Raw genomic sequence first — 113,110 nt, forward strand, 5'->3', positions numbered from 1 at the left:
GTGGTTCTGTATGGAAGGGCCATCGCTCAACGGATAAAAGGTACTCCGGGGATAACAGGCTGATACCGCCCAAGAGTTCATATCGACGGCGGTGTTTGGCACCTCGATGTCGGCTCATCACATCCTGGGGCTGAAGCCGGTCCCAAGGGTATGGCTGTTCGCCATTTAAAGTGGTACGCGAGCTGGGTTTAGAACGTCGTGAGACAGTTCGGTCCCTATCTGCCGTGGACGTTTGAGATTTGAGAGGGGCTGCTCCTAGTACGAGAGGACCGGAGTGGACGAACCTCTGGTGTTCCGGTTGTCACGCCAGTGGCATTGCCGGGTAGCTATGTTCGGAAGAGATAACCGCTGAAAGCATCTAAGCGGGAAACTTGCCTCAAGATGAGATCTCACTGGGATCTTGAATCCCCTAAAGGGCCGTCGAAGACTACGACGTTGATAGGTTGGGTGTGTAAGCGCTGTGAGGCGTTGAGCTAACCAATACTAATTGCCCGTGAGGCTTGACCATATAACACCCAAGCAATTTGCTGACGCAGATTGTGGTGGTGAAGACGAAAGACCCGAAAATTCGTAAGACCACAAATATCGCATATCCGGATTCGCTGGGCTGTCCATCTGGACATTCTGGCTACAGAATTTCTTGACGACCATAGAGCATTGGAACCACCTGATCCCATCCCGAACTCAGTAGTGAAACGATGCATCGCCGATGGTAGTGTGGGGTTTCCCCATGTGAGAGTAGGTCATCGTCAAGATTCATTTCGCAAAACCCCTATCTGCGCATGCAGGTAGGGGTTTTGTCTTTGTGGGCAAAAAAGCCAGGGCTTGTTTGAATCACTGTGGGCATGCCGTGAAGCAGGCAACTCGGTGGAGGACACCGGCTTCGCCGGTGATCGCGGGTAAACCCGCTCCTACAGAGAATGGTGCAGCGGCAGGCAGGGGCGTATACCCTCCAGGCCAACGTCGCCTCCCACAATTCGAGCCAGAACACTAGAATAGCCCCACGCACCTATTCAGAAGCGCTATATGTCCAATTCTGTCGAACCTGAAACCCTGGCACAGTTGCCGTTGGACGAGCTTGTCGCCTGCCATGAATGCGACCTGCTGCTACGCAAGCCCGTGCTGCAGCATGATGAAAAAGCCCAATGCCCGCGCTGCGGCTACGAGCTCTATGCCCACCGGCACAATGTGGTCAATCGCAGCCTGGCCTTGGTGCTGGCGGCCCTTTTGCTGTTCGTGCCGGCCAATTTCCTGCCGATCATGCAGTTGCACCTGCTTGGTCAGACTTCAGACGATACGGTCTGGAGTGGCGTGCTAGGCCTGTACAACTCGGGAATGCGCGGTGTTGCCGTGGTGGTCTTGCTCTGTAGCATGGTCATTCCACTGGCGAAACTGCTCTGTCAGCTGGTCGTCCTGTTGAGCATCCGCCTGAACTTCGGGCGTGACTACGGCCTGGTCTTCTACCGTATCTATCACCACCTACGTGACTGGGGCATGCTCGAGGTCTATTTCATGGGGGTGCTGGTGGCCATCGTAAAGCTGGTGGATCTGGCCGAGCTGACCGTGGGCCTTGGGCTGTTCTGTTTCATCAGTCTGTTATTGATCCAGGTATGGCTCGAGGTGGTGATGTCGCCCCACCAGATCTGGAGTGCGTTATCGGGGGAGGACCTGCATGCGGGCGATTGACGCAGGCATTCTTGTCTGCAATGAGTGTCACGAACTGAACAGGCAAGAGGCTGACAGTACTTCGCAAACCTGCACACGCTGCGGCGCTATCGTGCATGCACGCCGGCCGAACAGTATCGTGCGTACCTGGGCGTTGCTGATTGCGGCGTCGATCCTCTACATCCCAGCCAACATATTGCCGATCATGACCGTGAGTACCCTCGGTCAGGGCAGCCCGGACACCATCATGTCCGGGGTCATCACCCTGCTCAAACACGGCATGGTGCCCATTGCGGCTGTAGTGTTCATTGCCAGTATCCTTGTCCCCACGTTCAAGCTGGTGGGCATCGGCTTGCTGTTGTATTCCGTTCAGCGGCGGCAACCGCTTTCAGCCCGGCAGCGGATACTGATGTACCGCTTCATCGAATTCATTGGGCGCTGGTCCATGCTGGATATCTTCGTCATTGCCATCTTGGTGGCAGTGGTGAATTTTGGCCGAATAGCCAGTGTCGAAGCCAACCTGGGCGCTGTCGCCTTCGCAACTGTGGTGATCCTGACAATGCTTGCCGCTTTAACTTTCGATCCCCGACTGATTTGGGATAACACGGAGTCGGATGACGACCATGAGTGACCTGCCAACGGCTAAAACCCGCCCAGCCTCGAACTGGTCGGCCATCTGGATCCTGCCTTTGATTGCGCTGATGATCGGTGGCTGGCTCGCGTGGCAGGCCTACCGCGACGCTGGCGTGGAAATTGAAGTCCGCTTCGAGTCGGGAGAGGGTATCGTCGCCAACAAGACCGAGGTCATCTACAAGGGCATGCCGGTTGGCAAGGTGAAAAGCCTGGTGCTCGACGCCAAGGGCGACACGCAGGGGGTGATCGCTACCATCGAGATGAACAAGGCCGCCGAGCCCCATCTGAACAAAGGCACGCGTTTCTGGCTGGTGAAGCCGAGCGTCAGCCTGGCCGGTATATCCGGCCTTGAAACACTGGTGTCGGGTAACTACATCGCTGTTAGCCCGGGGGAGGGGGAACGTACCAAACGCTTTGTGGCATTGAAGGTGGCACCACCGCTCTCGGACTCTGAGCCAGGCCTGCACCTGACCCTGAAGGCCGACAGGCTGGGCTCGCTCAACCGTGACAGCCCGGTGTTCTACAAGCAGATTCAGGTTGGCCGGGTGAAAAGCTACCGCCTGTCCGAGGACCAGAGCACAGTAGAGGTAAAAGTCTTCATCGAGCCGGCTTACGCCAGCCTGGTGCGCAAGCACACACGTTTCTGGAACGCCAGCGGTGTCAGCATCGATGCTTCGCTTTCGGGTGTGAAGGTGCGCAGTGAGTCGTTGTCGAGCATTGTGGCGGGTGGTATCGCTTTCGCCACGCCGGAGTACCGCAAGGACAGCCCGCCCACCGATCCGAGCCTGCCGTTCCGCCTGTACGAGGACTTCGATGCCGCCCAGGCGGGTATCCGGGTAAAAGTGAAGCTGAGCGATTATGAAGGCCTGCAGGCGGGTCGCACGCCGGTCATGTACAAGGGCATCCAGGTGGGCTCGCTGAAAGCCCTGAAGATGGAAGACAACCTGGCCAGCGCTTCGGCCGAGCTGACACTCGACCCACTGACCGAGGACTACCTGGTAGACGGGACCCAGTTCTGGGTAGTCAAGCCGTCGATTTCCCTGGCGGGAATCACTGGCCTGGAAGCGCTGGTCAAAGGTAACTACATCGCCATTCGTCCCGGTGAGAAGGGCGCACGGCCAGAGCGTGAGTTCGAGGCGCGTGCCAAGGCGCCGCCACTCGACCTCAAGGCGCCGGGCCTGCACATGGTGTTGTTCGCCGACACCTTGGGTTCGCTGGAAGTCGGCAGCCCGGTGATGTACCGCCAGGTGAAGGTGGGCAGCGTGCAGAGCTATCAGTTCGCTCGTAACAGTAATCGAATCCTGATCGGTGTGCATATCGAGAAGGAGTACGAGAAACTGGTCAATGGTTCGTCCCGCTTCTGGAATGTCAGTGGGATCACCCTGACCGGCGGCCTGTCGGGTATCAAGATCAAGAGTGAATCGCTGCAAACACTGATGGCCGGCGGTATTGCCTTCGATACGCCACGACCCGATGTACCGCTGAAGCGGCACATTCCACGCTTCCGTCTGCATGACAGTCAGGAAGCGGTAAACCGTGCGGGTACGTTGATCACCATCCGTGTAGAGCGTGCCGATGGCTTGAAACCGGGCACGGCCATCCGCTTCCGCGGCCTGGATGTGGGCAGTATCGAGAGCGTTGACCTCACCGATGACCTGCAGGCGGTACTGCTGCGGGCGCGTATTACCGAAGCGGCGGATCGTATTGCACGTGCCGGTACGCAGTTCTGGGTGGTCAAACCGGCGCTGGGCCTGGTGCGCACTGAAAACCTCGATACCCTGATTGGTGGGCAGTACCTGGAGGTGCAGCCAGCAGCCAAGGACCGTGGGCCACAGCGCGATTTCATCGCTTTGGCCGATGCCCCACAGGTCGCAGGGCCAGAGGTCGGCCTGCCATTGACGCTCAGTGCGCCACGCCGCGGCTCGATCAAGCCGGGCGTGCCGGTTACCTATCGTGAGGTCAAGGTGGGCAAGGTGACAGGCTTCGAGCTGGGCCAGAACGCTGATCGCGTGCTGATTCATATCCTCATCGAGCCGCGCTATGCCGCCTTGGTGCGCAGTGGTAGCCGCTTCTGGAACAGCAGTGGTTTCGGTTTCGACTGGGGGCTGTTCAAGGGCGCTACAGTGCGTACCGAGTCGGTGGAAACCCTGATTGATGGCGGTATCGCCTTCGCAACGCCAGATGGCGAGCAGATGGGTAACCCGGCACGGCCGCGGCAGACCTTTGCCTTGTTCGACAAGGCCGAGGATGAATGGCTGCAATGGGCGCCGAAGATTCAGATAGCCAAGTGATGCAAGGGTAGGGCCGCCTGGCGCGGCCCCTGCTTTGTGGCGCTGCCCAAAGCATATCGGTCATCATGTGCAGGTTGCAGCAACGCGCATCGGTGACGGTGTATAAATCGCAGGCAACAAAAAACCGACCCTAGGGTCGGTTTTTCGACTAGCGCGTCGCTTAGGCAGCTGCAGCTTCTTTCAGCGCCTTGATGTGGCCATTCAGACGGCCTTTGTGACGAGCAGCCTTGTTCTTGTGGATGATACCCTTGTCGGCCATACGGTCGATTACAGGTACAGCCAGAACGTAAGCGGCTTGCGCTTTTTCGGCGTCTTTTGCGTCGATGGCTTTAACTACATTCTTGATGTAGGTGCGGACCATGGAACGCAGGCTGGCGTTGTGGCTGCGACGCTTCTCAGCCTGTTTTGCACGTTTCTTGGCGGAAGGTGTGTTGGCCACCGTCGAGCTCCTCGAAAGACTTTAGGTAAATAGCAAACAAAATAGGCCGCGAATCATGCCGATCAGTCGAGCGGATGTCAAGGCCACCTGCAAGGTTCCGCCGAGCGGTGCGCCAACAAGCGGGAAAGATTCCTTTCTGCTGCGCGACCTGTACACTCGGGAATTTTTGGCTCCCCTGCGAAGGCGCGGGAGTATCGCACATTCGGACGCTGTCTGGCAGCGTCCTCTGTCATTGGCGTGAATCTTTTCGATGAACCTGCTCAAATCCCTGGCTGCAGTAAGCTCGATCACCATGATTTCGCGGGTGCTTGGCTTTGTACGCGACACCATCCTGGCCCGTATTTTTGGTGCTGGTGTCGCTACCGACGCCTTCTTCATCGCGTTCAAGCTGCCCAACCTGTTGCGGCGCATTTTTGCCGAGGGTGCATTCTCCCAGGCCTTCGTGCCGATTCTGGCCGAGTACAAGACCCAGCAAGGCGAGGAGGCGACACGCACTTTCATCGCCTATATCAGTGGCCTTCTGACCCTGGTGCTGGCCCTGGTGACCGCCATCGGCATCCTCGCTGCACCCTGGGTGGTGTGGGCGACGGCCCCAGGTTTTGTCGACAGCACCGAAAAATACGAGCTGACCACCGCCCTGTTGCGGGTGACGTTTCCTTATATATTCCTGATCTCGCTGTCTTCCCTGGCCGGCGCGATCCTCAATACCTGGAACCGCTTTTCGGTGCCGGCCTTCACGCCCACCCTGCTGAACGTGGCGATGATCGCCTTCGCCGTGTTGCTGACACCGTATTTCAACCCGCCAATCATGGCGTTGGCCTGGGGCGTGCTGGCGGGTGGCCTGGCGCAGTTGCTGTACCAGCTGCCAGCGCTGAAGAAGATCGGCATGCTCGTGCTGCCGCGTCTGAACCTCAAGGACGCGGGTGTGTGGCGGGTACTGAAACAGATGCTGCCGGCGATCCTGGGGGTGTCGGTGAGCCAGATCTCGCTGATCATCAACACCATTTTTGCTTCCTTCCTGGTCGCCGGCTCGGTGTCGTGGATGTACTACGCCGACCGCCTTATGGAGCTGCCTTCGGGCGTGCTGGGCGTGGCCCTGGGCACCATCCTGCTGCCGACCCTGGCCAAGACCTACGCCAACAAGGACCGCGAGGAGTACTCGCGGATTCTCGACTGGGGCCTGCGCCTGTGCTTCCTGCTGGTGCTGCCATGCACCCTGGCTTTGGCCATTCTTGCCGAGCCGCTGACCGTCGCGCTGTTCCAATATGGCAAGTTCAGCGCGTTTGATGCGGCCATGACCCAGCGGGCGCTGATCGCCTATTCCGTGGGCTTGCTGGCAATCATTCTGGTCAAGGTACTGGCACCGGGCTTCTACGCGCAGCAGAATATCCGCACGCCGGTGAAGATTGCAGTCTTCACCCTGGTCTGCACCCAGCTGTTCAACCTTGCCCTGGTCGGCCCGCTTGCACATGCCGGCCTGGCATTGGCGATCAGCCTCGGTGCCTGCCTGAATGCCGGCCTGCTGTTCTGGAAACTGCGCAGTCAGCGGTTGTTCGAGCCTCAGCCTGGCTGGGCAGTGTTCCTGCTCAAGCTTGTGTTGGCGGTGGCGCTGATGTCGGCAGTACTGCTGGCGGGCATGCACTATATGCCGGCCTGGGAACAGGGCATCATGCTTGAGCGCTTCCTGCGGCTTGGGGCGCTGATCCTGGCGGGCGTCGTGACGTATTTTGGCTGCCTGTACCTGTGCGGCTTCCGGCCCCGGCATTTCGCTCGCAAAGCCTTGCACTGAGGCTTTTGGCGGGTCAGGCGTCGGTTTTTCGCATTCCACGCCGCCCTTGGGCGCTGCTGCCTGTCACCAGCGCCCGGGTGTGGTTATAATCGGCCACTTTATGAGCAAGAAGCGCGTTATGCAGCTGGTTCGAGGTCTTCACAACCTGCGCCCCGAGCACCGGGGCTGTGTCGCCACCATTGGCAACTTCGACGGGGTTCACCGTGGCCACCAGGCAATCCTGGCGCGCCTGCGCGAGCGTGGTCAGGCCTTGGGCCTGCCGACCTGCGTGGTGATCTTCGAACCGCAACCACGCGAGTACTTCGCACCTGATACCGCGCCGGCGCGCCTGGCTCGGCTGCGTGACAAGATTGAGCTGTTGGCGACCGAAGGCATCGACCGGGTGCTGTGCCTGGCCTTCAATCAGCGACTGAGCAAGCTCAGTGCCGATGCCTTCGTCAAGGCCATCCTGGTCGACGGCCTGGGCGTGCGTCACCTCGAAGTGGGCGATGACTTCCGCTTTGGCTGCGACCGCGCTGGCGACTTTGCTTTCCTGGTCGAGGCCGGCAAGGCGTACGGCTTCACCGTCGAGGCCGCCAACACGGTAATCCAGGACGGCCTGCGGGTCAGCAGCACCGAAGTGCGCAAGGCCTTGTCCGAGGGCAACTTCGAGCTGGCCGAACACCTGCTGGGCCGCCCGTACCGCATTACAGGCCGCGTGCTGCACGGCCAGAAGCTGGCCCGCCAGCTCGGCACACCTACCGCCAACATTCAGCTCAAGCGCCGCCGCGTGCCGCTGTCCGGGGTATACCTGGCCAGCATCGTGATCGACGGCAAGGCTTGGCCGGGTGTCGGCAATATCGGCGTGCGCCCCACCGTTGCCGGTGATGGGCGCCCGCACCTGGAGATTCATCTTCTGGACTTTGCCGGCGACCTTTACGGCCGGCGCCTGACGGTGGAGTTCCACCACAAGCTGCGTGAAGAGCAGCGATTCGCCTCCCTGGAGGCGCTGAAGTCGGCGATCGATGCGGATATCGCCGCCGCACGTGCACATTGGCACGCTCAACCGCTAACGAAGAGCCTGAAATGACCGACTACAAAGCCACGCTTAACCTTCCGGACACCGCCTTCCCCATGAAGGCCGGCCTGCCTCAGCGCGAACCGCAGATCCTGCAGCGCTGGGACAGCATTGGCCTGTACCAGAAGCTGCGCGAAATTGGCAAGGATCGTCCCAAGTTCGTCCTGCACGACGGCCCGCCCTATGCCAACGGCAAGATTCACATCGGTCATGCGCTGAACAAGATCCTCAAGGACATGATCGTCCGCTCCAAGACCCTGGCCGGCTTCGATGCGCCGTACGTGCCAGGCTGGGACTGCCACGGCCTGCCGATCGAGCACAAGGTGGAGGTTACCCACGGCAAGCACCTTTCCGCCGACCGTACCCGCGAGCTGTGCCGCGAGTACGCTGCCGAGCAGATTGAAGGGCAGAAGACCGAGTTCATTCGCCTGGGCGTGCTGGGTGACTGGGACAACCCATACAAGACCATGAACTTTGCCAACGAGGCCGGTGAAATCCGCGCCTTGGCCGAGATGGTCAAGCAAGGCTTCGTGTTCAAGGGCCTGAAGCCGGTGAACTGGTGTTTTGACTGCGGTTCGGCGCTGGCTGAAGCGGAAGTCGAGTACGCCGACAAGAAGTCGCAGACCATCGACGTGGCCTTCCCGGTTGCCGATGAGGCCAAGCTGGCCGCCGCCTTCGGCCTGGCCTCTCTGGCCAAGCCGGCCGCCATCGTGATCTGGACCACCACCCCGTGGACCATCCCGGCCAACCAGGCCCTGAATATCCACCCGGAATTCAAGTACGCCCTGGTCGACACCGGCGAGCGCCTGCTGGTGCTGGCTGAAGAGCTGGTCGAGTCGTGCCTGAAGCGTTACAACCTGGAAGGCTCGGTCCTTGCCACCGCCCAAGGTTCTGCGCTGGAACTGATCAACTTCCGCCATCCGTTCTACGATCGCATGTCGCCAATCTACCTGGCCGACTACGTCGAACTGGGCGCCGGTACCGGCGTGGTGCACTCCTCGCCAGCCTACGGTGAGGACGACTTCGTCACCTGCAAGCGCTACGGCATGGTCAACGACGACATCCTCACCCCGGTGCAGAGCAACGGCGTGTATGTCGAGTCGCTGCCATTCTTCGGCGGCCAGTTCATCTGGAAGGCCAACCCGGCCATCGTCGAGAAGCTGAGCGAAGTCGGTGCGCTGATGCACACCGAGACCATCAGCCACAGCTACATGCACTGCTGGCGCCACAAGACCCCGCTGATCTACCGCGCCACCGCGCAGTGGTTCGTGGGCATGGACAAGCAGCCGACCACCGGCGAGCCGCTGCGTGAGCGTGCGCTGAAAGCCATTGAAGACACCAAGTTCGTTCCGGCCTGGGGCCAGGCGCGCCTGCACGCGATGATCGCCAACCGCCCGGACTGGTGCATCTCGCGTCAGCGCAACTGGGGTGTGCCGATCCCGTTCTTCCTGCACAAGCAGACCGGCGAGCTGCATCCGCGCACTGTCGAGCTGATGGAAGAAGTGGCCAAGCGTGTCGAGCAGCAGGGCATCGAGGCCTGGTTCAAGCTGGACGCCGCCGAACTGCTGGGCGCTGAAGCCGAGCAGTACGACAAGATCGCCGACACCCTCGACGTGTGGTTCGACTCGGGCACCACCCACTGGCACGTGTTGCGTGGCTCGCACGACATTGGCCACGCCACCGGCCCGCGCGCTGACCTGTACCTTGAAGGTTCCGACCAACACCGCGGCTGGTTCCACTCGTCCTTGCTGACCGGTTGCGCCATCGACAACCACGCGCCGTACCGCGAGCTGCTGACCCACGGCTTCACCGTGGACGAGAACGGCCGCAAGATGTCCAAGTCGCTGGGCAACACCATCGAGCCGGAGAAGGTCAACAACACCCTGGGTGCCGATATCCTGCGCCTGTGGGTTTCGGCCACCGACTATTCCGGTGAAATGGCGGTTTCCGAGCAGATCCTGCAGCGCAGTGCCGACGCCTACCGGCGTATCCGCAATACCGCCCGCTTCCTGCTGTCCAACCTGTCCGGTTTCGACCCGGCCCGCGACCTGCTGGCCTCGGAAGACATGCTGGCGCTGGACCGCTGGGCCGTTGACCGTACGCTGCTGCTGCAACGCGAGCTGGAAGAGCACTACAGCGAGTACCGTTTCTGGAACGTCTACTCCAAAGTGCACAACTTCTGCGTACAGGAACTGGGCGGCTTCTACCTCGACATCATCAAGGACCGCCAGTACACCACCGGCGCCAACAGTGTCGCCCGCCGTTCCTGCCAGACTGCGCTGTATCACATCAGCGAAGCGCTGGTGCGCTGGATCGCGCCGATCCTGGCATTCACCGCCGACGAAATCTGGCAGTACCTGCCGGGCGAGCGCAACGAGTCGGTGATGCTCAACGGCTGGTACGAAGGCCTGAGCGAGCTGCCGGAAGGTACCGAGCTGGGCCGCGCTTACTGGGACCGTGTGATGGCGGTGAAGGCATCGGTGAACAAAGAGCTGGAAAACCAGCGTACCGCCAAGGTCATTGGTGGCAACCTGCAGGCTGAAGTTACCCTGTATGCCGACGAAGGCCTGAGTGCCGACCTGGGCAAGCTGGGCGACGAGCTGCGCTTCGTGCTGATCACCTCGGCCGCCAGCGTGGTGCCGTTTGCACAGGCGCCTGCCGAAGCCGTCGCCACCGAAGTCGAAGGCCTCAAGCTGAAAGTGGTCAAGTCCGGCCACGCCAAGTGCGGCCGTTGCTGGCACTTCCGCGCCGATGTCGGCAGCCACCCGGAGCACCCGGAAATCTGCAGCCGTTGTGTCGACAACCTGAGCGGCCAGGGTGAGGTGCGCCACTATGCCTAACCCTGCAGCGGGGCGCTTCGGGCGCCTTGCATGGCTGTGGCTGAGCTTGCTGGTCCTGGTCGTCGACCAGGCCACCAAGCTGTACTTCAACAACGCCCTGACCATGTACCAGCAGATCGTGGTCATTCCTGACTACTTCAGCTGGACCCTGGCCTACAACACCGGTGCCGCGTTCAGCTTCCTGGCCGATGGTGCAGGTTGGCAGCGCTGGTTGTTCGCCTTGATCGCCGTGGTGGTCAGCGCGGTGCTGGTGGTGTGGCTCAAGCGCCTGGGGCGCAACGAGACCTGGCTGGCCGTGGCGCTGGCGCTGGTGCTGGGTGGGGCGATTGGCAACCTGTACGACCGTATCGTGCTGGGCCATGTGGTCGATTTCATCCTGGTGCACTGGCAGAACCGCCATTACTTCCCGGCCTTCAACGTGGCCGACAGCGCCATCACCGTTGGTGCGGTGATGCTGGCGCTGGATATGTTCAAGAGCAAGAAGTCCGAGGATCCGGTCCATGACTGACACCCGTATCGGCCAGAACACCGAAGTCACCCTGCACTTCGCGCTGCACCTGGAAAACGGCGACACCGTCGACAGCACATTCGATAAAGCCCCAGCCACCTTCAAAGTGGGTGATGGCAACCTGCTGCCGGGCTTTGAAAACGCCCTGTTCGGCTTCAAGGCCGGCGACAAGCGAACCGTGGCAGTGGCCCCGGAGAACGCCTTCGGCCAGCCTAACCCGCAGAACGTGCAGGTCATGCCGAGGTCCAACTTCGAAGGCATGGAGTTGTCCGAAGGGCTGCTGATCATCTTCAACGACGCCGCCAACACCGAGTTGCCGGGGGTGGTCAAAGCGTTCGATGACGACCAGGTCACCATCGACTTCAATCACCCACTGGCTGGCAAGACCCTGACCTTCGAGGTGGAGATCCTCGAGGTGAAGGCCCTGTAAGCCTGGAGCCGAGCATGCAAATCAAACTCGCCAACCCTCGCGGCTTTTGCGCCGGGGTCGACCGGGCGATCGAGATCGTCAACCGCGCGCTGGAAGTCTTCGGCCCGCCGATCTATGTGCGCCACGAAGTGGTGCACAACAAGTTCGTGGTGGAAGACTTGCGTAACCGCGGCGCCATCTTTGTCGAAGAGCTGGACCAGGTACCGGACGATGTCATCGTCATCTTCAGTGCCCACGGTGTTTCCCAGGCCGTGCGCCAGGAAGCGGCTGGCCGTGGCCTGAAAGTGTTCGATGCCACCTGCCCGCTGGTGACCAAGGTTCACATCGAAGTGGCCAAGTACAGCCGCGATGGTCGTGAGTGCATTCTCATCGGCCACGAAGGGCACCCCGAAGTCGAAGGCACCATGGGCCAGTACGATGCCTGCAACGGCGGCGCCATCTACCTTGTCGAAGACGAGGAAGATGTTGCCAACCTGCAGGTGCGCGACCCGGACCACCTGGCTTTCGTCACCCAGACAACACTGTCGATGGACGACACCAGCCGCGTCATCGATGCTCTGCGTGCACGCTTCCCGAACATCGGCGGCCCGCGCAAGGACGACATCTGCTACGCCACCCAGAACCGCCAGGATGCCGTCAAGCAATTGGCTGGCGAGAGCGACGTGGTGCTGGTGGTCGGCAGCCCGAACAGTTCCAATTCCAACCGTTTGCGCGAGCTGGCTGAGCGCATGGGCACCCCGGCCTACCTGATCGACGGTGCCGAGGACCTGCAACGCGGCTGGTTTGAGCAAACCGCGCGGATCGGCATCACCGCCGGTGCTTCGGCACCCGAAGTGCTGGTGCGCGGCGTGATCGAACAGCTCAAGGCCTGGGGCGCCACTGGCGCTGAAGAGCTGGACGGGCGTGAAGAGAACATCACCTTTTCAATGCCCAAAGAGCTGCGTGTTCGCTCGCTGATCTAAGGGGCTGCATCGCCGCCAATGCAGGGGCTGCTTTGCAGCCCTTTCGCGACACAAGACCGCTCCTGCAATGACCGCCCTAGCAGCGGCCAGTGCTCAGGTCCTCTGTAACCAACCTGACTCTGCCGCTTGATGCCAGCGCCACTTGATATCGGCTGCGAGCAGAGGAGCGTTCGCACATTTCCAGTGTTGCACCCAGCCAGCCGTTGCCCGACGTCATTGGCACGCCCAGCGCACTGAATTTGAACTGCTCACCACGATTGCTGACTATTTTCAGGGGCTTTGCCAGCCGCTGCTCACGCAGCACCTGCCGGTTATGCTCCAGCACTACCCGCCAACCATTCCCCCAATTACCGTCCAGCGCCAGCACCAGCACCGGCTGGCCCTGCAACAGCGCATGGCTGCGTGCACTACGCAACGCTTGGGCCAGATCACGCGCTGCTGCTGCCCTGTGAAGGTCATCGCTCATTCTGGCGTAGGCCGGTATGCCGAACTGCGTCAGCAACACCGCCACGGCCAAGGCCGACAACATTTGTATCAGTGTTACGCCGCGTTGCTTCACCGTGCATTCCTCCCTGGACGTGCTTGGCTATAGCTTCCTGGCGGTTGGACAAGAGATCCAGTCGCCCAAGTTGAAAGCAATGACGGGAAAAGTCGCAGGAGGTGCAGGGATGCACGCAAGGCAAGGGGGCATGACGCTTCTGGAAGTGTTGTTGGCGGTTGTGGTCGTGGCCGTGGGTCTGTTCGCAACGGCTGCGATGCAATTGCAGGCATTGCAGGCTGTGGACAGCGCGCGCCGTGACGGCCAGGCGGCGATGGCGCTGCACAGCGAACATGAGCGCAGGCGGCGATGAGGCGCTGTCAGGCAGGGCTTGGCTTGCTTGAGATGGTGGTGGCGCTGGCGATCGGATTGATGCTGCTGGCGGCGGCCAGCCAGCTTTTTGTCTCCGCGCACCAGACTTGGCGCCTGCAAAGTACGGCAGTGCGCATGCAGGATTCTGCGCGGCTTGCATTGCTGCGCATGGCGCAGGATATCCGCATGGCCGGGATGTTCGGTTGCCTGCGTCTGAGCCCAGGCGACTTTCTGGTCCCCGGCGCGGAGCAGGCCTTTGCCCGGCCCTTGGCGAGTGGCCCGTCAAGTTTGAGCCTGGTTGTCGCTGAGTTACCAGGGTATGCCGGCGACCCCGACTGGACCTTGCTGACAAACTGTATCAACACGGTGGAGGTACACAAGGAGCGCGCGCAAGGTAGCGACACGCTTATGGCTGTGCCTGTCAGCCGGCATCGCTATGTTCACGTTGGAAGTACGCTTTACTTCGAGCGGCGCGGCCGTAATCAGCCCTTGGTCGATCACGTGCGCGAACTGCGTGTAGTGCAGGTGGCTGGAGAGCGGATCGATCTTCAGCTGACATTGTATGAGCCGACCTTGCAGCTTGAGCAGCACCATGCGCTGAGCGTCGCAATTCGCAACCCGGTCCCCGCTTCATGACTCGCCAGCGTGGCGTGGTTCTTCTACTGGCCTTGATCCTGAGCGTCCTGCTGGGCCTGCTTGCCACATCTGCCCTGCGTGACGCGTTGGTGGAAACACGGATGACCGGCTACCTGAGCGATGGCCTGCTGGCGCTGGAAGAGGCAGAAGCCACTTTGCTGGCCGGGGTACGCGAACTTGAACGGGCGCCCCCTGACGCTTGTAACGCGTGCCTGCCGCCGCCCAAGCCGCACGATCTGGTTGGGCAGTGGCAAGGTACCCAGACCGGTTTTTTCCAAGTGCAGAACCTGGGTGTCAGCAAATGTGCCGCGCACATGCCCGAAGGGCAGCCGGTTAGTCTGTTCCGGGTTACCGCTGTCAGTAAGCAAAGCCGCTCGCGACATGTGCTGGAAGCGATCTACGCCGTGGCTGGCAATCAAACCCAACGCATCACCTGGCGACAAAGATTGCGAGGAGACTGACATGCAGCAAGGCTTGAGCCTGATCGAGTTGTTGATTGTGCTGGCCGTGACCGGCATTCTGGCAGCCATTGCCTACCCCAGTTACAGCGACCAGCTTCGGCGAGCCGCGCGCAGCGAAGTGGTTGGCCTGCTGCATGATGCCGCCCTGCGCCTGGAGCGCCACCGCGTGCGCACTGGCCAATACGCCGAGGGCGACCTGGTCTTGCCCGAAGGTACCCGCTACTACAGCCTTCAGGCCCAGCGCGACAGTGACACCTTCACGCTGCGCGCCCGGCGGCTACCGCATGGGCTGATGGCGCAGGATGGCTGTGGCGATTTCCAGCTCGACCAGGCTGGCATGCAGCGCAATCCGGGTGCCGTTGAGCACAGCACGCACTGCTGGGGAAGCTGAAGGTTCAATGATGCCCGGTGCATCGCGGTTTTACTTCAGGTGTTGGATCGACAGATGAGCAAGCAAGTAGTGGTGGTCGGCGGCGGGGTGATCGGCCTGCTGACGGCATTCAACCTGGCAGCCAAGGTCGGCCAGGTGGTGGTGTGCGATCAGGGTGAGGTTGGCCGAGAGTCGTCCTGGGCTGGCGGAGGCATTGTCTCGCCGTTGTACCCGTGGCGCTACAGCGCCGCAGTGACCGCTCTGGCGCACTGGTCGCAGGACTTTTATCCACAGCTGGGCGAGCGTCTGTTCGCCAGCACCGGTGTCGACCCCGAAGTTCACACCACCGGGCTGTACTGGCTCGACCTGGACGACGAGGCCGAAGCGTTGGCCTGGGCCGCGCGCGAGCAGCGGCCGCTGAGTGCCGTGGATATTTCGGCGGCCTACGATGCGGTCCCGGTGCTGGGCCCGGGCTTCAAGCACGCCATCTACATGGCTGGCGTGGCCAATGTGCGCAACCCGCGCTTGGTCAAGTCGCTGAAGGCGGCGTTGCTGGCGCTGCCGAACGTGACCTTGCGCGAACATTGCCAGATCACCGGCTTCGAGCAAGAAAAGGGGCGCGTGACCGGTGTGCAGACTGCCGATGGCGTACTGGCGGCGGATGAGGTTGTGCTCAGCGCAGGCGCCTGGAGTGGCGACCTGTTGCGTACCCTTGGCCTTGAGCTGCCGGTTGAGCCCGTGAAGGGCCAGATGATCCTGTTCAAGTGCGCTGAAGATTTCCTGCCGAGCATGGTGCTGGCCAAGGGGCGCTATGCGATTCCGCGACGTGACGGGCACATTCTGGTGGGGAGCACGCTGGAACACGCCGGGTATGACAAGACCCCGACCGGGGATGCGCTGGAAAGCCTGAAGGCATCGGCGGTGGAGTTGTTGCCTGAGCTTGAAGGCGCCACAGTGGTGGCGCACTGGGCGGGACTACGGCCGGGGTCGCCAGAAGGCATCCCTTACATTGGGCCTGTGCCAGGGCATGAAGGGTTGTGGCTGAACTGCGGGCATTATCGCAATGGGCTGGTGCTGGCGCCGGCTTCGTGCCAGCTGTTTACCGATTTGCTGACTGGTGCCGAGCCGATCATCGACCCGGCACCCTATGCGCCAGAAGGGCGTTTGGGCTGAGAGCATCTTCCCGCTCCCACGGTGGGAGCGGGTTCTGTGTGCATCCGCGGGTTTTGCGCTCAACCCTTGTGGCCAGGGCCCTGCTGCAGGTGTGCCTGGCTGCAGTACCACTCATTACCCTGCTGCAGCGCCCGGTCGTTGGGCAGGTGCACGCCGCAATGGGCGCAGCGCACCATCTTCAGCGGCGCATCCAGCTTCGCCTCGGGGTGCGACTGCTGGCTGACTTTGAACTTGCGCCACAGCCAGAACGCGGCGGCGATCAGGGCGATCCAGAAAAGTAGGCGAACCATGGTGTCCAGCTTGTCGATTGAAGAAGCCGACAGTCTAGGACGCGGCCAATAAAAAAGGGAGGCCCAAGGCCTCCCTTTCATTCACCGCCGAAGGTCAGTCGAACAGACCAAAGGTCATGTAGCTGAACCAGGAACGGTCTTTCTCGGCTTCTTTCGGGCCTTCCGGCACGATCGGGTCGCCGTTCTCGTCTTTAGGCAGCAGCTCCCGCGGCATCTCGTCGCGCGCGTCCTGGAACTGCTTGACCACGTCCTGATTGGCGCGGGTTTCGCCTGGCGGCAGCGGGGTATCGGTTTCGATCAGGCCCAAGGTGGCCTTGGACAGCCAGCCGCGGCCGTCAGACTCGGTCTGCTTGGGCTGGAACTCGCCATCGACCAGGCTCGGGTGGTCCGGGTAGTTGAGCTTGAGGGTTTCCAGGCTCGTGGCGGCCAGTTCGTCCAGGTGCAGCTTCTGGTACGACTCGACCATCACTGCCAGGCCGTCACCGACGGACGGGGTTTCCTGGAAGTTTTCGACCACGTAGCGGCCACGGTTGGCAGCAGCTACATAAGCCTGGCGGCCCAGATAGTAGTCGGCCACGTGAATTTCGTACGAAGCCAGCAGGTTGCGCAGGTAGATCATGCGCTGCTTGGCGTCTGGTGCGTAGCGGCTGTTGGGGAAACGGCTGGTCAGCTGGGCGAACTCGTTATACGAGTCGCGGGCGGCGCCCGGGTCACGCTTGGTCATGTCCAGCGGCAGGAAGCGCGCCAGCAGGCCGCGGTCCTGGTCGAACGAGGTCAGGCCTTTGAGGTAGTAGGCGTAATCGACGTTCGGGTGCTGCGGGTGCAGGCGGATAAAGCGCTCGGCGGCCGACTTGGCGGCCTCGGGCTCGGAGTTTTTGTAGTTGGCGTAGATCAGCTCGAGCTGCGCCTGATCGGCATAGCGGCCGAACGGGTAGCGCGACTCCAGGGCCTTGAGCTTGTTCACGGCGCTGGTGTAGCTGGAATTGTCCAGATCAGCCTGGGCCTGCTGGTACAGTTCGGCCTCGCTGAGGTTCTCGTCAATGACCTCTTTATTAGAGGAACAGGCCGCGGTAAGTCCGAGGATGGCGATCAGCAGCAGGTGTTTCACTTGCATGGCGGCTTGCGTCCCTTTGACGGCCGCTGTCTTGGGCGGTGCCGTCCTGTTATGATGAGCGCCCCGGCTAACCCCGGGACAAAAGAAGCCGTATTTAACCACAAGCTCGCAGCCGAAACCAAAGGCTGTGCGCCCGCCGAATCGAGCATGTCCGAGATCATTCAACTTAGCGCAGAGGTACCGTCCGAACTGGGCGGCCAACGCCTCGACCAGGTCGCCGCCCAATTGTTCGCCGAGTACTCGCGTTCGCGGCTAACTTCGTGGATCAAAGAGGGCCGCCTGACGGTCGATGGTGCAGTCGTGCGCCCTCGAGACCTTGTTCATGGTGGTTCTCTGCTTGCCCTGGAGGCCGAGCAAGAGGCCCAGGGTGAGTGGATCGCAGAAGATATCGAACTGGATATCGTCTACGAAGACGACCACATCCTGGTGATCAACAAGCCTGCCGGGCTGGTTGTGCACCCGGCGGCAGGGCATGCCAGCGGCACCTTGCTCAACGCGCTGCTGCACCATGTGCCAGACATCGTCAACGTGCCGCGCGCCGGTATCGTGCACCGCCTGGACAAGGACACCACCGGCCTGATGGTGGTGGCCAAGACCCTGCAGGCGCAGACCAAGCTGGTCGAGCAGATGCAGGCCCGCAAGGTCAGCCGCATCTACGAGTGCATCGTGATCGGCGTGGTGACTGCCGGTGGCAAGATCGACGCGCCCATCGGCCGCCACGGCGGCATGCGCCAGCGCATGGCTGTAACCGACGGCGGCAAGCCGGCGGTCAGCCACTACCGTGTACTCAAGCGCTTCCGCTCGCACACCCATGTGCGGGTCAAGCTGGAAACCGGCCGTACCCACCAGATTCGCGTGCACATGGCCCATGTGGGTTTCCCGCTGGTAGGCGACCAGACGTACGGCGGGCGCTTCCGTATTCCGCCCGCTGCCAGCCCGACCATGGTCGAAGCGGTCAAGACCTTCCCGCGCCAGGCGCTGCACGCGCGTTTCCTTGCCTTGGCCCACCCGATTACCGGTGAAGTCATGAAGTGGGAATCGCCACTGCCGGATGACTTCGTCTGGTTGCTGTCGCTGCTGAACCAGGACCGCGAGAGTTTCATCGGATGAGTGGCCTGACACAGGCGTTGCTGTTCCCCGACTGGCCGGCCCCGGCCTCGGTGCGCGCCTGTGTCACCACCCGTCAGGGCGGCGTCAGCCTGCCGCCCTATGAAACCTTCAACCTCGGCGACCATGTTGGGGATGACCCTGCCGCGGTCGCCGAGAACCGCCGCCGCCTGAGCGAACAGTTCGCCATCCAACCGGCCTGGCTCAAGCAGGTACATGGCCTGGTGGTGGCGGATGCCGACCCGGCTGTGGTCGCCGAGGCCGATGCCAGCTGGACCCGCCAGCCTGGCATTGCCTGCACCGTGATGACCGCCGATTGCCTGCCTGCGCTGTTCTGCGACCGCGCCGGCACCCGCGTGGCGGCGGCGCATGCTGGTTGGCGCGGGCTGGCGGGTGGCGTGCTGGAAGCCACGCTGGACCGGCTGGCGCTGCCGCCAGAAGAGGTGCTGGTGTGGTTGGGGCCTGCCATCGGCCCGCAAGCGTTCGAAGTGGGGCTGGAAGTGCGTGATGCCTTTACCGCCGTGCACCCGCAAGCAGCTCGGGCATTCGTTGATGGCGAACGGCCAGGCAAGCTGTTGGCGGATATCTATGAGCTGGCGCGTATTCGCCTGGCTGCCCGTGGAGTGACTGCTGTTTATGGCGGTGGCTTGTGCACGGTCAGTGATGCGCGGTTCTTCTCCTATCGCCGTACCCCGCAGGGTGGGCGCTTCGCATCGTTGGTCTGGCTGGACCCGCGCTAGCCTGTACCGGCCTCTTCGCGGGCACGCCCGCTCCCACAGAGATTCCGCAAACGTTGAAACCGGTGGTGTACCTGTGGGGGCGAGCACGCCCGCGAATGGCCCCCATTAATCCAACAGGTTGACTTCGGTCAACCCCGCTAAGCTTGAATCTTCCAGAATCAGCCTTATCTATAAAGTCATCTCAGGCAGGTTTCTTTATAAACAGGCGCTGTCCATCGCTCCGACCTGCCCTTTAAAGGAAGGTACACCATGCGAATAGACCGTTTAACCAGCAAGCTGCAACTTGCAATATCCGATGCCCAGTCTTTGGCCGTTGGCATGGACCACCCTGCCATCGAGCCCGTGCACCTGTTACAGGCGCTGCTCGAACAGCAGGGCGGCTCCATCAAACCGCTGCTGATGCAGGTAGGCTTCGACATCAATAGCCTGCGCCAGGGGCTGGTGAAAGAGCTCGACCAACTGCCGAAAATACAGAACCCTACCGGCGACGTGAACATGTCGCAGGACTTGGCGCGCCTGCTTAACCAGGCAGACCGCCTGGCACAGCAGAAGGGCGACCAGTTCATCTCCAGCGAGCTGGTGCTGTTGGCCGCCATGGACGAAAACAGCAAGCTCGGCAAGCTGCTGCTGAGCCAGGGCGTGAGCAAGAAAGCGCTGGAAAATGCCATCAACAACCTGCGTGGCGGCGCGGCAGTGAATGACGCCAACGCTGAGGAATCGCGCCAGGCGCTGGACAAGTACACCGTCGACCTGACCAAGCGTGCCGAAGAGGGCAAGCTGGACCCGGTCATTGGCCGTGACGATGAAATCCGCCGTACCGTGCAGGTGCTGCAACGCCGTACCAAGAACAACCCGGTGCTGATCGGTGAGCCTGGCGTGGGTAAAACCGCCATTGCCGAAGGCCTGGCCCAGCGCATCATCAATGGTGAAGTGCCTGACGGCCTCAAAGGCAAGCGCCTGCTGGCGCTGGACATGGGCGCGCTGATTGCCGGTGCCAAGTACCGCGGTGAGTTCGAAGAGCGCTTGAAAAGCCTGCTGAACGAGCTTTCCAAGCAAGAAGGCCAGATCATCCTGTTCATCGACGAACTGCACACCATGGTCGGCGCCGGCAAGGGCGAGGGCGCCATGGACGCCGGCAACATGCTCAAACCGGCCCTGGCCCGCGGCGAGCTGCATTGCGTTGGCGCCACCACGCTGAACGAGTACCGCCAGTTCATCGAGAAGGACGCCGCCCTGGAGCGCCGCTTCCAGAAGGTGCTGGTCGAGGAGCCGAGCGAGGAAGACACCATCGCCATCCTGCGTGGCCTGAAAGAGCGCTATGAAGTGCACCACAAGGTGGCCATCACCGACGGTGCAATCATCGCTGCGGCCAAGCTCAGCCACCGCTACATCACCGACCGCCAACTGCCGGACAAGGCCATTGACCTGATCGACGAAGCGGCCAGCCGCATCCGCATGGAGATTGACTCCAAACCGGAAGTGCTCGACCGCCTTGATCGCCGCCTGATCCAGCTGAAGGTGGAGTCGCAGGCGCTGAAGAAAGAGGAAGACGAAGCGGCGAAAAAGCGCCTGGAGAAGCTGACCGAGGAAATCGAGCGGCTTGAGCGTGAGTATTCCGACCTGGAAGAAATCTGGGCTTCGGAGAAAGCTGAAGTGCAGGGCTCGGCGCAGATCCAGCAAAAGATCGAGCAGTCTCGCCAGGAACTGGAAGCCGCCCGTCGCAAAGGCGACCTGAACCGCATGGCCGAACTGCAGTACGGGGTGATCCCGGACCTGGAGCGCAGCCTGCAGATGGTCGACCAGCACGGCAAGTCCGACAACCAGTTGCTGCGCAACAAGGTCACCGAGGAAGAAATTGCCGAAGTGGTGTCGAAGTGGACCGGCATTCCTGTGGCCAAGATGCTCGAAGGCGAGCGCGAGAAGCTGCTGAAGATGGAAGAGTTGCTGCACCAGCGCGTGATTGGCCAGAGCGAGGCGGTAACCGCCGTAGCCAACGCCGTACGCCGCTCACGTGCCGGGCTGTCTGACCCGAACCGGCCGAGTGGTTCGTTCCTGTTCCTCGGCCCGACCGGTGTGGGCAAGACCGAACTGTGCAAGGCGCTGGCCGAGTTCCTGTTCGACACCGAAGAGGCGATGGTGCGCATCGACATGTCCGAATTCATGGAGAAGCACTCCGTAGCGCGCCTGATCGGTGCACCGCCAGGCTATGTCGGGTATGAAGAGGGCGGTTACCTGACCGAGGCCGTGCGGCGCAAGCCTTACTCGGTGGTGCTGCTGGACGAGGTGGAAAAAGCCCACCCGGATGTGTTCAACGTGCTGCTGCAGGTGCTGGAAGACGGCCGCTTGACTGACAGCCACGGGCGCACCGTGGACTTCCGCAACACCGTGATCGTGATGACCTCCAACCTGGGCTCTGCGCAGATTCAGGAACTGGTGGGTGACCGCGAGGCACAGCGTGCGGCAGTGATGGATGCGGTGGGGGCACACTTCCGTCCGGAGTTCATCAACCGCATCGACGAAGTGGTGGTGTTCGAGCCTTTGGGCCGCGAGCAGATTGCCGGTATTACCGAAATCCAGCTCGGCCGCCTGCGCAGCCGCCTGCTGGAGCGCGAACTGTCGCTGAGCCTGAGCCCAGAGGCGTTGGACAAGCTGATTGCCGTGGGTTACGACCCGGTATACGGCGCACGGCCGCTGAAGCGGGCGATCCAGCGCTGGATCGAGAACCCGCTGGCGCAGCTGATTCTGGCCGGCAAGTTCCTGCCCGGTACGGCGATCACCGCCAAGGTGGAAGGCGACGAAATCGTCTTCGGCTGATTGTGTTGCACCATGAGCCCCGCGTTTGCGGGGCTTTTTTTGCCTGTTACAAATGCCGGTCCAGCCCAGCTATTTCGGGCCTTTGCGCCAATCCGGGGTAACCGCCTGAAATTTTTGAAATTTTTGCTTGCATCAAATTTAGAGTGCCCCTAATATACGCCGCGTTGTCAGGCACTAAGCGAATCACCAGCAACATCAGTGATCGCAAAACAACTTACAAATCAGTAAGTTGAATGAAAAAAAGTGGTTGACAAGCAAAACGAAGAATGTAGAATAGCCGGCCTCAGCAGCGACAACGCAAAAGCGAAGAAGCTAAAGAGTCCGAAGCGAACACAGTCTTCGGAGTTGTGCCGAAGTTCAGTTCCGCGATAGCTCAGTCGGTAGAGCAAATGACTGTTAATCATTGGGTCCCTGGTTCGAGTCCAGGTCGCGGAGCCAATCTCGGGGTGTAGCGCAGTCCGGTAGCGCGCCTGCTTTGGGAGCAGGATGTCAGGAGTTCGAATCCCCTCACCCCGACCATTTTCCGGGTCGTTAGCTCAGTTGGTAGAGCAGTTGGCTTTTAACCAATTGGTCGTAGGTTCGAATCCTACACGACCCACCATGTAGAAAAGGGCATCTCCAAAGAGATGCCCTTTTTTTTGAAACACTCGGGGTGTAGCGCAGTCCGGTAGCGCGCCTGCTTTGGGAGCAGGATGTCAGGAGTTCGAATCCCCTCACCCCGACCATTTTTGGGTCGTTAGCTCAGTTGGTAGAGCAGTTGGCTTTTAACCAATTGGTCGTAGGTTCGAATCCTACACGACCCACCATGAACAAAGGGCATCTCGCATGAGATGCCCTTTTTCTTTTGCCTCGAAAAATGCGCCCATCGGTGCAAATCCCACCTGTTTGCCACACCGCCCCTTTGTAGGAGCGGGTTCACCCGCGAATGCGGCAGTGCAGCCACCATCGCATTCACAGGTAAACCCGCGCCATACAGGGCATGCGGGCGCCTGTTAGTGCAGCTTCAGGCGCGGCTCGGTACCCCGGCCAATCTTGCTGCCCAGCATCATCAACGCCGTGCGGAAGAACCCGTACAGCGCCATCTGGTGCATGCGGTACAGCGACACATAGAACATGCGCGCCAGCCAGCCTTCCAGCTTCACGCTGCCCATCAGGTTACCCATCAGGTTGCCCACCGCCGAGAAGCGCGACAGCGATACCAGCGAGCCATAGTCCTTGTACTCGTACGTCGGCAGGGCCTTGTTCTCCAGGCGCGCCTTCAGGCTTTGCGCCAGCATCGAAGCCTGCTGGTGCGCTGCCTGTGCACGCGGCGGCACGTTACGGTCGCTGCCAGGTTGCGGGCAGGCGGCGCAGTCACCGAAGGCGAAGATGTTGTCGTCGCGGGTGGTTTGCAGGGTAGGGCGCACGACCAACTGGTTGATGCGGTTGGTTTCCAGGCCATCGATGTCCTTGAGGAAACCTGGCGCGCGGATACCGGCTGCCCACACTTTCAGGCTGGCCTGGATCACTTCACCGTCCTTGGTTTTCAGGCCGTCCTCGGTCACTTCACTGACCGCGGCGTTGGTCATCACCTTCACCCCGAGTTTTTCCAGGGTCTTGTGAACCGGTATGCTGATGCGCTCCGGCAGCGCCGGCAGAACGCGCGGGCCCGCCTCGATAAGGGTGATGTGCATGTCCTTGGGCTGGATGCGGTCCAGGCCATAGGCCGCCAGCTCGTGGGCAGCGTGGTGCAGCTCGGCCGCCAGCTCTACACCGGTGGCACCGGCGCCGACAATGGCTACGCTGATTTTTTCGCTGGCCACGTCGCCAGCGTGGGCACGCAGGTAGTGGTTCAGCAGTTGCTGGTGGAAACGCTCGGCCTGCTTACGGGTATCCAGGAACAGGCAGTGCTGCGCTGCGCCAAGGGTGCCGAAGTCGTTGGTGTTGGAGCCCACGGCGATCACCAGGGTGTCGTAGCCCAGGGTGCGCGCAGGCAGCAGCTCGCGGCCCTCTTCGTCGAGGGTGGCAGCCAGTTGAATCTGCTTGCCTTCACGGTCCAGGCCGCTCATGCGCCCCAGCTGGAAATTGAAGTGGTTCCACTTGGCCTGAGCCACGTAGTTCAGTTCGTCTTCCGAGGAGTTCAGCGAGCCGGCGGCCACTTCGTGCAGCAGTGGCTTCCAGATATGCGTGAGGTTGGTGTCGACCAGGGTGATTTCGGCCTGCTTGCGCTTGCCCAGGCTTTTACCCAGGCGGGTCGCCAGTTCCAGGCCGCCGGCGCCGCCGCCGACAATCACGATGCGATGAGTCATGGGAATATCTCATAAGGTTTACGGAATTCGTGGCCCTGGGGGCCGGCCGCAAACTGCATGAGGGGAGGGCGAGCGCTAAGCAGCTCATAGCACCAGTCCACTCAGCAGGCGGCTGATGAGACCCAACCCGATGGTCACGGCCAGCACCAGCACAAGGAGCAGCCACGGCCGGAAGGGCCTGCGCTCGACTTGGTGCTGGGGGGCTCGCAGATACTCATCGACACGACGCTGATCTTCCGGGTTCAGGCGGCTGGTCATGGTGGGCCTCGTCAGGTAGACGTTTGTGACTGTGCAAACGCTACAGCGTTCGCGCAGGCGCTTGAAACAAATGATAATGCTTTCTATCCCTGGCGCCGAGTGTACGCCATCGCAAACAGTCGCTGCACTGGATCAAAGACTGATGCCTACGTCGAAGACGATGCTGCGGCCCAGGTTGCCGCGCAGGAAATCCGGCGCATCGGGGTGGGCAAACAGTACCCGGGCAAAGGTTGGCCCGACCAGCGACAGCGAGCGCCAGCCCTGGCGCAGGTATTCGGTAGGCGGCGGGAAGTGGGTGTTGAGGTCGAGCACTTCGCGCTTGAGGCTGGAGAACGCGATGATGTCCAGCTCGTTCAGCTCCAGCCCGCGTTCCCGGTAATTGTGCGCCTTCTTGCGCAAGGTGGGCGCCAGGCGCCCCAGCAGTTCGGTGGCACTGATGCGCCGTGGGCGTGCTTCGCGGCGTACCAGCTGCGCCAGGGAAAACGCACTGCGTCGCCGCTGCAGCTCCTCGCGCCATTCATCGTTCAGCCGGCGGCCCTCGTCGAGCACGAAAAACACCTCGAAGGCGGCGTCGCGGAACAGCACGTCTGGTGGCTCCTGCCCCGCCGGGGTGAAGTCCTCGCTGCGGTAGGGAATGTTCAGCCCCTGCAACAGGCGCTGGCACACCCAACGCTCCCGCTCCCACTTACGGGCGTTGGAGAGAAAGGCATTGGCTTGTTCGGCCTGGATGGTAAGCAGGCGCAGGTAGTCTGAGTCATCCATGCAGACAAGCTTAGCCGCTAATCGATGACGGTAAGATGCTGTTTAAGCGTGAGAATCAGCCCAGCACTGGCCACTGCTGCACCAGCCCGACCAGATGCACCAGGCCAAAGCCCAGGCAGATCAGCGAACTGACCACGATAAAACGCTGCGAACGCCCGGTGCCCGCCAGCAATACTGGCCCCAGCAGACCGCGTAGCAAATACACCAGGGTGATCAGGCAAATGACTGGCAGCAGCAAGGGCAGCCGCCCGATCGCCCCGGCAGCCGACAGCGCATAGGCCGACCAGGCCAGCAACACGCAGGCGATGGCGGCGGTGATCAGCGCCGGGTAGCAGCGGCCCTTTTCGGCGGCCACCGCCATGCGCTCGCCGGCCCCGAACAAACGGTACCAACGCGGCCCCACGGCGATGATGGCCAGGTGAATTACGCCGATGATGGCGTTGAGTGCCGCTGCCAGTAGCAGGGCGGGGTTGGTTCCTTCCAGCATGACCAATGCTTCCTGCATCGAATGGAAGGCGACAGCCTACCGCAGCCGAAGGCATGGGAGAATGGGTGTAGACTCGGTTTTATCCACATGGCTGCAAAGGGTATTGTTCAGGTGATCAGCGCGCAGGTGTTATCCGGCACCACCCTTACCCTCGGCTGGCTGGGTTATGTGCCGTTGCTGATCTGGGCGGTCAGCCAGGTTCGCTGGGTTGAACTGTTTACCGACCGGCGCCGCCAGCATTTGCTGTTTGGTACGGTGTTCTGCCTGTTTGCGCTGTGGCTGGTGCGGCGCGACTTTGATACCGGGGTGTCGTACCACTTTATTGGCATGACGGCGGTCACCCTGTTGCTGGACTGGCCGCTGGCGGTGCTGGGTGGGTTCATGGCCCAGCTCGGCTTGCTGGCGCTGGGGCGTCAGGACCTGGCGGCGCTGGGGGTGAATGGTTTGTTGTTGGTTGGCTTGCCGGTGCTGATTACCGAGGTGTGCGCGGTATTGGTGGAGCGTGCCCAGCCCCGCAACCTGTTCGTTTACATCTTTTGTTCGGGTTTTTTTCCGGCCGCGCTGACCGTGCTGGTTTGCGTCCCCGCAGCGCTAGGGGTGTTGTGGCTGGACGGGCGGTTTGCCCTGCCGGAGTGGCTCAGCGACTTTGTTGGCTACCTGTGGCTGATGATGTTCCCCGAGGCGTTCATCAACGGCATGGTGATCAGTGCGCTGGTGGTGTTTTGCCCCGAGTGGCTGGAAACCTTCAACCGGACGCGGTACCTGCAGGCGCCGTGGAAGGAAGATGAGCGGTGAGTGTGTGGTGGCTGTGCCGGCCTCTTCGGGGGTAATGCACAGCACTCAGAGGTTGCACTCTCACTGTGGGAGCGGGCATGCCCGCGAACACGGGCGAAGCCCGTGCCATCCACTGCGGCGCCTGCTTCGCGGGCTTGCCCGCTCCCACAGGTACCGCGCGGGTTGTGGGCCCGCGTTGTATTTGTGGATCAGCTCAATGCCGCGGCTCCAGGTCCCCCGAATACAGCTCATCTTCGGACTCTTCCGACCCCGCAATCTTGTGCTCCTCAGCCGCCCAGGCGCCCAGGTCGATCAGCTTGCAACGGTCCGAACAAAACGGTCGGAACGCGTTTTTTTCGCTCCATTCCACAGGCGCGCCGCAAGTTGGGCAATCGACGGTCAATGGCTGGCTCATGGCTGGCCTCCTTTCAAAGTCAGGTAAAAGTGGTGCAGGCGGTCAATCTGCTCATGCAGCGCGGCCAGGCCGCCGTCGTTGACCACCACATCATCGGCATGGCGCAGGCGATCCTCACGGGCCAACTGCGCCTGCAAAATGGCCTGCACGTGCTCGGCACTGGTGTTGTCCCGCGCCAGGGTTCGGGCTATTTGCAGGTCCTGCGGCGCATCGATCACCAGCACGCGTTGGGTCTTGTGGTGCTGGCCCGATTCGATCAGCAGCGGCGACACATAGACCGCATAAGGCGACTGCGCCTTGGCCAGATAGCTGAAAATCTCCTGACCGATCAGCGGGTGCAGCAGTTGTTCCAGCCATTTGCGTTGCGCCGGGTCGGCGAAAATCAGCTGGCGCAGGGCGGCGCGATCGAGCTGGCCGTCGCCCTGCAGCACGCCCGGGCCGAAGCGCTCGACGATGCTGGCCAGGGCCGGGCGGCCAGGTTCGACAACCCAACGCGCCGCCTGGTCGGCATCGACCAGGTGCACGCCAAGCTCGACAAAGCGCTCGGCAGCGGCGCTTTTGCCGCTCCCAATGCCGCCGGTCAGGCCGAGAATCCAGGGGGTAAAGGCCGCAGTGGTCATCAGTATCCAAGCAGTTGCATGTATGAGGTGTATATTTCATCACCCCAGAGCACGGCAATCCACCCCGCAATTGCCAGATAAGGGCCAAACGGGATTGCCGTGCCCATGGCATCCCGGCGAAAACGCAGCAGGCACAGGCCAAACAGCGCCCCCACCACCGACGACAACAGCAGCGTCAACGGCAGCACCTGCCAACCCCCCCACGCCCCGATCAGCGCCATCAGCTTGAAATCGCCATAGCCCATGCCTTCCTTGCCGGTGACCAGCCTGAACACCCAGTACACCGTCCACAGGCTGAGGTACCCGGCCACTGCGCCCCACAGTGCGTCGGCCAGGGCCACATGGATACCAAAGGCATTGACGATCAGCCCTAGCCACATGGTCGGCAGCACCAGCACATCCGGCAGCAACTGGTGGTCCGCATCGATCAGGCTCAGCGCCAGCAGGCACCAGGTCAGCGGCAACGCCAGCAACGCCTCTACCGAAGCGCCGAAGCGCCAGGCCACTACCAGCGACAGCAGCGCGCTGGCCACTTCCACTACCGGGTAACGCAGGCTGATGCGGTTTTTGCAGGACGAACAGCGCCCGCCCAAGGCCAGGTAGCTGATGACCGGAATGTTTTCCCACGCACGAATCCGGTGCGCGCAGTGTGGGCACCGGGAGGCGGGCAGGCACAGGTCGAAACGCGGGTGCTGCGTGGTCGGCAGCCCCAATACCTCTTGCGCCTCACGCTGCCATTGGCGCTCCAGCATGATCGGCAGGCGATACACCAGCACGTTGATAAAGCTGCCCACCAGCAGGCCGAGCACCGTGGCAAGGGTGAGGAAATACGCTGGCTGTTCAGCCAGCAAAGCCCATAAAGTCATGTTCAGATCAAACTACCCAACTGGAAGATCGGCAGGTACATCGCCACCACCAGGCCACCCACCAGCAAGCCCAGGATCAGCACGATGGCCGGCTCCAGCAGGCTGGTCAACTGGTCCAGCGCCTGGCTGACCTGTTCCTCGTAATGGCTGGCGGCTTTTTCCAGCATCTGGTCCAGCGTGCCGCTGGATTCACCGATGGCCGTCAACTGCACCAGCAAGGGGGGAAACAACGGTTCACCGGCCATCGCCTGGTTCAGCCCTTGCCCATTGGCCATGCCTTGGCGCAGCCGCAACACCGCCTGCTCGTGCAGGTCGCCACCCGTTACCCGCGCCACCGTCCCCAGCGCATCCAGCAACGGCACCCCGGCGCCGTAGGACGTTGCCAGGCTACGCGCAAACCGCGCCAACGCGGCCTGCCCCAGCAGCTTGCCAAACACGGGCAAGCCCAGCACCCGCCAAGATATCCACAGGCGCGCTGGCGCGTGCTGCCGGTAAAGCTGGCGCACGGCAACACCCATCACCAAGCCCATCACCAGCAGCAGCGGTGCAAACCGGCTCAGCCCTGTGGACAAGTTAATCACCCATTGGGTAAATGCCGGCAACGCCGCGCCCATGCCCGAGAACATGCTCTCGAATTTAGGAATCACCTCCAGCAACAAGATCGCCGATACCCCCAGCCCGGTCAGCAACAGCAGCAGCGGGTAGATCATCGCCTTGCGCACCTTCTTGTGCAGCACCCGACGCTGTTCCAGCATGCCGGCCAGCTGCTCCAGCTGCCGGTCGAGCGTACCGGACTGCTCGCCCACCCGTACCAGGTTGCAATACAGCGCATCGAACCATGCCGGGTGACGCTGCAACGCATCCGCCAACCCCAGGCCCGAGGCCACATCCTGTTTCAATCTTTCCAGCAGCGCCGCCTGCGCCGCATCGCAACCACTGCGGCCCATCACCTCGAACGCTTGCAGCAGCGGCACGCCGGCCTTGAGCAGCGTCGCCAATTGTCGGCTGAACCCCGCCGGGTCTGCCTTTTCGCGCCGCTTTGGCAAGCTGAACGCCAGCCCGCTGGCCGGCCGCAAACTCGCCACCGTGATGCCCTGGCGAATCAGCCCGGCGCGCACATAAGCCGGGCTGCGCCCGGGTGTTTGGCCGCTGACCGGCGTGCCATTGGCGTCGGTGCCGTGCCAGCGGTAGAGAAGTGAAGATGAAGTCATGCAAAGGTCCTTGTTCAGCCCCGGCGACAAGCCTGGAAACAGCTTGCCGCGTCCATGCAAGGGCACGCGTCCGTGATGCTCACTAGAGTAGTTCAGCGAAGATGACGCCCGTGCGGGCAGGGGTGACAAAAGGTGTCTGTTCAGGCCTACTGCGCCGCTGCCGGTTGGGGCGCAACTGACCTCAATGTGTAAGCGAATCAAAAAGGAACTACGTTCATGAAAGGGCAACGCGGTATCACCCTGATCGAACTGATGATCGTCGTCGCGATCATCGGCATTCTGGCGACCATCGCCTTACCGATGTACACCAACCACCAGGCACGCTCCAAGGCCGCGGCCGGGTTGCTGGAGATCAGCGCCCTGAAGACGGCGATGGATCTGCGGCTGAATGATGGAAAGGATGTAGCGGATGTCGCCGCGCTGGGTGGCCAGCCGGCGACGGCGCATTGTGCGATCACGGCGAGCGGGAAGGCTGCGGATGGCAGCGGCAGCATTGTCTGCACCCTGGTGGATGCGCCGGCCAACGCGCTGGGCAAGGCCCTGACCCTGACGCGTTCGGCCAGCGGCTGGGCGTGCACGACCGACATCGAGGAAGACCTGGCGCCCAAAGGGTGCAAGGGGGCTTGAGGGCAGGGCAATAAACCAGCGGAAACAGGGGTTTGCGTTACGGGTGTGAGCAGTGGTACGTTGCGCTACACGCCGGTGTAGCTCAGTCGGTAGAGCAGCGCACTCGTAACGCGAAGGTCGCAGGTTCGATTCCTGTCTCCGGCACCAGAATCAGTTGGCCTATGGCGATTTATCGCTACCTGGCACCAATAGAAGCCCGCCTTGTGCGGGCTTTTTTGTTCCCGCTTTTTTCCCAAGGATCTGCGTGTTTTTGACTTAACGGTTCGCAGTTTTCCACTTAGGGTTGGACGTATTTTTAGATAATGGTTAGCTGTCGATCAGGTTTTGGCCAGTGTTTACGGGGTGAGAACCGAAATTTTTCTAGATAATGATTTTTCCGTTTAGTGAATCGCCCCTGGTTTCGTAGACACCTCCAAGCCTCATAATGAGGCCCAAATAGGAGGTGCCATGAGTCGTCAGCGTTACCCCGAAGAATTCAAGATCGAAGCGGTCAAGCAAGTGACCGAGAAAGGCAAACCTGTCGCCGATGTCGCCCAGCGCCTGGGCATGTCCGTGCACAGTCTTTACGCCTGGATCAAGGTCTACAGCAAGCCCCAAGAGCAGCGTCAGCAAGACGACGATCAGCAGGCCGAACTGCGCAAGCTACGCGCTGAACTCAAGCGCGTGACGGAAGAGCGAGACATCTTAAAAAAGGCCGCCGCGTACTTTGCCAAGGAGTGCGGCTGAAGTACGCCTTCATCAAGAAGCACTCGACTGATTACCCGGTGCGGCGCCTTTGCCAAACCCTCAAGGTGCACCCCAGCGGCTATTACGCCTGGCTGGCCGAGCCTCAATCTGCCCGAGCAAAAGAAGATCAACGTCTGCTTGGCTTGATCAAACACGCTTGGCTGGAAAGCGGAGGTGTATACGGCTACCGCAAAATTCACGATGACCTGCGTGAGCTGGGAGAGGAATGCGGCCGAAATCGAGTCAGGCGCTTGATGCAGGCGGAGGGGCTGCGTTCTCAAACGGGCTATCGGCGGCGTCCAGGGTTCTATGGTGGAAAACCAACAGTGGCCTCGCCCAACCACCTCGCGCGGCAGTTCAAGGTAAGTGAGCCGAACAAGGTCTGGGTGACAGATATCACTTACATCCGCACCTATGAAGGGTGGCTCTACCTCGCGGTAGTGCTGGATTTGTTCTCACGCCAAGTAATTGGTTGGTCAATGAAGCCAAGGATGTGCAGCGACCTGGCTATCGACGCGATGTTGATGGCTGTTTGGCGACGCAAGCCTCAGCAGCAAGTTATGATTCACTCAGATCAAGGTAGTCAGTTCAGTAGCTCGGATTGGAAAAGCTTTTTGAAGGCCAACAATGTAATCAGCAGCATGAGCCGGCGGGGAAACTGCCACGACAATGCCGTAGCCGAGAGCTTTTTCCAGCTTTTGAAGCGAGAGCGAATCCGACGAAAGATCTACACAACCCGTGAAGAAGCCCGAAGTGATATTTTCGATTACATCGAGATGTTCTATAACCCTAAACGCCGACACAGCAGTGCTATGCAGCTGTCTCCAGTAGAGTATGAGAAACGCTATTTCCTGAGCTTGGAGAGTGTCTAGAAAACCAGGGGCGATTCATCCATCCCCTGCTGCCTTTCTCAACCCCAGAGCTTCGCAGCCTGCGGCACCCCGCCATAACCATAGGCCGTAGCACGCACCTCGATGAGGTGAACATTCGAATGCGGGTGCACATTCCCGATGCGCTGCGAAAGCAAATCATACGACTCACGCTGATAACGCCGTTTCTGCTCCACTGTCGTCGTCTCGTCGGTGATCGTGACCTCCAGGCGAAAGCTATTTCGCCCCAAGCTCTCAAGTGATTCACTGTCGATGAACCACAACCCAGGATCGACGAACCGAACGATCACCATCGTTTGCGATGGCAGCTTGTCCAGAACACGAGCAGTCAGTTCCGTCAGCTCATGACTTAGGTGCGACGCCAGCGCAGCATCTGGCGCGCCGGATAAGGTCAAGGTGATACCAGGCATTTGGGTGATCCTCGTAAGTGATTTGCCTGTAACTTAGCCTTTGAACACGATCCCAAAAAGCGGGAATATCAGGTCTCATCTTCCTGTTTATCCGGAACTTGCATGTACCACTTCGACCTTGCCCAGCTCCACGTCTACTTGGCGGTCTGCGATGCTGGCAGCATCTCTGCTGCCGCGCCTGGCCTGTTTCGCTCAACCTCCGCCATCAGCGAACAGCTGCGTAAGCTGGAAGACGCCATCGGCGTCGACTTGCTCATCCGAGGCAAGCAAGGCGTTCGCCCAACCCCGGCAGGTGAACGCCTTGTACGCCACGCCAGGCAGCTCCTCACCCTGGGCGAGCGGGCGCTGTCCGATGTCCGAGGCGAACAGTTCGAAGGGGAGATACGCCTGGCGATCACCGATTACTTCCGCCCCGACGACATTGCTGGCCTGCTGAAAAAATTACGTGAATGGCACCCACGGCTTCGACTTCATGTGGTGATGAAAAAGAGCCTGGAAATGGATCAGGCAAGTGACTACCTGGATATCGGCTTGGCCATGTGTTTTAACAAACGCTTGCCCACAGCCAACACCTTCGAGGTGAGGCAGGAACCCCTGCAGTGGGTTGCCGCTGCAGGCTGGGTTCCAGAGCCTGGGCAGCCGCTGCCACTGCTCGCGATCAGCGGATGTGGATTGTCGGACTACAGCTGCCAGATATTGGAACGCGCCCATGTCGAATACGAGATCGTTTACTCGACCTCAGGTGTGGCGGGGTTGCAATCAGCATTGAGGGCAGGGCTTGGCATTGCGTGCCTTAATGCGAGTGCCATACCGGACGGCGTGGAGCCCTACAGGACTGGACTGCCGGCGTTGGCGCAGGCCAGGTTCTTGCTGCTTCCACCGCGCAAGGGGGAATCTGAGCTGGTAGAAAATGTGCGGCGATTGTTGCAGGGTTATCTCGCGTAGGGTTGGGGACGAGGCGTTCATGGTGTCAGGCTAAAGGACATGGATTTGGGCCTTTGTCCCGTGGGTATCCAGGTTGCCTTCTGCTCGAAGTGCGGCATCGCAGCCCGTGCCATCCACCACCTGACCCAACGCAAATAAACAGGGTCCTATCACTCATAGGCCGAACCCCAGGCAGTTCCTGCTTCCCAGGTGCAGCAACTACCTCTAGCCCCCTCCCGCGCGCTGTGAATGCATAATCGGTAGTATGGTGCCGGTTTTTCCAGCGCTTAAGCTTTTAATCAGCAAAATATTGCCGATTCCTGCCATGCGCACTATGATAATCAGCATTAAAGTACTGATTAATGGTGTCCCGATGCCGCTCAGACTCACGATCCAGGCTTTCTCCGATGGTGCATGGCGCGATGCAGCGACACTCACGGTTGAGAACCCCGAGCGTGTTGCTGATGGAAGGTGCCTTGTCGCCTACGACGGCGACTACATCATCGCGAACGTTGATCGCATGGAAGATCGTTGCGAACTCGCCCTAAGCGTTAACCTTCCGTTGAACTGGGACCACCATGACGTCAAAGGGTATCCAGCATTCCTCTACGACATCATTCCCTCTGGTGCTGCCAAGGACTCTCTTGAATCCCGCTACGGGCGCCTTAAGCCCGAAGGTGTGGAAATGGGGCTTTACCTTCTGGAGCGCTTCACGCCGGCGCCTATTGGACATCTGCGCATCAAGGAATCGGTGGAAGGCCTTCAGCCGGATCGGAACGAGGCTTTCGCGCGTGCTGAGGTCGTGGACAGGACGAACGAATTTCTTGAGTACGCCTATGAAACCGGCGCGGCGTTGGGCGGTGCTACCGGTGCCAACGGGCAAGCCCCCAAGCTGGTCATGACCGAAGCCCACGGCGGTGCTCTGTATGCTGATGCGATGCTCCCCGATGACCAGGCGTGCCGTCACTGGCTGATTAAGTTCGCGCGTAATCGAGGCGGCGAGCGCGACCAAGACATCCTGCGAACAGAGTTTCATTACTACAAGGCGGTTGCTGCCCTCGGCCTTGATACGGTTCCCACTGATGGTTTGGCGCTTGAAGAGGCAGTGAAGCCAAGCCTCTGGATGCCACGATTTGATCGCCGAGTAGTGGATGGCGTGGTGGAGCGGATACCGCTGGAGTCGGTGTACTCGATCTGCGGTATTACCGGCTACGCGCATCCGATGGCGCATGCCGAAGTTGTTCACCGCCTGGTAGGTCTATGGATCGATAACGGCCAGCAGGATGAGGTGGACGACCTGGTGTTCGAGTACGTGCGGCGCGATCTGCTGAACCGCATTCTAGGGAACACCGATAACCACGGCCGCAACACCTCCATCATGCGTGTGGGTGGGAAGTTTCGTTTGGCGCCAATCTATGACCTCGCGCCAATGATCCTGGATGAAGAGGGCATCACACGGACGACGAAGTGGGCGGCGGAGCGCAAGGGGTCTTCCAATTGGCGCGATAACTGCGCTGAGCTGGTTGGTTACACCGATCCCGATGTCCTGCTGCAACGGTTGATGCATGCGGCTGAGGCATTCCGGGCGTTGCCCGATCTGCTGACCGATGCGCCCGAATCGATGCGCAATGCAGCCTCTCTACCCGTGAATAACCTGGACAAGCGACTCGTGGAGTGGGGACTGCGATGAAAAAACTACAGCCTGAAGAGCGCGCCCAGCTTGTAGAGGATATCGTCAAGCGCAACGCGGCGGGGCTCGATCCAATTGGGGCATCTATCCGCCGTCTACGGCTCGAAGTCACCGGGCTTGACCAAGAGACCTTCGCGGCCATGTGCAAGATGTCCACGAAAAGCCTGTACGAACTGGAAAGCGGGAAGTCGAACCCGAAGCTCAGCACTTTGGAGGCCGTGCTTCGGCTTTTTGGCGTGCGGATGGGTATGGTGATGACAGCCAAAGATCAGCCCACTGCAACGCTCGTCGGCCAGACGAAGCCTGGTGGGCCAATGGCGGTGGGCGCGCCGCTGGCCAGTTCCGGGGTGGTGGCCGGACCCAAACGCGGGAAAAGCCCTGCGGCAGCCAAAGCGAAGAAGACAGTGTCGAGGCCGGCATCGCCACGGGCACGGAAAAGCAGTCAGGAACAGTGAGATTGATGTGGGATGCAAATAAAGTCTCATCCCATGTTCCTATAAGGATTTGTCCCCGACGCGAAGTTCGGTGCTGAAACTTCGCGTTCGTTTATAAGCAATAACAGCTGCTTCGGCGCCGTTCGTACATTATTAAGAGACGTTTCCTACAACTTCCATACTTGCCCCGCCAAGCAATGTGAGGCTAAATCTCTGCGTCACGGTAAATCCCGTGACCGGGCGTAGGAACCCGTTGGTAAACTTGGCGCATGCACTAGGCGCCCCTGCACCACAGCTGGCGCTTTTTTTGTGTCTGCCGTGCTGTGTCATGGCGGCTGTGTGTGGGCAGGCTTCGGCCTGGCCGGGTTTCCAAGTTTCCCGGTATTCCTACCCTGCACACAGCTGCCACCCAATCCCGTAGGAAGGATCGTGGCAGCTCCAACTAAAACTTGGAGCCTCATGCATGCTTACCTCAAGTCCAAGCAGGACCCTCGCATTCGTTCTCCACCGTTGTTCTTCAACGGCCATCAGCTACCTTGCCGTCAGCCAATCCCGCTCCGTCCCCGGTCATTCGGAGGTGCGGCCATGACTGACCAAGAACGCCTCTCCACCATCCAAAGCTACGCCTGGACCCTCGAACTGCTAGGCGAAGCCCTGGTCCAGCACGACGAAATGCTGGAATGCGAACACAACCCACGACTGAGCTTTCGCAATACGGCTGGGATTCACCAAGCGATTCGGATCATCAGCCGGTTGGCCAGTGAGCAGTGTGGGAAGGTGTTGGAACGCGGTGGTCAGGAGTTGGAGGGTTAGGCGATGAGGTTGATTAGGCCAGGTATCGCAGGTTGCGCCTGGCTTAGTCTGTTGAAGGCCGCTGATGGACTGTTGCAGTCATGTCGGGGTATGGGGCTGCTGCGCAGCCCTTCGCAGGCAAGCCAGCTCCTACACGGATCGCATTCATCTTGGGAAGTGCATGTGACCTGTGGTAATCCGTTTTCCTACGGCGTGCGTTGGCTATTCGTACCCCGAGAAACTTGCGAAAACCGCCACCCAGGAATAAAGTCCCTACGTCGCCGAAGCATCGGCGATGCGACCTTGGCCGGTCGGAATCGAAAGGCGCATCAGCGCCCAATCTTAATCGCAGGCGCTTTTTTTGTGCCCGCGGTGCTGCGTTATGGCGGTGGTGCGCGGGACACCTTCGGGTGTGCCGGGCTCCTTTCGTCCCGGTCGGCCAACCCGCGTACTGCTGCCACCTTAACTTGCTTGGCCGCGAGCGGTGGCAGTTCCATCACGAAAGGAACTCATGCATGACCACCGTAAATCCGTTACAGATCCGCGTATCCGTTCGCCGCCGTCGTTCTTCGGCGGCCCTGAGTGAGCGCAGCGTCGGCACACCTTTCTTCACCTCCGTCCAACCGGAGGCCCGCCATGACTGACCAAGAACGCCTCTCCACCATCCAAAGCTACGCCTGGACCCTAGAACTGCTAGGCGAGGCCCTGGTCCAGCACGACGAAATGCTGGAATGCGAACACAACCCGCGTCTGAGCTTTCGCAACACGGCCGGTATCCACCAGGCGATCCGGATCATCAGCCGATTGGCCAGTGAGCAGTGTGGGAAGGTGATGGAGCAGGGTGGGTAGGACCCAGCTGATTAGTGGGCACCGCGGAAGAGGGCATGGCACTCCGGTGTGGATGCATGAACTGCTGCTTTGCAGCCCTTGGACATGCAACACAAAAGCAGCCCCTTCTGAGGGGATGGTAGCAACTACCTCAAGTTGAGTAGAACGCTCGCACCTCTGTAGTGCATGGTAATCAGGCAAAGCGCACGTAAAGCGCTTTGCCCTGACCATTTACCTAGCCATGTGCCAACTACCGAGGATTCTGCATGGATCAAAACAGAGACAGCCTGAAAACCACCAACCCTATTGCCGGGCTGCCGGGCGCGGTATTTGAAAAGGCGTGGGAAGTACGCTGGGCATTGAAGCTGGCCTATGTAGGCTTGTTCATCGATATCGCGCTCATGCACTCACTGGGTACAACCTTGCTGGGTTTCTCGGGGGACATGGCGATCGTCTGGGAAAATGTCGGTCGTATATTCGTGGGCATCATGGTCTTCTGCCTGGTGGTGTCGGTGGTAATCCCGGTGCTGGCGCGTGTGGCGGCGATCATGGGCAGCTTCGTTCCGTGGTATCGGCTTCAGGGCCCGCGAGATTATTCGCTGTTTCCCAACTACGTGACCTTCAGTGCACTGCGAGAGCACAGCCTTCGTGAAGGCAACGAATTCCTCTACAACTATTGGAAACGCTTGACCATGCAGCGCGAGGAGTGGCGGCAACAGCGCTTCCAAACCGGGGTACTGGTGTTCGGCCTGGTGCTGATGGTAATTGCAAATGCTGGGGTGAGTGCTCATTTCCAGCTGCCCGGGTTGATGGCTTATTTCACCTTTTGGTTTGGCTGGAAGGGCTATGCGCTACTGAGCATCGTCACCCTGGCTGCACTGGGCGTGGTGGTCATCGGATGAGATCGGCCAGATCTACTATCCACCCTTGGCCGAGAAGCTGAACAAAACCCAGTACTGACCTCGGCGTGAACCTGCTTTGCAGCCCATCGCGACCCAAGGTCCGCACCGTCCGTGCAGACCTTGGAATGATCTCGGGCAGTTGTTGCAAGCCGGTTCAGCTCGCAGCAATCGCCGTATTTAGCAGCAGCACCACGATCAAGCCAACCACCGCCACAATGGACTGCACCACCGAAATGGTCTTGGTGGCTTCGCCCATGGTCATGCCAAAGGATTCTTTCACCATCCAGAAGCCTGCATGGTTCGCATAGTTGAAGAACAGCGAACCGCAGCCGATGGACAAGGCCAGCAAAGGCAGGTTGAGGCGGGGGTCTGCATCTGCCAGCGGCGCCAGCAAGCCGGCAGCCCCTACGATACCGACCGTGGCGGAACCGGTAGACACCGAGAGCAACATCGCGATCAGCCACCCCAGAATCAGGGGAGGGAAGGCAGATTGCTGGGTCAGGTGCACAATGGCATCGCCTACCTTGGCGCTGGTCAGCATCTCCTGGAAGGCACCGCCACCGGCAATGATCATGATGATCGAGGCAATTGGCTTGAGGCTTTTGCCCAGTGCATCGCGCAGCTGTTCGGCGTCGCCGCCGCGCGCAAGCACCAGGCTGGCGCCAGCGAACAGCACGCCCAGCAGCATGGCGATCAGCGGGTTGCCCAGGAAGCTGGCCAGTTCCAGCAGCGCATTGCCTTTGGGCAGCAGCATCTCGGCGACGGCATGCACCAGCATCAGGATGGCCGGCAGCAATGCGGCCAGCATGCCGACCATTACCCCGGGGCGGGGTTGGCCATCGGCTTTTTCAGCCAGTGTGAACTGGTCCAGCAATGCCTGATCGGGCCGCGTGTTCATGCGCGGTGAAATGAACATGCCGTACAGCGGGCCCCCCAGGATCATTGCCGGAATGGCGGCAAGGAAGCCATACAGCATGGTGGGCCCAACCGAGGTCTTGAGCACGGCAATGGCGGTCAGTGGGCCTGGGTGCGGCGGTACCATGCCGTGCATGGCGGCAAGCGCCGAAATGACCGGCACACCTACATACACATACGCCGAGCCCTTGAAGCGCGCCTTGCTTTCCAGTTTGCGCGCCACGCTGAATATCAGCGGCAGCATGATCACCAGGCCGACTTCGAAAAACATGGGGATGCCAATGACAAAGGCAACCAGCATCATGGCCCAAGGGATCATGCGGTCGGAGGTGCGCTTGAGGATGACATCCGCGACCTGTTCCGTGACGCCAGCGTCAGCCAGGATCTTGCCGAGCATTGCACCCAGCGCAATCACCACCCCCACTGCGCCCAGTGTCTTGCCGGCGCCGGTGAGCAGGTGGGAGACGATGCTGCCTGGCGCCATATGCGTCGCGAAGCCCACGCCAATGGACACCACCAGCAAGGCCAGCAGCGGATGCATTTTCAGGCGCGAAACGATGAGCGCCACCAGCACCAGAACACTGGCCAGTGCCGTCAGTAATAGCTGTATATCTAAGGGAGTCATTCAAGGAATCTCGGTTGGGCTGGCGCTCGGCTGCTCTCAGGGTTTGAAGGCGTGACGGGCGTTTCCACGGGGCATGCCCAGGTGGCTGCCGTTGCGGCTGCTGCTACGGTTTCGAGGAAGGGAACGCGGCTTTGCGCTATCTGCCGCTCACAGGCGGTCGCCTGGCAACGGAAGATGGGCAGCAGGGAGGCGTGGCGCTGAGGCCGGTGGGCGGTGGTGTGGCGACGGGGCGCTTGGGCAGCATGGTCATTGGTTGATTCACCTTGTTGTATGGTCGTCTATATGAATCTGGCCAAAGTATTTGCGCTGCCGTGGAACACTGTCAAGTGAAGGTCGTCGCATCATCTTGGGTGGCCATTTAGCCCCGGCAGGCAATACTTCTCTCTATACGCAGGCGTGTTCCTGGTGGCGCGCGCCGCTGGGAGGTGTCTGGTGAACAAATTAACGATTGTGGGTGCCGGCCTGGTCGGCGAGGCGGCGGCGCAGATCATCGCCCGGGATGAGTTGTGCCGTGAGCTGGTGTTGATGGACGTGCAGGGTGAACTGGCGCAGGGCAAGGCGCTGGACGTTTGGCAGGCGGCTGTGGATTCAGGGTCCGATACCCATGTTCACGGCGGGGCCAAAGCCGAGATGCTGGAGGGGTCCGAGCTGGTGGTGATCACGGCGGGCGTGCCGCGCAAGCCCGGCCAGTCGCGCCAGGATGTATTGAGTACCAACCTGCCAATCCTCGACAGCATCATGGCGGATATCAAGCACCACGCGCCGACAGCGACGGTGCTGGTGGTGTCCAACCCGGTCGATGTGCTCACCTACCGCGCCTGGAGCGTGAGCGGTCAGGGGCGCGACAAGGTGTTCGGGCAGGCGGGGGTGCTGGATACCGCGCGCATGAAGTGCTTCATCGCCGAGCAAACCGGGTTTTCTGCACGGGATATCACGGCGTTGGTGCTGGGCGGGCATGGCGACAGCATGGTGCCGCTGATGCGCTACTGCCAGATTGGCTCGGTGCCATTGTCGCACTTCCTGTCCAGCGAGCAGATCGAACAGATTGTCGAGCGCACCCGTAAGGGCGGCGGCGAGATTCTGGGGTTGAAGAAGACGGGGAGCGCCTGCGATGCACCGGGCGTGGCCATTGCGCAGATGGTCGATGCGATCGCCAATGGGCGGAACCGTATTTTGCCGGCGGTGGCGATTCTTGAGGGCGAGTATGGGCGAACGGATATCGCCATGGGTGTGCCCTGTGTACTGGCAGAGAAGGGGCTTGCGCGGATTATCGAGTTGCCGCTGGATGCGCAGGAACAGGCGATGTTCGACCACTCTGCCGACCAGGTGGCGCGGGATATTGCAGAGATGAAGGCGTTGTAGAGCTTGAAGCGTCATGCATCGGGTGTGGCGGCTCGGGCAGTGGGGAACACTTTGCCTCCGTACCTGTCACACCCGTTCATTGGGGTTCAGACCCATCATTACCAAGGAGAGGTAGGCATGGGCGGTGCAACATCGGGACGTACCACCTTGACCAACTTCACGTTCACCAAGTTTCTCGACCGCGCGAGTTGTAAGCTGCTGGAAGCCAGATGCTCGGGCCAGCATCTCAAGGAAGTATCGGAGTGAATGAAGTTGAGCCTGGGCTAATTGCGATTCTGATTCTTGCCCCCATGATGCTGGCGATGGTCGTACAGTGTTTCATCGCACATAAATACACTGAGTACTACGAGTCGTTGCTAACGCGCTGTAGCTTCGTGACCGGCAACAAAATCACGTTTCAACATGCAGGCCTTCTGGGCAAGGTCATGCGTACGGGGTTGATCTCCATGGTGCTGGCTATACCGAGCCTCTTCGTGCGCAGGGGGTTGATTGACTTCGATGAAGTCAAACGTTTCCCCTCAAGCATGAGACGACTGCTGGTGAGTCTGTTGGTCATTCACATCCTGCTGGCTACCGCGCTGATTATTTTCACTTACGCGTAGCCTGGCCGCTCCTGCATGGGGCGCGGTCAGGCCTGTCGGTTGTGCACGAGCCGTGTAGCCCTCAGCGCTGATAAGCCTTGCCAAAATGCCGTTCCAGGCGCGCCTGCAGCAGCTCCAGCAGTATCGACAGCACCCAGTAGATCACGGCGGCGGTGGTCAGCATTTCCAGGTAGCGATAGCTCGAACGCCCATACGACTGCGCCAGAAACATCACCTCCCAAACCCCCATCACGGATATCAGCGACGAGTCCTTGAGCATCGAGATGAACTGGTTGGCGGTGGGCGGAATGATCACCCGCATGGCCTGGGGCAGGATGATGTGGCAGAAGATCTGCGGCGTGCGCATACCCAGCGCCAATGCTGCTTCACGTTGCCCACGGGCCACGCCGAGGATGCCGGCGCGGAAGATCTCGCTCAGGTAGGCCCCGTAGTTCAGCGACAAGGCAATGATGCCGGCGCTGATGGCGCCGGGTACCAGGCCCACCTGCGGCAGCCCCAGGTAGATCAGCAGAATCTGGATCAGCAGCGGCGTGCCACGGAAGAACGAGGTGTAGAAGCTGGCCACACCCACCAACACCGCGCTGTTGGATAACCGTGCCAGCGCGGCGGCAAAGCCGAGCAGCACGGATACCACCATCGAGCACAGGCACAGGAACAGGGTCAGTGCGGCGCCTTGCAGAAAACCATTGGGCCCCAGCTTGAAACCGGCCAGGTTGGGAAACTTCTCCAGAATGATGGCGAACTTCAGGTCAAAGCTGAGGAAGAAGGCGACAAACAGCCCGAACAGCGCCAGCCAGGTCAGCAGTAACCGGGTGCGAAAGCCGAACAGGCCGGCGCCCGCAGGCTTTGCCACGGGCTTGGGGGAGGGAGGGAAGGTGCTCATTTGCTGATGTCGGCGCCACTCCATTTCTGCGACAGCTTGGCCAGGGTGCCATCAGCCTTCAGCTCGGCGAACACCTGGCGTACCTTGGCATCCCACTCAGGGTCGCCTTTTTCGATGGCTACCGCGTTGGGCTCTTCATACAGCGGCGCGCCGGCCAGCTTGAAGCGCTTGTCTTGCTGCAGGCGCGGCTGCGCGGTCACCAGGTTGGTAATGATGGCGTCCAGGCGCACGCCAGTGCCCAGGCCCAAGTCCTGGAAGGCGACGTTTTCAGTGTCGTAGGGCGCAGCCTGCACGAAGTCGAACGGGTAATCGATCTTCTGGTCTTCCTTGCCTTCAATGACCAGGTTCTTGTTCAGGTAGCTTTCGTAGCTCGATGCACTGATCGAACCTACCTTGCGGCCTTCCAGGTCTTTGGCGCCATGGATGCGCTCATCCGAGGCATTGACCACGATCACGGCGGGCGATGCGTAGTACTCCACGGGGAAGTCGAACACTTCGGCTCGCGCCTTGCTCGGGGTCATCGAGCAAATGCAGATGTCGTAGCGCCCGCTCCAGCGGCCAGCGGCAATCACGTCCCAGGACGGTGTTTCCAGGCGCAGTTTGACGCCGAGTTTGTCGGCCACTGCCTTGGCCACGTCCACATCGTAACCGTCGAGCTGGTTGTGGTCATTGAGGAAGGAAAACGGCGGGTAGCTTTCCATCAGCACGTTGACCATTTCCTTGCGCGATTCAACCCGCTCCAACGTGGCGCCAGCAAAGGCTTGGGTGGCAGTTGCGAGCAGTACAAGGCCCGCACCCAGCAGAGAAGAAAATCGCATGTACATACCTGATATGTTGGGCAAATGGGTGATAGGGTATTTAATAGTTATAACCCTAATCCCCATAATGAATTTTATTCATAAGAACCTTCAGAGAAGTTATATGGCAGAGCGAACGATGGTAATTCTGGACGGTGGCATGGGCCGAGAGCTGCAGCGCAGCGGTGCACCGTTTCGCCAGCCCGAGTGGTCGGCGCTGGCGCTGAGCGAGGCGCCGGAGGCGGTCGTGGGCGTGCATGCAGCCTTCATCGAGGCGGGTGCGCAGGTCATCACCAGCAACAGCTATGCAGTAGTGCCGTTCCACATCGGTGAAGAACGCTTTGCCGCCGAAGGGCGACAGTTGGCCCATATCGCAGGCCAGCTCGCGCGGCACGCGGCAGATACCGGCGCGCACCCGGTCAGGGTGGCAGGTTCGCTGCCGCCGCTGTTCGGGTCCTACCGGCCCGACCTGTTCCAGCCCGAGCGTGTGGCAGAGGTGCTGACCCCGCTGCTCCAGGGTCTGGCCCCGCATGTTGACCTGTGGCTGGCCGAAACCCAGAGTTCCGTGGCCGAAGTGCGGGCCATTCATAGCCATTTGCCGGCAGACGGCAGGCCGTTCTGGGTGTCCTTCACCCTGCAGGACGAGGACGTCGACGACGTACCGCGCCTGCGTTCCGGAGAACCAGTGGCCGAAGCCATCGAGGCCGCAGTCAGCCTGGGGGTGGCTGCGGTGTTGTTCAACTGCAGCCAGCCTGAGGTGATCGGCGCCGCCATTGATGTCGCGCGCTCGGTCATCGAGCGACACAACGCCGAGATTGCCATCGGTGCCTATGCCAACGCCTTCCCGCCGCAGCCCAAAGAAGCCACTGCCAACGATGGCCTGGACGTACTGCGCGAAGACCTCGATCCGCCGGGTTACCTGGCATGGGCCAAGGACTGGCGTGCGCGTGGTGCCAGCATGGTCGGCGGTTGCTGCGGCATCGGCCCGGAGCATATCGCCGAGCTGAAGCGCAACCTGGCTTAAGCGCCCACGTGGCCGGGCGGCTTTGCTAGAGGCGAACAGTCGCTGACGTTGAGCCTGGCCCGGCGTATCGAGGTCGGCTATCTGGAAGAGGTGCGGGTGTTCGCTGTGTGCCCCGAATAGTCTTTTCTCTATGACGAGTGGCACGGGTCAGCGCACAAACCGTGGTACCGCTCGTATATAGATCAGTTCGCTGACCAGCTCTACCAGGGTTTGCGTGATCACGGCTGCCGCTGCCAACCCGCGCATCTCTTCTGGCAGCGCCAGCGCCAGCGGCAGCACCACCAGCGAGTTGCGCGTGGCTGCGCTGAACGTCACCGAGCGTGCCTCGCTGGCCGGCAGGCGCAGCAGGCGCGCACAGATGAAGCCAAGCACCGGCGCCAGCAGCATGAAGCCGATGTATACCGGAACCACCGGCAGCAGACGGTCGAAATCACGCAGTACCACGACAATCTGCGAAGCGATCACCACCATCAGCACCAAGGCCATGGCCGGCACCGGCAACCACGCCCAGGCGTCGTTCCAGGCCGCGACGGCGCGCGAGCGCCGGGCACCGGCGCTGGTGAGCACCGCGAGGGCCATCGGCAACACGATCAACAGCACGAAGGCTTCCAGGAACGGGGTGATGGAGATTGCCACCTGGCTGCTGCCACCCAGCATCAGGGCCAGATACACCGGCAGCAGCACCAGTTGCGCCAGCAATAATACGGGGGTTGCGGCCAGGGTCAGGCGTGAGTCGCCTTTGCCAATGTGGGTGAACACCACCACGTAGTCGATACAGGGCGTGAGCAGTACCAGCAAGGCACCGACGAGGATCGCCGGGTGTTCCACCAGCCCGCGGGTGATGGCCCAGACAAGCAGCGGAACGAGAATGAAATTGGCCAGTAGCAGGGCCGTGATGAAGCGGCGGTTACCCAGGCCCTGGCGCAGGTCGAGGAAGGGTATTTGTAGGAACATCGCGTACATCAGCACGGCGATGGCGGGGGTGATCAGGGCTTCAAGCTGGCGCGCAGTGTCGCTGGCCAGCAGGCCGAAGGCGATAGCGGCCAGTACGGCGGCGAAGTAGATGGGGATCTGCCGGGTTTCGAGTTGCTCTCTGGTCAAGGTGTGGCCTGTGGTTGGTGGTGTCAAACAGGGTAATACGTGATGGCACGTGGCTGCTCGAAATCATTCCCTGTGGGAGCGGGCGTGCCCGCGAACACCGGCGCAGCCGGTGCCATCCACCGCGTAGCCTTCTTCGCGGGCACGCCCGCTCCCACAGGATGTGTATCAGGCCTGCGAACGGGTTTCATGGTCCGTTCACGAAAAAGCCCGGCACTGGGCCGGCCTCTTTCACTTCAGGCAAGCGCCAATCAGTTGCCGTAAACCGGCAGCTTCTTGCAGATGGCCTTGACCTTCTCACGAACGGCGTCGATCACCGCTTCGTTGTTCAGGTCGGCCAGGATGTCGCAGATCCAGCTCGCCAGTTCCTTGCACTCGGCTTCCTTGAAACCACGGGTGGTAACGGCTGGGGTGCCGAAACGCAGGCCCGAGGTGACGAACGGCGAACGCGGGTCGTTCGGTACCGAGTTCTTGTTGACGGTGATGAAAGCTTTGCCCAGGGCGGCGTCAGCATCCTTACCGGAGATTTCCTGCTTGATCAGCGACAGCAGGAACAGGTGGTTCTGGGTGCCACCGGAAACCACGTCGAAACCGCGCTCGATGAACACGCTGGCCATGGCCTGGGCGTTCTTCACGACCTGCTGCTGGTAAGCCTTGAACTCTGGCTGCAGGGCTTCCTTGAAGCAGATGGCCTTGGCCGCGATGACGTGCTCCAGCGGGCCGCCCTGTGCGCCCGGGAAGACGGCGGAGTTCAGCTTCTTCTCGATGTCGGCGTTGGCACGGGCCAGGATCAGGCCGCCGCGCGGGCCGCGCAGGGTCTTGTGGGTGGTGGTGGTGACCACGTCGGCGAACGGAACAGGGTTCGGGTACACGCCAGCGGCAACCAGGCCGGCAACGTGGGCCATGTCGACGAACAGGTAGGCACCGACCTTGTCGGCGATGGCGCGGAAGCGGGCGAAGTCCAGAACCTGCGAGTAGGCCGAGAAGCCGGCAACGATCATCTTCGGCTTGTGCTCGACAGCCAGACGCTCGACTTCGTCGTAGTCGATCAGGCCATTGCCGTCGATGCCGTACTGGATGGCGTTGTACAGCTTGCCCGAGGAGCTTACCGAAGCACCGTGGGTCAGGTGGCCACCGTGTGCCAGGCTCATGCCCAGGATGGTGTCACCGGCCGACAGCAGGGCCAGGTAGACGGCAGCGTTGGCCTGGGAGCCAGCGTGCGGCTGTACGTTGGCGTAGTCGGCGCCGAACAGCTCCTTGGCACGGTCGATGGCCAGTTGCTCGACGACGTCGACGTATTCGCAACCGCCGTAGTAGCGCTTGCCTGGGTAGCCTTCGGCGTACTTGTTGGTCAGGACCGAGCCCTGAGCTTCCATGACTGCCGGGCTGGTGTAGTTTTCCGAAGCGATCAGCTCGATATGCTCTTCCTGGCGCAGAGCTTCTTGCTGCATGGCTTCGAAGAGCTCGGCGTCGTACTTGGCAATGGTCAAATCACGGCTGAACATGGCGGTCCTCAAGGATCGGGGTAATTTGGGTGTGCATTCTAACCGATTGATTCGCGGCTGGCATATGAAGTGGCATCAAGTCGCGGACCAATGGGCTTCATCTTGCATCCCGCGCCGTTTCTGGGCTGGGCGCGGGCAGGAGTTGACTCGCAGGTCCGCTTTTTATGCAGGATTCGGTTGCGGCACCGTACTTGTAGGAACGGGTTTACCTGCGAAGAAGCCGGCGCGGTGGATGGCACCGGCTTCGCCGGTGTTCGCGGGTAAACCCGCTCCTACGGGAACCTTGTGAACAGGCAGCGTGCGGGTCAATGGAACATGAACAAGGTCTCGTTGGAGAATTGCGCCTCGAACTGATGCGCCGGCATCGGCCGCCCGAACAGATAGCCCTGCACCTCGTCGCAACCATGCTCGCGCAGAAACTCCAGCTGTTCGTGGGTTTCCACGCCCTCGGCGATGACTGCCAGGTTGAGGCTGTGGGCCATGGCGATGATCGCCCGGGCAATCTGCGCGTCCTGCTCGCCTTCGGGCAGGCCGTCGACGAAGGTACGGTCGATCTTCAGTACGTCGATGGGGAACTGCTTGAGGTAGTTGAGCGACGAGTAGCCGGTGCCGAAGTCGTCTACCGCAATGCTCAGGCCGAGGTTCTTCAGGCTGGCAAGAATCTGCAGCGCCTCGTTTACCTCGCGCATCAGGATACTTTCGGTCAACTCCAGCTCCAGGCATGCCGGCGGCAGGCCGCTTTCATCCAGGATGTTGGCAATCCGCGTGCCCAGCTGGCCGTCGGAGAACTGCCGCGCCGAAATATTCACCGACACTTTCGGCACTCGCACCTTGGCCTTGTGCCAGGCCTTGAGCTGGCGGCTGGCCTCGCGCAGCACCCAATCGCCCACGTCCACCACCAGGCCCAGTTCCTCGATCACCGGGATGAAGTCGCCCGGCGGCACCAGGCCGCGGGTCGGGTGACGCCAGCGCAGCAGCGCTTCGGCGCCGGTCAGGCGCTTGCCGTCGCCGCTGAACTGCGGCTGGTAATAGAGGATGAACTCGTTCTGCTCCATGGCATGGCGCAGGTCGCTTTCCAGCTCCAGGCGCTCCAGGGCGCTGGCGTTCATTTCGGCCTGGTAGAACTGGAAGTTGTTCTTGCCGCGCTCCTTGGCGTGGTACATGGCGGTGTCGGCGTTCTTCATCAGCTGGCTCAGCTCACTGCCATCCTGTGGGCTGAGGGCGATGCCGATGCTGGCGGTGACGAAGAACTCGCGGTTTTCCAGCACGAACGGCCGCACCAGGCTGCCGAGGATGTTCTCGGCCACGTGGATGGCGCGGTTCAGGGCCATTTCGCGGGTGGGGCGCGGCTGCAGCAGCAGGGTGAACTCGTCGCCGCCCATGCGTGCCACCGTGTCATCGTCATCCACGCAGGCCAGCAGGCGCAGGGCCATGTCCTTGAGCATGCGGTCGCCGGCCGCATGGCCGAGCGAGTCGTTGATCGGTTTGAAGCGGTCGAGGTCGAGGAACATCAGCACCACCCAGGCCTTCTGCCGCTCGGCCTGCTGCAGGGCGTTGTACAAACGGTCCTGGAACAGTGTGCGGTTGGGCAGGTGGGTAAGGGCGTCGTAGTAGGCCAGGCGGTGGATGCGCTGTTCGCTGGCCTTGCGTTCACTGATGTCGGTGAAGAAGCACACGTAGCTGGCCAGGTCGCCTTCGTCGTCCAGTACCGCGGTGATGCCGACCCAGGCCGGGTAGTGGTCGCCGTCACGGCGCTTGAGCCACACTTCACCTTCCCAGCTGCCGCGCTGGTGCAGTTGCTTGACCACATAGCGCAGGTGGCCTTCCTGCTGTTCGTCGACAGTGAGCATGCCCGGCAATTGGTCGAGCACTTCACTGACGGCGTAACCGCTGACGCGGCTGAACGCCTCGTTGGCCTGAACGATATAGCCGGCCGGGTCGGTGATGAGGATCGCCGACGTGGAATGTTCGAATACGGTCGCGGCCATGCGCAGGTCTTTCTCGGCGCGGCGTTGCTGGCTGATGTCGCGGCCCACCCCAAGTACGCCTTCGAAGCGTTGGTCATCGTCCCACACCAGCACCAGGCGCAGCTCGATCGGGATCTTGCGGCCATCGGCACGCAGGCAGTCGAACAGGAACAGTTGGGTGGGTAACTGGCTGCACAATTGCGCCATTTGCGCCGGATCGCCCATGGCCTTGCTGACACGCTCCATCAGGCTGTAGATACCGGTGAGCTGGGCCGGGTTGGCGACGATGGATTGCCAGCCGTTGGCGAAGATCCAGTCGGCCTGGTAGCCCAGCACGCTCTTTACCGAGGGGCTGACATAATTGAGCTTGAGCTGGCTGTCGGTGGAGAAAATCACGTCGCTGATGCTTTCGGCGAGCATGCGGTAGCGTTGCTCGCTGTCACGCAGCGACTGGCTGGCCTCGATCTGAACGGTCACATCCTTGCCCACACCGATGATGCGCGTAACCAGGCCTTCGGCGTTGCGGGTCAGCACCTGCTCGCGGATGTCGTAGCAGCGCCAGCCTCCGTCGCGGTGGCGGAAGCGCAGCTGGCAGTGCAGCGGTTGGTCATGACCGCTGTCGCGCTGTTGCTGGCGCAGTGCCTGGTAGTGTGCGGCGTCCTCGGGGTGCAGCAGCAGCTCCCAGAAGCGGTCGCCCATCTGTGCCAGCTCGGTGCGGTCGTAGCCCAGGGTCTGGCCGAGGTGGCGGTTGCTGAAGATCATCCGTTGGCTGGGCACATCCTGCACATACAACTGGTCGGGTACGGTGCGTACCACGTCCGACCAGAAGCTTTCGCGTTCCAGTAGCGACAGCTCCACCTGTTTGCGGCTGGTGATATCGCTGATGCTGAGGATCACCGCCTGGTAATCGCGACGCTGCAGCGGCAGGCGAGCCATCAGCCACAGGTGCAGCTCGTCTCCCTGGGGTGTCGGCAGACGCACTTCCAGCTCCAGCAACGGGCGTTGTTCGATCAGTGCATCGATCAGTTGCATGCCAATGCTGTCGCGGCTGTCGCCAGTGCCATCGATCAGCCGCTGCCAGGCCCCTTCGTGGCAGTCGATGTTCAGCAGCTGGCGCGCCACTTGGTTGACCTCGGTGATCTTCAGCTCCAGCAGCAGCGAGCGGCGCAGGTTCGGATCCAGCGCCAGGCTGTGCTTGAGTGCGGCCCGGTTGCGCAGGTGGTAGCGATCGAGCTGACCGGGCAGGCTGGACAGGTCGAGCACGCACAGGGCCACGCCGGTGCCTTCAAAAATTTCCTGATAGCGCCTGCGGTCTTCCTGCAGCGCCCGCTGGCGGCGCCGCATGTTGATCAGCGCCAGTACCGGCAGCAGGGCGCAGAACAGTACCAGCAGGCATTTGCCGATCAGCGCCGGCAACAACGTTTGCCGGGCCAGTTTGGCGTCGAACAGGCCGTGTAGCTGCCAGGTGCTGTTTTCGATAAAGGCCAGCATCACGCTTTGCAGCGGCTCGTCGCTGGTATCGGTTGCGACATTGCGCAGCAGCACTTCGCCGCTGCGGCTGTTCTCCAGCAGCCACTGCGGGTGCCCACTACCCTCCAGGTGGAGGGTGAGCTCGCGGTAATAGTCCGGTGACAGGCGCAGTAGCCAGTAGCCGTGACCCTGCGCGGCATCCTGGCGCAGCAGCAGGTACAGGATGTGGTTGTCGGCCGAATTGGTGAAGAAGTACGGGCGTCCCTGGCTAAGTGCAAGCAACTCATCAAACAGCTTGCGGTCGGGGCTGCCTGCCAGGCTGTCGGCGCGCAGTTGCCCGGTGTTGTCCAGCCAGGCCGCGCTCTGCAGGGCGGGGAGGCGCTGGCGTAGGGTGCCGAGCAGGCTGGGCAGGGCGGCAGGGGTGGGGGCATCTGGGTAGGGTTGCACCACGTTCACGGCCTGCTGCGCCTTGAGCGCCATGTTCAGGCTCAGGTGGTCGGCCAGTTCCGCAGAGGCGTCCAGGCTCTGTTTGCGCAAGTCGGCCTGAGTATGTTTGAACTGGGCGAATAGTTGCCACACCAGCAGTCCCAGCAGGATCAGGGCCAGCAGCGCCAGCGCACCCTTGATCGACCCGCGCAGTATGGTGGCGGGTGCTTGTGGTGCGGAACGCAATGACGACGAATGAGTAAGGTTGGTCAAGCGTTGATCCTGCGATTGGGCTGGCGATGGCAGGGAATGATCTTGCACGGCGCGTGCCGGCACCGGGCTTGCGCACCGCGGAGGCGCACTATAAGGCCGGATACCCGAAACCGGCTAGCATGCCTCGGATTATGGCAAAGTGCCAGCCGTGTTGACCGGTGGTGGCTGCCCGGTGGTTCGGCAAGCCCCTGCAACCTGTGCGAGAATAGCGCCCGCTTCACATGACAACGCATCGGAGATGTTCGGTTTTGGTTACTCACTTTTCCTCCAATGGCCTCGATTCCGCCTGCGGGCGCAGCAGTCAGACCCTTGTCAGCACTGCCGTGACCGAGGACGTATCCTGCAAGTCTTGCCAGCGTTCGCTGGGCAAACCCGAGGCGGCCGCTGCCGCCAAAAGCAAGGCCCCGTCGCTGGCTGAACTGCGCAAGACTGCCAAGGTGGCAGTAGAGCCACCAACGCCGACAGTGACTGCGGCCAAGCCGGCAGCCAAGGTGGTCAGCACAGCGCCTGCCAAACCGGCCAAGGTGGCCGAGCAGCAACCTGCCCGCAGCGGCGGCTTCAGCGTGAAGTCCGCCTGGGCCGCGCGCCTGGCCGAGCGGGGCGACCGTTGCCGGTTGCCGCGGGGCAAGGTCAAGCAGCGTCACGTCTGAGCCTCTTCTGCTGCTGTGCCGCCCCTTTCGCGGGCTCGCCCGCTCCCACAGGAATCGCGGATTCTTCAGACTCTGTGGTGACGCTGTGGGAGCGGGCGTGCCCGCGAAGAGGCCGGCACAGGCAATGAATTCATCCCAGTGACCGCACTGATCACACCCCACCATCGGCCCCTCCTATGCAACGCCGCGCGTTGGCGTAGAATGGTCGACTTTGTTCAATGACACCCCGTAAACACATCCCCCTGGCCACTGCGTGCCGGGGCGATCGGCGATGTCTTTACCTATCTGATTAGAGGGCTTGGTTTTGGCTCAATACGTCTACACCATGCATCGGCTGAGCAAGGTCGTGCCGCCGAAGCGGGAAATTCTCAAGAACATTTCCCTGTCGTTCTTCCCAGGCGCCAAAATTGGCGTACTTGGCCTGAACGGCGCCGGTAAATCGACCCTGCTGCGGATCATGGCGGGCGTCGACAAGGAATTCGACGGCGAAGCCCGTCCGATGCCCGACATCAACGTGGGTTACCTGCCACAGGAACCGCAACTGGACCCAACCAAGACCGTACGTGAAGTGGTCGAGGAAGCGGTCAGCGTGATCAAGGACGCCCAGGCCCGCCTGGACGAGGTCTACGCGGCCTACGCCGAGCCGGATGCCGACTTCGACAAGCTGGCCGCCGAGCAGGCCAAGCTGGAAGCCATCCTGCAGGCCGCTGATGGCCACAACCTGGAGCGCCAGCTGGACGTCGCTGCCGACGCCCTGCGCCTGCCTGCCTGGGATGCGCGCATCGAACACCTGTCCGGTGGTGAAAAGCGCCGTGTGGCTCTGTGTCGCCTGCTGCTGTCGGCCCCTGACATGCTGCTGCTCGACGAACCGACCAACCACCTGGACGCCGACTCGGTGGCCTGGTTGGAGCGCTTCCTGCACGACTTCCCGGGCACCGTGGTAGCCATTACCCACGACCGTTACTTCCTCGACAACGTCGCCGGCTGGATCCTGGAGCTGGACCGCGGCGCCGGCATCCCGTACGAAGGCAACTACTCGGGCTGGCTGGAAGCCAAGTCGGAGCGTCTGGCGCAGGAGTCCAAGCAGCAGAGCGCCCACGAGAAGGCCATGAAAGAGGAACTGGAGTGGGTGCGCAAAGGCGCCAAAGCCCGCCAGTCCAAGTCCAAGGCCCGTCTGCAGCGCTTTGAAGAAATGCAGTCGCAGGAATTCCAGAAGCGCAGCGAAACCAACGAAATCTACATCCCGGCCGGTCCGCGCCTGGGTGACAAGGTTATCGAGTTCAAGAACGTCACCAAGGGCTACGGTGACCGTGTGCTGATCGACAACCTGTCGTTCGCCATGCCCAAAGGTGCCATCGTTGGTGTGATCGGTGGTAACGGTGCCGGTAAGTCGACCCTGTTCCGCATGCTGATGGGCAAGGAGCAGCCGGACTCGGGCAGCATCGAGATCGGTGAAACCGTGCAGTTGGCCTGTGTGGACCAGAGCCGCGAGGACCTGGACGGCGCCAAGACCGTGTTCCAGCAGATCTCCGACGGTTCCGACCAGATCCGCATCGGCAACTACGAGATCCCTTCGCGTACCTACGTTGGCCGCTTCAACTTCAAAGGTGGCGATCAGCAGAAGTTCGTCAAGGACCTGTCCGGTGGTGAGCGTGGCCGCCTGCACCTGGCCCTGACCCTGAAGGAAGGCGGTAACGTTCTGCTGCTCGACGAACCGTCCAACGACCTTGACGTCGAAACCCTGCGTTCGCTGGAAGAAGCCCTGCTGGACTTCCCGGGCGCCGCGATCGTGATTTCCCACGACCGTTGGTTCCTGGACCGCGTGGCTACCCACATCCTGGCGTACGAAGACGACTCGAACGTGGTCTTCTTCGAGGGTAACTACACCGAGTACGAAGCCGACCGCAAGAAGCGTCTGGGTGATGCTGCTGCCCAGCCGCACCGTGTACGGCACAAGAAGCTGGCCCAGTAAGCCGGTTTTCTGATGCACAAAAATGGGGCTCAAAGGAGCCCCATTTTTGTGCTTGATGGAAAGCTGAAAACAAGGAATCGGGAGCGTGTTTTGTATACACTTACATAAAACGCACCAAATAATTTCATAAAAACGACATTTCGCCCTGTTCCGGTGCGATTGCTTCTTGGTACATTCCTGAAAAAACCAATAAGTCCAATCCTCTTGGTGAGATGTCTACCATGATCGAATCTGTCGACAATTTTCTTGCACGCCTAAAGCAGCGTGACCCTGGCCAACCAGAATTCCACCAGGCCGTAGAAGAGGTGCTTCGCACCCTGTGGCCATTCCTTGAAGCCAACCCCCGCTACCTGCAGTCCGGTATCCTCGAGCGCATGGTCGAGCCTGAGCGCGCCTTGCTGTTCCGCGTATCCTGGGTCGATGACCAGGGCAAGGTGCAGGTCAACCGCGGTTATCGCATTCAGATGAGCAGTGCCATTGGCCCGTACAAGGGCGGCCTGCGCTTCCACCCGTCGGTGAACCTCAGCGTGCTGAAGTTCCTGGCCTTCGAGCAGGTGTTCAAGAACTCGCTGACTTCGTTGCCCATGGGCGGCGGCAAGGGCGGCGCGGACTTTGACCCCAAAGGCAAGAGCGACGCCGAAGTGATGCGCTTCTGCCAGGCGTTCATGAGCGAGCTGTATCGTCACATCGGCGCCGACTGCGACGTACCGGCCGGTGACATCGGCGTGGGTGCCCGCGAAATCGGCTTCATGTTCGGCCAGTACAAGCGCCTGGCCAACCAGTTCACCTCGGTGCTGACCGGCAAGGGCATGACCTATGGCGGCAGCCTGATCCGCCCGGAAGCCACCGGCTATGGCTGCGTTTACTTCGCCGAAGAAATGCTCAAGCGTCAGGACAAGCGTATCGACGGCCGCCGCGTGGCGGTGTCCGGTTCGGGCAACGTCGCCCAATATGCTGCGCGCAAGGTCATGGACCTGGGCGGCAAGGTGATCTCGCTGTCTGACTCTGAAGGAACCTTGTATGCCGAGGCCGGCCTGACCGATGCCCAGTGGGACGCCTTGATGGAGCTGAAAAACGTCAAGCGTGGCCGTATCAGCGAGCTGGCCGGGCAGTTCGGCCTGGAGTTCCGCAAGGGCCAGACCCCGTGGAGCCTGCCGTGCGACATCGCCCTGCCATGCGCCACGCAGAACGAGCTGGGCGCCGAAGATGCCCGCACCTTGCTGCGTAACGGCTGCATCTGTGTGGCCGAAGGCGCCAACATGCCGACTACCCTCGAGGCTGTGGACATCTTCCTGGACGCCGGCATTCTGTATGCCCCGGGCAAGGCCTCCAATGCCGGCGGCGTAGCTGTGTCGGGCCTGGAAATGTCGCAGAACGCCATGCGCCTGCTGTGGACTGCCGGTGAAGTGGACAGCAAGCTGCACAGCATCATGCAGTCGATTCACCATGCATGCGTGCACTACGGTGAAGAGGCTGATGGCCGTATCAACTACGTCAAAGGGGCGAACATCGCGGGCTTCGTGAAAGTGGCCGATGCGATGCTGGCGCAAGGCGTGGTCTGACCTGAAGTTCTTGGGGCCGCTGTGCGGCCCCCTCAGGGCTCACCCTCGATCTCGAGCACTTCAATTACTTGCTCGCCCATCGGCCGACGCCATACCACCTCATCTCCAGGCCCCGCGCCCAGCAAGGCACGCCCCAATGGCGAGCCCCAGTTGATCAAGCCCCGCCCGGCATCTGCTTCATCCTCGCCCACCAGCCGTACAACATGCTCCTGGTCCTGCGCATCGACAAATCGCACCCGGCTACCAATCTGCGCCTTGCTGCGAGAAGTGGCCGCCGGCACCACCTGTGCGCTCTGCACCCGTGCGTTGAAGTAACGCAGGTCGCGTTCGGTATCGGCCAGCTGCTGCTTGTCGCCACGCTCACCCTGAGCCTGCAGTTCGCTGCGCAAGGTATTCAGCTCGGCCAAGTGGGCTTGCAGCTGGCGCAGGCCGCTGGCGGTGACGTAGTTGGGTTGTTCGCTGATGCGCCGCTCAACCGGTTGGTCGGCCTGGGCGGCGGCTTGGTCTTCGTTGACGAATGCTCGGCTCATGCAAGGCCTCCTTGTGCTTGAGACCATCATGGCAGGCCGCCGGTTTAAAGGAATGTCCGTTTGCGACTCAGTTGTGGCGATAGGCCTTGGCAGCGCCTCGGTCCTTTTCCTGTTCCCACTCGCGGTCGCGCTGGTCCCAGAAACGCTCGTGGTATTGGCGCTGTTCTTCGCTGTTCTGCATGGCATGACACTGGCGGAAGCCATCGTCCCAGCCGGTTTCGTACTGACGCTCGTGCAGGTAGCGGGGTACGTTTTTGCGGAAGTTGCCCACCATCAGCCCGGCCGCCTGGCGGCCACTGCTGCAGCCGTCCTGGAAGCCATCCGCATAGGCGGGAGGGTAACCGTGGTTGACCATCTGCTCGTGGGTGGTTTCGCAACCTGACAGCAACAACGCAATGCACACGCCGAACCAGTACCGCGACATAGCCACAAAGCCCTCCAGTTGATGGTGGAAAGTCTAGGTGGCGATTTGTCGGGTAGATGTCAAAACAGTGTCAAAGAGTTGGTTCAGTCACACTGCTTTGCCAGCCTAACAGACCAATTCGCGGGCAAGCCCGCGCCCACAGGGACTTCACAGGCCTCGAATCGTGTGGAGACCCTGTGGGAGCGGGCGTGCCCGCGAAAGGCCGCAAAGCAGCCTCAGTAGTGATACCACTTCAGCTCGAGCATCACCTCGTTCTGTGCCGTGGCCAGGTGGCTGAACTCACGCGAAGCGCTCAACCGAAGCCCAAGGTTCTGGCTGATTTCCCACTGCTGGTTCAGGCTTAAACTGCGCCGCACCTCGCCGTTGGTGAAGTAATCGCCCTTGGCCTCCAGCGTCATGTTGCCCAACCCATTGCGCCACAGCAGGCCGCCATTGAAGCCAGCCGCCGGGGCAATGAATTGTGCGAAGTCGTTGTGATGCTCGACCCGCACCGTGCCCAAGGCAAACCCCAGCAAACCGTCGGCCAGCTGCCAGGTGCCGCCAGCGCCACCATTCACATGGCTCACCAGCACTTCGTCATCATGCTTGCCCGGCACCCGCTCCAGCCCGCCAGCCACTTGCCATGACCAAGGCTTGAGCAGCTCGTTACGGGGTGTCAATGAACGGATGGTGGCCAGGTCCAGGCGCTGCACCTGCCAATCGTTGCCTTCATACTGGCGCAGCTTCAATTGCAGGATTTCGATCTGTGCGCCCAGCGGGAAGCCATAGGCGTTGTCATTCAGGTCGTGGTAGGCCATGCGCAAGCCATATTCGGCGTAGGCGCGGTCTTCGCGGGTACCCACGCCCAACTGCCAGGTGCGCGAGTCATGGCCATCTTCGGGCAGGCCGGGGCGTTCGATTTGCAGGGGGCGCGGCGGGTTGCTGTTGATCGCCCGCAGCAACTCGAAGCTGCGTTTGGCCTGCCCTGGGTCGCGTTCCTGGCCATTGGCCCGATAGCGCTCAAGACGATACGCGGCATCTTGCACCAACGCTTGGCGTTCGCGAGGCAAGGCCTGGAATTCAGGGCTTTGCAATTGCGCAGTGTCGGCGCTTACAGCCAGCACCTGGCGCTTTTCGTTGTGGTCGAGTGGCTCGGCCCTGGCCAGCAATTCACGCTCACGAGAGGGGCGGTAAGTTTCGCTGGCGACCAGGCCGGACTGCTTCACGGCTTTTACCGTGTCGGTGGGAATGGCGGTCAGCGGGAACTGAGACGTCAGGTCCAGGCTCGGCCGGGCCACTTGCAGCAGCTCCAGCAGGCGATAGGAGCAATTCTCGTCGAAGAAGAAGTAATCGAACTGGATCTGCTTCAGCTCCCACACATGCTCGACCATACGTCCGGTTTCTTCGGGGGTCAGGTCTAGCTGGTATTCCCACAGGTCGCGGTTTTCCAGGCTGCGGTATTCGGACAGTTTTTCCTGGTAGGGCATCAGCGCGAACAGCCCCGGGTAGCCACCCATCAGGCCTTTCCAGGCGTACAGGATGCTGTTGTCGCTGCCTTCGATATAGGCACCGAAGTTGATGGCGTAGCTCAGCAGCGTGGTGTCGTCGCTGCGGGTGTTGGACTGGTCGATGCGCAGCAGGGTGTGACCGAACATCGACGACGGGCTGTTCAGGTAGGCTGCCGGGAAGATCAACGCGGCGCTGTGCGGGTCGATCGACTGGTACCAGGTCTTGAATTCCTGGCAGTCCGGTTGTGGCAAGTCTTGCAGGTCTAGCTGTTCACGAAGCCAGCGGGTGCGCGCGGGGAATACGCACTGGGCGTGCTTGTCACCGAGACTGGCCGGGGCATACAGCGCATCGACCGTAGCCTTGAGTTCCTGGTCCGGATGGTGCGCGCCATCTTCGGCGAGGAAGAACGCATCATCATCCACATAGCTGCGCCAGCCGCCTAGCTTGGCGGTTTCATAATGACCAATGGCGAGCCAGTAAGGGGTATTGGCCAATTGCTGGAGACGGCCTGGATCCAGCACAGGGGCGGCATGAACAGGGGCGCAGGCACACAGCGCCAGGCAAGCAAAGCGTTTGAGCATATCGGGCAACTACTTCTTGACGATGCCGAAAAAGGCGAAACCCGCCCCGGGTGGGGCGGGAGCAGCTGTGCTTAGGCCTCGGTAGCGTATTTGGCCAGGCGTGGGTCGCTCTTCAGAACGGCCAGGGTGTTGCTGTGGACAGTTTCGGCAGTGACGTCGGCGCTGCTGAAGATCTGGTTGAAGTGCTGGTGGGTGACCGAGTTGAAGTAGCTGCGGTCTTCCGGTGCTACGCCGAGAACGACGGCATAGGTGGTCAGAGCTTCGCCCTGGCCCATGGCCATGTCTTCGGACAGCTCGTTCATCATGCCGTTCATGGCGAACCAGGACTTGCCGCCGTAGGTCAGCGAAGCCCTGGTCGAGCAGCCGTTGGTGCCGGAGGTCATGCCAAAGGTGGCGTTACCGGAGGTGCCGTTGGTGGTAGAAGCCAGGAAGTGTGCCGGCGTGCCGCGCTGGCCTTCGAACAGCATGTTGCCCCAGCCGCAGTTCGGGCCGCCTGGCGCTTCGGCCATGGCGTTCAGCGAGACCACGGTGAACAGAGTACCCAGAAGAATCCGTTTCATAGCATTTGTTCTCTTTGTCTTAACCAAGGGTCAGGGTTTCTGGCAACTCGGTTGCCAGGTCGGGAAAGCTTTTCACCCACCCGCGCAGCTTGGAGTTTAGGCACGATCTAAAGGTTGCGTTGTTGATTGCGAAAAATTTGCTGTCACATGACTGCACCGGCTGCGACATAAAGTCCCGTGGAGCCTTGCAAGGCGCGCGCGGGCAGCGCCAGAATGCTGCGTATCTGCCCCGCCGAAGTAAGGAAACCCAATGCCCGATCCTGTCGCTGCGCGCCTGCGTCTTGCGCCTGAAGCCCTGACCCGGCGTTTCTCACCCGAGCAGTTTGCCTTTACCCATACCGACGATCTGGAGCCGTTTCGCGGAGTCCTGGGCCAGGAACGTGCTGTCGAGGCCCTGCAGTTTGGCGTGGCCATGCCGCGCCCCGGTTACAATGTGTACGTAATGGGCGAGCCCGGCACCGGGCGCTTCTCGTTCGTCAAGCGCTACCTCAAGGCCGAGGGCAAGCGCCAGCAAACCCCGGCCGACTGGGTTTACGTCAACCACTTCGACGACACCCGTGAACCACGTGCACTGGAGCTGCCGTCCGGAAGCGCCGCCGAGTTCATCAGCGACATGGGCGGATTGATCGACAACCTGCTGTCGACGTTCCCGGCGGTGTTCGAACACCCGTCCTACCAGCAGAAGAAGGGCGCCATCGACCGCGCTTTCAACCAGCGCTATGACCGCGCGCTGGATGTGATCGAGCGCGCGTCGCTGGAAAAGGACGTGGCCTTGTACCGCGATGCCAGCAACGTCGCCTTCACGCCGATGGCCGATGGCAAGGCGCTGGATGAAGCGGAATTTGCCCAATTGCCGGAAGAGGTGCGCGAGCAGTTCCACGAGGACATTGCCCTGCTTGAGGAGCGCCTTAACGAAGAACTGGCCAGCCTGCCGCAATGGAAGCGCGAATCGAACAACCAGCTGCGTCAGCTCAACGAAGAAACCATCACCTTGGCGCTGCAGCCGTTGCTGGCGCCGCTTTCGGAAAAGTACGCCGAAAACGCGGCGGTTTGCGCCTACCTGCAATCGGTGCAGTTGAACCTGTTGCGTACCTTGGTCGAGCAACTGGTCGATGACAGCAAGTCCGACGCCGTGGCCCGCAAGCTGCTCGAAGAGCAGTACGCGCCTAGCCTGGTGGTGGGCCACCACGCTGACGGTGGCGCGCCGGTGGTGTTCGAGCCGCACCCGACCTACGACAACTTGTTTGGCCGTATCGAATACAGCACCGACCAAGGTGCGCTGTATACCTCCTATCGCCAACTGCGCCCAGGCGCGCTGCACCGCGCCAACGGCGGCTTCCTGATTCTGGAAGCCGAGAAGATGCTGGGCGAGCCGTTCGTATGGGATGCGCTCAAGCGAGCGTTGCAGTCGCGCAAGCTGAAGATGGAGTCGCCAATCGGTGAGCTGGGCCGTGTTGCCTCCGTCAGCCTGCAGCCGCAGGTGATTCCGCTGAACGTCAAGTTGGTGATCATCGGCTCGCGCCAGCTGTACTACGCACTGCAGGACCACGACCCGGACTTCCAGGAGATGTTCCGCGTGCTGGTGGACTTCGATGAAGACATGCCGATGGTCGACGAGAACCTGGAGCAGTTCGCCCAACTGTTGCGCACCCGCACCAACGAAGAGGGCATGGCGCCGCTGACTAGCGACGCGGTGGCGCGTCTGGCCACCTACAGTGCTCGTCTGGCCGAGAACCAGTCGCGCCTGTCGGCGCGTATCGGTGACCTGTTCCAGCTGGTCAGCGAGGCTGATTTCATTCGCCAGCTGGCCAGTGACGAAATGACCGATGCGGGCCACATCGAGCGGGCGCTCAAGGCCAAGGCCACCCGTACCGGGCGTGTGTCGCAACGGGTGCTGGACGACATGCTTGCCGGCATCATCCTGATCGACACAGAAGGCGCGGCCATCGGCAAGTGCAACGGGCTGACCGTGCTGGAAGTGGGCGACTCGGCGTTCGGCATGCCAGCGCGTATTTCGGCCACCGTGTACCCGGGCGGCAGCGGTATTGTCGATATCGAGCGTGAGGTCAACCTTGGCCAGCCGATCCACTCCAAAGGGGTGATGATCCTCACCGGTTACCTGGGCAGCCGCTATGCCCAGGAATTCCCGTTGGCGATCTCCGCGAGCATCGCCCTGGAGCAGTCCTATGGCTACGTGGACGGCGACAGCGCCTCGCTGGGCGAAGCCTGCACGCTGATCTCGGCCTTGTCGCGCACGCCGCTCAAGCAGTGCTTCGCAATCACAGGTTCCATCAACCAGTTCGGTGAAGTACAGGCGGTGGGAGGGGTCAACGAGAAGATCGAGGGCTTCTTCCGCCTCTGCGAGGCGCGTGGCCTGACCGGCGAGCAGGGGGTGATCATTCCGCGTGCCAACGTTGCCACCTTGATGCTTGACGAGCGCGTGTTGCAGGCGGTGGAGAACGGCATGTTCCACGTCTACGCGGTCAGTCAGGCGGATGAGGCGCTGAGCCTGCTGGTGGGCGAGGAGGCCGGGGTACTCGACGACAAGGGGCTGTTCACCGAGGGCAGCGTCAATGCCCGTGTGGTGGAGCGCCTGCGGGAAATTGCCGAGATGATCAGCGAGGAAGACATCGAGAAGGCAGAAAAGGAACGCCTTGAAGACGTGATTGCCCAAGCCAAACCGGCCTGAGTCAACAAACTGGCGCTGGCGGCGATGTGCTACCGTTCAGCGCCAGTTTTCCATCTTTCTGAACTGTTCTTCTATGCTGGAACTTAAGGACGGTACAGCGTTCAGGATGGAAACAGCCTGAGGGTTTCGGGCTGAACAAGGCTCATTGGAGGGGACGCGGCCATGCGCAACCTCAGCCTCACACGCCAGTGCCTGGGCCTGGTGACTCGTATCGAATGCAGCATTCGTCCACTGGCCGGGGATAACGGCATGTGGACCCTGCTGTTCGCCGCCGGCATGGCCGGTGAACAACCCTCCGCGATCAAGGCACAGGGGCCGTTTCATGGGCCGCTGGTGGCTGAGTCGGTGCTCAATGCCATTGTCGACAGCCTGACCCTGCATGGTTATCAGGTGGCGGAAGACCCGCAGATCTGGTGTCTGCATTTGCAGGCGCAGTTGCGGCGGATCAATGGTGAGCGGTGTCGCAACCTGGGGGATTACCAGTTTCATCCTGAGAACTGAAGAATGCCGGGGCTGCGGAGCAGCCCCCGGGCTTTTGCTGTAACAGGTGGCTGGCTATACTCGCCGTCGCTTTTTTAGTCACCTGATGAGTCCTGAACTTCATGGAACGTATCCTCGAAAACGCGATGTATGCCTCGCGCTGGCTGCTCGCACCGATCTACTTCGGCTTGTCCCTCGGCCTGTTGGCCCTGGCGCTGAAATTTTTCCAGGAAGTGGTCCACGTCCTGCCCAATGTCTTTGCGTTGAGCGAAGCTGACCTGATCCTGGTGATCCTTTCACTGATCGACATGTCGCTTGTCGGTGGCTTGCTGGTGATGGTGATGATTTCCGGCTACGAGAACTTCGTTTCGCAACTGGACATCGATGAAAGCAAGGAAAAGCTCAACTGGTTGGGCAAGATGGACTCCTCGTCGCTGAAGATGAAGGTTGCCGCGTCGATCGTGGCGATTTCGTCCATTCACCTGCTGCGGGTGTTCATGGATGCGCAGAACATCTCCACCGATTACCTGATGTGGTACGTGATCATCCACATGACCTTCGTGGTCTCGGCGTTTTGCATGGGCTACCTGGACAAGCTGACCAAGCACTGAGTCCCGCCAGGCCTCACTGCAACTCCCGTGGGAGCGGGCATGCCCGCGAACACCGGCAAAGCCGGTGGCAGCCACCGCGTGGCCTGCTTCGCGGGCACGCCCGCTCCCACAGAGATCTAGGCTCAACTGACGAGTGGCGTCAGTCATGCCTTGCGCATTCTCCCTTCCTGTACAAAAAATGAGCTCTCATGCGTGGTTCCCATCGCGAGGTGCTCTCATGAACCTGCATCAGCTCAATACCGAGGCCAGGGCTGGCCATGTCGACGAACTGAACCTGATCGCCATCGAAGGCGGTGACTACCTGCTCGAGGCCCGGGTCAAAGGCCATCCTCACCCCCTGTCCGATACCCGCGGTGAGCGCTTGCGTGTGCACTCGGTGGAAGATGCGCGCAAGTTGCTGCAAACCATCCCCATGGTTTCGATGAACCTGGTGCACTGGTCGGTGCAGGATGAAATGTGCGGTATGGGTACGCACCCGGAAGAAGACCTGAAGTTGCCGATTTCCCAGCGTTCGGCCTGGTAGCTGCTCACAACGCCTCAGTGTGCTAGGCTGCTCGCCCTTTTTATCAAGGGCGCGGCTGCACTGCGCCCTGCAGTGGAGCACGACAATGTCCGAACTCAACCTGTCTACCGATGAAACTCGCGTCAGCTACGGTATCGGCCGTCAGCTGGGCGGCCAGCTGCGCGACAACCCGCCACCGGGCGTCAGCCTGGAAGCCATCCTGGCCGGCCTGACCGATGCCTTCAACGGTGCCGACAGCCGCGTCAGCGAAGCCGACCTGTCGGCCAGCTTCAAGGTCATCCGCGAGGTGATGCAAGCCGAAGCTGCAGCCAAGGCCGAAGCCGCCGCTGCTGCTGGCAAGGAATTCCTGGTCGAGAACGCCAAGCGTGAAGGCATCACCACACTGGCTTCGGGCCTGCAGTTCGAAGTGCTGACCGCTGGTGAAGGCGCCAAGCCGACCCGCGAAGACAACGTGCGTACCCACTACCACGGCACCCTGATCGACGGCACCGTGTTCGACAGCTCCTACGAGCGTGGCCAGCCGGCTGAGTTCCCGGTAGGCGGCGTGATCGCTGGCTGGACCGAAGCCCTGCAACTGATGAACGCTGGCAGCAAATGGCGCCTGTACGTGCCAAGCGAGCTGGCTTACGGCGCCCAAGGCGTTGGCAGCATCCCGCCGCACAGCGTACTGGTGTTCGACGTCGAACTGCTCGACGTTCTGTAAGGTCGTTGGGGCCGCTTTGCGGCCCATTCGCGAGTAAGCCCACCTTTTTCTGTAGGGGTGGGGTTCACCTGCGAAGAGGCCGGCCCTGCCGGCCTCAATTCCAGTCTGTCCCCCCAGGGTGCAATGCCCGCGCATAGCAGAACAGAAACAGATTCCGTACCAGTTCCTTGAGTACCCCCGGTTCACTCGAATTCAGCCCGCTCATGTCCAGGTCACCCTGGTCACGCAGTTCGTCGAGGGCTTCTTCTTCAAGGACCGCGCACACTTCGCCGGTTTCCCGATGAAGAATGCGCAGGTAGGGGTGGGGGCGTTCCAGCCAGGCGTCGATCAGGTAAGTCATGGAGATTCTCCTTGGATAGCGGTTCCAATGAGAATAATTCCTATTACCTAAATGGCAAGCGCCGATTGCCAGATTTTTGTGTGATCAGACTTTGCGGACGAACTCGGACTTCAGTTTCATGGCGCCGATGCCGTCGATCTTGCAGTCGATGTCGTGGTCGCCATCGCACAGGCGGATGTTCTTGACCTTGGTGCCGACCTTGACCACCAGGGACGAACCTTTGACCTTGAGGTCCTTGATCACGGTGACGGTGTCACCGTCCTGCAGGATGTTGCCGACCGAGTCCTTTTTCACCACCTCGTCGCTGGTCGCCTCGGCATCGCCGCTGGCCGACCACTCGTGGGCGCATTCAGGGCAGATCAGCTGAGTGCCATCCTCATAGGTGTATTCGGAGTTGCATTTTGGGCAGGGTGGCAGAGTGCTCACTTCGGTTCCTCAAACAAACAGACGGGCGGTTAAAAGCCCACATTGTAAAAGGTATTTTCCCGGAAGTGATTATGTCCGGACAAAAGCATCGCGGGCAAGCCTGCTCCCCACAGATGGTGTAGGAGCGGGCTTGCCCGCGAATGAAGACGACTCGGTCTGTCAGTGCGTACGCGCGACCGCAAATTCGCTCAGTTCAACCAGCGCATCCCGGTATTCACTGGCAGGCAGCACTTCGAGGCAGGCGATGGCACGCTTCACGTAATCGCGCGCCAGCTCGGCGGTGTACTTCAGCGCACCCGATTCCTCGACCGCGACGCGAATCTGTTCCAGATCTTCCAGGCCACCCTTCTGGATCGCCTGGCGTACCAGCGCCGCCTGCTCGGCAGTGCCTTCGCGCATGGTGTAGATCAGCGGCAGGGTAGGCTTGCCCTCGGCCAGGTCGTCACCGACGTTCTTGCCCAAGGTCTGCGAGTCGCCCTTGTAGTCCAGCAGGTCGTCGACCAGCTGGAAGGCCACGCCCAGATGGTCGCCGAAGGTACGCAGGGCTTCGCGCTGCTCGTCGGTGGCCTGGGCCAGTGCCGCAGCGCTGTGGGTCGACGCTTCGAACAGCATCGCCGTCTTGCCGCGAATGACCTCCATGTAGACTTCCTCGGTGGTGCTGGCGTCGCGTACACGCGACAGTTGCAGCACTTCACCTTCGGCAATCACGCGGGTGGCCTTGGACAGGATCTGCATGACCGGCATCGAGCCCAGTTCGACCATCATTTCGAACGAGCGCGAATAAAGGAAGTCGCCCACCAGTACGCTTGGCGCGTTGCCCCACAGGGCATTGGCGGTAGAGCGGCCGCGACGCATGCCGGACATGTCGACCACATCGTCGTGCAGCAGGGTGGCGGTGTGCAGGAACTCGATGGTGGCGGCCAGCAGGCGCAGGTCGTCGCCTTCGCGGCCCAGGGCCTTGCCACACAGCAGTACCAGCAGGGGACGCAGGCGCTTGCCACCGGCGGACGTGATATAGTCGCCGATCTTCGATACCAGCGGCACGCGCGAGGTCAGCTGCTTCTTGATGATCTCGTCGACGGCGCTGAAATCATCAGCCACCGCGCGGTAGAAGGTTTGGGGTTGCATCGGCTGCTCCAGTGAGGTTGCGCGGCATGCTAGGTCGCGGGTCCCGGTGTGTCAAGGCGCGGTGCCAGCTGGCCGGGGGCGGCACTTGCAAGCAAAACCGCGGTTGCGTACAATCGCGCACCCTAACTTCCTGGGCAGCACCTGCCTTACGCAATTGCGCCGGGCCGTTCCAGCCCTGTGCAGCCATGCCAGCCAATACTCATCATATAAAGCGCTGGGTGAGCAGGATTATCGGAGAAATACCATGTCTTACGCAGTAATCGTTACCGGCGGCAAGCAGTACAAAGTCGCTGAAGGTGAATTCCTCAAGATCGAAAAACTGGAAGTCGCCACTGGCGAATCCGTGACCTTCGATCGCGTTCTGCTGGTCGCCAACGGTGAAGAAGTCACCATCGGTGCTCCAGTTGTTGCTGGCGCTAAAGTAGTGGCCGAAGTCGTTTCGCAAGGCCGCCACGACAAGGTTCGCATCATCAAGTTCCGTCGTCGTAAGCACCACATGAAGCGTATGGGCCACCGCCAGTGGTTCACCGAGATCAAAATCACCGGCATCCAGGCTTAATCCCCTAGATCCCCTGAATTTATTTGGAGAATTGAACCATGGCTCACAAGAAGGCTGGTGGTAGTACTCGTAACGGTCGCGACTCAGAATCGAAACGCCTTGGCGTGAAGATGTATGGCGGCCAGGTTATCAAGCCAGGCAACATCATCGTCCGTCAGCGCGGTACCGAATTCCACGCTGGCTACGGCGTTGGCATGGGCAAGGACCACACCTTGTTCGCCAAGATCGAAGGCGTGATCAAGTTCGAGAAGAAAGGCGAGTTCATGCGCCGTTACGTGAGCATCGTCGCCGCTTAATCGCGACGTCGCTCCAGAAGCCCCGTCATGCGACGGGGCTTTTTCGTTTGTGGTGAGCCTCTTGCAAAGCTGTTTGTCTGGGTTGCCGGCGTTGGTTTCTACGGTCGTACGGGGCCGCCGCGCTCATTTTTGCAAGAGCCTCATGTTTTTGAGTCATTCAGCTCGTCTACCGACGAGAGGCGGTTTTAATGAAGTTTGTTGACGAAGTATCCATTCGGGTCAAGGCCGGTGACGGTGGCAACGGTTGCATGAGCTTCCGTCGCGAGAAGTTCATCGAGAACGGCGGCCCTAACGGCGGTGACGGCGGTGACGGTGGCTCGGTGTACATGATTGCCGACGAAAACCTGAACACCCTGGTCGACTACCGCTACACCCGTCACCATGAAGCCCAGCGTGGCTCCAACGGCGGTAGCACCGACTGCACCGGCAAGAAGGGTGAAGACCTGTTCCTGCGCGTGCCGGTCGGCACCACCGTGATCGATGCTTCCACCCAGGAAGTGATCGGTGACCTGGTCACCCCCGGCCAGAAGCTGATGGTCGCGCAAGGTGGCTGGCACGGGCTGGGCAACACCCGTTTCAAGTCGAGCACCAACCGTGCGCCGCGCCAGACCACCCCAGGCAAACCGGGTGAGCAGCGTGACCTGAAGATGGAAATGAAGGTGTTGGCCGACGTCGGCCTGCTGGGCTTGCCCAACGCCGGCAAGAGTACCTTCATCCGTTCGGTCTCGGCCGCCAAGCCGAAAGTCGCCGACTACCCGTTCACCACCCTGGTGCCAAACCTGGGCGTGGTCAGCGTCGACCGCTGGAAGAGCTTCGTCATCGCCGACATCCCCGGCCTGATCGAAGGCGCTTCTGAAGGTGCCGGTCTGGGTATCCGCTTCCTCAAGCACCTGGCGCGTACGCGCGTGCTGCTGCACCTGGTGGACATCGCGCCACTGGACGAAAGCAGCCCGGCCGATGCCGCCGAAGTCATCGTCAACGAGCTGACCCGCTTCAGCCCGTCGCTGGCCGAGCGTGAGCGCTGGCTGGTGCTGAACAAAGCCGATATGGTCATGGACGACGAGCGTGACGAGCGTGTGCAGGAAGTGATCGACCGTCTGGAGTGGGAAGGCCCGGTTTACGTGATCTCGGCCATTTCCAAGCAGGGCACCGACAAGCTCAGCCACGACCTGATGCGCTACCTCGAAGACCGCGCCGACCGTCTGGCCAACGACCCGGCCTACGCCGAAGAGCTGGCCGACCTCGACCAGCGCATCGAAGACGAAGCCCGTGCCCAGCTGCAGGCCCTGGACGACGCCCGCACCCTGCGTCGTACCGGCGTCAAGAGCGTGCACGACATCGGCGACGATGACGGTTGGGACGATGATTTCGAGGACGACGAAGACGGTCCGGAAATCATTTACGTGCGCGACTGATCGGTTGCAGTACACTAAACGCCGCTCTCTGGAGCGGCGTTTTTGTATCCACGGTATCTACAGATTCGACATAGGTTGGAAGAAGATGCGAAGCAAGGTGACGGGCGCCAAGCGCTGGGTCGTTAAGATTGGCAGTGCTCTGCTGACCGCCGATGGCAAGGGCCTCGACCGCGGTGCAATGGCCGTTTGGGTCGAGCAGATGGTCGCGCTGCGTGAGGCAGGCGTGGAGTTGGTACTGGTCTCCTCCGGGGCCGTGGCTGCCGGCATGAGCCAGCTGGGCTGGACCAAGCGACCGAGTGCGATGAACGAGCTGCAGGCGGCTGCCTCGCTCGGCCAGATGCGCCTGGTGCAGGCCTGGGAGTCGAGCTTCGGGGAGCACGGGAAGCACACCGCTCAGATCCTGCTGACCCATGACGACCTGTCCGACCGCAAGCGTTACCTGAATGCCCGCAGCACCCTGCGCACCTTGGTTGATCTGGGTGTAGTGCCGGTGATCAACGAAAACGACACCGTGGTCACCGACGAGATCCGCTTTGGCGACAACGACACCCTGGCGGCGCTGGTGGCCAACCTGGTCGAGGCCGACCTGCTGGTGATCCTCACCGACCGCGATGGTATGTTCGATGCCGACCCGCGCAACAACCCCGAAGCGCAGTTGATCTACGAAGCCCGTGCCGACGACCCCTCACTGGATGCCGTGGCCGGTAGTACCGGTGGTGCCCTGGGCCGTGGCGGCATGCAGACCAAGCTGCGTGCGGCGCGCCTGGCTGCCCGTTCCGGTGCCCACACCATCATCATCGGTGGTCGCATCGAGCGCGTGCTGGACCGCCTGAAGGCGGGCGAGCGCCTGGGCACCTTGCTGTCGCCCGAGCGCGGCATGCTCGCGGCGCGCAAGCAATGGCTGGCCGGTCACCTGCAAACCCGTGGCACCCTGGTGCTGGATGCCGGTGCCGTGCAAGCGCTGCGTCAGGCCAACAAGAGTTTGCTGCCGGTTGGCGTGAAGACTGTGCAGGGCAGCTTCCGTCGTGGCGAGATGGTGGTGTGCGTCGGCCCGGACGGCCTTGAAGTGGCTCGCGGCCTGGCCAACTACAGCGCCCTGGAGGCGCAGAAGATCATTGGTCAGTCGTCCGACGCCATCGAGTCGATCCTTGGTTACAGCGCCGAGCCGGAACTTGTACACCGCGACAACCTGGTGCTGGTATGAGCCCGCTGAAGAAGGTAATCGCTGTGGCAGCGTTCGTGCTGCCGATGCTGGCCGGCGCTGAAGAGGTCGGCCGGGTGTCCACCGTGTTCAAGTTCCTCGGGCCGAACGACCGCATTGTGGTCGAGGCGTTCGACGACCCTAAGGTAGAGGGCGTGACGTGCTACCTGTCGCGGGCCAAGACTGGCGGGGTGAAGGGGGGCTTGGGGCTGGCCGAGGACCGGGCGGAGGCATCGATTGCCTGTCGTCAGGTCGGGCCGATCAACTTCAAGGGTGAGCTCAAAGATGGCGAGGAAGTGTTCAAGGAACGTACCTCGCTGGTGTTCAAGACCATGCAGGTGGTGCGCTTTCTCGACAAGAAGCGCAATACGCTGGTGTACCTGGTGTACAGCGACCGCATGATCGAAGGCAGTCCGCAGAATGCGGTGACTGCCATTCCGATCCTGCCTTGGGCTCATTGATAGCCTGGTAGGTTGCCGGGAGGCCGTCGGCCTCCTGTCGCGACACAAGCGGTTTACCCGCGAAGAAGGCACCGCCGTGGATGGCACGGGCTTCGCCCGTGTTCGCTGGCAAGCCCGCTCCCACAGGGATCAGCGCATGCAGGATAGGGCCGCAAAGCGGCCCCAGCTATCTCAGGCCAGTTCCTCGGCCTGATCCTCACGCACAACCGCCTTCACTTCATCCAGCCGGCTGATGAACTTCCAGTCCGCCTCGTCGATGTAGATGCCGTTCGGCCCGCTGCCACCTTCCAGGTCGATCGCAACGTGTGCCGATACCTGTGGTTTCACGCTCGCCAGAATCGGCACGAAGCCCAGTTGCTGGCTGGTCTCCAGCAGTGCCGCCTGGTTGCGTTCGTCGATGTCTGCCGCTTCGTCCAGGTAGTATGGCAGGCGAATGCGCCCGGCCAGGTCACGGTCCATCAGGTGCAGCAACAGGTACATGTTGGTCAGCGCCTTGATGGTCATGGTGGTGCCGTTGGACGCCGCACCGTCGATGTCGGCGTGGATGACCGGCTGGCCATTGACCTTGGTGATCTCGAACGCCAGCTCGAACAGGTCCTTCAGGCCCAGCTGGTTGTGGTTGGCCGCTACCAGCCGTGCCAGGTACTCCTTGGCCTCCTCGTTCTTGTTGTCCTGATCGGCACTCTGGGTCAGGTCGAAGACCGACAGGGTTTCGCCTTCTTCGTACTGACCGGCACTGTGGATAATCTGGTCGATGTGCTTGAGCGCTTCCTTGTTCGGCGCCAGTACCACGCGGAAGCTTTCCAGGTTGGACACCTGGCGCTTGTTGATCTCGCGGTTGAACAGGGCCAGCTGGTGCTCGAGGCTGTCGTAGTCGCTGCGGATGTTGCGCAGGGTTCGGGCGATGTCGGTGACCGCGGCGCGGCGTGCCTTGGCCAAGGTCAGGGCTTCATCGGTACGGTGCGCGTAGGCGTTCACCAGCAGTTGCAGGCGGCGTTCCATGTCGTCTTCGCTGTCGAACTTGGCCACGCCCTTCAGGCGCACCTGGGCGTACAGCGCCTCGATCTGATTGTCCACCCGCTGCAGGCCTTGCCAGCTGTCCTGGTAGTCATTGAGCAGCGGCAGCAGGTTGTCCATCGAGTCGTCGATGGCTTCCATGTATGGCGTGCCATAGGGCAGGTCGGCCGGCAGCAGTTGGCGACGGCGCAGGGCGTCTTCCAGGGTGCGCTGCTTGGACTCGAGGTCGCCGAGCTGGCGGCCGACCAGTTGCAACTTGGCTGACAGCTGCTGGACGCGCTCGGTGAAGGCGTCGCTGGAGCGCTTGAGTTCGTCCTGGGCCGCTTCCAGTTGCGAGAGCTGTTCCAGTTTCTCGGGCTCTTCGGCGGCGAGGGTCTGGCTGCGGCGGAAGTCTTCCAGCGCCTTCTGCGCGTCCAGCACTTCCTGGTACAGGGTTTCGGTCTGCGCTTTGGAGGCGGAGCGGTCGGCGGCCACGGCCTGCTGGGTTTTTAGCTGCTTGAGCTCTTTTTCCAGGCGCTCTTTCTGGTCGCGCAGGGCGGCGCGGTCGGCCAGGGCCTGCAGGGCCGGCGGGTCGATGTGGGTCAGATCGATGGCCAGGCCGGGGGCCTCGAAGCGCTCGCCCTTGAAGCCGTCGAGCACCGCTTCCAGCGACTTCACCCACAGGTCGCTATCGTCCAGCTCGATGCCGCGGTCGCCCAGCGGCAGGCTGAACAATGCGCCGTTGAACAGGCGCATCAGGCGGTCCACGTCCTGTTGCGAGAACTCTTCGCGCAGGCGGGCGTAGCTGTTGTTGTCAGCGTGATCCAGCTGCTGCTTGACCTGCTTCAGGCGTTTTTCCAGGTCGCGTACGCGCTCGTCGAGGTCTTCGGCACTGAACTGTCGTGACTGGGCCAGAGCACCGGCCAGTTCGTCGTGGGCGTCTTTGGCCGCCAGCAGTTGCTGTTCCAGCACCTTGACGTCGTCGACCAGCGCAAAGCGGTGCTTGAGCACCGACAGCTCGCCTAGCCAGCGCTGGATACCGCTGATTTCACGCTCCAGGCGCATCAGCTCCTGGGTGCCGCCGCGCTGGTCGTTTTGCAGGCGGTCCTGCTCACCACGGTAGTGCTCGGACTGGATGACCAGCTCTTCCTTGCGCGCCATGGCGTATTCCTGCCAGGTGCCCAGCAGGGTGTCGAGCACAGGCGAAATGCGGTGCAGCTTGCCACGCAGGATGTCCCGCTGGGCCACACCGCCGGCCAGGGCCTCGACCAGCGGGCCGGCAGCGACCAGGGCGTTGTAGTCCTGCTCCATGCGGCGTACGTCGCGGAAGGCTTCCTCGCACGCAGCGATGTAGTCGACGCTGCCCGAACGCAGGCTGTGCTCGAAGGCGTCGAGGAACAGTTGCTTGAGTTTGGCGGCGGTGATTTCACGCATGTGCAGCAGATTGATGAACAGCGCGCGGAAGGTTTTCAGGCTTTGCTCGCTGGTGGAGCGCAGCGGGATCATGGTCAGGTCCAGCGGCACCGAGGTGTGGCCGCCCACCAGTAGTCGGCGCAGTTCGTCCGGCTTCAGTTCGTAAGCCTTGATACCCAGGCGTTCAAGGTTGGTGAACAGCTCTTTCTGACGCAGGCAGGTGTCGTTCTTCTGGTAGTGGGCCAGGTCCAGTTCGCCCTTGTAGGCGAAGAACTGGTGGCCGAAACCGCCGCCCGGACCGCGCCCGACCACACCGATCACGTGCGGGCCGTGGGGCAGGCTCAGTTCGCAGAGAATGTACGAAGTGTCGCTGGCGAAGTAGAAGCGGCGCGACTGCTCAAGGCTGTATTTGCCGAAACTCATGTCCGACATGCGTGCCAGGATCGGGAACTGCAGGGCGTTGATCGACGCCGATTTACCCAGGTTGTTGGCGCCGTATACCGACAGCGGGTGCTCCAGCGGGAACAGGCCAAGGCTGTAGCCGGCGGTGTTGAGCAATGCGAAGCGGCGGATGCCGTAGCGTTCCTGGCTCATGCGTCAATCTCCTGTTGCTCTTCGCGGATGGCCCGGGCCAGGGCGTCCTCTTCGCTTTCCTCGCCCTGGAAAGGCGTGAGGTCGAGCGGGTCGTCGGTGCGGTTGAGTTCTTCGGCGCTTTCTTCCTCGACCAGTACCGGGGTCGGCAGCGGCAGGTCGCTGTGCAGGGTGGCGGCCAGGTCGCGGTCCTGCTGCACTGCAAGGCACACATCGAGGAAGCGGTGCATGGGCGGCAGGAAGCGGTAGATGCCGCCTTCCTCATGGGCGAAGCCGAGCTGGGTCATGCGCCGCAGGATTTTTTCTTCCAGCTCGTCCACGGTCTGCACTTCGGCCTGCAGGAACAGGTCGCGGTACTTGTCCAGCAGCGAGGGCAGTTCGTCGCGGCCGATGCTACCGCCGTCGAGCACGGCCATCGGGTCGCGGCCCTGGTCAGCAAGGTGCTCGACCAGAATGAAGGTGAACAGCGACAGGCGCTGCGCGGTCTTGTTGACCTGCGCGGCGGTCATGTCCGGCACGAAGTAGTAGAAACCACGGGTGTCGCATACCAGCTCGAAGCCCAGGGCCTTGAACAGGGTGCGGTACTGGTCCTGGAAGTTCGACAGCTGGGCGTACAGCTCAGGGTCGCGCCGGCTGATGTGGAAGCCTTTGAACAGCTCGCGGAAGATCGGCGCGAGCTGGGACAGTTCGGAAAGATCAAGATGCATGGGCTGGGCTCGCGTTGGGTTCGGTAGGCGCGCTGGGGGCGTCTTCGCGGCTGGAGGTCAGGGCGAACGAACGCAGGCTGACCAGGTGTTCCTGAGTTGTGTATTCGCGGCGGTCGAGGCGTTCGCGCTTGAAGCGCTTTTCCCGCGACAGACGCGAGAACCAGTACAGCAGCTCATCGGTGGCGCCTTCGGGCTCCTGCTCCAGCAGCCAGACCATCAGGTCGGGCAGTGGCAGGGCCTGTTCGCAGCGTTCGGTCATTTCCTTGACCGTGCGCGGAGCACGGGGCAGGGCGTCGGACTGGGTCTTGTGGGCTTTGGGGAAGCGCGCCGGTTTGGGCTCGAAGCGGGCCAGTGCGTAAACGTAGGCCTCGACCTGGCTGGCGCTGCCAAGGAAGGTGCTTTGCGGGCGGGTGAACATCGGCATGGCCGCTTGCGGCACGGCATCGATGCCCTTGCGTCTGATCACCGACAGGGCTAGCGCGGCGCCGCGGGTCACGGCGTTGTGCCGGCGGGCTTCTTCGCGCAGCGGCAGCAGCAGTTCGCGGGCGTGGCGCAGGGTCAACTGGGCGTTGGTCTGCATTTCCAGGATGCGCGCGTGGGTGCGCAGCAGCATGTCGTCGTCGACCAGGTGGCCCAGGCGCGCTTGTTCGCCCAGCAGTTTCAGCAGCACGGTCTCGACCTTGCGTACACCTTGCTCGAAGGCGCCGTCGGCGTTGACCAGCTGGATCATCGGCTCGACGTATTCGTCCCAGGTGGCCAGTACTTCGGCATAACGCTGGCGCAGCGGAATCTGGCGGTTGCTGGTCTTGGCCCGTTCGGCCACGGCCACCAGCGCCTGCTCGTCGTTGTCGAGCTTTTTCAGCACATCGCGCACGCGCATGTCGAGCAGGCGCAGCTGGCGTGCCAGGTCGTCGCTGTCGCGGTTGTCGAAGGCATCCTGGATGTGCCCGGCCAGGCGCTCCAGGTGGCGCAAGTAGGCTTCGATCTCCAGGCACAGGCCCAGCCGGTGTTCGCGGCGCAGGTAGGCGAGGAAGTCGTGGATCTGCGCGTTGAGCTCGAAACGGTTCGGGCTTTTGGCCACCGGGACCAGGATATCCAGGCGGATCCAAACGTCGAGTAGCTGGGTGATGTCCTGCGGGGTGCTTTCGAGCTGCTGGCGAGCGACATGCTGGCGCAGTTCGACCAGGCTCAGGGTGCCCTGGTCGAAACGCTCGCACAGCGGCTCGATCAGGGCCCAGTGTTCGGCTAGGGCGCGCAGGACGCGCTTGGGTTCGATCATTGGCTTCGGCTCGTTGCCAAGAAAAAGGGGGCGATTGTACTGCATTCGCGGGGGTGGTTTTTACCCCTTGGTCTGTAATGAGGGATAACCTTGTGGTGTGTAGGTGTATGGCGGGGGTTTGAGGGTGGGGGCGAGATCGAGCGCCGCCCGGGCGGCGCATCGCGAGCTGCGCTCGCTCGTTTGTTTCGGGCCAGTTATTTCTGGGGGATTTGCGCGCGGGCGCCTTGGCGCTTGGCGCGATATTGTGTCGTACAAACAAAACGGTCGCGCGCGCCTGTCACTGGCGTTACTGGCCAGAAACAAACGTAGGAGCGAGCGCAGCTCGCGATGCGCCGCGCGGGCGGCGCTCGATTTCTGCCCCCCCCAAAAAACCCACGGCAAGCACACCCGGCCATTGCGCAACGTCATGCCAGGCGGTGTGGCCTTGAGGGTATGGCGGTAGAGGTGCGTCGCCTGGGAGACCGAGCGCCGCCCGCGCGGCGCATCGCGAGCTGCGCTCGCTCCTACGTTTGTTTCGGGCCAGTAATGTCTGTGGCAGGCGTGCGCGACCGCCTTGTTTGTACGACGCGATATTCTGTGGTGTGTAGGTGTATGGCGGGGGGTGAGGGTGGGGTCGAGATCGAGCGCCGCCCGCGCGGCATCGCGAGCTGCGCTCGCTCCTACGTTTGTTTCGGGCCAGTAACGCCTGTGACGGGCGCGCGCGACCGCCTTGTTTGTAAGACGTGATATTGCGCCATGCGCCAAGGCGTTCGCGCGCAAATGGCACAGGAATAATTGGCCCGAAACAAACGTAGGAGCGAGCGTAGCTCGCGATGCGCCGCGCGGGCGGCGCTCGGTCTGATAGGCGCTGCAAAAACCACGGCGTACACGTTAGAATGCCCAATTGCCGTCACCCCCTCGGATACCCGCCCCTTGCTGACCGAACCCCGTCGCCGCGCCTACCTTTCCGCCATGCAAGTGGTGCACTGGCTGCCGCGCGCCGAGCTGCCGTTCGCCGCACCGTCGCGGCCCGAACTGCTGCTGCCGGTTGCGCCGGTCGAGGACATCGATTTCGAAGTCCGGCCGGCGTCGGCAACCAACGAAACGCCCGTCATCCCCCAGGCCCGTTCCGGCGAGCGGCCGAAAATCGAGATCCCGCGGCCGGGCAGTATGCCCAAACCCGCCGTCAAACCCGCCGAAGCACCAGAGCCCGCAGCTCCGCGCCCGGTGCCCGTGCCGCCACCGCGCTTCTCGCTGCAGTTGTTGCGCGCCGGCAGTTGCTTGCTGCTGGTGGAGCTGGCCACCGGCCAGCCGTTCCAAAGCCGCGACCCCTCCTACCTGCTGCTCAAGGACATGCTGCGCGCCGCCGGCCTGCCCGACGCCCCGCAGATCATCGGCGAGCCGGTTCGCTGGCCACTGCTGGTGCGCGGCAACATGGACCAGGGGCCGGAGGCTGCGCGCGATTTCGTCCAGGGCTTCGTTCAGGCCCGCCTGGAAGACGCCCCGTGTACCTGTCTGTGGCTGGTCGGCCTGCCTGCATTGCGTTTTGCCGCCAATGCCGACGCCGAGGCCTACTACCAAACCCTGACGCTTGACAGCCTGGGCGACGCCTGGGCATTGCCGGGCCTTGAACTGTTGATGGACGAGCCGCAACGCAAGGCGGACGTCTGGAAAGCCATGCGCCAGCTGATGGCGCGCTGGAAGAGCGTTGAATGAGTGACTCAATCAGCTTCCGCCCGATGACCGAGGCGGATCTGGATGCCGTACTTAAGATCGAATATGCCGCGTTCAGTCATCCTTGGACCCGTGGAATCTTTCAGGATGCGCTCAAATCGTACGAAGTCTGGCTGATGTTCGACGGCCAGCAGCAAGTGGGTCATGGCGTGATCAACGTGATCATCGACGAAGCGCACCTGCTCAACATCACCGTAAAACCGGAAAACCAAGGCTGCGGCCTGGGCCTGCGTCTGCTCGAGCACCTGATGGCCCGGGCCTATCAGCTCAATGGCCGCGAATGCTTCCTGGAAGTGCGCGCCAGCAATCAGTCGGCCTATCGTTTATACGAACGTTACGGTTTCAACGAAATTGGCCGTCGCCGCGACTATTATCCGATCGCCGGCGGCCGTGAAGACGCCCTGGTGATGGCCTGCACCCTGTTCGAAGACTGACTTTGCAGGGGTGTACCCGGGCGCGCAGGCTTTGTTCTCGGCAGGGACGGATAAAAAATGAGAAAACTGCTTCTGGCAGCGGGCCTGTGTGTAGCAAGCGCGGCCCACGCAGACGAGCGCGACGTGTGGATGTTCGCCCAGTGGGCGGGTGATCATCAAACCCGCCCCTTCCGTGAAATGCTGGTAGATGCCCGGCTTTACGGTGTAGTGCCAATTCACCAGTTGCTGCGCTCGGCATCGGACTGGAGACAGTGCAGCGCATCGCCTTTCGCCGTACCGCCCCCCGCCAATTGGGCGGCTGTACGCTCGACCCTCGCGTTGATCAATGCACTCGACGACCAAGGCATCCTGCGCCAGTTCGAGGTGGTTTCGGCTTACCGTGAGCCGCGTCTGAACGCCTGTGCGGGCGGGGCAGCCAACAGTGCGCATACCCGCGCGTTCGCCGTCGACATACTGCTGCCGGCGTGGGCCGATCCCAATCCGCTGTGCCGTTTCTGGCAGCAGCACGGCCAAGCCTGGAACATGGGCCTGGGCCGCTACCCATCAGGCCGCATTCATGTGGATACCGCCGGCTATCGCACCTGGGGTGGCGATGGCAGTGCCGGGTCGTCGTTCTGCATCAAGCCCAAATGAGCCAGGCAACCCCGGCATTCGTCCATTATCCACTCGGCGAAGCGCTGGCACTTGTCGCTGTCGGGCAGGGGCTGTGGGCTGAGCAGGTGGTAGGCCGAGCCATCGCGCACAAAACCGTACGGCGCCTGCAACTGCCCGCTGTCGAGTTCGTCGCGCACCATCAGGGCTGAGGCAATGGCCAGGCCCAGGCCGGCGCTGGCGGCCTGAATCGACAGGTAGAAATGTTCGTAGTCGCTGCGTTCGCTGTGTCTCGTCTGCTGGCCGCTCAGCCGCAGCCAGGTGGGCCAGGCAGTGGGACGGGTGGCGCTGTGCAGCAGCCGTTGGCCTTCAAGGAGGGCAGGGGAGGCGGCGTGGCAAACCGGGCCGATCCATTCGTCGCAGATTTTCTGGCTGTACAGCTGGTTGTCCCAGTGGAAGTCGTCGCGGCGAATTGCCAGGTCGATACCGCTGCGGGCGAAGTCCAGCGGGCCGCCTGCGGCTACCAGGTGCAACTGAAGGTCGGGGTGGGCGGCATGGAATCTCGGTAAGCGCGGGATCAGCCAACGCATGGCGATGGTCGGCTCGCAGGACAGCACAAGCACATTGTCGCGGACCTGGTGCTGCAAACGCTGCACGGCACCCTCCAGCTGCTCGAAGATCGCCTGGGTGGTGCCTTGCAGGGCACGGCCGGCGGGGGTGAGGAAAATGGCCCGGTTGCGGCGCTCGAACAGTTCCACACCAAGGCTTTCTTCCAGCAGGCGTATTTGACGGCTGACCGCGCCGTGAGTGACGTGCAAGTGCTCGGCGGCGCGCACGAAGCTCTCGGTCTGGGCGGCGATGTCGAAGTAGCGGAAGGCGTTGAGTGGCGGCAGTTTCATGATATCCCGGTTCAGCTGTGCCGGCCTCTTCGCGGGTAAATAGGTGGCATGTGGGAGCGGGTTTACCCGCGAAGAGGCCCAGGCAGGCTGTAAATGTCTGTGAAAAAAACTATCAGATTTATCTCAGCATAAATCGATTTTTCAGCGTCGGTAAGCGCTCGATAATTGGCGGTCTGTGCATTTCCATCGCCTATCGAGAGCCCTCAGCATGACCGAACTCATTGCCGTCGCCCTGTTCACCTTGCTCGCCGTCATAAGCCCCGGCGCAGACTTCGCCATGGTCACCCGCAGCAGTTATGCACAGGGGCGCAAGGCCGGGCTGACTGCTGCCGTAGGCATCGCCCTGGGGGTGCAGGTGCATGTGTTGTACACGGTGTTGGGCATTGCCGTAATCATCAGCCAGAGCCCGGCGCTGTTCCTGATCATGAAAGTGCTGGGTGCGGGCTACCTGATCTACCTGGGGTACAAGTCATTGACCAACACCCGGCGCATCAGCCTGGACGGAGTTGGCCGGTCCGCTGCCGGCGTACTGCAAGCGCTGCGCACCGGCTTTCTGACCAATGCCCTCAACCCCAAGACCATGTTGTTTGTCATCAGTGCCTTCACCCAGGTGGTACAGCCTGGCAGCCCGTTGACGCTGAACTTCGCCTACGGTGCGTTCATGTCCGTTGCCCATTGGCTGTGGTTCAGCCTGGTGGCAGTATTTTTCTCCAGTACGGCATTGCGCAAGGCGATGATCGAGCGGCAAGTGCTGGTGGACCGGGCCATTGGTCTGGCATTGATCGGGCTTGGCCTGGCTGTGGCGGTGACCGGAATGCGTTGAGGCGGCGATTGCAGTAGCCAAGCTGAGATTCGAGGCTGCTGCTGGAAGGGTTTTACGCTGGTGTCAGCGAACTTTTTTGCAGGCAAAGAAAAAGGGCTTACCTTGCGGTAAGCCCTTCGTCTTGTTTGGTGGCTACACAGGGACTTGAACCCCGGACCCCAGCATTATGAATGCTATGCTCTAACCAACTGAGCTATGTAGCCGATGGCGCGCATTATTCTCTTGAACGCCCCCTCTGTCAACACTCATTTCAAAAAAAATTTGCACGCTTTCAAAAACTTAGCGGCCAGCCCCGGTTTCAGTGCACCAGAAGCCAGTGCCCGCGCACGTCCAGCAACTGCAGCTGCTGGGTTGCAGCCAGGGATTGCAGGCTTTGGCCACGCCGGTCGAGGTAGAAGGCGCCGCACACCCGCCGAGACCATCCGCTGCTCGCCCTGCATGGCGGGCTATCTGCAAGCGAGTGCCCTGCACCAGATGCAGTCGTTTTCAAGCGTGTGGCAACAGGCGAATAAAAAGGTAGCTATGTATCTATTTGTTTCCCGATAATCGGATCCCAAACCTGAGGACGGAGATTTAGGTAAATGGCCACCAGTAGTGCCTCCACCGCACCCACCCCGGTAGCGGCAAGCCAAGCCACGCCGTTGGTGATGCGTATCATCGGTTTCTGCGCCTTGGCGCACTTGATCAACGACCTGATCCAGTCGGTGCTGCCGGCGATCTACCCGATGCTCAAGGCCAACTACGACCTGAGCTTCGCCCAGATCGGCATGATCACCCTGACGTTCCAGATCACCGCCTCGCTGTTGCAGCCTTGGGTCGGCTTCTTCACCGATCGCCGGCCCACGCCAAATCTGCTGCCGCTAGGCACCCTGTGTACTTTGGTGGGGATTGTGATGCTGGCCTTCGTTGGCAGCTTTCCGATGATCCTGTTGGCGTCGGCGCTGGTGGGCATCGGCTCGTCGACCTTCCACCCGGAAACCTCGCGTATTGCAAGGTTGGCCTCGGGCGGGCGCTTCGGCCTGGCCCAATCGACCTTCCAGGTCGGTGGCAACACCGGTTCCGCTCTGGGCCCGCTGCTGGCAGCGGCCATCGTCATTCCGTTCGGCCAGACCCATGTGGCGTGGTTCGGCGTGGCTGGGCTGTTCTTCCTCGGCGTCACCCTGATGCTGCGCGGCTGGTACAAGGAGCACCTCAATCAGGCCAAGGCGCGCAAGGCGGTTCAGGCTACCCACGGCATTTCGCGTAATCGGGTCATTGCGGCGTTGATCGTGCTGGGCCTGCTGGTGTTCTCCAAGTATTTCTACATGGCCAGCTTCACCAGCTACTTTACGTTCTACCTGATCGAGAAGTTCGGTGTGTCGGTGGCCAGCTCGCAGCTGCACCTGTTCCTGTTCCTCGGCGCGGTGGCGGCGGGCACCTTCTTTGGCGGGCCGATCGGTGACCGTATCGGGCGCAAGGCAGTCATCTGGTTTTCAATATTGGGCGTGGCGCCGTTCACGCTGGCGCTGCCGTATGCCGATTTGTTCTGGACCACAGTACTGAGCGTGGTGATCGGCTTTATCCTGGCTTCTGCGTTTTCCGCGATCGTGGTGTATGCGCAGGAACTGGTGCCGGGCAGCGTGGGCATGATTGCCGGGATCTTCTTCGGCCTGATGTTCGGCTTTGGTGGCATTGGCGCTGCGCTGTTGGGGTACGTAGCAGACCTGCGTGGTATCGAGTATGTGTACGGGTTGTGCTCGTTCCTGCCATTGTTCGGGTTGTTGGCGGTGTTCCTGCCAAGTACAGGTAAACGCTGAGCGCCGGGGGCCTCTGCCAGGCCCCCGGGCAATTGACTCGCCTCCCGGAGGTGGCTAGAGTGCCGCCTCTTTTTCAATCACCTGCGTAGTAGCCAAAGCAATGCGCCGTACCCAGTCCCTCCCACACGCCCGCCAGCCTGCCCTCCAGGCACTGCGTCGTGCATGGCCGAGTGACACGGTGCTCAAGCGCCGCCGCAGCGTGCTGTTTGCCTTCACCTTCTCGCCACACCTCGCCTGAACTGATCTGCGCTTTCGCGTCGCTCGCCGTCCCGGCGTGCGCGCCTGTTTCTGCACGTCTTTTCGGTTTGCCAGGAGTGGTACATGAACATGCGTTTATTGGCGGGCCTGTTGTTCGCCGTTTCTGTCGTGGGTTTCAGTTTGGGGGCCAGCTTGCCACTGGTGTCGTTGCGCCTGCATGAAGCGGGGGCGAGCACACTGGAAATCGGCATCATCTCGGCCATCCCTGCCGCCGGCATGATGCTCTCTGCTTTTCTGGTCGACGTCTGCTGCCGCCATCTCACCCGCCGCACCATTTATCTGCTGTGTTTCAGCCTGTGCACGGTCAGCATCGCCTTGCTCGAGTCGGCGTTCGGCTCGTTGTGGCTGCTGGCGCTGCTGCGTCTGGGCCTGGGGCTTGGCATGGGGATCGCCATCATCCTTGGCGAGTCGTGGGTCAACGAATTGTGCCCCGAGCATAACCGCGGCAAGATCATGGCCCTGTACGCCACCAGCTTTACGGGCTTTCAGGTGCTCGGCCCGGCCATGCTGGCAGTGCTGGGCGCCGATAGCCCTTGGATCACGGGTGTCGTCACGGTCTGTTATGGGCTGGCGTTGCTGTGCATCGTGCTGACCGTGCCCAACGACCATGTCGAGCACGAAGAGGGCGAAAAAAGCTTCGGCCTGGCCGGGTTCTTCCGGGTGGCTCCGGCGTTGTGCATGGCGGTGCTGTTCTTCTCGTTCTTCGATGCCGTGGTGCTGTCGCTGCTGCCGGTGTACGCCACCAGCCATGGCTTTGCCGTTGGCGTGGCGGCATTGATGGTGACGGTGGTGTTTGCCGGCGACATGCTGTTCCAGCTGCCGCTGGGCTGGTTGGCCGACCGGGTTGAGCGCACCGGTTTGCACCTGACGTGCGGACTGGTGGCGATGGTGATCGGCATCGGTTTGCCCTGGCTGCTGAATCTGACCTGGCTGCTGTGGCCGCTGTTGGTAGTGCTGGGCGCGGTGGCGGGTGGCATTTATACCCTGGCGCTGGTGCTGATCGGGCAGCGCTTCAAGGGCCAGGACCTGGTCACTGCCAATGCCAGTGTGGGCTTGCTGTGGGGTGTGGGCAGCCTGGTAGGGCCGCTGGTCAGTGGGGCAGCCATGAATGTCGCGCCCCACGGTTTGCCCATGGCGCTGGCGCTGATGGCCGGGCTGTTCGTGTGCTTTGCCAGGCAGTCATACCGGCGACGTGGGCGGATGCGGGCTGTGGCGCAGTGATATCCCTTTACGCCGCGCCGATGCTTACCCAATAGCGCGTCCTGTACTCGACCCGCACGGGCAGGCTGCGGGTGAGCAGTTGCAGGATTTGCCCGGTGTCAGCCAACTGATAGGTGCCTGAAACCTTCAAGCCCGCCACTTCTGGAGCGCAGCGCAGCAGGCCCGGTCGGTAGCGGCCAAGTTCGGTAACAAACTCGGCGAGTGGCATCTGCTGCACGCTGAGTACACCTTCGGTCCAGCCCCAGGGGTCGTTGTGCAGCGTTCTGGCCTGAATGCTGCCGTTGGTTCCGACTTGCAGGGTTTCACCTGGCAGCACTTGCCTCGCTGAGGCCAAGGCAGGGAACAACGTGACTTCACCACGACGCACCGACAGCAGCAGGCCCTGGCCGTTTTCGCGTAGCAACAGCTGGCCATCGAAGGTGGTCAGCGGGCCGACACGGGTGGCGATGTGGAACGGGCGGTTGTCGTTGGGGTTGCTGTCCAGGCTGACCTCGCCATGGATCAGTTTCAGCTGGCGTTGTTCCGCACTGTAGTGCAAGTCGATGGCACTGGCGGTGTTGAGCCGGATACGGCTGCCGTCACTGCCTTGCCATTGGCGCCGTTCGCCTGTGGCGGTGCTGGTGTCGGCCAGCAGTTGTGGCAGGCCTAGCGGTTCGCGCGCGGCCCAGCCCAGGCTGCCGCCCACAGCCAACAGCCCCAACAACTTCAGGTGGTCCCTGCGGCTGGCTTTGGGGGGCTGGCTCGCGTCCAGGGTGCGCCGGCTCAGGTCCTTGGGCAGCCCGGCCAGTTCATCGCCCAGATTACTGACCCGCTGCCAGGCCAGGCAGTTGTGTGGGTGGCTGGCCAGCCAGTGTTGAAACTGCTGCTCGGTGCGCGGGCTGGGGCTGTCGAAACGCAGCTTCACCAGCCAGTCGATGGCCTGATCGACCTGAGCCTGTGCGGGCGTATCATCAGGCATCGGCATAGCGCAACCGGTAGCAGACGCCCAGGGCCTTGGCCAGGTCGCGTTCAACGGTGGCCCTGGACACCTCCAGACGTTGGGCAACCTGCGCGATGCTCAAACCGTCTAGCTGGGCCAGCAGGAACGCTTGGCGCACGCGCGGTTTCAACTGGTGCAAGGCGCGGTCGAGGCGTTCCAGGCTATCGAGGATGACAAGCTTATCCTCTTCGCTGGGCACTTCTGCTTCGGGCAGGTGAGCCAGGCTTTCCTGGTAGGCCCGCTCCAGCGCACGGCGGCGGAACTGGTCGATCATCAAGCCGCGGGCGATGCTGCTAAGGTAGGCGCGCGGTTCTTTGAGCGGCGACACCTGGCGGGCGCGCAACAACCGCACGAAGGTATCCTGGGCCAGGTCTGCGGCATGTTCACTGCAACCGATCCGGCTGCGTAACCAACCACGCAACCAGGCATGGTGAGACTGGTAGAGCAGAGCAACCTCGGTTGGCTTGAGCGTGTCGTTGATCTGCATCGTAGAGAAGGCCCAGTCCAGTGATGTTTGCGATTGTGAATGGTTCTCAATTCTATGCGGGGAAGATGGCGCCGAGCAATGGCATGCCTAAGATTAGCTGCGCAAGAACCGGCGTTTGCCCGATGAACGGCTGCGCTAAGCTGGACCTGCAATCGATTTGATGGAGGTGCCATGATGCTGGCCGACCTTTCGCCCGAGGCCTATCGCGAGGCCACACGGCACCTGGCAGCACTCGACCCGGACTGGTCGCGGCACATCGCAGCGATCGGGCCCTGCCTGCACCAGGCTACGCCGGGACGTGAGCCTTATGAGGCGTTGGTGCGGGCGATTGCCTACCAGCAACTGCACGCCCGTGCCGCCGAGGCGATCCTGGGGCGGTTGCTGGCGCTGTTTCCGGCAGATGATTTTCCGCAGCCAGAGCAGTTGCTGGCGGTAACCCCGGAAACCCTGCGTGCCTGCGGCTTTTCGGCGAGCAAGCTGGAGACGGTCCAGGGCATTGCTCAAGCCACCCTGGAGGGCCTGGTACCCACGCGGGAGCAGGCGTTAACCATGGCTGACGAGGCGTTGATCGAACGCCTGGTAGCGCTGCGTGGAGTAGGGCGGTGGACGGTGGAGATGCTGCTGATCTACAGCCTGGGGCGGTCCGACATTCTTCCAGTGGACGATTTTGGCGTGCGCGAGGGGTATCGGCGGCTCAAGGGGCTGGAGAAGGCGCCGACACCGGCACAAATGCGCTCGCTGGGCGGCGCCTGGCGGCCGTTTCGTACCGTGGCGGCCTGGTACCTGTGGCGGGCCTGAGGTTTTTGCATCGCCTGTACAGGCAACAACATATCCGGGAATCATAGATGAACCTGTACACCACCCCCGACCAACGCTGGCAAGCCGTAGCGTGCCGAGACACTGCCGCTACGGGCCACTTTGTCTATGCCGTACGTACCACCGGCGTCTACTGCCACCCCGGCTGCAAATCACGCCAGGCCAAGCGCATGAACGTCGAGTTCTACGACACCGCCGCGGCCGCCGAGGCTGCCGGCTACCGTGCTTGCAAACGCTGTATCAGCAAGGCCAGTGCCACCCGACACAGCCAGCTCGTCACCCATGCCTGCCGCTTGATCGAGGCTAGCGACCCCGCGCCAAGCCTCGACCAACTCGGTGCACGGCTGGCCGTCAGCCCTTTCCACCTGCATCGGCTGTTCAAGGCTGAAACCGGGGTCACCCCCAAAGCCTATGCCACGGCCTTCCGTGCCCGGCGGCTGCGTGCGCACCTGGAAGATGGCCAGCGTTCGGTCACCGATGCTATCTACGACGCCGGCTACAACTCCAACAGCCGCTTCTACGAAAGCGCCGACCAGCGCCTGGGCATGCGCCCCCGGCAATACCGCGCCGGCGGCGCCGGGGCAACCATTCACTTCGCCCTTGGCCAGTGCTCGCTGGGTGCAATACTGGTAGCCCAGAGTGACAAGGGCATCTGCGCAATCTTGCTGGGTGACGACCCCGAGGCCCTTTTGCACGATCTGCAGGACCAGTTCCCCAAGGCCCACCTGATTGGCGGTGACAGCGCTTACGAACAGCTGGTCGCCGAAGTGATCGGTTTCGTCGAAGCGCCGGCTTTGGGCCTGGCCTTGCCGCTGGATGTGCAAGGCACCGCGTTTCAGGAGCGGGTGTGGCAGGCGCTGCGTGAGGTGCCGGCCGGCAGCCGGGTCAGCTACACCGACATCGCCGCGCGCATTGGCGCCCCCAAGGCCGTGCGGGCGGTAGCCATGGCCTGCGCGGCCAACCCTATTGCCGTGGCCATCCCTTGCCACCGCGTGGTACGCCGGGATGGTGATATCAGCGGCTACCGCTGGGGCGTGGAGCGCAAACAGCAGTTGCTGAAGCGAGAAACGGCACTCTCCTGACTGCCCGAAGCCGCGTAGAATCCCCCGCCAAATCGAATTGCTAAGAGGAATATTCGATGAGGCGTGTCAGCCTTGACCGTTATTGCCCGGGCCTGCTGGTCCTGCTGGCCCTGATGCTGGTACTTGCCAGCCCGGCCTGGTCGGCCCCAGCCACGCCATTGTCCAATCTGGCGGCTGCCGAAGCGCCAGCATTGGACGAAAACGCCAGCCTCGAACAGCTGAGCGACCACTTGGACCTCATCCGCCAGGGCGTCACCAGCGACGCCAACGACGACGCGCTGTCGCAACTGCGCCTCGCAGCGATGCAGGTTCAGCGTCAAGCTGATGCATTGAGTGCACAGCGCACTGCCGATGTGGGAAGGCTCGACGACCAGCTGAAGGTCATCGGCCCGGCTCAGCCGGATGAGGCCGCTACCCTGACACAGCAGCGCAAAGCGCTGGAGGCCGAGAAAAAGGCGCTGGTAGCCCAGCAGGATCAGGCCACCAAGCTGACCCAGTCGGCCCGCGACCTGTCCACGCAAATCGTCAACCTGCGCCGCAGCCAGTTCAACTCGCAAATCACCAGCCGTGCAGCCTCGCCGCTGAGCCCGGCGTTCTGGCAGAGCATCATCCGCCCTACCCAGGATGACGTGGCGCGCCTGCGTGACTTGCGCGGCGAGGCGGCCGATGCCATCGGCAGCGCCTTCAGCGCCGAAAACCGCTGGCAGTTCGTTGCCAGCCTGGTGGCAGCGATTCTGGTGTGGACGTTGGTGCGGCGCGTGCTTGAACGCATGCTGGCCAGTGCCATGGTCCGCTGGTTGCCCGACGGCCGCCTGCGCCGCAGCGCCTTGGCTCTGGGCGTTAGCCTGGCAACCCTGGGTACCATCGCCGGCTCGGTTTCGTTGCTGCGCTGGGGGCTGGAAAGCAATGCGCAATTGGGTTCGGACATCGCCAGCCTGACCAACCACATCCTCACCCTGGTAGTGTTCAGTGCCTTCATTACCGGCCTGGGCCGCGCCATGCTGATGCTGCAGCGCCCGTCCTGGCGGCTGCCGGCGATCCACGACCAAGTCGCCAGTGCGTTGGGCTGGTTCCCGAAGGTGCTGGCATTGGCACTGATGGTCATGATGACCATGGAGCGCATGAACAGCGTGATCGGCGTCAGTCTGGCGCTGACGGTGGCCGTCAACGGGCTGACCGCGCTGGTGGTGGCGTCCACCTTTGCCAGCGCGCTGCTGTGTTATCGCCGCACCCTGCGCAAGCATGACCTGCAGCGCCCGACGGGCCTGGCCGGGCTGATCCCGTTCGTGATGGTCATCTGGCTGACGTTGATTCTGCTGGCACTGTTCACCGGCTACCTGACACTCGCCTATTTCCTCACCGCCAAGCTGTTGTGGGTCAGCCTGGTGATCACCTGTGCCTACTTGCTGACCACCTTCCTCGGCGACCTGTGCGAAACCCTGCTGTCGCCCCGCCAGCCCGGTGGCCTGGCACTGGCCTCGACCCTGGGCCTGGCGCCTCGTCACCAGGCGCAGGTCAGCACCATACTGGCCGGTGTCGGCCGCACCATCGTGCTGTTCCTGGCGCTGTTGCTGGTGTTGATGCCGTCAGGCACCAGCCCCAGCGAATTGCTGCTGAGCCTTGGCGACTGGGATGGGACCGGGGGCAAGCTACTCGGCAACCTGAACATCGTTCCGCAGGACATCCTGCTGGCCCTGGCGATCTTCCTCGGCGGCCTGTTCGCCATCCGTGTGGTCAAGCGCTGGCTAAGCGATCGTCTGCTGCCGGAAACCGACATGGACGCCGGCATGCGGGCCTCGTTGGTAACCCTGGTGGGCTACCTGGGTTTCCTGTTCCTGGCCATGCTGGTGATGTCGACCTTGCGCATCAACCTCACCAGCCTGACCTGGGTGGTCAGTGCCCTGTCGGTCGGTATCGGTTTCGGTTTGCAGCAGATCGTGCAGAACTTCATTTCCGGCCTGATCCTGCTGACCGAGCGCCCGGTCAAGGTAGGCGACTGGGTCAGCCTGGCGGGTGTCGAGGGCGATATCCGCCGCATCAATGTGCGCGCCACCGAGATCCAGATGTCTGACCGTTCCACGGTGATCGTGCCCAACTCGCAGTTCATCTCGCAGAACGTGCGCAACGTGACCATGGGCAATGCGCTGGGCGTGGTCAGCATTACCCTGACTCTGCCGCTGGAGACTGATGCCAACCGTGTGCGGGAGTTGCTGCTGGCGGCTTACCATGAGCATGAGGCGATTCTGGACGCGCCCGCTGCCTCGGTGTCATTCAAGGACCTGACGGCCAGCGGTATGGTGATTGGTGTGAGTGGCTACGTGGCCGGGCCGCGACAGGTGTCCGGCACCCGCAGCGACCTTCTGTTCACCATTCTTGGCCGGTTGCGTGATGAAGGCATTCCACTGTCTTCGCCGCAGAGCATGGTGCTGGTGCAGGAAGGTGCGCGGCCGGCTGACGAGTCGGTGTAGGCATCGGGGGGGGCGTCCAGCTGGTTTACCCGCTAAAGGGCCAGGCCTGCTGGCCAATCTCCACCCCCCGTTCACCGTTGCCGCCGCCAACGTATTCGCGGGTGAACCCGCGAATACCGGCCCCTTGCGATATCAGCCCAGACAGCGGGTTACATGCTTGACCGACTGATACGCTGACAACCCCCAAGGCCCCAGCTCACGGCCGATCCCGCTGCCTTTGGTGCCACCCCATGACGTTTCGACGAACACCGCCTGCACCGAATTGATCCACACATGGCCAACTTCCAGCGCATCGGCCACGCGTTCGGCGCGTTCCAGGTCGGCGGAGCACACCGTGGCGACCAGCCCGAAGCGGCTGTCATTGGCTTCGGCAATGGCCTGTTCCTCGGTGGCAAAGCGCCGTGCGCAGAGCACCGGGCCAAAGATTTCCTCGGTCCACAGGCGGCTGTCTTTCGGCACATCGGTATACAGCGTCGGGCTGACGAACCAGCCTTCACGGTCCAGTGCATGGCCGCCAGCCAGGCACTGCAAACCTTCTTCCCGCGCCGTGGCAAAGTAGCTGGCCACCTTCAGCCATTGCGCCTGGCTGGTCAGCGGGCCCATGTCGACCTCTTCGGTCAAAGGATTACCCACCCGCAAGTTTGCCAGTGCCGCCTGCAAGCGCGGCAGCAGTGCATCGGCAATGCCGTCCTGTACCAGCAGCCGCGATGTGGCCGAACACATCTGACCTGCGTTCCAGCTGATGCCGGCCACAATCCATTCCACCGCCTGGTCGACATCGCAATCCTCGAACACCACGATGGCCGACTTGCCGCCCAGTTCCAGCGTCACCGGCCGGCACTGCGCCGACGCGCTGCGCATCACCTGGCTGCCGACGCTGTTGCTACCTGTGAACGACAACTTGTCCAGGCCGTTGTGGTTGCTTAGCGCGGCGCCGGTCTCGGCCTTGCCGTTGACGATGTTCAGTACCCCGGCCGGCAGGCCCAAGGCGTCGGCGATCTGGCCGTAGGCCTGCTCGATCAGCGGCGTAACCTCTGAAGGCTTGAGCACCACGGTGCAACCGGCGGCCAAGGCCGGAGCAAGTTTCCAGGCGCTGGTCACCAACGGGAAGTTCCACGGCACGATCAGGCCGACCACGCCCACCGGTTCAAGGCGGGTGCGGGCGGTGAAACCCGGCGCAGCCAGCGGCACAGTGCGGTTTTTCGATGGCAGTTGCTCGGCCTGCTCGGCGTAATAGCCAAAGGTCGCGATGGCGTCATCCAGGTCGATTTCCGCTTCGTGACGCGGTTTGCCGTTATTGCGCATCTGCAGGGTGACAAGCGCTTCACGGCGTTGCCCGAGCTGTTCGGCGAAACCACGCAGGAAGGCGGCACGTTCACTGGCGCCGGTGCTTTTCCAGGCGGGCAGGGCGCTGCGGGCAGCGGCGACGGCCTGGTCGACCTGGCTCACGCTGGCGGCCATCAGCTCGGCGAACGGTTGCCCCAGTGCAGGGTCGTTGACACTGATGCAGTCGCTGCCTTGGCCTTCGACCCAATGGCCGGCGATATAGTGGGAAGTGGTCATGGTCGGTTTCCAGTCAGGCCATTTCGGCAGTGGTCACAGGCGTATGCGCGGTGCTTTTGCAACGCACCCATCGCGGGCCCAAGGGGCCATACACGCCAGCAGGTTCAGGGAACAGGTTGAGCAACAGCAGGTACAGCACGCCAGCCAGCCCCAGCGTGACCGGCAGGCTCAGGTCGATGCCGCCCGCCAGGTCGCCCAGTGGGCCGACGAACTGCCCCGGCAGGTTGACGAAGCACAGGCCAACCGCCGCGCTGGGGATCCACGCCCCCATGCCGCGCCAGTTCCAACCGTGCAGGAACCAGTAGTGGCCACCACGCTGGCCGCGGGTGAACACCTGCAGGTCGTCGGCGTGGTAGAAGCCGCGGCGGGTAATCAGGCCAAGGATCATGATCACCATCCACGGGCTGGTGCAGGTAATGATCAGCACGGCAAAGGTCGATACGCTCTGCACGAGGTTGAAGGTGAAGCGGCCAATGAAGATGAAGCCGATCGCCAGCACGCCGATCAGCAGGGTGGCGCCGGCTCGGCTGAGCATGCGTGGGAACACGCTGGACATGTCCAGGCCGGTGCCATACAGCGCGGTGGTGCCGGTGGACATGCCGCCGATCACCGCAATCAGGCACACCGGCAGGAAGAACCAGCTTGGCGCTACCGCCAGCAGGCCGCCCACATAATTGTTGGCGGCGATGTAGTCCGGCGCCTGGGTGGCGACCAGGGTGGCCGTACACAGGCCGAACAGGAACGGAATCAGCGTCGCCCCCTGTGCCGCGATCACGGCCAGCATGATGCGCGCCTTGGGTGTTTCACGTGGAATGTAGCGCGACCAGTCACCCAGAAACGCACCGAACGACACCGGGTTGCTCATGGCCAGGATCGCCGCGCCGACGAACGCAGCCCAGAAACCTGCCTGGCCAAGGTTGACGCTGCCTGCGTAGCCCGCATCGAAGGGCCCGGCAAAGGCGACGATGCCTAGCAGGAACAGCAGGCTCGAGGCCCACACGGCAATCTTGTTGACCCACAGCATGAAGCGGAAGCCAAAGATGCATACCACCAGTACCAGCACCGCGAACAAGCCGTAGGCCAGGCCCAGGGTCAGGTCGGTCTCTGGCAGGCCGGCCAGGCGCTTGGCACCACCGACCAATGCATCGCCCGAGCTCCACACCGAAAGCGAGAAAAACGCCACCGCCGTGAGCAGCGACAGGAACGAGCCGACGATGCGCCCGTGTACGCCAAAGTGCGCGCCTGATGAAACGGCGTTGTTGGTGCCGTTAAGCGCGCCGAACAGCCCCATCGGGGCAAGGATCAGTGCGCCGATGCCAACGCCAAGCAGAATCGCCCACACACCGGCCTGGAATGACAACCCGAAAAGCACCGGGAAGCTGCCCAGTACGGCGGTAGCGAAGGTATTGGCACCGCCGAAGATCAGGCGGAACAGGTCCAGCGGGGAGGCGTCGCGTTGATCGGCGGGGATCTGTTCGACGCCGTTGGTCTCGATACCGGTCGAGTGGCTCATGGTGGTGCTCCAGCGCGGTTGTTATAGCCAGCGCAGTGCGCGGGCCTTTTTGTGGGTGCGATGGCAGGGCGGCAGCGCCGCGTAAAAGGTGATCAGGCCGGCGTTACGACCGACAGGTGCTCGTGGCAGGCCAGCCACTGTTCACCAAGGCGGCTGAAGACGATGGTCTCGCGCTCGCTCAACTGCTGCTCTTCACCGGCGATGCGGATACGCGTGGCCACATCGTGCATGAAAATAGCCACGTCGCCTTGCAGGCTTACATGGGCGTTGCCCGATTCGCAGGCAAGCACGGTAAAGCCCTCGGCCTGCCACTGGGCCCACAGCTCTTCATAGGCGCGACGCGACAGCAGCGGATACGGCAAGGTGTGAAACAGAAAGGTGGCGTCTTCGCTGAAGCAGGCGAAATAGCGGGCGGTGTCGTTGCTGGCGAACGCCGCGACGAGGTCGGCGGCAGCTTGCCGCACTTGGAGTGTCTGGTCCACGGGAGTGGCCTCACGGTTTTTTGTGATTGTGGTGAAGCGATTCTGGTGGCGGTTGGCGAGGGGAAAAATCGCTGGCGGCAAATAATCAGTTCAGGAATTTGTGAAGTGATGGGGCACATGGCAGTACAGGCAAGCCGACTGACGGTCTCTCCCACCCTCCATCCTTGCCTACGCTGATACTCCCAACCCGCTGAAGCAAGGAGATCCACTGTGACCTTCCAATACAAGCGTCTGGACAAGAACAACGCAGCCGTACTGCTGGTCGACCACCAGACCGGCTTGCTCTCGCTGGTAAGGGATATCGACCCCGACCGCTTCAAGAACAACGTCTTGGCCCTGTCTGACCTGGCCAAATACTTCAAGCTGCCGACCATCCTCACCACCAGTTTCGAGACGGGGCCCAACGGCCCGCTGGTGCCGGAGCTGAAAGAGCAGTTCCCTGATGCCCCTTACATTGCACGCCCGGGCAACATCAACGCCTGGGACAACGAAGATTTCGTCAAAGCGGTAAAAGCCACCGGCAAGAAACAGCTGCTGATTGCTGGCGTGGTCACTGAAGTATGCGTGGCTTTCCCGGCCCTGTCGGCGTTGGAGGAGGGCTTCGAGGTATTCGTCGTCACCGACGCTTCTGGCACGTTCAACGAACTGACCCGTGATTCGGCCTGGCGACGCATGGAGGCTGCCGGGGCGCAGCTGATGACCTGGTTCGGCGTGGCCTGCGAACTGCACCGTGACTGGCGCAACGACATCGAAGGGCTGGGTACCCTGTTCTCCAACCATATCCCGGACTACCGCAACCTGATGACCAGTTACAACAAGCTGGCCAAATAGTGCCTCCCGGGGGCTGCACGACAGCCCCCACATCAATCTGCAAGCGAAGCGGCAAACTGGCATTAATCGACCATACTCACTCTTCATTCGCCTTCAGGAGCGTGTCATGTCGAAGCCGTCCAGGAAGCCCTCCAAAAAACAGCCAGAAAAGCTGGGCGGTAAGGCGTACGAAAAAGCGCTCAAGAACCTGCATGTAGAGTTGGTGAAGCTACAGGAGTGGGTGGTCGCCAAGGGCCTGAAGGTATGCATTGTCTTCGAAGGCCGCGATGGCGCCGGCAAGGGTGGCACCATCAAGGCCATTACCGAGCGTGTCAGCCCGCGGGTGTTTCGTGTAGTGGCGCTGCCCGCACCGACCGAGCGGGAAAAGACCCAGATGTACGTGCAGCGTTACCTGGGCCATCTGCCTGCGGCGGGTGAAGTGGTGATCTTCGATCGCAGTTGGTACAACCGTGCGGGCGTTGAGCGGGTAATGGGCTTTTGCTCTGGCGAGCAAGTGGACAGGTTTCTGACCGGAGTACCCGGGTTCGAAAGGGTCATGGTCGATTCAGGGATCATCCTCATCAAGTACTGGCTTGAAGTCAGCGCCGACGAGCAGACCCGGCGCCTGCAGGATCGCATCAACGACGGCCGCAAGCTGTGGAAGTTGTCACCGATGGACCTCAAGTCGTATAGCCGCTGGGATGAATACACCCAAGCGCGTGACGAAATGTTCCAGGCGTCGGATACCGCTTGGGCGCCGTGGTTCATGGCCAATTCCAACGACAAACGTCGCGCCCGGCTGAATATCATCAGCCATCTGCTCAGCCGTATTCCCTACAAGGATATAACCCGCGACCAGCACGTGAAGCTGCCCAAACGCGGCAAGATCGGCAAGTACAAGGCGGTCGCCTACCCGTTCAAGTTCGTCGAAGAACGTTTCTGAACCCCTCCCTGCAGGGAGCTGCGAAGGTACGAGCTCATGCCACATGACGGTAGCCTGTTGCAGGCGACGGTGGTATTCCTTTTGGCTGTGGTGCTTCTGGTACCGCTGGCGCAGCGTCTGAAAATGGGCGCAGTACCGGGATACCTCTTGGCGGGTATCTTGATTGGTCCGTCGGTGTTTGGCCTGCTCGGCAACCCGGACAACGTGGCGCGGCTGTCGGAAATGGGCGTGGTCATGCTGCTGTTCGTGATTGGCCTGGAGTTGTCCCCAAGGCGCCTGTGGACCATGCGTCGGGCGCTATTTGGCGTCGGCAGTTTGCAAGTGGGGCTGACCGCCGTGCTGCTTGGGCTACTGGCATTCTGGCTGTTCGACCAATCGAAACCCGCCGCCATCGTGCTGGGGCTGGGCCTGGCGCTGTCGTCCACCGCCTTTGGCTTGCAGGTACTGGCCGAGCGCAAGGACCTGGGCAAACCTCATGGCCGCCTGGCCGTGGCCATCCTGCTGTTCCAGGATATTGCCGCCATTCCCTTGATTGCCGTGGTGCCGCTGCTCGGTGGCGATGTCAGCACGGCTGACGAAGGTGCCTGGCCTTTGTTGGCTGTAGCTGTCGGCATTGGTGTGCTGATTGTTTTTGGCCGTTATCTGCTGACCCCGATATTCAAGTGGACGGTGGGTTCGGGCCTGCCTGAGCTGTCGACCGCCACGGCCTTGCTGGTCGTGCTGGGCACCGCTTGGTTGATGGAGCATGTGGGTGTGTCGATGGCGCTGGGGGCGTTTCTGGCCGGTGTGCTGATGGCCGAGTCGCCGTTCCGCCACGAACTGGAAACCCAGATCGAGCCGATCAAAGGCCTGCTGCTTGGATTGTTCTTCGTTGGCGTAGGTATGAGTGCCGACCTGCGTCTGCTGTTCGGCATGCCGCTGATGGTGCTGGGCCTCACCGTGCTGCTGGTGGCCATCAAGCTGCCCTTGCTGTATGGCCTGGGGCATACGGTCGGAGGGCTCAACCAGGCCCAGGCGTTATGCCTGGGCGTGGTGCTGGCTTCGGGCGGCGAGTTTGCCTTCGTGGTGTTCAAGCTGGCGCTGGAGCACCAGGTACTCACCCAACAGGTACACGACCTGCTGGTGCTGGCCATCACCTTGTCGATGGCGGTGGTGCCCTTGGTCATGATGGCCCTGGCGCGGCAGCTGCGCGATGACAGCCCTGTACAGGCATCCCCTGAAACGGGCCAGTGAATTGCGCCTTGCTGGCGCATTGGGTATCGGGAGGTGAGTCATGCAGTCGAGTTTCAAGCTGGACAGCGCCCTTTCGCGGGGCTTGCTCGATGTGCTCATCAAGGCCGGTCTGGTGGCAGCCTTGGTGATCTTCGCCTTCCAGGTGTTTCAGCCGTTCCTGGAGTTGATGATGTGGGCGGTGATCCTGGCGGTTACGTTGTACCCATTGCATTGCCGTATCCAGCGCCGCACCGGGCTCAAGCAAGGCTATGTGGCGACGCTGGTGGTGCTATTGGTTCTGGTGCTGCTGTTGGTGCCTATCTACCTGGTGATGATGTCGATTGGCGAATCGGTAAACAGCCTGGTGACGCTGCTCAAGAGCGGCGCCTGGAGCGTGCCGGTCCCGCCTGATTCCGTGGCGACCTGGCCACTGATCGGGCCGAAGGTGCATGCGCTGTGGTTGGCGGCCTCCGAAAACATGGCCAGTGTACTGAACCAGTGGATGCCCCAGATCAAGGGGGCCGGGCTAACGGTGCTGGGCGCTGCGGCCAGCGCCGGCGGGGCCTTCCTGCTGTTCATCGGCGCGATCATCATTTCCGGGGTCATCATGGCCTTCGGTGATCGCGGTGAAATCGCTGCGCAGCGTATCGCCATGCGGGTATCAGGCGAAGAGCGCGGTAAACCCTTGGCCACGCTGTGCACGGCCACCATTCGCGCGGTGGCGCAAGGGGTGATTGGCATTGCCTTCATCCAGATGTTGCTGATCGGTGTCGGCTTTGTCGTCAAAGGGGTTCCCGGTGCCGGGATGCTGGCCATCGTCATCCTCATGCTGGGCATTGCACAGGCCCCGGCGACGCTGGTGACCTTGCCGGTGATCATTTATGTGTTCAACGCCGAAGGCTTCACGGTGGCGACCATCATTTTTGCCGTCTACACCTTTGTCGCCGGCCTTGCCGACAACGTGCTCAAGCCGCTGCTGCTGGGACGCGGGGTCGATGTACCAATGCCGGTGGTACTGATTGGCGCATTGGGCGGCATGGTGGTCAAAGGCATCATCGGCTTGTTCATCGGCCCGGTAATCCTCGGCGTGGCGTACGTGCTGTTCTGGCAATGGGTTGCGCTGCAGGTGCCGGAGCAACCGGCACCCCCTGCCGCCTGAGCCATGCCCAACCGCTGCTATGGCCTGGGGCTGCTGATGGTGCTGGCCGGTTGCACTCAGGTTGGTCCGGATTTCGAGAAGCCCCAAGCACCGTGGCTGGACGGCTGGAGCACGCCAATGCTGGAGCAGGCAGGGCGCAGCGCGGCGGCGCCCGACCTGCGCCAGTGGTGGGCGGTGTTTGCCGACCCGACGCTGGACACGCTGATAGCCGAGGCCGACGCCAACAACACCAACCTGCGCGTGGCTGGCCTGCGTATCGCTGAAGCCCGTGCCCAGTTGGCCATCGTGCAGACCGGGCGTTATCCGCAGCTGCAGCAACTGAGTGCGCAAAGCCTGTACCTGAAGCAGAATCAGTCTGGTACGCCTTCGGCCCGTGATTCGGTGTTCTGGCAATCCAGCGTGGGCTTCGACATCGGCTGGGAAATTGACTTCTGGGGCCGCTTCAGTCGCGCCATCGAAAGCGCCGATGCCGTCTATTTCGCCTCCCAGGCCAACTACGCCGATGCCATGCTGCTGCTGCGTGCGCAAGTGGCCGACACCTACTTTGCCCTGCGTACCGCCGAGGCGCGGCTGGCTATCGCACAAGAGAACGCCAAGCGTCAGGCGCGTAGCCTGGAGATCACCGAGCGGTTGTTCCGCCACGGCGAAAATGACGAACTCGACTGGCAGCAGGCGCGTACTCAATACCTGGCGACTCTGGCCACCATTCCCGAGTTCGAGAACCAGCTCAACGCCCTGCGCAATGTGCTGTGTTCGCTGCTCGGCCGCCCGCCCGGGCCGCTGCCGCAACTGGAGGCCGGCCGTGGCCAACTGCCCTTGCCAGAGCGGGCAGTGTTGCAGGATGTACCTGCCAGCCTGCTGCAGCGCCGCCCGGACATTCGCGCCGCCGAGCAGGCTGTGGCGGCACAGTCGGCGCTGGTCGGGGTGGCCGAGGCCGATCTTTATCCACAACTGAACTTGCTCGGCAGTATCGGCTGGACCTTTCTATCTGCCAATCATTTGCCCGACACCTTCGACCTGGCTGCTGGCCCAAGCCTGATCTGGAACCCGTTCGACTATGGCCGGCGCAAGAACACCGTACGCGTGGAAGATGCCCGCTTGCAGCAACTGATCGAGTTGTACCAGCAGGGCGTGCGCGAAGCCGCCCGTGAGGCCGACGATGCAGCCAGCGGGCTGGTGCGCTCGCTGCAGAGTGCAACCATTCGCGACCAGGCCTCTCAGGCTGCGCAACGCTCGCTGAATCTGGCCAGCTCGCAGTACCGCGAAGGCTTCGCCGATTTTCAGCGGGTGCTCGATGCTCAGCAACTGCTGTTGCAGCAACAGGACGGTTACCTGGTCAGCCGTGGCAACGCAGTCAGCAGCCTGGTGACCTTGTACAAGGCCCTGGGTGGAGGTTGGGACGCCAGCCGCGCGCCGATCGACCCAGCCACCCGCCAACAAATGCAACAACGCACCGACTGGGGCGAGTTGCTCGACGAGCCAGCCCCCACCGCGCATGCACAAGGTGAAACCGAATGAGCGACGCCACGCCAACGCCGCCCCCGTCAGCCCCGGATCGCGGCATGCGCTGGGTGCTGCTGCTGATTGCCATCAGCCTGCTCTGGTACTTGCTGGCTGACCGCTTTACGCCATATACCCAGCAAGCCCGCCTGCAGGCTTACGTGGTCCCGGTGGCCGCCGAAGTGGCCGGGCAGATCAAGCGTGTGGCCGTGGGCAACAACCAGGAGGTGCGGCAGGGCGATGTGCTGTTCGAACTCGATCAGGAGCAATACCGCATTGCCTTGGCCCGTGCCGAAGCCGACCTCGATACCGTGCGCCGGCAGATCGGGGCCAGTACCGCCGGCATCGATTCGGCGCAGGCAGCGTTGTTGGCAGCCCAGGCCAATGAGCGCAAGGCGCGGCAGGATGCCGAGCGCCTTAAACGGTTGATTGACGAAGACCCCGGTACGGTGTCGGTGCGCCGCCTGGAAGGCGCCCAGGCCAACCGCGACCAGGCCATCAGCCAAGTGGCGGCAGCCCGTGCTGAGGTGGAGCGCGCCCGTGAGCAGCAGGGCGGGGCACAGGAAGACAACGCCCAGCTGCGCAGTGCTGCGGCTAATGTGGAAAAGGCTCGCCTGGACCTTGCTCGTACCGTGGTGCGTGCCGACGCGAACGGGCTGATCACCGACTTGCGCACAGACGTTGGCCATTATGTCGGGGCGGGTAGCCCGATGATGACCCTGATCAGTATCCATGACGTGTGGATAAGTGCCGACATGACCGAGAACAACCTCGGTCGCTTGCGCCCTGAAACCCCGGTGCTGGTGGTGCTCGATGCGCTACCTGGCACCGTGTTGAAGGGGCGCATACGCAGCATTGGCTACGGCGTTAGCGTGGGGCAGAGCACGCCGCCGGGTACGCTGCCGACCGTGAAGAACAGCCGCGAATGGCTGCGTTCGGCGCAGCGTTTCCCGGTTATTGTGGAGCTGGAGCGCGACCAGCTTCAGGACAAGACCGTGCTGCGGGTCGGTGGTCAGGCCGAGGTCATGGCCCTGCCCAGCGAAGGTAACCCAATGAACCTGCTGGGCCGATTGTTCATGTGGCTGATGAGCTGGCTGTCGTATGCCTATTGAATTGCGCCGCCTGCGCGCACTGCGCCTGGCCTGGGGCGTGGCGCTGTGCCTGGCGGTGAGCTTTGGTATCGGCTTGCCGGTGCCGATCCTGGCGCCGGTGTTCGCGGTGCTGTTGCTGGCCATGCGCAGCCAGCCATTGCCCCTGCGCGCGGCGCCGGCCCTGGCGCTACTGGTGCTGCTCGCTTGCGGCAGCGGGTTGCTGCTGATTCCGTTGTTGCGCCATGCTCCGTTGGCCGGGGTGTTACTGGTCGGGGTGGGGGTTTTCCTGACCTTGCGCTATGCCCTGAAGGGCGGCAACGGCCTGCTGGCCAACCTGCTGGTGGTCGGCCTGACCATGATCGCCGCTGCTGGCACCAGTGACTTCACCCTGGCACTGTCGGTGGTCGAAGCGCTGGCCAAAGGCATGCTGCTGGCAGTGCTGGGCACGTCGGTGGCGCATACGTTGTTCCCCGAACCTGCCAATGCGCCAGCACAGCCGGTGCCGCCGCTGCTGGGCAGCGAGCATGTCAGCTGGGTGGCGCTGCGTGCCACGCTGATCGTGATGCCGGCCTTTCTGCTGGCATTGATCGCCCCTGACCAGTACATGCCGTTGATCATGAAGGCCGTGAGCGTGGGGCAACAAGCCGGTGAAACCCGCGCGCGGCGCGCCAGCCGCGAGCTGATCGGTTCAACCTTGCTTGCCGGGGTGTTGGCGATAGTGCTGTGGGTGGCGCTGAGCCTGTTCGTTCACCTGTGGATGTTCTTCTTGTGGGTATTGCTGTTTGCCCTCTGGCAGGCTCGACGCCTGTACCAGGCGGTGCTGAGCCGGCAGGGCCCGGCGTACTGGGTCAGTTGCCTGACGACCATGCTGATCTTGCTGGGGCAGTCGGTGCAGGACAGTGCTGCCGGGCAGGATGTGTACAAGGCGTTTGCGGTGCGTATGGCGCTGTTTCTGGCGGTATCGGTGTATGCCAGCGGCATGTTGATCTGGATTGACCGACTTCGGAGTCGGCGCGGGCTTCTTAGCGGTTAAGCCCGGCTCCCAGGGAATTCAGGGTTGCCAATCAACCCCACTCTCTTCCAGATAGGCATCCACCGCTGCGCCTACCGTCGGATGAAAGGCTTTCTCCCCTATAGGCTCGAACAACTCGAACTGCCGCATCTTGTCCTTCACCGGGTCCTTCATTTCGGCAAACTGCAGCTCCACCCCTCGCGCTTCCAGTGCCCGGTCCAGCTCGGCCAGCATGTCCGCCGAAGTGATATCGATGCTGGTCACGGGCTCAGCGGCAATCACCACCCGCTGCACAGGCGTTGGCGACGCGTCCACCGCCGCCATCACTGTGTTCTGGAACTGCTCGGCGTTGGCAAAGAACAACGGCGCGTCCCAGCGCAGCAGCACCAGCCCTGGAATACGCCGGGCTTGTGGATAACGCTGTATGTCATGGTATCCGCGCAGCCCATCGGCCCGGCCGAGCACCGCGTAGTGCGGCCGCCAGCCATCCCACAGGAACTCGATCACCGACACCGCTACAGCAATGCCAATACCGGGAATGGCGCCAAACACCGCTACGCCGACAAAGCAGGTGAACGACAGCCAGAACTCCCACTGCTGCATGCGGAAGATACGCTTGAGGTCGGCAAATTCGAACAACCCCAGTGCAGCGGCAATCACCACCGCAGCCAAAGCGCTGTTGGGCAGGTGCTGCATCAGATTGGGCGCTACCAGCAGCAACAGGGTCACCGCCAGGGCGCCGATGATGCCGGTGAGTTGGGTCTGCGAGCCGGCAGCTTCGGCCACTGGAGTGCGCGATGAACTGCTGCTGATCGGGATGCCCTGGAACAGCCCGGAGGCCAGGTTGGCCACGCCCAGGCCGAACATTTCCTGGTTGGGGTTTACCCGCATCTTGAGGCGCGCGGCATAGGAGCGCGACAGCACACTGGTGTCGGCGAACGAAACCAGCGCCACGGCAATCCCGCCCAGTAGCACCTCGACCAGATCAATGTCACTTACCCAAGGGAAGACGAAGCCGGGCAGGCCCTGGGGCAATTGCCCGAGTACCTTGACGCCCATCTGATCAAGGTTGAACAGGCTCACTGCCAGCGTCGCCAGTACCACGGCGATCAGGATGCCTGGCAGGCGCTTGAACGGTTTGAGCAGCAGAATCAGCCCCAGGCTACCGGCACCCACGATGAAGCTTGGCCAGTGCCCTTGGCCGGCGAAAAGCGCCTGGCCCAGGTACCAAAGGTCGCGCAAGGGCCCTTCGCTGTCGACTTTGATGCCGAACAGCTTGGGCAACTGGCTGATCAATACGGTCAGGGCGATGCCGTTCATGTATCCATAGCGGATGGGCTTGGACAGCAACTCGGTGATAAAGCCCAGGCGAAACAGCCCGGCAATCACACAGAACGCCCCGGCGACCAGTGCCATCATGCTGGCGATGGCGATCGCCCGCTGCGGGTCGCTGGCGGCGTACTGCACCACCACAGCCAGGATAGGCGCGGCCAGCGCCGAGTCCGGGCCCAGCACCAGGATGCGGCTGGGACCGAACAGGGCATAGGCCAGCAGGGGGATGATGGTGGCGTACAGACCATAGATGCCGGGGACGCCGGAAGCCTCGGCGTAGGCGATGCCCACAGGTACCAGCATGGTGGTGAGTACCAGGCCGGCGGCGATGTCCTTGGGTAGCCAGGCTGCCTTGTAGTGGAGCAGGGTGACCAGGCCGGGTAACCAGCGTTGCCAGTCGAAACGAGTGGGGTGGGGCATGGTGTCGGCTCTGGGCGAGAAGGGCGCTGAACCTCAGCTTAGATGCTGGGGGCGGGGCCCGCTTTGTGGCCCGTTGCGACACAAGGCCGCCCCTGCACAGGGCGCATGTCCGGGCAAAACAAAACCCCTTGAAGCGCAAGCCTCAAGGGGTTTGTGTGTGCTGCAGGTTACCGCTTAGACGTTAGATGGTAAGTATTGGGTTCCAGGCCAAGCTCTGTAGCCTCTGAGGCGAATTACGAAGTTATATGTACCCTGTTTTATACCCGGTTTTGAATTTGTAGGTGGTTTGTGTCGCACACCTGGTAGTGTGGAAAGGACTGCGAATGCTGCTGCCTGGTGGAGGGCCTAGCTTTCGGCTATTACCACGCAGGAATAAACGCTCGGTCTGCGCGAGGCTGACCGAGCGTAAGCAAGTGGTCAAGCGACCAATTGCAGGGCGGTATCCAGAGCGCGTTGCTTGATCTGCGCGCCCTGCCCGAACCAGGCTGAGTCCAGCCGGTACTCAATGCTACGCGCACGACGTTCGTGGTCGACATATTCGGTCACCGCGTTGAGCAGCCCCCAAGCAGTGCCGCGAGCTGAGTCCAATTGGCTGCCTCGTCCACGTCCTTCGTACAGCTCCTGCACTTTGCGCAAGGCGCGCTCATTCGGCAGAACTTCTGGCAAGTTGCCGGTCGGTGAGGTTTCGCACATCACGTTCATGAAAAACCCCAAGGCCTCATGCCACTGCACTTTGCGTTCGGCCAGAGCACGCATGCGATACATGAAGTCTTCCCATTGCGAGACGGCGATGCCGAGTTGCTTCTTTACCGCCTTCGGATCAAAGCGGGTGTTGTGCGGCACCTTGATCGCACGAGTAGTACCGTCCAAAGCGACAGTGAGGGTGTTGTTGCACACCACGCGCACAGTGGTCGGCGTTGCCGTCGTGGCCAATGTACCGTCGCAGGACGTGGCCAACAGCAGGTAACCGTTGACCTGGTCGTTGCCCTTAAGGGTAGACCCTTGCCCGGTACGTGCCAGCGCCCAGAACTTACGACCGCCCTTGAGCACGCCGGCTGTTTCCAGCTCGTAGCCGGAGAGCTCGGTCAGGTCGCGGTAGAACTCCAAGACCTCCCGAGGTTGTACCGTGTGATAGCGCTGGGAAACCACCGACAACGGTGCCTTGGTGTCTGAGCGGTAGAGGACCTTTTGTTCAGGGAAGGAGTGAATGGCCCCCAGGTGGCCGACGGCATCCGACTTGAAGTGCACAGGGCTTTCCAAGATTTGCCAGTTCATACCGGCTTCGCGCTGCCAGAGTTCAATGGATTGTTTATGCGGCAGATTGTTGCCCAGGCCGTGCCAGGGGGTAGTCCCAACATAAGCCATTTGTTCGATTTGATGAGCCATGGGAGATATTCCTTTGAGCAATAGCCGGCATAAAGCGCTGCGCATTGCACAGCACCGGCAGAAATAGGGAGTGGAAAGGGGGCGTATAAGCGGAATAGGGATCGCGGGGCGTCAGTCGTAGAGGCTGAACTCGTGCCCACATTCCAGGCACTGGTAATTGTTCAACACTCTCTCATCGATTTGAGAGCCAATCGCTGCACCAGCTACCGCTCCGGTCGCGCCACCTACGAGCCCTCCGAAGATGGCTCCGGTAATACCGCCCAGGGCAATGCCGACAGGGCCGGCAAAAGCACCGACAGTCGCGCCAGCCTCGGCACCTGCTAGTACGCTGGACACGCCACTGGCGGCACCACCAATCGATCCGATGACACCACCGGCCTTTTTGCCGAGATCCTTCGTTGCAATGCGTGCAGAACTACATACGGGACAGTTCATGAGAGAAATTTTCCTATATCAGGCCGATTTAACCGCGGGAGAAGGCCTACTGCTAGGCCTTCAAATTAATGATATAGGTTTGAAAATTATTTGAATCTAATTTGCTGGTGGTATCTGGCTGAGAGTGGTTGCCTTCTTAGCATTGATAGACTTGGTGTTGGTATGTTTCGGTCGTTATGGCTGGTTTGGGCTAAGTGTTGCGAAGCAGTTTAGAGTTTTGCAGCTTTTCTGAGATGTATAAGCCTTTTTCAGTTTCTATCTCTACGAGTATTTCTAGTGCTCGAGCTCGACTGATTTCGTGTTGTTCTGAAATTTTGTCTAGCATCTCGATGGTCTTGTCTGACAGGACAAAGTTATACTGTGACTTGCCCTTTAGGGTGCTTCTGTACTTTCTTTGGTTCCATAGTTTTTTAATTTTCCCAATATAAAGTTCTTCTTTCTCGCTGGTGTAATTCGCGTTGTCGAAAAAGATCAGTAGGTCTTCATATGTTTCGATGGGAGTGCGGAAGATGGTGAGGTATGTGTTCTTTTGTAGCCACTCGTAAGCGAGAGAGCATTTTTGGTTGTCGTCTTTAAACCATGAGTATTTTTTGTCGTGGGCTTTGTGGTCGCGCCACCGCTGCTCCAGACTTTTGATTAGAGATGTCTTTTCGGTAAGGTCTCGTTCCCAGACGTCAAGTACTGCTATAGGGAGATCCTTTCCAGAAAGATTGAATGGGAAGTTAAATTGACTGTGGTTGGTTGAGCTTTGAATTTCTTTTGTTAGCCATTCCACTAGTCGACGTTCGTTCGTGATCCACTCTAGATGTTTCTTGGGGATGAGTTGCTCTCGTCTTTTTTGCAGTAGTGGATCGACCTTCCATCTGTTCGCTTGGAGGTATCGAGCCATCTTGTTTCGCATTCCATGGTCTGGGAGTGCTTCTTTATTGAAACTTTGTTCGAAGAAAACGAGTGTGTACCAAAGCCATATGTCATGGCGCTCGCTGTACTCGGAATCGCCGAGAACCTGGCTTAACTCATCGTTGTAACGTATCGCCATACTAAGATCGCTCTATGCAAACTCACGGGTTAAGCTAGATTTACCCTATCGTGATTATTGAGTCAATCTAGATTTACTCTAGTAGTACAGAATTCTCTTTGGTACACGATTTAACTGGGTCTGTATGTGTGTTTGTGGCTATTTTCGTTTGAAAAAGGCAAGTCCTCTGAGACGAGTATGATCCCCCAGAAGGGTGCTGAGGGTAGGAGGCAATGGACGGATGGCGAGAGGGCAGCGTGCCGACAAGGTGTGGGGTGGGTTCGTCGTCCGTCAAATTTTACTGGCCTTGCCAATCCTCTGGACGAATACAGGAGCTACGTTCATGAGGATAATCCGCCTGAAAGAGGTCATGGATCTTACTGGTCTTTCCCGATCCACGATTTATAAGTACATCGCAGAAGGTCAGTTTCCAGTTCCGGTGCCGTTAGGGGATCGATGCGTCGGCTGGCTAGAAAGAGAAGTTCACGACTGGATTCTCGCTAAGGTGGCTGAGCGTGATAAAGCTTTAGGCCTGGCTAGCTGATAATTTGCGTTGACGAGTATAGTCGCCCTCATGATCCGGTTGATGTCGGATCATGATGGTTTTTTGCCGGAGTTAAATGAGTGAGGTGTTTGCTGGTTTTTATAATGGGTTGGTCGGTATTGGTGGGTAATGTGTTGTCATTTTGTTTTCGGTATGGGTAGTATGCTTTTATTAAGTAACTATCAATTATGCTGTTAGAGCGGCTAATACTTGCTTCTGGTGATGGCTGTCTGTATCTATATCCATCATGATGTGGGAGTGGCTAATGCCTGCTCATACTACTGAATATCTGTATCTATCCAATGCCTAGCATGGTGTTGGCTATCTGAAGTTTATCTACCTCCTGGCAAACACCTTGGCGGCTAGAATCTACCCATTGCTTCACATGCTACCCAAGCACTTATCTCCCTAGTGATTCTCTCTTCAGGCTAGGTGATGTGTAGGATGTTTGGGTAGGGATGGTTGGCACCGTGTAACTCGTAAATAAATACCACGCTTGCTGAGTATATGAGTCTTAGCAAAGAGAGTGGTTACCATGCTGCGTCATCCCGATAACACCAACCTTCACATCCACACTGGTGATCTGTTTGAAGGTCTTCCAGTCATGATCGAGAAGGGGCCGTTTGTAACTGAGTACCTGACTGCATTGAAACGCGCCGTTGATAACACGCTGAACCAGTATCCGAGGCTATTGGGCTTTAGAATTGATCTACGTCTGCCAGTCGGTATCAACTTGCCTGATTATGCATACACCAATCAGGTCATCAGCAGGTTTATTGAATCCTTCAAGGCCAAGATCGAGCACAACCGACTGAAGGCCCGTGAGCGGTATCCCTACGCTCATGGATGTAAGGTCCGTTACGTATGGGCTAGGGAGGAGGGGACAGGGCACCGTCCGCATTATCACGTTCTGATTCTGCTGAATCGAGATGCCTTCTACACGGTGGGGAAACTGCAATCTGATAATGCCAACATGATCAGCCGCTTGCAGGAGGCGTGGGCCAGTGCCTTGAGGCTGCAGGTCGATCAGGTGGCAGGTCTGGTCGAGGTCCCGGACAACCCGGCGTACAGAGTGGATCGTGAGAACTGGGGAGCGTTGTCCGACCTGTTCCATCGTGCCAGTTACCTGTGCAAGGTCGCCTCCAAAGCCTATGGAAATGGCCAGCATGGCTTCGGATGCAGTCGAGGTTGATGCAGCTACTGCTGAGACCCTGGATTGTTAGACTGCGAACTCTGGCCTAGTTGAGCTATTGACCGGGCTGGAGATCGTCGCGATGCTCCAGATTGTTGCCGCTGACCGAAAACTGACCCATTAAAGGCTGTTCTGCCGACTGAAAACTGACCCAGGTGTTCAACTGCTTCTGCTCACTTTCCGAGCAGGAGAACACCAGGTGATCAGCATGGAAATGATGGGAAAAATTCGGCGGATGTACTTCCGCGACAAGCTTTCGCTTCACCAGATAGCGAAGCGTACCGGGCTGTCCAGAAACACTATCCGAAAGTGGATCAGAGCCCCCGAAACCAAACAGCCGGTGTACCAGCGGCAAGCCGCTTTCAACAAGCTCAGTCCTTTCCACGAAATACTGGAGCAGGCACTCAAAGCCGATTCGCTTCGGGCCAAACACAACCGCAGAACCGCCAAGGCTCTCTTCGAGCAGATCAAAGCCGAGGGCTACGACGGCGGCTACAGCCAACTGACCGCATTCATCCGCGCGTGGCGCGGCGAGCAAGGAAAATCCTTGCGAGCCTTTGTGCCGTTGACGTTCGCGTTGGGCGAGGCTTTCCAGTTCGACTGGAGTGAAGAAGGTCTGCTGATCGGTGGGCTGTTCAGGCGGATCCAGGTCTCCCACATGAAGCTCTGTGCCAGCCGCGCATTTTGGCTGGTGGCCTATCCCAGCCAAGGTCACGAGATGCTGTTTGACGCTCATACTCGCTCGTTTGAGGCATTGGGCGGCGTTCCTCGTCGCGGCATTTACGACAACATGAAAACGGCGGTCGACAAGGTCAGCAAAGGCAAAGGACGGACGGTCAACGTGCGGATTCCACGCCATCCGGCCACCCAGTCCGCTCTCATCTGGCCAGGCATTCCAGGGCCATCTGGCCACCTGTTCCACGGCCATCCGGCCGGGCAGTCGGAGCGCAGCGACGCAGGGGTGGCATTGTTAGTCCGGGTTGGCTGGCGTCGTCAATTTCTGCGTCCGTTTGCGCATTGATTCACCCTTCAGATTGATCCGGTAAGCGTTGTGCACCAGGCGGTCGAGGATAGCGTCGGCCAGGGTCGGATCGCCGATCAGTTCGTGCCAGTTGTCCACCGGCATCTGGCTGGTAACGATGGTCGAGCGCTGGCCGTAGCGGTCGTCCAGTAGCTCCAGCATGTCGCGCCGCTGTTCGGCGGTGAACGGGGCCAAGCCCCAGTCATCGAGGATCAGCAGGTCGGTCTTGGCGTAGCTGCTCATCAGCTTGGCGAAGCGCCCGTCGCCATGGGCCAGACCCAGTTCTTCCAGCAAACGCGGCAAGCGCAGGTAACGCACGCTGTAGCCTTCTCGGCAGGCCTGGTGGGCCAGGGCGCAGGCCAGCCAGGTTTTACCGACACCGGTGGGGCCGCCGATGATCAGGTTGAGGCCGTCGCGTAGCCACTGGCCGCCGCTCAGTTGCAGGATCAGCGCCTTATCCAGCCCGCGCGGGCTGCGGTAGTCGATGTCTTCGAGGCAGGCGTTGTGCTTGAGCCGGGCCTGGCGCAGGCGGCTGCTCAGGCGCTTGTCGTCGCGTTCAGTCAGCTCGCGGTCGACCAGCAGGCCGAGGCGTTCCTCGAAGCTCAGGCTGTCGATGTCCGGGGTTTTCAGTTGTTCGTTCAGCGCCTTGAGCATGCCGTGCAGGCGCAGGGTTTGCAGCTTGTCCAGGGTCGGATGGGGCAGCATGGTGGGATTCCTTGTGTTCAGTGGTAGTAGCCGGGGCCGCGCAGGTTGGCGTGGTCGTCCGGCAGCAGGGGCAGGTGCTGCTGGGCCAGCGGCAGGTTCTCCAGCCCCTGGCGCAGGATCGATTCGAGGCTCTTGTAGCTGCACGTGCCGAGGCTGATGGCGCGACGGCAGGCCAACTCCAGGCGCACTTCGCCGTGGGTTTTGCCCAGGCGCAGGATGCCCAGGCAGGCCCGGTAGCCCTGCTGCGGATGGATGCGCCGTTCGAGGATGTGCCGGATCACGCCGGCGGTGTTCGGCCCGGTCTGCTCGGCCCAGCGGATCAGCCGTTGTGGCGTCCACTCGGCATGCTCGCGATGGCTCTTGGGCATGTGCTCGGCCTGCGTGCTGTGCCGGCCCTTGTGCATTGAGCGCAGGTGGCTGGCCACTCGCTGGTTGGCGTGGAAACACTCGACGGTGCGCGCCGTCAGGCGCACCTCCAGCTGCTTCTTCACCAGTTGATACGGCACCGAGTAGTAATGCCCATCGACCTCGACGTGGTAGTCGATGTGCACCCGCGCTTTCTTCCACTCGGCGTAGACGTAGGGTTGCTCCGGCAGGGGGCGCAGCGCCGGACGATCCAGGCTGTCGAAGGCCGTCTGGCGCGAGCCCGGCAGCTTCTTGAACGGGCGTTGGTTGAGCCGCTCCAGCAACACGGAGATGGCGCTGTTGAGTTCGTCCAAGGAGAAGAACTGACGGTTGCGCAGGGCCGCGAGGATCCAACGCTCGACCACCTGCACGCCGACTTCGGCCTTGGCCTTGTCGCGCGGTTTGCGTGCCCGCGCCGGCACCACCGCCACTCCGTAGTGCTCGGCAAGGTCGCGGTAGCTGGGGTTGATGTCCGGCTCGTAACGATGGGCCTTGCTCACCGCGCTGCGCAGGTTGTCCGGCACCACGATCTCCGGCACGCCGCCGAGGAAGGCGAAGCAACGGGTATGCGAGCCTAGCCAGTCCGGCAGCTGCTGCGACCAGGTGGCTTCGGCGAAGGTGTAGCTGGACGCGCCGAGCACCGCGACGAACACCTGCGCCTGGCGGATCTCGCCGCTGTGGCGGTCGATAACCGGCACCGTCTGGCCGGCATAGTCGACGAACAGCTTCTCGCCGACGCGGTGCTCCTGACGCATCACCACGTCCAGCTTGCCCTGCCAGGCCCGGTAGTGCTCACAGAACCAGCTGTACTGAAAGCCCTGCGGCTGGCTCAGGCGGTACTCCTGCCAGAGCAGCGCCAGGGTCACCCCGGGGCGGCGCAGTTCGGCATGCACCCATGCCCAATCGGGTAAAGGCCGCTTCTCGCTGGCAACCGCCGGGGCCGGCGGGAACAGTTGCTGCTCCAACTCGGCATCGGACAACGAACAGGGCCAACTGAGACCACTGGCGGCAAAACGATTGAGGTAGTCGCCGACGGTGACACGACCGACCTGCACGCTGACCGCAATCTGGCGAGCTGATAGTCCGACCTCGAACTTGAGACGTAGTACTTCGCGAATCTTACGCATGGATAAACGCTCCACGACGACCTCTCTGCTTCGAAAAAGAGGTCGATGGTAGTGAAGAAATCCTGCGTAGCTGCCTGCCCGGTTGAGTGGCCGGATGGCCGTGGAATCAGTGGCCGGATGCGCGTGGAATGGGTGGCCGGATCAGCGTGGAATCGGTGGTCAGATGCTCATGGAATGGGTGGCCAGATGACCGTGGAATCCGCAGTCAACGCCCGTTTTGCCGTGATGTGCTCGCATTATTTATTCGATCCAGACTTCTGCAACGTAGCCTCAGGTTGGGAAAAAGGGATCGTCGAGAAGAACGTCCAAGACAATCGGCGACGTATCTGGCTCGATGCTCAAGACTGCCTGTTTCATACCTTCGATGAGCTGAATGTCTGGCTCGGCCAGCGCTGCCGAACTCTCTGGAGCGAGCTGCCGCACCGCAATACAAAGGGCTTACGGTGGCAGATGTCCTGGAGCTGGAACGGGTGGAAATGATGCCTATGCCCAGCGCTTTCGACGGTTATGTAGAACGCACGGTTCGCGTTTCCAGCACCTGTCTGATCAACGTGGCGCGCAATCGTTACTCGGTGCCTTGCGAACTCGTCGGTCAGTGGGCCAGTAGCCGTTTATACCCTTCGCGGGTTGTGGTCGTTGCTGATGAGACAACTATCGCCAGTCATGAGCGGCTTTTTGATCGAGACCAGGTCAGCTACGACTGGCAGCACTACATGCCGTTGATCGCGCTCAAGCTGCCGGACTCAAGCACCAGTTCCACGGCCACCAAAACGGAGTCCAGACCGGTAATGGGCACCGCAGCCAAGACTTGGGTCATGACGCGATCACCGTTCACATGACGCCGCAGGCCACGCTTGAGCAGGCGCAATGGCTTGGGCAAATCGGCAAACGGAGCGCCATTGCGCAGGGCTCCCGGTTTGCGCTCAATGAGGGGGATGTAGTGCTGCCAGTCGTAGCTGACCTGATCGCGATCAAACAGGCGCTCGTGGCTGGCAATCACACCATCATCGGCAATCACGACGATCCGCGAGGGATAGAGCCGACTGCTGACCCACTGGCCAACACGCTCACAGGGTACTGAATAGCGGTTGCGAGCCACGTTGATCAGACAGGTGCTGGAAACGCGAACCGTGCGTTCTACATAACCGTCGAAAGGCGTCGGCATCGGCATCATTTCGACGCGCTCCAGTTCCAAGACTTCTGCGACGGTGAGGCCGTTGTACTGCGGATGGATCAGCTCTTGCCACAGAGCCCGACAGCGCTGGGCAAGCCAGGCATTCAACTCTTCGAAGCTATGGAAAGTATTGTCGCGGGCGGACAGCCAGATGCGGCGTCGACTGTCTTGGACATTCTTTTCGACGATACCTTTTTTCCCAGCCGGACGCTACGTTGCAGAAGTCCGGGTCGAACAGGTAGTGCGAGCACATCACCATGAAGCGAGCATTGACCGTGCGGCCTTTACCCTTGGAGACCCTGTCGACCGCCGTTTTCATGTTGTCGTAGATGCCGCGACGCGGCACGCCGCCCAAGGCGGCGAATGAGCGGGTATGGGCATCGAACAGCATTTCATGTCCTTGGCTGGGATAGGCCACTAGCCAGAAGGCTCGGCTGGCACATAGCTTCATGTGCGCGACCTGGACACGTCGGAAAACACCGCCAATCAGCAGGCCTTCCTCGCTCCAATCGAACTGGAAGGCCTCGCCCAACGCGAACGCCAACGGCACAAATGCCCGTACCACCTTGCCTTGCTCTCCGCGCCAATGACGAACGAAGGCAGTGACCTGGCTGTAGCCGCCGTCATAGCCTTCAGCGCGGATCATGGCCAGCAGCGCCTTGGCGCTGCGGCGATGCTGCTTGGCCCTCAAGGCATCAGCCCGCAGCGCCTGTTCCAGAAGGTCGTGAAAGGGACTGAGCTTGTTGAACACGGCTCGACGTTGATAAACCGGCTGCTTGGACTCCGACGCTCTTACCCATTTTCGGATGGTGTTGCGCGACAGTCCGGTGCGCTTGGCTATCTCATGCAACGACAGCTTGTCGCGGAAATACATCCGCCGAATTTTGCCCATCATTTCCATGCTGATCACCCTGTGTTCTCCTGCTCAAAAATTGAGCAGGTGCAGTGGAACACCTGGGTCAGTTTTCAGTCAGCACAACGGGCGAAACTGGGTCAGTTTTCGGTCAGCGGCAACACGCTTTCTTTATCTACGCTAGCAAGCGCCTCCTGCAAAGTGCTGAGGGCAGGTCCTAGAGCGGTTGCAAGCTGGTCTGCGCGTTCTGTCGGTGTCCAAGCCCGCTTACCCAAAAAGAGCTCATCACCAAATCGTTTGCGAAGCTTAGCTATGGTATTGCTGATAGCTGGTTGTTTTACACCCAAGCGCTCAGAAGCCCGAGTCACTCCCCCTTCTTGATATACCACCAAGAAAGTAATCAGGCTGTTTAAATCTACATCCAGTAGCGCTTTTTCAGGATTCTGCATGTTGCCCTCGCATTTCATTATCCATGAACAATGCTCTAAAGGAGATGCCTCGGCAATGGGAGGTCAAGCAATCAGTCAATGCTGCGAAACTTGAGCTTGAAAAATGATCTATCATATCTTTCTCATTGTCCCGGAAGCCGCTAATGATCATCGAACTGAAGTACTTGTTCAGCGCGATTATCGTATAGCTCATACACCCCGGCGCAGTGCGAAGCACGTTAACCAGGTCGTCTACGGCTAAAAGTACATCATCGTCAGGGCGGTCTTCGAAGCGAACCTCTAACGCGCTTGCTGATATCAACCCCATTGCTAATACTCCCGATTTAAAATCGACGATAATTCGCCACTTCAGTTCGAAAAATATTTCAATATTTGAAATCTAGGGCAGCGCTACTGCTAGCCGCTGCCCAGGATCTTAGTTTTGACTCACGCTCCAGCCGCCCCCGAGGGCTTTGTAAAGCTGGACTTCACTATTGATTTGATCGAGCTGATCATTCAATAGCTTCTGTTGTGAGGAAAACAGTTCGCGTTGAGCATCCAGCACTGTCAAATAGCTATCGACGCCCTGGTCATAGCGCTGCTGGGCCAAGCTGAAATAGGCTTTATAATTATCAACCAGCTCGCTTTGAGCACTGAGCTGTTTGCCGTAAGTTCCCCTCGCAGCGAGTCCGTCGGCTACCTCTCGGAAAGCGGTTTGGATACTCTTCTCGTAGGTCGCTACGCCCACATCCTTCTGAAGCTCAGCGTAATCGAGATTGGCTCGCAGCTTTCCTGCGTTAAAAATCGGCACGCTGATTTGTGGAGCGAAGCTCCAGCTGTCAGATCCGCTGTTGAACAGTCCATCAAGATCGCTGCTGGCTGAGCCCGCTGAAGCTGTCAGGCTAATGCGTGGAAAAAATGCCGCACGAGCTGCGCCGATATTTGCGTTCGCGGCCATAAGTTGATGTTCAGCAGAACGGATGTCCGGTCTGTTCAGCAGCAGATCAGCTGGTAGCCCAGCTGGAACCTTCCCTAGGGCGCTCATGGCCAGTGGCGAGTTTTTTGGCAAATCCGTTGGAATCTTGCTGCCCAGCAACAATTCCAGTGCATTCACATCCTGCGCTATTCGACGGGTGTACAAGGCCTGCTGGGCCTGGGCTTGGTTCACCAAAGTCCTGGCCTGACGAACATCTAGCTCCGACGAGGTTCCTGCCCAAGCACTCGACTCGATCATTGCCAAGCTTTCAACGTAGCTGGTCAGCGTCGCTTCGGTCAGCTCCAAGAGCGCTTGGTCGGTTCGCCACAGAAAATAGGTGGTTGCCACATCGCCTATGAGTGCGATCTGAACGCTGCGCTGCGCCTCCTCAGTAGCGAGGTATTTTTCAAGTGCTTGGTTCGACAAGCTTCGGATTCGGCCAAATAAGTCCAACTCGTAGGCAGTCACCAAGCCTACTTGGTACTGGCTATCGATCCGAGAATCGCCGGTGGGGGATAAATCGTCAGGCAAGCGGGTTCGATTTCCAGAGGCTTGGCCATCAAGTGTGGGAAACCGCTCTGCTCGTTGGATCCGGTACAGCGCTCTGTAGGATTCAACATTTTTGGCAGCGATTCGA

General features: G+C 61.3%; 103 protein-coding genes, 7 tRNA genes, 2 rRNA genes and 5 pseudogenes (2 of these 117 only partly in view). 71 read left to right on the top strand and 46 right to left on the bottom strand.

Going from position 1 to position 113,110, the window contains the following annotated elements:
* The 5 genes from GST84_03145 to GST84_03165 all read left to right on the top strand — a co-directional run.
* A 23S ribosomal RNA gene (locus GST84_03145) occupies positions 1-525 on the top strand (it extends 2,392 nt beyond the left edge of the window).
* Between the two features lie 114 nt (positions 526-639).
* Positions 640-755, top strand: a 5S ribosomal RNA gene (gene rrf / locus GST84_03150).
* 271 nt (positions 756-1,026) lie between these two features.
* Positions 1,027-1,686, top strand: coding sequence for a paraquat-inducible protein A (locus GST84_03155; GenBank protein XGB11411.1), 660 nt, complete (start codon positions 1,027-1,029; stop codon positions 1,684-1,686).
* Positions 1,673-2,296, top strand: a complete 624-nt coding sequence (locus GST84_03160) for a paraquat-inducible protein A (GenBank protein ID XGB11412.1) — start codon at positions 1,673-1,675, stop codon at positions 2,294-2,296. Before GST84_03155 ends, GST84_03160 begins: the two co-directional genes overlap by 14 nt.
* Positions 2,289-4,589, top strand: a complete 2,301-nt coding sequence (locus tag GST84_03165) for an MCE family protein (GenBank protein ID XGB11413.1) — start codon at positions 2,289-2,291, stop codon at positions 4,587-4,589. The genes GST84_03160 and GST84_03165 overlap by 8 nt, the downstream gene beginning before the upstream one ends.
* A gap of 160 nt (positions 4,590-4,749) precedes the next feature.
* Here GST84_03165 and rpsT read toward each other — a convergent pair whose 3' ends face one another.
* Positions 4,750-5,028 carry a 30S ribosomal protein S20 gene (rpsT, locus tag GST84_03170; GenBank protein XGB11414.1) on the bottom strand — a complete coding sequence of 93 codons (279 nt, stop codon included), beginning with the start codon at positions 5,026-5,028 and terminating at the stop codon, positions 4,750-4,752.
* A 250-nt stretch (positions 5,029-5,278) separates the two neighbouring features.
* Here rpsT and murJ point away from each other — a divergent pair, with 250 nt between their 5' ends.
* From murJ to ispH, 6 genes are all read left to right on the top strand, one after another.
* On the top strand, positions 5,279-6,817 hold the full coding sequence (gene murJ, locus GST84_03175) for a murein biosynthesis integral membrane protein MurJ (protein ID XGB11415.1): 1,539 nt from the start codon (positions 5,279-5,281) through the stop codon (positions 6,815-6,817).
* Positions 6,818-6,935: 118 nt separating this feature from the next.
* Positions 6,936-7,886: a bifunctional riboflavin kinase/FAD synthetase gene (gene ribF / locus GST84_03180; GenBank protein XGB11416.1), complete on the top strand. Its 951-nt coding sequence runs from the start codon at positions 6,936-6,938 to the stop codon at positions 7,884-7,886.
* Positions 7,883-10,714 carry an isoleucine--tRNA ligase gene (gene ileS, locus GST84_03185; protein XGB11417.1) on the top strand — a complete coding sequence of 944 codons (2,832 nt, stop codon included), beginning with the start codon at positions 7,883-7,885 and terminating at the stop codon, positions 10,712-10,714. The genes ribF and ileS overlap by 4 nt, the downstream gene beginning before the upstream one ends.
* Complete coding sequence (locus GST84_03190; protein XGB11418.1) at positions 10,707-11,222, top strand: lipoprotein signal peptidase; 516 nt, start codon at positions 10,707-10,709, stop codon at positions 11,220-11,222. The genes ileS and GST84_03190 overlap by 8 nt, the downstream gene beginning before the upstream one ends.
* Complete coding sequence (gene fkpB, locus GST84_03195; GenBank protein XGB11419.1) at positions 11,215-11,652, top strand: FKBP-type peptidyl-prolyl cis-trans isomerase; 438 nt, start codon at positions 11,215-11,217, stop codon at positions 11,650-11,652. The genes GST84_03190 and fkpB overlap by 8 nt, the downstream gene beginning before the upstream one ends.
* A 14-nt stretch (positions 11,653-11,666) precedes the next feature.
* A complete protein-coding gene (gene ispH, locus GST84_03200) occupies positions 11,667-12,614 on the top strand; it encodes a 4-hydroxy-3-methylbut-2-enyl diphosphate reductase (GenBank protein ID XGB11420.1) in 948 nt (315 codons plus the stop codon).
* A gap of 76 nt (positions 12,615-12,690) precedes the next feature.
* Here the strand turns inward: ispH and GST84_03205 are convergent, their stop codons facing one another.
* Positions 12,691-13,173, bottom strand: a complete 483-nt coding sequence (locus GST84_03205; GenBank protein ID XGB11421.1) for a type IV pili biogenesis protein FimT — start codon at positions 13,171-13,173, stop codon at positions 12,691-12,693.
* Positions 13,174-13,282: 109 nt separating this feature from the next.
* Here GST84_03205 and GST84_03210 point away from each other — a divergent pair, with 109 nt between their 5' ends.
* From GST84_03210 to thiO, 5 genes are read left to right on the top strand one after another with little or no spacing between them, the layout of a single operon-like run.
* Positions 13,283-13,465, top strand: a complete 183-nt coding sequence (locus GST84_03210) for a prepilin-type N-terminal cleavage/methylation domain-containing protein (protein XGB11422.1) — start codon at positions 13,283-13,285, stop codon at positions 13,463-13,465.
* A complete protein-coding gene (locus GST84_03215; GenBank protein XGB11423.1) occupies positions 13,462-14,100 on the top strand; it encodes a pilus assembly protein PilW in 639 nt (212 codons plus the stop codon). Before GST84_03210 ends, GST84_03215 begins: the two co-directional genes overlap by 4 nt.
* Entirely contained in the window at positions 14,097-14,561 is a 465-nt protein-coding gene (locus GST84_03220; GenBank protein XGB11424.1) for a hypothetical protein, read from the top strand. The genes GST84_03215 and GST84_03220 overlap by 4 nt, the downstream gene beginning before the upstream one ends.
* A gap of 1 nt (position 14,562) precedes the next feature.
* Positions 14,563-14,952 carry a prepilin-type N-terminal cleavage/methylation domain-containing protein gene (locus tag GST84_03225; GenBank protein ID XGB11425.1) on the top strand — a complete coding sequence of 130 codons (390 nt, stop codon included), beginning with the start codon at positions 14,563-14,565 and terminating at the stop codon, positions 14,950-14,952.
* A gap of 54 nt (positions 14,953-15,006) precedes the next feature.
* Positions 15,007-16,104 (top strand): glycine oxidase ThiO, encoded by a 1,098-nt coding sequence (gene thiO / locus GST84_03230; protein ID XGB11426.1) that lies wholly within the window; start codon positions 15,007-15,009, stop codon positions 16,102-16,104.
* 59 nt (positions 16,105-16,163) lie between these two features.
* On the opposite strand, the gene GST84_03235 is transcribed toward thiO, so the two are convergent.
* A complete protein-coding gene (locus GST84_03235; GenBank protein XGB11427.1) occupies positions 16,164-16,394 on the bottom strand; it encodes a hypothetical protein in 231 nt (76 codons plus the stop codon).
* Positions 16,395-16,488: 94 nt separating this feature from the next.
* The gene (bamD, locus tag GST84_03240; protein XGB11428.1) at positions 16,489-17,508 is read right to left on the bottom strand and encodes an outer membrane protein assembly factor BamD; all 1,020 of its coding nucleotides are present in this window, start codon (positions 17,506-17,508) and stop codon (positions 16,489-16,491) included.
* Positions 17,509-17,655: 147 nt separating this feature from the next.
* On the opposite strand from bamD, the gene rluD reads away from it, so the two are divergent.
* From rluD to GST84_03280, 8 genes are all read left to right on the top strand, one after another.
* Positions 17,656-18,618, top strand: a complete 963-nt coding sequence (gene rluD, locus GST84_03245) for a 23S rRNA pseudouridine(1911/1915/1917) synthase RluD (GenBank protein XGB11429.1) — start codon at positions 17,656-17,658, stop codon at positions 18,616-18,618.
* On the top strand, positions 18,615-19,355 hold the full coding sequence (pgeF, locus tag GST84_03250; GenBank protein ID XGB11430.1) for a peptidoglycan editing factor PgeF: 741 nt from the start codon (positions 18,615-18,617) through the stop codon (positions 19,353-19,355). The genes rluD and pgeF overlap by 4 nt, the downstream gene beginning before the upstream one ends.
* Before the next feature lie 249 nt (positions 19,356-19,604).
* Complete coding sequence (gene clpB, locus GST84_03255) at positions 19,605-22,169, top strand: ATP-dependent chaperone ClpB (protein ID XGB11431.1); 2,565 nt, start codon at positions 19,605-19,607, stop codon at positions 22,167-22,169.
* A gap of 362 nt (positions 22,170-22,531) precedes the next feature.
* Positions 22,532-22,607, top strand: a tRNA-Asn gene (locus tag GST84_03260).
* A gap of 4 nt (positions 22,608-22,611) precedes the next feature.
* Positions 22,612-22,688, top strand: a tRNA-Pro gene (locus GST84_03265).
* Positions 22,689-22,694: 6 nt separating this feature from the next.
* A tRNA-Lys gene (locus tag GST84_03270) sits at positions 22,695-22,770 on the top strand.
* A 47-nt stretch (positions 22,771-22,817) separates the two neighbouring features.
* Positions 22,818-22,894, top strand: a tRNA-Pro gene (locus GST84_03275).
* 5 nt (positions 22,895-22,899) lie between these two features.
* A tRNA-Lys gene (locus GST84_03280) sits at positions 22,900-22,975 on the top strand.
* Positions 22,976-23,161: 186 nt separating this feature from the next.
* On the opposite strand, the gene GST84_03285 is transcribed toward GST84_03280, so the two are convergent.
* From GST84_03285 to GST84_03300, 4 genes are all read right to left on the bottom strand, one after another.
* Positions 23,162-24,457, bottom strand: coding sequence for an FAD-dependent oxidoreductase (locus tag GST84_03285; GenBank protein ID XGB11432.1), 1,296 nt, complete (start codon positions 24,455-24,457; stop codon positions 23,162-23,164).
* Positions 24,458-24,541: 84 nt separating this feature from the next.
* Entirely contained in the window at positions 24,542-24,715 is a 174-nt protein-coding gene (locus GST84_03290) for a DUF3094 family protein (protein ID XGB11433.1), read from the bottom strand.
* Positions 24,716-24,847: 132 nt separating this feature from the next.
* Complete coding sequence (locus tag GST84_03295) at positions 24,848-25,477, bottom strand: hypothetical protein (protein ID XGB11434.1); 630 nt, start codon at positions 25,475-25,477, stop codon at positions 24,848-24,850.
* Between the two features lie 55 nt (positions 25,478-25,532).
* Positions 25,533-25,964: a hypothetical protein gene (locus GST84_03300; GenBank protein ID XGB11435.1), complete on the bottom strand. Its 432-nt coding sequence runs from the start codon at positions 25,962-25,964 to the stop codon at positions 25,533-25,535.
* Between the two features lie 87 nt (positions 25,965-26,051).
* Between GST84_03300 and GST84_03305 the strand changes: the two genes are divergently transcribed.
* Positions 26,052-26,759: a hypothetical protein gene (locus tag GST84_03305; GenBank protein XGB11436.1), complete on the top strand. Its 708-nt coding sequence runs from the start codon at positions 26,052-26,054 to the stop codon at positions 26,757-26,759.
* A gap of 193 nt (positions 26,760-26,952) precedes the next feature.
* On the opposite strand, the gene yacG is transcribed toward GST84_03305, so the two are convergent.
* The 4 genes from yacG to GST84_03325 are packed head-to-tail and all read right to left on the bottom strand — an operon-like array spanning position 26,953 to position 29,850.
* Positions 26,953-27,153 (bottom strand): DNA gyrase inhibitor YacG, encoded by a 201-nt coding sequence (gene yacG, locus GST84_03310; GenBank protein ID XGB11437.1) that lies wholly within the window; start codon positions 27,151-27,153, stop codon positions 26,953-26,955.
* Positions 27,150-27,773, bottom strand: a complete 624-nt coding sequence (locus GST84_03315) for a dephospho-CoA kinase (protein ID XGB11438.1) — start codon at positions 27,771-27,773, stop codon at positions 27,150-27,152. Before GST84_03315 ends, yacG begins: the two co-directional genes overlap by 4 nt.
* The gene (locus tag GST84_03320) at positions 27,773-28,639 is read right to left on the bottom strand and encodes a prepilin peptidase (GenBank protein XGB11439.1); all 867 of its coding nucleotides are present in this window, start codon (positions 28,637-28,639) and stop codon (positions 27,773-27,775) included. The genes GST84_03315 and GST84_03320 overlap by 1 nt, the downstream gene beginning before the upstream one ends.
* Positions 28,640-28,641: 2 nt before the next feature.
* Positions 28,642-29,850: a type II secretion system F family protein gene (locus tag GST84_03325; protein ID XGB11440.1), complete on the bottom strand. Its 1,209-nt coding sequence runs from the start codon at positions 29,848-29,850 to the stop codon at positions 28,642-28,644.
* Between the two features lie 216 nt (positions 29,851-30,066).
* Between GST84_03325 and GST84_03330 the strand changes: the two genes are divergently transcribed.
* From GST84_03330 to GST84_03340, 3 genes are all read left to right on the top strand, one after another.
* Positions 30,067-30,477, top strand: a complete 411-nt coding sequence (locus GST84_03330) for a prepilin-type N-terminal cleavage/methylation domain-containing protein (GenBank protein ID XGB11441.1) — start codon at positions 30,067-30,069, stop codon at positions 30,475-30,477.
* Positions 30,478-30,548: 71 nt separating this feature from the next.
* A tRNA-Thr gene (locus GST84_03335) sits at positions 30,549-30,624 on the top strand.
* Positions 30,625-30,924: 300 nt separating this feature from the next.
* Positions 30,925-32,075, top strand: a protein-coding gene (locus GST84_03340) for an IS3 family transposase (GenBank protein XGB11442.1) whose coding sequence is annotated in 2 segments (ribosomal slippage) — positions 30,925-31,159 and positions 31,159-32,075 — 1,152 coding nt in all. Because the reading frame shifts where the segments join, the coding sequence is not laid out codon by codon here.
* A 38-nt stretch (positions 32,076-32,113) separates the two neighbouring features.
* Here the strand turns inward: GST84_03340 and GST84_03345 are convergent.
* On the bottom strand, positions 32,114-32,503 hold the full coding sequence (locus GST84_03345; protein ID XGB11443.1) for a 4-oxalocrotonate tautomerase: 390 nt from the start codon (positions 32,501-32,503) through the stop codon (positions 32,114-32,116).
* Between the two features lie 102 nt (positions 32,504-32,605).
* Between GST84_03345 and GST84_03350 the strand changes: the two genes are divergently transcribed.
* The 6 genes and pseudogenes from GST84_03350 to GST84_03375 all read left to right on the top strand — a co-directional run bounded on the left by GST84_03350 (position 32,606) and on the right by GST84_03375 (position 38,131).
* Positions 32,606-33,448, top strand: coding sequence for a LysR family transcriptional regulator (locus tag GST84_03350; GenBank protein XGB11444.1), 843 nt, complete (start codon positions 32,606-32,608; stop codon positions 33,446-33,448).
* A 247-nt stretch (positions 33,449-33,695) separates the two neighbouring features.
* Positions 33,696-35,117 carry a type II toxin-antitoxin system HipA family toxin gene (locus GST84_03355; GenBank protein ID XGB15699.1) on the top strand — a complete coding sequence of 474 codons (1,422 nt, stop codon included), beginning with the start codon at positions 33,696-33,698 and terminating at the stop codon, positions 35,115-35,117.
* Complete coding sequence (locus tag GST84_03360; GenBank protein XGB11445.1) at positions 35,114-35,572, top strand: helix-turn-helix domain-containing protein; 459 nt, start codon at positions 35,114-35,116, stop codon at positions 35,570-35,572. The genes GST84_03355 and GST84_03360 overlap by 4 nt, the downstream gene beginning before the upstream one ends.
* A 564-nt stretch (positions 35,573-36,136) precedes the next feature.
* The gene (locus GST84_03365) at positions 36,137-36,364 is read left to right on the top strand and encodes a hypothetical protein (protein XGB11446.1); all 228 of its coding nucleotides are present in this window, start codon (positions 36,137-36,139) and stop codon (positions 36,362-36,364) included.
* A 615-nt stretch (positions 36,365-36,979) separates the two neighbouring features.
* Positions 36,980-37,192, top strand: coding sequence for a hypothetical protein (locus tag GST84_03370; protein XGB11447.1), 213 nt, complete (start codon positions 36,980-36,982; stop codon positions 37,190-37,192).
* Positions 37,193-37,437: 245 nt separating this feature from the next.
* A pseudogene (locus GST84_03375) lies at positions 37,438-38,131 on the top strand (hypothetical protein).
* Positions 38,132-38,227: 96 nt separating this feature from the next.
* Here GST84_03375 and GST84_03380 read toward each other — a convergent pair.
* Positions 38,228-39,613, bottom strand: a complete 1,386-nt coding sequence (locus tag GST84_03380; protein XGB11448.1) for a gluconate transporter — start codon at positions 39,611-39,613, stop codon at positions 38,228-38,230.
* A gap of 432 nt (positions 39,614-40,045) precedes the next feature.
* Between GST84_03380 and GST84_03385 the strand changes: the two genes are divergently transcribed.
* From GST84_03385 to GST84_03395, 3 genes are read left to right on the top strand one after another with little or no spacing between them, the layout of a single operon-like run.
* Complete coding sequence (locus GST84_03385; GenBank protein ID XGB11449.1) at positions 40,046-40,975, top strand: malate dehydrogenase; 930 nt, start codon at positions 40,046-40,048, stop codon at positions 40,973-40,975.
* Positions 40,976-41,026: 51 nt separating this feature from the next.
* Positions 41,027-41,221, top strand: a complete 195-nt coding sequence (locus GST84_03390) for a hypothetical protein (GenBank protein XGB15700.1) — start codon at positions 41,027-41,029, stop codon at positions 41,219-41,221.
* Positions 41,218-41,577 carry a hypothetical protein gene (locus GST84_03395; GenBank protein ID XGB11450.1) on the top strand — a complete coding sequence of 120 codons (360 nt, stop codon included), beginning with the start codon at positions 41,218-41,220 and terminating at the stop codon, positions 41,575-41,577. The genes GST84_03390 and GST84_03395 overlap by 4 nt, the downstream gene beginning before the upstream one ends.
* 61 nt (positions 41,578-41,638) lie before the next feature.
* Here GST84_03395 and GST84_03400 read toward each other — a convergent pair whose 3' ends face one another.
* Both GST84_03400 and GST84_03405 read right to left on the bottom strand, forming a co-directional pair.
* Positions 41,639-42,460, bottom strand: coding sequence for an ABC transporter permease subunit (locus GST84_03400; GenBank protein ID XGB11451.1), 822 nt, complete (start codon positions 42,458-42,460; stop codon positions 41,639-41,641).
* Positions 42,457-43,278 carry a transporter substrate-binding domain-containing protein gene (locus GST84_03405; protein XGB11452.1) on the bottom strand — a complete coding sequence of 274 codons (822 nt, stop codon included), beginning with the start codon at positions 43,276-43,278 and terminating at the stop codon, positions 42,457-42,459. Before GST84_03405 ends, GST84_03400 begins: the two co-directional genes overlap by 4 nt.
* Before the next feature lie 103 nt (positions 43,279-43,381).
* Here GST84_03405 and GST84_03410 point away from each other — a divergent pair, with 103 nt between their 5' ends.
* A complete protein-coding gene (locus GST84_03410; GenBank protein ID XGB11453.1) occupies positions 43,382-44,281 on the top strand; it encodes a homocysteine S-methyltransferase in 900 nt (299 codons plus the stop codon).
* A gap of 147 nt (positions 44,282-44,428) precedes the next feature.
* Here GST84_03410 and GST84_03415 read toward each other — a convergent pair whose 3' ends face one another.
* From GST84_03415 to GST84_03425, 3 genes are all read right to left on the bottom strand, one after another.
* On the bottom strand, positions 44,429-45,382 hold the full coding sequence (locus GST84_03415) for an arsenic resistance protein (GenBank protein XGB11454.1): 954 nt from the start codon (positions 45,380-45,382) through the stop codon (positions 44,429-44,431).
* Between the two features lie 248 nt (positions 45,383-45,630).
* Positions 45,631-46,884, bottom strand: a complete 1,254-nt coding sequence (locus tag GST84_03420; protein ID XGB11455.1) for an aminotransferase class I/II-fold pyridoxal phosphate-dependent enzyme — start codon at positions 46,882-46,884, stop codon at positions 45,631-45,633.
* Positions 46,885-47,189: 305 nt separating this feature from the next.
* The gene (locus GST84_03425) at positions 47,190-51,020 is read right to left on the bottom strand and encodes an EAL domain-containing protein (protein XGB11456.1); all 3,831 of its coding nucleotides are present in this window, start codon (positions 51,018-51,020) and stop codon (positions 47,190-47,192) included.
* Positions 51,021-51,268: 248 nt separating this feature from the next.
* On the opposite strand from GST84_03425, the gene GST84_03430 reads away from it, so the two are divergent.
* The 3 genes from GST84_03430 (at position 51,269) to GST84_03440 (ending at position 55,204) form a co-directional block, all read left to right on the top strand.
* Positions 51,269-51,670, top strand: coding sequence for a hypothetical protein (locus GST84_03430; protein ID XGB11457.1), 402 nt, complete (start codon positions 51,269-51,271; stop codon positions 51,668-51,670).
* Positions 51,671-51,974: 304 nt separating this feature from the next.
* Positions 51,975-53,642, top strand: a complete 1,668-nt coding sequence (gene ettA, locus GST84_03435) for an energy-dependent translational throttle protein EttA (protein XGB11458.1) — start codon at positions 51,975-51,977, stop codon at positions 53,640-53,642.
* 221 nt (positions 53,643-53,863) lie between these two features.
* A complete protein-coding gene (locus GST84_03440; protein XGB11459.1) occupies positions 53,864-55,204 on the top strand; it encodes an NADP-specific glutamate dehydrogenase in 1,341 nt (446 codons plus the stop codon).
* 32 nt (positions 55,205-55,236) lie between these two features.
* Here the strand turns inward: GST84_03440 and GST84_03445 are convergent, their stop codons facing one another.
* The 4 genes from GST84_03445 to GST84_03460 form a co-directional block, all read right to left on the bottom strand.
* Positions 55,237-55,734 (bottom strand): transcription elongation factor GreAB, encoded by a 498-nt coding sequence (locus GST84_03445; protein ID XGB11460.1) that lies wholly within the window; start codon positions 55,732-55,734, stop codon positions 55,237-55,239.
* A 67-nt stretch (positions 55,735-55,801) separates the two neighbouring features.
* Positions 55,802-56,158 (bottom strand): lipoprotein, encoded by a 357-nt coding sequence (locus GST84_03450; protein XGB15701.1) that lies wholly within the window; start codon positions 56,156-56,158, stop codon positions 55,802-55,804.
* A gap of 215 nt (positions 56,159-56,373) precedes the next feature.
* Positions 56,374-58,227, bottom strand: coding sequence for a DUF4105 domain-containing protein (locus tag GST84_03455; GenBank protein XGB11461.1), 1,854 nt, complete (start codon positions 58,225-58,227; stop codon positions 56,374-56,376).
* 71 nt (positions 58,228-58,298) lie between these two features.
* Positions 58,299-58,787 carry a DUF3015 domain-containing protein gene (locus tag GST84_03460; protein ID XGB11462.1) on the bottom strand — a complete coding sequence of 163 codons (489 nt, stop codon included), beginning with the start codon at positions 58,785-58,787 and terminating at the stop codon, positions 58,299-58,301.
* A 250-nt stretch (positions 58,788-59,037) separates the two neighbouring features.
* On the opposite strand from GST84_03460, the gene GST84_03465 reads away from it, so the two are divergent.
* The 5 genes from GST84_03465 to GST84_03485 all read left to right on the top strand — a co-directional run bounded on the left by GST84_03465 (position 59,038) and on the right by GST84_03485 (position 63,793).
* Positions 59,038-61,476, top strand: coding sequence for an AAA family ATPase (locus GST84_03465; GenBank protein ID XGB11463.1), 2,439 nt, complete (start codon positions 59,038-59,040; stop codon positions 61,474-61,476).
* Positions 61,477-61,638: 162 nt separating this feature from the next.
* Positions 61,639-61,977: a hypothetical protein gene (locus GST84_03470; GenBank protein XGB11464.1), complete on the top strand. Its 339-nt coding sequence runs from the start codon at positions 61,639-61,641 to the stop codon at positions 61,975-61,977.
* A gap of 101 nt (positions 61,978-62,078) precedes the next feature.
* Positions 62,079-62,567 carry a TIGR00645 family protein gene (locus GST84_03475; protein XGB11465.1) on the top strand — a complete coding sequence of 163 codons (489 nt, stop codon included), beginning with the start codon at positions 62,079-62,081 and terminating at the stop codon, positions 62,565-62,567.
* A 217-nt stretch (positions 62,568-62,784) separates the two neighbouring features.
* On the top strand, positions 62,785-63,090 hold the full coding sequence (locus GST84_03480; GenBank protein ID XGB11466.1) for a cation transporter: 306 nt from the start codon (positions 62,785-62,787) through the stop codon (positions 63,088-63,090).
* Positions 63,091-63,175: 85 nt separating this feature from the next.
* Complete coding sequence (locus GST84_03485) at positions 63,176-63,793, top strand: FKBP-type peptidyl-prolyl cis-trans isomerase (protein XGB11467.1); 618 nt, start codon at positions 63,176-63,178, stop codon at positions 63,791-63,793.
* A 94-nt stretch (positions 63,794-63,887) separates the two neighbouring features.
* On the opposite strand, the gene GST84_03490 is transcribed toward GST84_03485, so the two are convergent.
* The 3 genes from GST84_03490 to GST84_03500 all read right to left on the bottom strand — a co-directional run bounded on the left by GST84_03490 (position 63,888) and on the right by GST84_03500 (position 65,687).
* The gene (locus tag GST84_03490; protein ID XGB11468.1) at positions 63,888-64,133 is read right to left on the bottom strand and encodes a hypothetical protein; all 246 of its coding nucleotides are present in this window, start codon (positions 64,131-64,133) and stop codon (positions 63,888-63,890) included.
* An 84-nt stretch (positions 64,134-64,217) separates the two neighbouring features.
* Complete coding sequence (locus tag GST84_03495; protein ID XGB11469.1) at positions 64,218-64,559, bottom strand: alkylphosphonate utilization protein; 342 nt, start codon at positions 64,557-64,559, stop codon at positions 64,218-64,220.
* A gap of 159 nt (positions 64,560-64,718) precedes the next feature.
* Entirely contained in the window at positions 64,719-65,687 is a 969-nt protein-coding gene (locus GST84_03500; GenBank protein XGB11470.1) for an octaprenyl-diphosphate synthase, read from the bottom strand.
* A 244-nt stretch (positions 65,688-65,931) separates the two neighbouring features.
* Here GST84_03500 and rplU point away from each other — a divergent pair, with 244 nt between their 5' ends.
* From rplU to GST84_03525, 5 genes are all read left to right on the top strand, one after another.
* Positions 65,932-66,246 carry a 50S ribosomal protein L21 gene (gene rplU, locus GST84_03505; GenBank protein ID XGB11471.1) on the top strand — a complete coding sequence of 105 codons (315 nt, stop codon included), beginning with the start codon at positions 65,932-65,934 and terminating at the stop codon, positions 66,244-66,246.
* A 38-nt stretch (positions 66,247-66,284) separates the two neighbouring features.
* Entirely contained in the window at positions 66,285-66,542 is a 258-nt protein-coding gene (gene rpmA, locus GST84_03510) for a 50S ribosomal protein L27 (GenBank protein ID XGB11472.1), read from the top strand.
* 188 nt (positions 66,543-66,730) lie between these two features.
* Positions 66,731-67,957: an Obg family GTPase CgtA gene (gene cgtA, locus GST84_03515; protein ID XGB11473.1), complete on the top strand. Its 1,227-nt coding sequence runs from the start codon at positions 66,731-66,733 to the stop codon at positions 67,955-67,957.
* Positions 67,958-68,042: 85 nt separating this feature from the next.
* Positions 68,043-69,161, top strand: coding sequence for a glutamate 5-kinase (locus tag GST84_03520; GenBank protein XGB11474.1), 1,119 nt, complete (start codon positions 68,043-68,045; stop codon positions 69,159-69,161).
* Entirely contained in the window at positions 69,158-69,619 is a 462-nt protein-coding gene (locus GST84_03525; GenBank protein ID XGB11475.1) for a hypothetical protein, read from the top strand. Before GST84_03520 ends, GST84_03525 begins: the two co-directional genes overlap by 4 nt.
* A gap of 171 nt (positions 69,620-69,790) precedes the next feature.
* Here the strand turns inward: GST84_03525 and GST84_03530 are convergent, their stop codons facing one another.
* The 3 genes from GST84_03530 to GST84_03540 are packed head-to-tail and all read right to left on the bottom strand — an operon-like array spanning position 69,791 to position 74,605.
* Positions 69,791-72,622 (bottom strand): chromosome partitioning protein ParA, encoded by a 2,832-nt coding sequence (locus tag GST84_03530; GenBank protein ID XGB11476.1) that lies wholly within the window; start codon positions 72,620-72,622, stop codon positions 69,791-69,793.
* The gene (locus GST84_03535) at positions 72,619-73,326 is read right to left on the bottom strand and encodes a chromosome partitioning protein (GenBank protein ID XGB11477.1); all 708 of its coding nucleotides are present in this window, start codon (positions 73,324-73,326) and stop codon (positions 72,619-72,621) included. The genes GST84_03530 and GST84_03535 overlap by 4 nt, the downstream gene beginning before the upstream one ends.
* Complete coding sequence (locus GST84_03540) at positions 73,316-74,605, bottom strand: hypothetical protein (GenBank protein ID XGB11478.1); 1,290 nt, start codon at positions 74,603-74,605, stop codon at positions 73,316-73,318. The genes GST84_03535 and GST84_03540 overlap by 11 nt, the downstream gene beginning before the upstream one ends.
* A 912-nt stretch (positions 74,606-75,517) precedes the next feature.
* Here GST84_03540 and GST84_03545 point away from each other — a divergent pair.
* The 3 genes from GST84_03545 to GST84_03555 are packed head-to-tail and all read left to right on the top strand — an operon-like array spanning position 75,518 to position 77,385.
* Entirely contained in the window at positions 75,518-76,300 is a 783-nt protein-coding gene (locus GST84_03545; GenBank protein ID XGB11479.1) for an energy transducer TonB, read from the top strand.
* Complete coding sequence (gene rimI, locus GST84_03550; GenBank protein XGB11480.1) at positions 76,297-76,752, top strand: ribosomal protein S18-alanine N-acetyltransferase; 456 nt, start codon at positions 76,297-76,299, stop codon at positions 76,750-76,752. Before GST84_03545 ends, rimI begins: the two co-directional genes overlap by 4 nt.
* Before the next feature lie 57 nt (positions 76,753-76,809).
* Positions 76,810-77,385 (top strand): DUF882 domain-containing protein, encoded by a 576-nt coding sequence (locus GST84_03555; protein XGB11481.1) that lies wholly within the window; start codon positions 76,810-76,812, stop codon positions 77,383-77,385.
* On the opposite strand, the gene GST84_03560 is transcribed toward GST84_03555, so the two are convergent.
* On the bottom strand, positions 77,325-78,242 hold the full coding sequence (locus GST84_03560) for a LysR family transcriptional regulator (protein ID XGB11482.1): 918 nt from the start codon (positions 78,240-78,242) through the stop codon (positions 77,325-77,327). The genes GST84_03555 and GST84_03560 overlap by 61 nt on opposite strands.
* 208 nt (positions 78,243-78,450) lie before the next feature.
* Between GST84_03560 and GST84_03565 the strand changes: the two genes are divergently transcribed.
* A complete protein-coding gene (locus GST84_03565; GenBank protein ID XGB11483.1) occupies positions 78,451-79,065 on the top strand; it encodes a LysE family transporter in 615 nt (204 codons plus the stop codon).
* Between the two features lie 126 nt (positions 79,066-79,191).
* On the opposite strand, the gene GST84_03570 is transcribed toward GST84_03565, so the two are convergent.
* Together GST84_03570 and GST84_03575 are read right to left on the bottom strand one after the other, a co-directional pair.
* Positions 79,192-79,268: transfer RNA gene (locus tag GST84_03570), tRNA-Met, on the bottom strand.
* Positions 79,269-79,363: 95 nt separating this feature from the next.
* Positions 79,364-79,480: pseudogene (locus tag GST84_03575) on the bottom strand (peptide ABC transporter substrate-binding protein).
* A gap of 166 nt (positions 79,481-79,646) precedes the next feature.
* Here GST84_03575 and GST84_03580 point away from each other — a divergent pair.
* Both GST84_03580 and GST84_03585 read left to right on the top strand, forming a co-directional pair.
* Complete coding sequence (locus GST84_03580; GenBank protein ID XGB11484.1) at positions 79,647-80,861, top strand: MFS transporter; 1,215 nt, start codon at positions 79,647-79,649, stop codon at positions 80,859-80,861.
* A 321-nt stretch (positions 80,862-81,182) separates the two neighbouring features.
* Positions 81,183-82,340 (top strand): MFS transporter, encoded by a 1,158-nt coding sequence (locus tag GST84_03585; protein XGB11485.1) that lies wholly within the window; start codon positions 81,183-81,185, stop codon positions 82,338-82,340.
* A gap of 7 nt (positions 82,341-82,347) precedes the next feature.
* Here the strand turns inward: GST84_03585 and GST84_03590 are convergent, their stop codons facing one another.
* Together GST84_03590 and GST84_03595 are read right to left on the bottom strand one after the other, a co-directional pair.
* Complete coding sequence (locus tag GST84_03590; protein XGB11486.1) at positions 82,348-83,304, bottom strand: DUF4880 domain-containing protein; 957 nt, start codon at positions 83,302-83,304, stop codon at positions 82,348-82,350.
* Complete coding sequence (locus GST84_03595; GenBank protein XGB11487.1) at positions 83,291-83,806, bottom strand: sigma-70 family RNA polymerase sigma factor; 516 nt, start codon at positions 83,804-83,806, stop codon at positions 83,291-83,293. Before GST84_03595 ends, GST84_03590 begins: the two co-directional genes overlap by 14 nt.
* A 171-nt stretch (positions 83,807-83,977) precedes the next feature.
* On the opposite strand from GST84_03595, the gene GST84_03600 reads away from it, so the two are divergent.
* Genes GST84_03600 through GST84_03610 form a run of 3 tightly spaced genes read left to right on the top strand, consistent with a single transcriptional unit; the run spans position 83,978 to position 88,172 of the window.
* The gene (locus tag GST84_03600) at positions 83,978-84,604 is read left to right on the top strand and encodes a DNA-3-methyladenine glycosylase 2 family protein (GenBank protein XGB11488.1); all 627 of its coding nucleotides are present in this window, start codon (positions 83,978-83,980) and stop codon (positions 84,602-84,604) included.
* 47 nt (positions 84,605-84,651) lie between these two features.
* Positions 84,652-85,704, top strand: a complete 1,053-nt coding sequence (ada, locus tag GST84_03605; GenBank protein XGB11489.1) for a bifunctional DNA-binding transcriptional regulator/O6-methylguanine-DNA methyltransferase Ada — start codon at positions 84,652-84,654, stop codon at positions 85,702-85,704.
* Between the two features lie 56 nt (positions 85,705-85,760).
* Complete coding sequence (locus tag GST84_03610; GenBank protein ID XGB11490.1) at positions 85,761-88,172, top strand: DUF3772 domain-containing protein; 2,412 nt, start codon at positions 85,761-85,763, stop codon at positions 88,170-88,172.
* A gap of 132 nt (positions 88,173-88,304) precedes the next feature.
* Here GST84_03610 and GST84_03615 read toward each other — a convergent pair whose 3' ends face one another.
* From GST84_03615 to GST84_03625, 3 genes are all read right to left on the bottom strand, one after another.
* Positions 88,305-89,735 carry an aldehyde dehydrogenase family protein gene (locus tag GST84_03615; GenBank protein XGB11491.1) on the bottom strand — a complete coding sequence of 477 codons (1,431 nt, stop codon included), beginning with the start codon at positions 89,733-89,735 and terminating at the stop codon, positions 88,305-88,307.
* 13 nt (positions 89,736-89,748) lie between these two features.
* Entirely contained in the window at positions 89,749-91,248 is a 1,500-nt protein-coding gene (locus GST84_03620) for a cytosine permease (GenBank protein XGB11492.1), read from the bottom strand.
* A 92-nt stretch (positions 91,249-91,340) separates the two neighbouring features.
* On the bottom strand, positions 91,341-91,730 hold the full coding sequence (locus tag GST84_03625) for a DUF4440 domain-containing protein (protein XGB11493.1): 390 nt from the start codon (positions 91,728-91,730) through the stop codon (positions 91,341-91,343).
* 210 nt (positions 91,731-91,940) lie between these two features.
* Between GST84_03625 and GST84_03630 the strand changes: the two genes are divergently transcribed.
* The 7 genes from GST84_03630 (at position 91,941) to GST84_03660 (ending at position 99,478) form a co-directional block, all read left to right on the top strand.
* Positions 91,941-92,561, top strand: coding sequence for an isochorismatase family protein (locus GST84_03630; GenBank protein ID XGB11494.1), 621 nt, complete (start codon positions 91,941-91,943; stop codon positions 92,559-92,561).
* Between the two features lie 106 nt (positions 92,562-92,667).
* Positions 92,668-93,483 carry a polyphosphate kinase 2 gene (ppk2, locus tag GST84_03635; protein XGB11495.1) on the top strand — a complete coding sequence of 272 codons (816 nt, stop codon included), beginning with the start codon at positions 92,668-92,670 and terminating at the stop codon, positions 93,481-93,483.
* Between the two features lie 36 nt (positions 93,484-93,519).
* Positions 93,520-94,716: a portal protein gene (locus GST84_03640; protein XGB11496.1), complete on the top strand. Its 1,197-nt coding sequence runs from the start codon at positions 93,520-93,522 to the stop codon at positions 94,714-94,716.
* 40 nt (positions 94,717-94,756) lie between these two features.
* Positions 94,757-95,854: an AI-2E family transporter gene (locus tag GST84_03645; protein XGB11497.1), complete on the top strand. Its 1,098-nt coding sequence runs from the start codon at positions 94,757-94,759 to the stop codon at positions 95,852-95,854.
* 3 nt (positions 95,855-95,857) lie between these two features.
* Positions 95,858-97,372, top strand: coding sequence for an efflux transporter outer membrane subunit (locus GST84_03650; protein XGB11498.1), 1,515 nt, complete (start codon positions 95,858-95,860; stop codon positions 97,370-97,372).
* Positions 97,369-98,466 (top strand): biotin/lipoyl-binding protein, encoded by a 1,098-nt coding sequence (locus GST84_03655; protein XGB11499.1) that lies wholly within the window; start codon positions 97,369-97,371, stop codon positions 98,464-98,466. Before GST84_03650 ends, GST84_03655 begins: the two co-directional genes overlap by 4 nt.
* A complete protein-coding gene (locus GST84_03660) occupies positions 98,456-99,478 on the top strand; it encodes a DUF2955 domain-containing protein (GenBank protein ID XGB11500.1) in 1,023 nt (340 codons plus the stop codon). Before GST84_03655 ends, GST84_03660 begins: the two co-directional genes overlap by 11 nt.
* A gap of 18 nt (positions 99,479-99,496) precedes the next feature.
* On the opposite strand, the gene sulP is transcribed toward GST84_03660, so the two are convergent.
* From sulP to GST84_03680, 4 genes are all read right to left on the bottom strand, one after another.
* Positions 99,497-101,209, bottom strand: a complete 1,713-nt coding sequence (sulP, locus tag GST84_03665; GenBank protein ID XGB11501.1) for a sulfate permease — start codon at positions 101,207-101,209, stop codon at positions 99,497-99,499.
* Between the two features lie 417 nt (positions 101,210-101,626).
* Entirely contained in the window at positions 101,627-102,595 is a 969-nt protein-coding gene (locus tag GST84_03670; GenBank protein ID XGB11502.1) for a DUF932 domain-containing protein, read from the bottom strand.
* Between the two features lie 111 nt (positions 102,596-102,706).
* Entirely contained in the window at positions 102,707-103,030 is a 324-nt protein-coding gene (locus tag GST84_03675) for a hypothetical protein (GenBank protein XGB11503.1), read from the bottom strand.
* 190 nt (positions 103,031-103,220) lie between these two features.
* Entirely contained in the window at positions 103,221-104,069 is an 849-nt protein-coding gene (locus GST84_03680) for a hypothetical protein (protein ID XGB11504.1), read from the bottom strand.
* Between the two features lie 322 nt (positions 104,070-104,391).
* Here GST84_03680 and GST84_03685 point away from each other — a divergent pair, with 322 nt between their 5' ends.
* The 3 genes and pseudogenes from GST84_03685 (at position 104,392) to GST84_03695 (ending at position 106,625) form a co-directional block, all read left to right on the top strand.
* Positions 104,392-104,592, top strand: a complete 201-nt coding sequence (locus GST84_03685; GenBank protein ID XGB11505.1) for an AlpA family phage regulatory protein — start codon at positions 104,392-104,394, stop codon at positions 104,590-104,592.
* Positions 104,593-105,127: 535 nt separating this feature from the next.
* Positions 105,128-105,784: an inovirus-type Gp2 protein gene (locus GST84_03690; GenBank protein ID XGB11506.1), complete on the top strand. Its 657-nt coding sequence runs from the start codon at positions 105,128-105,130 to the stop codon at positions 105,782-105,784.
* Between the two features lie 217 nt (positions 105,785-106,001).
* A pseudogene (locus GST84_03695) lies at positions 106,002-106,625 on the top strand (IS21 family transposase).
* A 129-nt stretch (positions 106,626-106,754) separates the two neighbouring features.
* Here the strand turns inward: GST84_03695 and GST84_03700 are convergent.
* Both GST84_03700 and GST84_03705 read right to left on the bottom strand, forming a co-directional pair.
* Complete coding sequence (locus tag GST84_03700; protein XGB11507.1) at positions 106,755-107,510, bottom strand: ATP-binding protein; 756 nt, start codon at positions 107,508-107,510, stop codon at positions 106,755-106,757.
* 17 nt (positions 107,511-107,527) lie between these two features.
* Positions 107,528-109,042, bottom strand: a complete 1,515-nt coding sequence (locus tag GST84_03705; protein XGB11508.1) for an IS21-like element IS1491 family transposase — start codon at positions 109,040-109,042, stop codon at positions 107,528-107,530.
* Positions 109,043-109,246: 204 nt separating this feature from the next.
* Here GST84_03705 and GST84_03710 point away from each other — a divergent pair.
* Positions 109,247-109,767 (top strand): annotated as a pseudogene (locus tag GST84_03710) (IS21 family transposase).
* Here GST84_03710 and GST84_03715 read toward each other — a convergent pair.
* From GST84_03715 to srpC, 3 genes and pseudogenes are all read right to left on the bottom strand, one after another.
* Positions 109,767-111,108 (bottom strand): annotated as a pseudogene (locus GST84_03715) (IS21 family transposase). The pseudogenes GST84_03710 and GST84_03715 overlap by 1 nt on opposite strands.
* 101 nt (positions 111,109-111,209) lie before the next feature.
* Positions 111,210-111,518 carry a LysR family transcriptional regulator gene (locus GST84_03720; protein ID XGB11509.1) on the bottom strand — a complete coding sequence of 103 codons (309 nt, stop codon included), beginning with the start codon at positions 111,516-111,518 and terminating at the stop codon, positions 111,210-111,212.
* 415 nt (positions 111,519-111,933) lie between these two features.
* A protein-coding gene (gene srpC, locus GST84_03725; GenBank protein XGB11510.1) for a solvent efflux RND transporter outer membrane subunit SrpC crosses the window boundary here: on the bottom strand, positions 111,934-113,110 show its 3' portion. The gene runs 236 nt beyond the window's last position; 1,177 of the gene's 1,413 nt are visible here — the last part of the coding sequence; its start codon lies off the right edge, out of view; its stop codon occupies positions 111,934-111,936.

Source organism: Pseudomonas putida, assembly GCA_041879295.1.
Classification (GTDB): domain Bacteria; phylum Pseudomonadota; class Gammaproteobacteria; order Pseudomonadales; family Pseudomonadaceae; genus Aquipseudomonas; species Aquipseudomonas putida_Y.

Excerpts from the sequence above, each read along its gene's own strand:
- GST84_03155 (XGB11411.1), top strand. The coding sequence starts at position 1,027 with ATGTCCAATTCTGTCGAACCTGAAACCCTGGCACAGTTGCCGTTGGAC.
- GST84_03160 (XGB11412.1), top strand. The coding sequence starts at position 1,673 with ATGCGGGCGATTGACGCAGGCATTCTTGTCTGCAATGAGTGTCACGAA.
- GST84_03165 (XGB11413.1), top strand. The coding sequence starts at position 2,289 with ATGAGTGACCTGCCAACGGCTAAAACCCGCCCAGCCTCGAACTGGTCG.
- murJ (XGB11415.1), top strand. The coding sequence starts at position 5,279 with ATGAACCTGCTCAAATCCCTGGCTGCAGTAAGCTCGATCACCATGATT.
- ribF (XGB11416.1), top strand. The coding sequence starts at position 6,936 with ATGCAGCTGGTTCGAGGTCTTCACAACCTGCGCCCCGAGCACCGGGGC.
- ileS (XGB11417.1), top strand. The coding sequence starts at position 7,883 with ATGACCGACTACAAAGCCACGCTTAACCTTCCGGACACCGCCTTCCCC.
- GST84_03190 (XGB11418.1), top strand. The coding sequence starts at position 10,707 with ATGCCTAACCCTGCAGCGGGGCGCTTCGGGCGCCTTGCATGGCTGTGG.
- fkpB (XGB11419.1), top strand. The coding sequence starts at position 11,215 with ATGACTGACACCCGTATCGGCCAGAACACCGAAGTCACCCTGCACTTC.
- ispH (XGB11420.1), top strand. The coding sequence starts at position 11,667 with ATGCAAATCAAACTCGCCAACCCTCGCGGCTTTTGCGCCGGGGTCGAC.
- GST84_03210 (XGB11422.1), top strand. The coding sequence starts at position 13,283 with ATGCACGCAAGGCAAGGGGGCATGACGCTTCTGGAAGTGTTGTTGGCG.
- GST84_03215 (XGB11423.1), top strand. The coding sequence starts at position 13,462 with ATGAGGCGCTGTCAGGCAGGGCTTGGCTTGCTTGAGATGGTGGTGGCG.
- GST84_03220 (XGB11424.1), top strand. The coding sequence starts at position 14,097 with ATGACTCGCCAGCGTGGCGTGGTTCTTCTACTGGCCTTGATCCTGAGC.
- GST84_03225 (XGB11425.1), top strand. The coding sequence starts at position 14,563 with ATGCAGCAAGGCTTGAGCCTGATCGAGTTGTTGATTGTGCTGGCCGTG.
- thiO (XGB11426.1), top strand. The coding sequence starts at position 15,007 with ATGAGCAAGCAAGTAGTGGTGGTCGGCGGCGGGGTGATCGGCCTGCTG.
- GST84_03235 (XGB11427.1), bottom strand. The coding sequence starts at position 16,394 with ATGGTTCGCCTACTTTTCTGGATCGCCCTGATCGCCGCCGCGTTCTGG.
- bamD (XGB11428.1), bottom strand. The coding sequence starts at position 17,508 with ATGCAAGTGAAACACCTGCTGCTGATCGCCATCCTCGGACTTACCGCG.
- rluD (XGB11429.1), top strand. The coding sequence starts at position 17,656 with ATGTCCGAGATCATTCAACTTAGCGCAGAGGTACCGTCCGAACTGGGC.
- pgeF (XGB11430.1), top strand. The coding sequence starts at position 18,615 with ATGAGTGGCCTGACACAGGCGTTGCTGTTCCCCGACTGGCCGGCCCCG.
- clpB (XGB11431.1), top strand. The coding sequence starts at position 19,605 with ATGCGAATAGACCGTTTAACCAGCAAGCTGCAACTTGCAATATCCGAT.
- GST84_03285 (XGB11432.1), bottom strand. The coding sequence starts at position 24,457 with ATGACTCATCGCATCGTGATTGTCGGCGGCGGCGCCGGCGGCCTGGAA.
- GST84_03290 (XGB11433.1), bottom strand. The coding sequence starts at position 24,715 with ATGACCAGCCGCCTGAACCCGGAAGATCAGCGTCGTGTCGATGAGTAT.
- GST84_03295 (XGB11434.1), bottom strand. The coding sequence starts at position 25,477 with ATGGATGACTCAGACTACCTGCGCCTGCTTACCATCCAGGCCGAACAA.
- GST84_03300 (XGB11435.1), bottom strand. The coding sequence starts at position 25,964 with ATGCTGGAAGGAACCAACCCCGCCCTGCTACTGGCAGCGGCACTCAAC.
- GST84_03305 (XGB11436.1), top strand. The coding sequence starts at position 26,052 with ATGGCTGCAAAGGGTATTGTTCAGGTGATCAGCGCGCAGGTGTTATCC.
- yacG (XGB11437.1), bottom strand. The coding sequence starts at position 27,153 with ATGAGCCAGCCATTGACCGTCGATTGCCCAACTTGCGGCGCGCCTGTG.
- GST84_03315 (XGB11438.1), bottom strand. The coding sequence starts at position 27,773 with ATGACCACTGCGGCCTTTACCCCCTGGATTCTCGGCCTGACCGGCGGC.
- GST84_03320 (XGB11439.1), bottom strand. The coding sequence starts at position 28,639 with ATGACTTTATGGGCTTTGCTGGCTGAACAGCCAGCGTATTTCCTCACC.
- GST84_03325 (XGB11440.1), bottom strand. The coding sequence starts at position 29,850 with ATGACTTCATCTTCACTTCTCTACCGCTGGCACGGCACCGACGCCAAT.
- GST84_03330 (XGB11441.1), top strand. The coding sequence starts at position 30,067 with ATGAAAGGGCAACGCGGTATCACCCTGATCGAACTGATGATCGTCGTC.
- GST84_03345 (XGB11443.1), bottom strand. The coding sequence starts at position 32,503 with ATGCCTGGTATCACCTTGACCTTATCCGGCGCGCCAGATGCTGCGCTG.
- GST84_03350 (XGB11444.1), top strand. The coding sequence starts at position 32,606 with ATGTACCACTTCGACCTTGCCCAGCTCCACGTCTACTTGGCGGTCTGC.
- GST84_03360 (XGB11445.1), top strand. The coding sequence starts at position 35,114 with ATGAAAAAACTACAGCCTGAAGAGCGCGCCCAGCTTGTAGAGGATATC.
- GST84_03365 (XGB11446.1), top strand. The coding sequence starts at position 36,137 with ATGACTGACCAAGAACGCCTCTCCACCATCCAAAGCTACGCCTGGACC.
- GST84_03370 (XGB11447.1), top strand. The coding sequence starts at position 36,980 with ATGACTGACCAAGAACGCCTCTCCACCATCCAAAGCTACGCCTGGACC.
- GST84_03380 (XGB11448.1), bottom strand. The coding sequence starts at position 39,613 with ATGACTCCCTTAGATATACAGCTATTACTGACGGCACTGGCCAGTGTT.
- GST84_03400 (XGB11451.1), bottom strand. The coding sequence starts at position 42,460 with ATGAGCACCTTCCCTCCCTCCCCCAAGCCCGTGGCAAAGCCTGCGGGC.
- GST84_03405 (XGB11452.1), bottom strand. The coding sequence starts at position 43,278 with ATGCGATTTTCTTCTCTGCTGGGTGCGGGCCTTGTACTGCTCGCAACT.
- GST84_03410 (XGB11453.1), top strand. The coding sequence starts at position 43,382 with ATGGCAGAGCGAACGATGGTAATTCTGGACGGTGGCATGGGCCGAGAG.
- GST84_03420 (XGB11455.1), bottom strand. The coding sequence starts at position 46,884 with ATGTTCAGCCGTGATTTGACCATTGCCAAGTACGACGCCGAGCTCTTC.
- GST84_03440 (XGB11459.1), top strand. The coding sequence starts at position 53,864 with ATGATCGAATCTGTCGACAATTTTCTTGCACGCCTAAAGCAGCGTGAC.
- GST84_03445 (XGB11460.1), bottom strand. The coding sequence starts at position 55,734 with ATGAGCCGAGCATTCGTCAACGAAGACCAAGCCGCCGCCCAGGCCGAC.
- GST84_03450 (XGB15701.1), bottom strand. The coding sequence starts at position 56,158 with ATGTCGCGGTACTGGTTCGGCGTGTGCATTGCGTTGTTGCTGTCAGGT.
- GST84_03455 (XGB11461.1), bottom strand. The coding sequence starts at position 58,227 with ATGCTCAAACGCTTTGCTTGCCTGGCGCTGTGTGCCTGCGCCCCTGTT.
- GST84_03460 (XGB11462.1), bottom strand. The coding sequence starts at position 58,787 with ATGAAACGGATTCTTCTGGGTACTCTGTTCACCGTGGTCTCGCTGAAC.
- GST84_03465 (XGB11463.1), top strand. The coding sequence starts at position 59,038 with ATGCCCGATCCTGTCGCTGCGCGCCTGCGTCTTGCGCCTGAAGCCCTG.
- GST84_03470 (XGB11464.1), top strand. The coding sequence starts at position 61,639 with ATGCGCAACCTCAGCCTCACACGCCAGTGCCTGGGCCTGGTGACTCGT.
- GST84_03475 (XGB11465.1), top strand. The coding sequence starts at position 62,079 with ATGGAACGTATCCTCGAAAACGCGATGTATGCCTCGCGCTGGCTGCTC.
- GST84_03480 (XGB11466.1), top strand. The coding sequence starts at position 62,785 with ATGAACCTGCATCAGCTCAATACCGAGGCCAGGGCTGGCCATGTCGAC.
- GST84_03485 (XGB11467.1), top strand. The coding sequence starts at position 63,176 with ATGTCCGAACTCAACCTGTCTACCGATGAAACTCGCGTCAGCTACGGT.
- GST84_03490 (XGB11468.1), bottom strand. The coding sequence starts at position 64,133 with ATGACTTACCTGATCGACGCCTGGCTGGAACGCCCCCACCCCTACCTG.
- GST84_03500 (XGB11470.1), bottom strand. The coding sequence starts at position 65,687 with ATGCAACCCCAAACCTTCTACCGCGCGGTGGCTGATGATTTCAGCGCC.
- rplU (XGB11471.1), top strand. The coding sequence starts at position 65,932 with ATGTCTTACGCAGTAATCGTTACCGGCGGCAAGCAGTACAAAGTCGCT.
- rpmA (XGB11472.1), top strand. The coding sequence starts at position 66,285 with ATGGCTCACAAGAAGGCTGGTGGTAGTACTCGTAACGGTCGCGACTCA.
- cgtA (XGB11473.1), top strand. The coding sequence starts at position 66,731 with ATGAAGTTTGTTGACGAAGTATCCATTCGGGTCAAGGCCGGTGACGGT.
- GST84_03520 (XGB11474.1), top strand. The coding sequence starts at position 68,043 with ATGCGAAGCAAGGTGACGGGCGCCAAGCGCTGGGTCGTTAAGATTGGC.
- GST84_03525 (XGB11475.1), top strand. The coding sequence starts at position 69,158 with ATGAGCCCGCTGAAGAAGGTAATCGCTGTGGCAGCGTTCGTGCTGCCG.
- GST84_03530 (XGB11476.1), bottom strand. The coding sequence starts at position 72,622 with ATGAGCCAGGAACGCTACGGCATCCGCCGCTTCGCATTGCTCAACACC.
- GST84_03535 (XGB11477.1), bottom strand. The coding sequence starts at position 73,326 with ATGCATCTTGATCTTTCCGAACTGTCCCAGCTCGCGCCGATCTTCCGC.
- GST84_03540 (XGB11478.1), bottom strand. The coding sequence starts at position 74,605 with ATGATCGAACCCAAGCGCGTCCTGCGCGCCCTAGCCGAACACTGGGCC.
- rimI (XGB11480.1), top strand. The coding sequence starts at position 76,297 with ATGAGTGACTCAATCAGCTTCCGCCCGATGACCGAGGCGGATCTGGAT.
- GST84_03555 (XGB11481.1), top strand. The coding sequence starts at position 76,810 with ATGAGAAAACTGCTTCTGGCAGCGGGCCTGTGTGTAGCAAGCGCGGCC.
- GST84_03560 (XGB11482.1), bottom strand. The coding sequence starts at position 78,242 with ATGAAACTGCCGCCACTCAACGCCTTCCGCTACTTCGACATCGCCGCC.
- GST84_03565 (XGB11483.1), top strand. The coding sequence starts at position 78,451 with ATGACCGAACTCATTGCCGTCGCCCTGTTCACCTTGCTCGCCGTCATA.
- GST84_03580 (XGB11484.1), top strand. The coding sequence starts at position 79,647 with ATGGCCACCAGTAGTGCCTCCACCGCACCCACCCCGGTAGCGGCAAGC.
- GST84_03585 (XGB11485.1), top strand. The coding sequence starts at position 81,183 with ATGAACATGCGTTTATTGGCGGGCCTGTTGTTCGCCGTTTCTGTCGTG.
- GST84_03590 (XGB11486.1), bottom strand. The coding sequence starts at position 83,304 with ATGCCGATGCCTGATGATACGCCCGCACAGGCTCAGGTCGATCAGGCC.
- GST84_03595 (XGB11487.1), bottom strand. The coding sequence starts at position 83,806 with ATGCAGATCAACGACACGCTCAAGCCAACCGAGGTTGCTCTGCTCTAC.
- GST84_03600 (XGB11488.1), top strand. The coding sequence starts at position 83,978 with ATGATGCTGGCCGACCTTTCGCCCGAGGCCTATCGCGAGGCCACACGG.
- ada (XGB11489.1), top strand. The coding sequence starts at position 84,652 with ATGAACCTGTACACCACCCCCGACCAACGCTGGCAAGCCGTAGCGTGC.
- GST84_03610 (XGB11490.1), top strand. The coding sequence starts at position 85,761 with ATGAGGCGTGTCAGCCTTGACCGTTATTGCCCGGGCCTGCTGGTCCTG.
- GST84_03615 (XGB11491.1), bottom strand. The coding sequence starts at position 89,735 with ATGACCACTTCCCACTATATCGCCGGCCATTGGGTCGAAGGCCAAGGC.
- GST84_03620 (XGB11492.1), bottom strand. The coding sequence starts at position 91,248 with ATGAGCCACTCGACCGGTATCGAGACCAACGGCGTCGAACAGATCCCC.
- ppk2 (XGB11495.1), top strand. The coding sequence starts at position 92,668 with ATGTCGAAGCCGTCCAGGAAGCCCTCCAAAAAACAGCCAGAAAAGCTG.
- GST84_03640 (XGB11496.1), top strand. The coding sequence starts at position 93,520 with ATGCCACATGACGGTAGCCTGTTGCAGGCGACGGTGGTATTCCTTTTG.
- GST84_03645 (XGB11497.1), top strand. The coding sequence starts at position 94,757 with ATGCAGTCGAGTTTCAAGCTGGACAGCGCCCTTTCGCGGGGCTTGCTC.
- GST84_03650 (XGB11498.1), top strand. The coding sequence starts at position 95,858 with ATGCCCAACCGCTGCTATGGCCTGGGGCTGCTGATGGTGCTGGCCGGT.
- GST84_03655 (XGB11499.1), top strand. The coding sequence starts at position 97,369 with ATGAGCGACGCCACGCCAACGCCGCCCCCGTCAGCCCCGGATCGCGGC.
- GST84_03660 (XGB11500.1), top strand. The coding sequence starts at position 98,456 with ATGCCTATTGAATTGCGCCGCCTGCGCGCACTGCGCCTGGCCTGGGGC.
- sulP (XGB11501.1), bottom strand. The coding sequence starts at position 101,209 with ATGCCCCACCCCACTCGTTTCGACTGGCAACGCTGGTTACCCGGCCTG.
- GST84_03670 (XGB11502.1), bottom strand. The coding sequence starts at position 102,595 with ATGGCTCATCAAATCGAACAAATGGCTTATGTTGGGACTACCCCCTGG.
- GST84_03675 (XGB11503.1), bottom strand. The coding sequence starts at position 103,030 with ATGAACTGTCCCGTATGTAGTTCTGCACGCATTGCAACGAAGGATCTC.
- GST84_03680 (XGB11504.1), bottom strand. The coding sequence starts at position 104,069 with ATGGCGATACGTTACAACGATGAGTTAAGCCAGGTTCTCGGCGATTCC.
- GST84_03685 (XGB11505.1), top strand. The coding sequence starts at position 104,392 with ATGAGGATAATCCGCCTGAAAGAGGTCATGGATCTTACTGGTCTTTCC.
- GST84_03690 (XGB11506.1), top strand. The coding sequence starts at position 105,128 with ATGCTGCGTCATCCCGATAACACCAACCTTCACATCCACACTGGTGAT.
- GST84_03700 (XGB11507.1), bottom strand. The coding sequence starts at position 107,510 with ATGCTGCCCCATCCGACCCTGGACAAGCTGCAAACCCTGCGCCTGCAC.
- GST84_03705 (XGB11508.1), bottom strand. The coding sequence starts at position 109,042 with ATGCGTAAGATTCGCGAAGTACTACGTCTCAAGTTCGAGGTCGGACTA.
- GST84_03720 (XGB11509.1), bottom strand. The coding sequence starts at position 111,518 with ATGCAGAATCCTGAAAAAGCGCTACTGGATGTAGATTTAAACAGCCTG.